The 88,822-nt window shown below is 73.3% G+C and carries 84 protein-coding genes, 1 tRNA gene and 1 pseudogene; 39 read left to right on the plus strand and 47 right to left on the minus strand.

The window, feature by feature from the left end; all coding sequences use genetic code 11:
- Nucleotides 1-57: 57 nt before the first annotated feature.
- From CHC11_RS16005 to CHC11_RS16015, 3 genes are read right to left on the minus strand one after another with little or no spacing between them, the layout of a single operon-like run.
- Nucleotides 58-885, minus strand: coding sequence for an amino acid ABC transporter ATP-binding protein (locus CHC11_RS16005; protein ID WP_089312502.1), 828 nt, complete (start codon nt 883-885; stop codon nt 58-60).
- Nucleotides 882-1,751: an amino acid ABC transporter permease gene (locus tag CHC11_RS16010; RefSeq protein WP_089312503.1), complete on the minus strand. Its 870-nt coding sequence runs from the start codon at nt 1,749-1,751 to the stop codon at nt 882-884. The genes CHC11_RS16005 and CHC11_RS16010 overlap by 4 nt, the downstream gene beginning before the upstream one ends.
- Nucleotides 1,709-2,533 carry a substrate-binding periplasmic protein gene (locus tag CHC11_RS16015; RefSeq protein ID WP_089312504.1) on the minus strand — a complete coding sequence of 275 codons (825 nt, stop codon included), beginning with the start codon at nt 2,531-2,533 and terminating at the stop codon, nt 1,709-1,711. Before CHC11_RS16015 ends, CHC11_RS16010 begins: the two co-directional genes overlap by 43 nt.
- Nucleotides 2,534-2,693: 160 nt before the next feature.
- Between CHC11_RS16015 and CHC11_RS16020 the strand changes: the two genes are divergently transcribed.
- A complete protein-coding gene (locus CHC11_RS16020) occupies nt 2,694-3,725 on the plus strand; it encodes a terpene synthase family protein (RefSeq protein WP_245919259.1) in 1,032 nt (343 codons plus the stop codon).
- On the opposite strand, the gene CHC11_RS16025 is transcribed toward CHC11_RS16020, so the two are convergent.
- The gene (locus CHC11_RS16025) at nt 3,665-4,690 is read right to left on the minus strand and encodes an ArsR/SmtB family transcription factor (RefSeq protein WP_089312506.1); all 1,026 of its coding nucleotides are present in this window, start codon (nt 4,688-4,690) and stop codon (nt 3,665-3,667) included. The two genes, CHC11_RS16020 and CHC11_RS16025, sit on opposite strands and share 61 nt — an antisense overlap.
- A 55-nt stretch (nt 4,691-4,745) precedes the next feature.
- On the opposite strand from CHC11_RS16025, the gene CHC11_RS16030 reads away from it, so the two are divergent.
- Complete coding sequence (locus CHC11_RS16030; protein ID WP_342749987.1) at nt 4,746-6,005, plus strand: MDR family MFS transporter; 1,260 nt, start codon at nt 4,746-4,748, stop codon at nt 6,003-6,005.
- Between the two features lie 32 nt (nt 6,006-6,037).
- Nucleotides 6,038-7,828 (plus strand): NAD+ synthase, encoded by a 1,791-nt coding sequence (locus tag CHC11_RS16035; protein ID WP_089312507.1) that lies wholly within the window; start codon nt 6,038-6,040, stop codon nt 7,826-7,828.
- Between the two features lie 461 nt (nt 7,829-8,289).
- Here CHC11_RS16035 and CHC11_RS16040 read toward each other — a convergent pair whose 3' ends face one another.
- The 3 genes from CHC11_RS16040 to CHC11_RS16050 all read right to left on the minus strand — a co-directional run bounded on the left by CHC11_RS16040 (nt 8,290) and on the right by CHC11_RS16050 (nt 12,730).
- On the minus strand, nt 8,290-10,329 hold the full coding sequence (locus CHC11_RS16040; RefSeq protein ID WP_245919261.1) for an ATP-binding SpoIIE family protein phosphatase: 2,040 nt from the start codon (nt 10,327-10,329) through the stop codon (nt 8,290-8,292).
- Between the two features lie 179 nt (nt 10,330-10,508).
- Complete coding sequence (locus CHC11_RS16045) at nt 10,509-11,138, minus strand: TetR/AcrR family transcriptional regulator (RefSeq protein WP_089312616.1); 630 nt, start codon at nt 11,136-11,138, stop codon at nt 10,509-10,511.
- 29 nt (nt 11,139-11,167) lie between these two features.
- Nucleotides 11,168-12,730: an MFS transporter gene (locus CHC11_RS16050; protein ID WP_089312509.1), complete on the minus strand. Its 1,563-nt coding sequence runs from the start codon at nt 12,728-12,730 to the stop codon at nt 11,168-11,170.
- A gap of 152 nt (nt 12,731-12,882) precedes the next feature.
- Between CHC11_RS16050 and panB the strand changes: the two genes are divergently transcribed.
- Nucleotides 12,883-13,734, plus strand: coding sequence for a 3-methyl-2-oxobutanoate hydroxymethyltransferase (gene panB, locus CHC11_RS16055; RefSeq protein ID WP_089312510.1), 852 nt, complete (start codon nt 12,883-12,885; stop codon nt 13,732-13,734).
- An 85-nt stretch (nt 13,735-13,819) separates the two neighbouring features.
- On the opposite strand, the gene CHC11_RS16060 is transcribed toward panB, so the two are convergent.
- From CHC11_RS16060 to npdG, 4 genes are all read right to left on the minus strand, one after another.
- The gene (locus tag CHC11_RS16060) at nt 13,820-14,563 is read right to left on the minus strand and encodes a hypothetical protein (protein ID WP_245919262.1); all 744 of its coding nucleotides are present in this window, start codon (nt 14,561-14,563) and stop codon (nt 13,820-13,822) included.
- Nucleotides 14,564-14,573: 10 nt separating this feature from the next.
- The gene (locus CHC11_RS16065; protein ID WP_089312511.1) at nt 14,574-14,909 is read right to left on the minus strand and encodes a hypothetical protein; all 336 of its coding nucleotides are present in this window, start codon (nt 14,907-14,909) and stop codon (nt 14,574-14,576) included.
- A 77-nt stretch (nt 14,910-14,986) separates the two neighbouring features.
- Nucleotides 14,987-16,099 carry a potassium channel family protein gene (locus CHC11_RS16070; RefSeq protein ID WP_089312512.1) on the minus strand — a complete coding sequence of 371 codons (1,113 nt, stop codon included), beginning with the start codon at nt 16,097-16,099 and terminating at the stop codon, nt 14,987-14,989.
- Nucleotides 16,100-16,136: 37 nt separating this feature from the next.
- Nucleotides 16,137-16,832, minus strand: a complete 696-nt coding sequence (gene npdG / locus CHC11_RS16075; protein WP_089312513.1) for an NADPH-dependent F420 reductase — start codon at nt 16,830-16,832, stop codon at nt 16,137-16,139.
- Nucleotides 16,833-16,924: 92 nt separating this feature from the next.
- On the opposite strand from npdG, the gene CHC11_RS16080 reads away from it, so the two are divergent.
- Nucleotides 16,925-17,521 carry a hypothetical protein gene (locus tag CHC11_RS16080; protein ID WP_089312514.1) on the plus strand — a complete coding sequence of 199 codons (597 nt, stop codon included), beginning with the start codon at nt 16,925-16,927 and terminating at the stop codon, nt 17,519-17,521.
- On the opposite strand, the gene CHC11_RS41340 is transcribed toward CHC11_RS16080, so the two are convergent.
- Complete coding sequence (locus CHC11_RS41340) at nt 17,522-17,698, minus strand: hypothetical protein (protein ID WP_179278862.1); 177 nt, start codon at nt 17,696-17,698, stop codon at nt 17,522-17,524.
- 69 nt (nt 17,699-17,767) lie between these two features.
- Here CHC11_RS41340 and map point away from each other — a divergent pair, with 69 nt between their 5' ends.
- From map to CHC11_RS16100, 4 genes are all read left to right on the plus strand, one after another.
- The gene (map, locus tag CHC11_RS16085) at nt 17,768-18,619 is read left to right on the plus strand and encodes a type I methionyl aminopeptidase (protein ID WP_089312515.1); all 852 of its coding nucleotides are present in this window, start codon (nt 17,768-17,770) and stop codon (nt 18,617-18,619) included.
- 58 nt (nt 18,620-18,677) lie between these two features.
- Nucleotides 18,678-19,367 (plus strand): ComEA family DNA-binding protein, encoded by a 690-nt coding sequence (locus CHC11_RS16090; RefSeq protein ID WP_089312516.1) that lies wholly within the window; start codon nt 18,678-18,680, stop codon nt 19,365-19,367.
- Between the two features lie 19 nt (nt 19,368-19,386).
- A complete protein-coding gene (locus CHC11_RS16095; protein ID WP_089312517.1) occupies nt 19,387-20,439 on the plus strand; it encodes a DNA polymerase ligase N-terminal domain-containing protein in 1,053 nt (350 codons plus the stop codon).
- A gap of 185 nt (nt 20,440-20,624) precedes the next feature.
- A complete protein-coding gene (locus CHC11_RS16100) occupies nt 20,625-21,341 on the plus strand; it encodes a metal-dependent hydrolase (protein ID WP_179278863.1) in 717 nt (238 codons plus the stop codon).
- Nucleotides 21,342-21,432: 91 nt separating this feature from the next.
- On the opposite strand, the gene CHC11_RS16105 is transcribed toward CHC11_RS16100, so the two are convergent.
- The 3 genes from CHC11_RS16105 to CHC11_RS16115 are packed head-to-tail and all read right to left on the minus strand — an operon-like array spanning nt 21,433 to nt 24,106.
- On the minus strand, nt 21,433-21,957 hold the full coding sequence (locus tag CHC11_RS16105) for a hypothetical protein (protein WP_089312518.1): 525 nt from the start codon (nt 21,955-21,957) through the stop codon (nt 21,433-21,435).
- Nucleotides 21,954-23,435, minus strand: coding sequence for a sensor histidine kinase (locus CHC11_RS16110; protein ID WP_089312519.1), 1,482 nt, complete (start codon nt 23,433-23,435; stop codon nt 21,954-21,956). Before CHC11_RS16110 ends, CHC11_RS16105 begins: the two co-directional genes overlap by 4 nt.
- Nucleotides 23,432-24,106, minus strand: a complete 675-nt coding sequence (locus tag CHC11_RS16115) for a response regulator transcription factor (RefSeq protein WP_089312520.1) — start codon at nt 24,104-24,106, stop codon at nt 23,432-23,434. The genes CHC11_RS16110 and CHC11_RS16115 overlap by 4 nt, the downstream gene beginning before the upstream one ends.
- A gap of 101 nt (nt 24,107-24,207) precedes the next feature.
- Between CHC11_RS16115 and CHC11_RS16120 the strand changes: the two genes are divergently transcribed.
- Nucleotides 24,208-25,935, plus strand: coding sequence for a hypothetical protein (locus CHC11_RS16120; RefSeq protein WP_089312521.1), 1,728 nt, complete (start codon nt 24,208-24,210; stop codon nt 25,933-25,935).
- On the opposite strand, the gene CHC11_RS16125 is transcribed toward CHC11_RS16120, so the two are convergent.
- The 8 genes and pseudogenes from CHC11_RS16125 to CHC11_RS16160 form a co-directional block, all read right to left on the minus strand.
- A complete protein-coding gene (locus CHC11_RS16125; RefSeq protein ID WP_089312522.1) occupies nt 25,929-27,026 on the minus strand; it encodes a baeRF3 domain-containing protein in 1,098 nt (365 codons plus the stop codon). The two genes, CHC11_RS16120 and CHC11_RS16125, sit on opposite strands and share 7 nt — an antisense overlap.
- A 259-nt stretch (nt 27,027-27,285) precedes the next feature.
- Nucleotides 27,286-27,936 (minus strand): response regulator, encoded by a 651-nt coding sequence (locus tag CHC11_RS16130; RefSeq protein ID WP_089312523.1) that lies wholly within the window; start codon nt 27,934-27,936, stop codon nt 27,286-27,288.
- A complete protein-coding gene (locus tag CHC11_RS16135; RefSeq protein ID WP_245919264.1) occupies nt 27,933-29,165 on the minus strand; it encodes a sensor histidine kinase in 1,233 nt (410 codons plus the stop codon). The genes CHC11_RS16130 and CHC11_RS16135 overlap by 4 nt, the downstream gene beginning before the upstream one ends.
- A gap of 58 nt (nt 29,166-29,223) precedes the next feature.
- Entirely contained in the window at nt 29,224-31,272 is a 2,049-nt protein-coding gene (locus CHC11_RS16140; protein ID WP_089312524.1) for a bifunctional copper resistance protein CopD/cytochrome c oxidase assembly protein, read from the minus strand.
- Nucleotides 31,265-31,903, minus strand: coding sequence for a copper resistance CopC family protein (locus tag CHC11_RS16145; protein WP_089312525.1), 639 nt, complete (start codon nt 31,901-31,903; stop codon nt 31,265-31,267). Before CHC11_RS16145 ends, CHC11_RS16140 begins: the two co-directional genes overlap by 8 nt.
- Before the next feature lie 111 nt (nt 31,904-32,014).
- The gene (locus CHC11_RS16150; protein ID WP_089312619.1) at nt 32,015-33,130 is read right to left on the minus strand and encodes a DUF5685 family protein; all 1,116 of its coding nucleotides are present in this window, start codon (nt 33,128-33,130) and stop codon (nt 32,015-32,017) included.
- 83 nt (nt 33,131-33,213) lie between these two features.
- Entirely contained in the window at nt 33,214-34,512 is a 1,299-nt protein-coding gene (locus CHC11_RS16155) for a helix-turn-helix domain-containing protein (protein ID WP_089312526.1), read from the minus strand.
- Nucleotides 34,513-34,526: 14 nt separating this feature from the next.
- Nucleotides 34,527-34,859, minus strand: a pseudogene (locus CHC11_RS16160) (PucR family transcriptional regulator); the annotation flags it as partial.
- Nucleotides 34,860-35,028: 169 nt separating this feature from the next.
- On the opposite strand from CHC11_RS16160, the gene CHC11_RS16165 reads away from it, so the two are divergent.
- The 5 genes from CHC11_RS16165 to CHC11_RS16185 all read left to right on the plus strand — a co-directional run bounded on the left by CHC11_RS16165 (nt 35,029) and on the right by CHC11_RS16185 (nt 40,145).
- The gene (locus CHC11_RS16165; protein WP_089312528.1) at nt 35,029-36,474 is read left to right on the plus strand and encodes an NCS2 family permease; all 1,446 of its coding nucleotides are present in this window, start codon (nt 35,029-35,031) and stop codon (nt 36,472-36,474) included.
- Between the two features lie 182 nt (nt 36,475-36,656).
- On the plus strand, nt 36,657-37,823 hold the full coding sequence (locus CHC11_RS16170) for a glycerate kinase (protein WP_425427323.1): 1,167 nt from the start codon (nt 36,657-36,659) through the stop codon (nt 37,821-37,823).
- A 164-nt stretch (nt 37,824-37,987) separates the two neighbouring features.
- Nucleotides 37,988-39,103, plus strand: coding sequence for an alanine dehydrogenase (gene ald, locus CHC11_RS16175; protein ID WP_089312621.1), 1,116 nt, complete (start codon nt 37,988-37,990; stop codon nt 39,101-39,103).
- A gap of 67 nt (nt 39,104-39,170) precedes the next feature.
- Nucleotides 39,171-39,761, plus strand: coding sequence for a histidine phosphatase family protein (locus CHC11_RS16180; protein ID WP_089312529.1), 591 nt, complete (start codon nt 39,171-39,173; stop codon nt 39,759-39,761).
- 84 nt (nt 39,762-39,845) lie between these two features.
- Nucleotides 39,846-40,145 carry a metal-sensitive transcriptional regulator gene (locus CHC11_RS16185; protein WP_089312530.1) on the plus strand — a complete coding sequence of 100 codons (300 nt, stop codon included), beginning with the start codon at nt 39,846-39,848 and terminating at the stop codon, nt 40,143-40,145.
- Between the two features lie 30 nt (nt 40,146-40,175).
- Here CHC11_RS16185 and CHC11_RS16190 read toward each other — a convergent pair whose 3' ends face one another.
- A complete protein-coding gene (locus tag CHC11_RS16190) occupies nt 40,176-40,706 on the minus strand; it encodes a MarR family winged helix-turn-helix transcriptional regulator (protein ID WP_089312531.1) in 531 nt (176 codons plus the stop codon).
- Between the two features lie 114 nt (nt 40,707-40,820).
- Between CHC11_RS16190 and CHC11_RS16195 the strand changes: the two genes are divergently transcribed.
- Entirely contained in the window at nt 40,821-42,353 is a 1,533-nt protein-coding gene (locus tag CHC11_RS16195; RefSeq protein ID WP_089312532.1) for an MDR family MFS transporter, read from the plus strand.
- 3 nt (nt 42,354-42,356) lie between these two features.
- On the opposite strand, the gene CHC11_RS16200 is transcribed toward CHC11_RS16195, so the two are convergent.
- From CHC11_RS16200 to ggt, 3 genes are all read right to left on the minus strand, one after another.
- Nucleotides 42,357-43,223: an oxygenase MpaB family protein gene (locus CHC11_RS16200; protein WP_245919268.1), complete on the minus strand. Its 867-nt coding sequence runs from the start codon at nt 43,221-43,223 to the stop codon at nt 42,357-42,359.
- Between the two features lie 86 nt (nt 43,224-43,309).
- On the minus strand, nt 43,310-43,672 hold the full coding sequence (gene cutA / locus CHC11_RS16205) for a divalent-cation tolerance protein CutA (RefSeq protein ID WP_089312533.1): 363 nt from the start codon (nt 43,670-43,672) through the stop codon (nt 43,310-43,312).
- Between the two features lie 52 nt (nt 43,673-43,724).
- Nucleotides 43,725-45,632, minus strand: coding sequence for a gamma-glutamyltransferase (gene ggt / locus CHC11_RS16210; protein ID WP_245919270.1), 1,908 nt, complete (start codon nt 45,630-45,632; stop codon nt 43,725-43,727).
- Nucleotides 45,633-46,022: 390 nt separating this feature from the next.
- Between ggt and CHC11_RS16215 the strand changes: the two genes are divergently transcribed.
- From CHC11_RS16215 to CHC11_RS16245, 7 genes are all read left to right on the plus strand, one after another.
- On the plus strand, nt 46,023-47,918 hold the full coding sequence (locus tag CHC11_RS16215; protein ID WP_245919272.1) for an APC family permease: 1,896 nt from the start codon (nt 46,023-46,025) through the stop codon (nt 47,916-47,918).
- A gap of 195 nt (nt 47,919-48,113) precedes the next feature.
- On the plus strand, nt 48,114-48,947 hold the full coding sequence (locus tag CHC11_RS16220; RefSeq protein ID WP_089312535.1) for an NUDIX hydrolase: 834 nt from the start codon (nt 48,114-48,116) through the stop codon (nt 48,945-48,947).
- Nucleotides 48,944-49,972, plus strand: a complete 1,029-nt coding sequence (locus CHC11_RS16225; RefSeq protein ID WP_089312536.1) for a molecular chaperone DnaJ — start codon at nt 48,944-48,946, stop codon at nt 49,970-49,972. The genes CHC11_RS16220 and CHC11_RS16225 overlap by 4 nt, the downstream gene beginning before the upstream one ends.
- Nucleotides 49,973-49,984: 12 nt before the next feature.
- Entirely contained in the window at nt 49,985-50,956 is a 972-nt protein-coding gene (locus CHC11_RS16230) for a hypothetical protein (RefSeq protein ID WP_089312537.1), read from the plus strand.
- 3 nt (nt 50,957-50,959) lie between these two features.
- Nucleotides 50,960-52,309: an adenylosuccinate synthetase gene (locus CHC11_RS16235; protein WP_089312538.1), complete on the plus strand. Its 1,350-nt coding sequence runs from the start codon at nt 50,960-50,962 to the stop codon at nt 52,307-52,309.
- Between the two features lie 43 nt (nt 52,310-52,352).
- Nucleotides 52,353-54,320, plus strand: a complete 1,968-nt coding sequence (locus CHC11_RS16240; protein WP_089312539.1) for a hypothetical protein — start codon at nt 52,353-52,355, stop codon at nt 54,318-54,320.
- Between the two features lie 12 nt (nt 54,321-54,332).
- On the plus strand, nt 54,333-55,049 hold the full coding sequence (locus CHC11_RS16245; RefSeq protein ID WP_218826109.1) for a 3-keto-5-aminohexanoate cleavage protein: 717 nt from the start codon (nt 54,333-54,335) through the stop codon (nt 55,047-55,049).
- A 47-nt stretch (nt 55,050-55,096) separates the two neighbouring features.
- Here the strand turns inward: CHC11_RS16245 and CHC11_RS16250 are convergent, their stop codons facing one another.
- Genes CHC11_RS16250 through CHC11_RS16260 form a run of 3 tightly spaced genes read right to left on the minus strand, consistent with a single transcriptional unit; the run spans nt 55,097 to nt 58,091 of the window.
- Complete coding sequence (locus CHC11_RS16250; protein WP_089312540.1) at nt 55,097-55,708, minus strand: Rv1733c family protein; 612 nt, start codon at nt 55,706-55,708, stop codon at nt 55,097-55,099.
- A gap of 41 nt (nt 55,709-55,749) precedes the next feature.
- Nucleotides 55,750-57,411 (minus strand): MFS transporter, encoded by a 1,662-nt coding sequence (locus CHC11_RS16255; RefSeq protein WP_089312541.1) that lies wholly within the window; start codon nt 57,409-57,411, stop codon nt 55,750-55,752.
- Nucleotides 57,408-58,091 carry an LppX_LprAFG lipoprotein gene (locus CHC11_RS16260; protein WP_089312542.1) on the minus strand — a complete coding sequence of 228 codons (684 nt, stop codon included), beginning with the start codon at nt 58,089-58,091 and terminating at the stop codon, nt 57,408-57,410. The genes CHC11_RS16255 and CHC11_RS16260 overlap by 4 nt, the downstream gene beginning before the upstream one ends.
- Nucleotides 58,092-58,431: 340 nt before the next feature.
- Here CHC11_RS16260 and CHC11_RS16270 point away from each other — a divergent pair.
- A tRNA-Ile gene (locus tag CHC11_RS16270) sits at nt 58,432-58,505 on the plus strand.
- 49 nt (nt 58,506-58,554) lie between these two features.
- Here CHC11_RS16270 and CHC11_RS16275 read toward each other — a convergent pair.
- The gene (locus CHC11_RS16275) at nt 58,555-59,328 is read right to left on the minus strand and encodes an enoyl-CoA hydratase-related protein (RefSeq protein WP_089312544.1); all 774 of its coding nucleotides are present in this window, start codon (nt 59,326-59,328) and stop codon (nt 58,555-58,557) included.
- Nucleotides 59,329-59,391: 63 nt separating this feature from the next.
- On the opposite strand from CHC11_RS16275, the gene CHC11_RS16280 reads away from it, so the two are divergent.
- Both CHC11_RS16280 and CHC11_RS16285 read left to right on the plus strand, forming a co-directional pair.
- Nucleotides 59,392-59,784 carry a DUF7715 family protein gene (locus CHC11_RS16280; protein WP_089312545.1) on the plus strand — a complete coding sequence of 131 codons (393 nt, stop codon included), beginning with the start codon at nt 59,392-59,394 and terminating at the stop codon, nt 59,782-59,784.
- A 15-nt stretch (nt 59,785-59,799) separates the two neighbouring features.
- The gene (locus CHC11_RS16285) at nt 59,800-60,090 is read left to right on the plus strand and encodes an MTH1187 family thiamine-binding protein (RefSeq protein ID WP_089312546.1); all 291 of its coding nucleotides are present in this window, start codon (nt 59,800-59,802) and stop codon (nt 60,088-60,090) included.
- Here the strand turns inward: CHC11_RS16285 and CHC11_RS16290 are convergent.
- Nucleotides 60,083-60,838, minus strand: coding sequence for a neutral zinc metallopeptidase (locus CHC11_RS16290; RefSeq protein ID WP_089312547.1), 756 nt, complete (start codon nt 60,836-60,838; stop codon nt 60,083-60,085). The two genes, CHC11_RS16285 and CHC11_RS16290, sit on opposite strands and share 8 nt — an antisense overlap.
- A 183-nt stretch (nt 60,839-61,021) precedes the next feature.
- Between CHC11_RS16290 and CHC11_RS16295 the strand changes: the two genes are divergently transcribed.
- From CHC11_RS16295 to CHC11_RS16315, 5 genes are read left to right on the plus strand one after another with little or no spacing between them, the layout of a single operon-like run.
- Nucleotides 61,022-61,822: an ABC transporter ATP-binding protein gene (locus tag CHC11_RS16295; protein WP_089312548.1), complete on the plus strand. Its 801-nt coding sequence runs from the start codon at nt 61,022-61,024 to the stop codon at nt 61,820-61,822.
- Nucleotides 61,819-62,640, plus strand: a complete 822-nt coding sequence (locus tag CHC11_RS16300; protein ID WP_089312625.1) for an ABC transporter ATP-binding protein — start codon at nt 61,819-61,821, stop codon at nt 62,638-62,640. The genes CHC11_RS16295 and CHC11_RS16300 overlap by 4 nt, the downstream gene beginning before the upstream one ends.
- Nucleotides 62,637-63,527, plus strand: coding sequence for a branched-chain amino acid ABC transporter permease (locus tag CHC11_RS16305; protein WP_089312549.1), 891 nt, complete (start codon nt 62,637-62,639; stop codon nt 63,525-63,527). The genes CHC11_RS16300 and CHC11_RS16305 overlap by 4 nt, the downstream gene beginning before the upstream one ends.
- Complete coding sequence (locus CHC11_RS16310; protein ID WP_425427324.1) at nt 63,520-64,620, plus strand: branched-chain amino acid ABC transporter permease; 1,101 nt, start codon at nt 63,520-63,522, stop codon at nt 64,618-64,620. Before CHC11_RS16305 ends, CHC11_RS16310 begins: the two co-directional genes overlap by 8 nt.
- Complete coding sequence (locus tag CHC11_RS16315; protein ID WP_089312550.1) at nt 64,617-65,912, plus strand: ABC transporter substrate-binding protein; 1,296 nt, start codon at nt 64,617-64,619, stop codon at nt 65,910-65,912. The genes CHC11_RS16310 and CHC11_RS16315 overlap by 4 nt, the downstream gene beginning before the upstream one ends.
- A gap of 31 nt (nt 65,913-65,943) precedes the next feature.
- Here the strand turns inward: CHC11_RS16315 and CHC11_RS16320 are convergent, their stop codons facing one another.
- The 5 genes from CHC11_RS16320 to CHC11_RS16340 form a co-directional block, all read right to left on the minus strand.
- Nucleotides 65,944-66,384 carry a MarR family winged helix-turn-helix transcriptional regulator gene (locus CHC11_RS16320; RefSeq protein WP_089312551.1) on the minus strand — a complete coding sequence of 147 codons (441 nt, stop codon included), beginning with the start codon at nt 66,382-66,384 and terminating at the stop codon, nt 65,944-65,946.
- Nucleotides 66,381-67,850, minus strand: a complete 1,470-nt coding sequence (locus CHC11_RS16325) for an MFS transporter (RefSeq protein ID WP_089312552.1) — start codon at nt 67,848-67,850, stop codon at nt 66,381-66,383. The genes CHC11_RS16320 and CHC11_RS16325 overlap by 4 nt, the downstream gene beginning before the upstream one ends.
- Before the next feature lie 90 nt (nt 67,851-67,940).
- Entirely contained in the window at nt 67,941-68,750 is an 810-nt protein-coding gene (locus CHC11_RS16330; RefSeq protein ID WP_089312553.1) for an ABC transporter ATP-binding protein, read from the minus strand.
- Nucleotides 68,750-69,847: a FecCD family ABC transporter permease gene (locus tag CHC11_RS16335; protein WP_089312554.1), complete on the minus strand. Its 1,098-nt coding sequence runs from the start codon at nt 69,845-69,847 to the stop codon at nt 68,750-68,752. Before CHC11_RS16335 ends, CHC11_RS16330 begins: the two co-directional genes overlap by 1 nt.
- The gene (locus CHC11_RS16340; protein ID WP_245919306.1) at nt 69,844-70,941 is read right to left on the minus strand and encodes a FecCD family ABC transporter permease; all 1,098 of its coding nucleotides are present in this window, start codon (nt 70,939-70,941) and stop codon (nt 69,844-69,846) included. Before CHC11_RS16340 ends, CHC11_RS16335 begins: the two co-directional genes overlap by 4 nt.
- A gap of 86 nt (nt 70,942-71,027) precedes the next feature.
- Between CHC11_RS16340 and CHC11_RS16345 the strand changes: the two genes are divergently transcribed.
- Together CHC11_RS16345 and CHC11_RS16350 are read left to right on the plus strand one after the other, a co-directional pair.
- Nucleotides 71,028-72,056, plus strand: coding sequence for an ABC transporter substrate-binding protein (locus CHC11_RS16345; protein ID WP_089312555.1), 1,029 nt, complete (start codon nt 71,028-71,030; stop codon nt 72,054-72,056).
- 7 nt (nt 72,057-72,063) lie between these two features.
- Nucleotides 72,064-72,897 (plus strand): siderophore-interacting protein, encoded by an 834-nt coding sequence (locus tag CHC11_RS16350; RefSeq protein WP_245919274.1) that lies wholly within the window; start codon nt 72,064-72,066, stop codon nt 72,895-72,897.
- Nucleotides 72,898-72,903: 6 nt separating this feature from the next.
- On the opposite strand, the gene mnhG is transcribed toward CHC11_RS16350, so the two are convergent.
- The 8 genes from mnhG to CHC11_RS16390 all read right to left on the minus strand — a co-directional run bounded on the left by mnhG (nt 72,904) and on the right by CHC11_RS16390 (nt 79,904).
- A complete protein-coding gene (gene mnhG, locus CHC11_RS16355) occupies nt 72,904-73,233 on the minus strand; it encodes a monovalent cation/H(+) antiporter subunit G (protein ID WP_089312556.1) in 330 nt (109 codons plus the stop codon).
- A complete protein-coding gene (locus CHC11_RS16360) occupies nt 73,230-73,496 on the minus strand; it encodes an MrpF/PhaF family protein (protein ID WP_089312557.1) in 267 nt (88 codons plus the stop codon). Before CHC11_RS16360 ends, mnhG begins: the two co-directional genes overlap by 4 nt.
- The gene (locus CHC11_RS16365; RefSeq protein WP_089312558.1) at nt 73,493-74,032 is read right to left on the minus strand and encodes a Na+/H+ antiporter subunit E; all 540 of its coding nucleotides are present in this window, start codon (nt 74,030-74,032) and stop codon (nt 73,493-73,495) included. The genes CHC11_RS16360 and CHC11_RS16365 overlap by 4 nt, the downstream gene beginning before the upstream one ends.
- Nucleotides 74,029-75,552: a Na+/H+ antiporter subunit D gene (locus CHC11_RS16370; RefSeq protein WP_089312559.1), complete on the minus strand. Its 1,524-nt coding sequence runs from the start codon at nt 75,550-75,552 to the stop codon at nt 74,029-74,031. Before CHC11_RS16370 ends, CHC11_RS16365 begins: the two co-directional genes overlap by 4 nt.
- Nucleotides 75,549-75,965, minus strand: a complete 417-nt coding sequence (locus tag CHC11_RS16375) for a Na(+)/H(+) antiporter subunit C (RefSeq protein WP_089312560.1) — start codon at nt 75,963-75,965, stop codon at nt 75,549-75,551. The genes CHC11_RS16370 and CHC11_RS16375 overlap by 4 nt, the downstream gene beginning before the upstream one ends.
- The gene (mbhE, locus tag CHC11_RS16380) at nt 75,962-78,760 is read right to left on the minus strand and encodes a hydrogen gas-evolving membrane-bound hydrogenase subunit E (protein WP_089312561.1); all 2,799 of its coding nucleotides are present in this window, start codon (nt 78,758-78,760) and stop codon (nt 75,962-75,964) included. The genes CHC11_RS16375 and mbhE overlap by 4 nt, the downstream gene beginning before the upstream one ends.
- Before the next feature lie 164 nt (nt 78,761-78,924).
- Nucleotides 78,925-79,107: a DUF397 domain-containing protein gene (locus CHC11_RS16385; RefSeq protein WP_089312562.1), complete on the minus strand. Its 183-nt coding sequence runs from the start codon at nt 79,105-79,107 to the stop codon at nt 78,925-78,927.
- On the minus strand, nt 79,098-79,904 hold the full coding sequence (locus CHC11_RS16390) for a helix-turn-helix domain-containing protein (RefSeq protein ID WP_089312629.1): 807 nt from the start codon (nt 79,902-79,904) through the stop codon (nt 79,098-79,100). Before CHC11_RS16390 ends, CHC11_RS16385 begins: the two co-directional genes overlap by 10 nt.
- A gap of 156 nt (nt 79,905-80,060) precedes the next feature.
- On the opposite strand from CHC11_RS16390, the gene CHC11_RS16395 reads away from it, so the two are divergent.
- Nucleotides 80,061-80,456, plus strand: a complete 396-nt coding sequence (locus CHC11_RS16395) for an ATP-binding protein (protein WP_089312563.1) — start codon at nt 80,061-80,063, stop codon at nt 80,454-80,456.
- Between the two features lie 244 nt (nt 80,457-80,700).
- On the opposite strand, the gene CHC11_RS16400 is transcribed toward CHC11_RS16395, so the two are convergent.
- A complete protein-coding gene (locus CHC11_RS16400; protein ID WP_089312564.1) occupies nt 80,701-81,660 on the minus strand; it encodes a LysR family transcriptional regulator in 960 nt (319 codons plus the stop codon).
- Between the two features lie 146 nt (nt 81,661-81,806).
- Here CHC11_RS16400 and CHC11_RS16405 point away from each other — a divergent pair, with 146 nt between their 5' ends.
- Nucleotides 81,807-82,520, plus strand: coding sequence for a YncE family protein (locus tag CHC11_RS16405; RefSeq protein ID WP_218826110.1), 714 nt, complete (start codon nt 81,807-81,809; stop codon nt 82,518-82,520).
- Between the two features lie 47 nt (nt 82,521-82,567).
- Here the strand turns inward: CHC11_RS16405 and CHC11_RS16410 are convergent, their stop codons facing one another.
- The gene (locus CHC11_RS16410) at nt 82,568-83,104 is read right to left on the minus strand and encodes a TetR/AcrR family transcriptional regulator (RefSeq protein WP_089312565.1); all 537 of its coding nucleotides are present in this window, start codon (nt 83,102-83,104) and stop codon (nt 82,568-82,570) included.
- An 88-nt stretch (nt 83,105-83,192) separates the two neighbouring features.
- On the opposite strand from CHC11_RS16410, the gene CHC11_RS16415 reads away from it, so the two are divergent.
- The 4 genes from CHC11_RS16415 (at nt 83,193) to CHC11_RS40350 (ending at nt 88,730) form a co-directional block, all read left to right on the plus strand.
- The gene (locus tag CHC11_RS16415; RefSeq protein ID WP_089312630.1) at nt 83,193-84,083 is read left to right on the plus strand and encodes an LLM class F420-dependent oxidoreductase; all 891 of its coding nucleotides are present in this window, start codon (nt 83,193-83,195) and stop codon (nt 84,081-84,083) included.
- Between the two features lie 92 nt (nt 84,084-84,175).
- Nucleotides 84,176-84,754: a tyrosine-type recombinase/integrase gene (locus CHC11_RS16420; protein WP_089312631.1), complete on the plus strand. Its 579-nt coding sequence runs from the start codon at nt 84,176-84,178 to the stop codon at nt 84,752-84,754.
- A gap of 1,349 nt (nt 84,755-86,103) precedes the next feature.
- On the plus strand, nt 86,104-86,502 hold the full coding sequence (locus tag CHC11_RS16425; RefSeq protein WP_143227080.1) for a hypothetical protein: 399 nt from the start codon (nt 86,104-86,106) through the stop codon (nt 86,500-86,502).
- Nucleotides 86,503-86,504: 2 nt separating this feature from the next.
- A complete protein-coding gene (locus CHC11_RS40350) occupies nt 86,505-88,730 on the plus strand; it encodes a hypothetical protein (RefSeq protein ID WP_143227081.1) in 2,226 nt (741 codons plus the stop codon).
- Nucleotides 88,731-88,822: the final 92 nt, after the last annotated feature.

Consider the following 88,822-nt stretch of genomic DNA (forward strand, 5'->3'; position numbering starts at 1 on the left):
CCGCGTGGAGCCGGTCCGGCTGTATCTGCAGTATGCCCGGCCGCTGTTACCGCGACGTTACGCGTCCGGGGCCGGTGATCGGAACATATCCGACCGCGGACCGTCCTCGATCCGCGTTGCTGCCGGGTCGAGGACGCGCGAAAGGAAGGTCCTGGTCCGCTCGTGGGCGGGCGCGCCGATCACCTGGGCGGGCGGGCCCTCCTCCACGACCACGCCGCCGTCCATGAACACCACCCGGTCGGCCGCCTCCCGGGCGAAGCTCATCTCGTGGGTGACGACGAGCATCGTCATCCCGGCCTCCGCGAGGCCGCGCATGACGCCGAGGACGTCGCCGACCAGCTCGGGGTCCAGCGCGGACGTCGGCTCGTCGAACAGCATCACCTCCGGGCCCATCGCGAGCGCGCGGGCGATGGCCACGCGCTGCTGCTGGCCGCCCGACAGCTGCGCCGGGTAGGCGTCGACCTTGTCGGCCAGCCCGACCCGCTCCAGGTTCTCCCGGGCGATCCGCTCGGCCTCCGCCCTCCCCCGCCTCAGCACCTTCCGCTGAGCGATCATGACGTTGCCGAGCGCGGTCAGGTGCGGGAAGAGGTTGAACGCCTGGAAGACCATGCCGATCCGGCGGCGGACGGCGTCGATGTCGACCTCGGGGCCGGTGACGTCGGCGCCGGCGACCCGGACCGTCCCGGCGGAGGGCTCCTCCAGGAGGTTGACGCAGCGCAGCAGCGTCGACTTGCCCGACCCGGACGGGCCGATCACGCAGACGACCTCACCCGCCTCGACGTGGAAGTCGATGCCGCGCAGCACCTCGTTCGCCCCGAACGACTTGTACAGGCCGCTGATCTCGATGGCCGCCCGGTCCCCGGTGTCCTTGACGAGGCTCGTCATCGCCGCCCCCTGCGCTGCCGCGCCTCCAGCCGCCGGGCCAGCAGGCTCAGCGGGATCGTGATGAGCAGATAGCAGATCCCCGCCACGATGATCGGGGTGGTGTTGCCCTGCTCGCCCGCGAGGTCGCGGCCGAACTTCGTGAGCTCCCGCTGTTCGAGCGTGATGCCGAGGAACAGCACCAGCGAGGAGTCCTTGCACAGCAGCACCAGCTCGTTGGTGAGCGGCGGGATGATGATCCGGAACGCCTGCGGGATGATGATCGAGCGCATCGCCCGGGTGTGCGACATGCCGAGCGACCGCGCCGCCTCCAGCTGCCCCTTCGGGACGGCCTCGATCCCGGCGCGGATCGTCTCGGCCATGTAGGCGGTGGCGGCGAGGCCGAGGGCCAGCCCCGCCTGCCCGGCCGCCCCGCCGGGGATGTTGGTGCCCGGGAAGGCCAGCGGCACGCCGACGCCCACGAAGATGAAGATCAGCAGCAGCGGCAGGCCGCGGAAGATCTCGATGTAGGCGGTGGCGAACCACCGGTACGGGGGCACCGACGACAGCCGCATCAGCGCGACGACCAGCCCGCCGCCGAGGCCGATCCCGAACCCGACCGCGGTGTACACGGCGGTGTTGCGCAGCCCGACCGTGATGATGTCGGGGAACAGGCTCTTGGCGACGTCCCAGTTGGCGAAGTTGAGCCGCAGGGTGCCCCAGTCGGCGAGCGCCGCGACCAGCACGACGACGACGATGAAGATCCCGTACTGGCCGCCGAGGGAGAACTGGCGGCGGCGCCGGCGGGTCAGCCCGCCCGGCGCCGCCGCACCGGCCGGTTCGGCGGTCACGAGCCGCCGCCGGCGCTGGGCGGCATTGGACCGATCCACTTCTCATAGATCCGCTTGTAGGAGCCGTCCGACCTCGCCTGCGCGATCACCTGGTTCGTCATCTTCACCAGTTCGGGGTTGTGCCCCTTGCGCATCCAGAACCCGTACTGCTCGCCGGTGTTCAGGTTCGCGGCGATCTCGAAGCCGGCGTTCGCCGGGTCCTTCAGCCAGCCCTTGACGACCGGGTCGTCCTGCACGATCACGTCCACCTGGCCGGTGCGCAGGCCGTTCAGCTCGGCGTTGGAGTTGTCGAACGAGCGCGGGTCGAAGCCCTTGTCCTTGACGAAGTCCTCGCCGGTCGTGCTCGCCTGCGAGCCGAGCTTGAGCTTCTTGGCCTTGACGTCGTCGAGCGCGGTGATCCCGCTGCCCTTCTTCGCCATCAGCGACTGCGTGGCGTCGAAGTAGGGCGTGGAGACGTCCATGAACTTCACCCGGTCGGGCTTGATCGTCATGCCGCCCATCTGGATGTCGCACTTGCCGGCGTTCAGAGCCGACCCCGTCTTCATCGTCTCGAACGGGGTGTCGACGATCTTCTGGGTGACGCCGAGCCGCTTGGCGACGAGGTCGATGAGCTCGACGTCGAAGCCCACGACCTTGCCCGATTTCTTGTCCTCCGACTGGAAGGGCGGGTAGGGCAGGTGCGTGCACGAGGTGAGCGCGCCCTTCTCGATGAGCTTCACGCCCTGCACCGTCGCGCCCTTGTCGCCGCCGCACGCCGACGCCGTCAGCGCCAGGGCCGCGAGCCCCGCGCCGAAGGCCTGGAGCGTCGTCCGTCTCGACACGTTTCCTCCTGATCGTGCTGGCTTCCGATCACCGCACTATCGCACGTCCCCCCGGCCGGAGGCAGGGGCGGGCGGCTGACTCGCCCATGACCGTCCCCGGATATCCGTTTCCCGGAAATTGACGTGGCGATCATGGTCGTCCGGCAAGGTGATCGTTAGCGTGGATCGCGTCGTGGACATCTCACTTCTTCTCTCGATGACCGACCGGGTGACCGCGCTGGCCACACCGTCGGCCATGCACCCGGAGTCGTGGCAGCTGTGCGCGCAGGTGGAGGCCTGGGCACGCGGCCGCGGGCTGGTGCTCGGAGATCCGGACACCTCCCCGCTCGGCCGGGCGCGCTGCGAGCGGCTGGCCGCCCGCGTCCTGCCGTCCGCCGACCTGGCCGCCGTGGACCTGTTCGCCCGCTGGCTGACCTGGACGCTCGCGCTGGACGACACGCTGGACCACTCGCCGCTGGCCGACAGCGGCAGCGCCGTGCACGCCCTGTACGACGACCTGCTGCGCGCGATGCGGCGCGGCCACGCCCGGCCCGGCGCCCGGCCGCTGGAGGCGGCGCTGGTGGAGCTGTGGCACGCCACCTCCAGGGACATGAGCCGCGACTGGCGCCGCCGGTTCATGCTGCACCTGGAGGCGCACCGCGACGGCTGCGCCGAGGAGGCCGTCAACCGGCGGATCAGCCACGTCCCCACCGAGCAGGAGTACCCGGCGCTGCGCCGCCGGGCGTGCGGGCCGTTCCTGTTCGACCTGGTCGAGGCCGTCCTCGGCGTCGAGCTGCCGGCGCGGCTGCTGCGCACGCCCCGCTGGAAGACCCTCGCCGACGGCGTCGCCGACGTGGTGGCCTGGGCCAACGACCTCGCCTCGCACGACCTGGAGGCCGCGCGCGGCGACGTGCACGACCTGCCCGCCGTCCTCGCCAGGGCGCACGGGCTGGACGAGGCGCAGGCGGCCCACATGGTCGCCGACCGGATCGCCGACCGGCTGGAGGAGGCGTGGGCGGCGGCGCGGCGGCTGCCGGAGATGCTCGACCGGCTGGACCTGACGGTCGCGCAGCGCGCCGCCGCCGCACAGGTCGTCAAGGTCCTGCTGGACACGCCGCGCGCGCACATGGACTGGCTCGCCGAGTCCGGCCGCTACGGACCGGGCGCCTCCCCCGCGCCGCCGCGCCTGGACGCGCTCGCGTCGCTGCGCTGAGCGCCGGCCAGGGCGTCCCCCGCCGGCGTGCGGACGTACAGCACGCGGCGGCCCATGCGGTGCCCGGTGACGAGGCCGCAGGCGCGCAGGACGCCCAGATGCTGGCTGACGGCCCCCGCGGTCACCCCCATCCGCCTCGCCAGGTCGGTGGTGGACGCCGGCGTGGCGAGCGCCGTGAGCAGTTCGGCGCGGCGGCGTCCCATCAGCGCGGCCAGGGCGCCGCCGCCCGGCTCGTCCGGCGGCCCGGTCTCCCAGAGCGTCGCCACGCCGCGCGGCGGGTAGCTGAGCATCGGCTGGTAGGGCGGCACCATCACCGACACCTGCGGCCACACGTACGCGCTCGGGACGAGCAGGATCCCGCGCCCGGCGAGCTCGCCGCGGAAGTCCCAGTGGCGGTCGACGGAGAGCGTCCCGGCGCGCCAGGAGACCGCCTCGTGCAGGTCACCGAACACGCCCGCGGCGCCCTCGGCGGCGAGCGCGCCGCTGCGGCGCAGGACCTCCCCCTCCAAGAGGTCGCGGATGCGCGGCCAGAACGGCTCCACGGCCACCTCCCAGTACCTTTCGAGCAGGCCGGCGAGCCTTTCCAGGGTGCGTTCGGGGTCGGCGGCCATGGCGTGGCGGGCCGGTCGGGGCCGGTCGCCGGGCGCGGTCCAGCCGAGCTCGGCGGCGACGACCTCGGGCGGGGTGGCGCGGACGGTCGCGAGCTCCGCGCCGAGGTCGGGCAGGGGCGAGCGCGGCGGCGGGGTGAGGAAGTCCGGGATGTACCCGGCGGGCAGGACGACGTCCAGCAGCGGCTCGAAGCCGAGGCCGCGCAGGCGGGGCCGGACCGTGCGCACCCACGGCAGGTGGAGCGCGTGGCCGGACGGGTCGGCGAGCACCCGCAGGCTGCGCACCATCTCCCACAGCGGCGAGAACGCGAACCGGACCCGCGCCACGTCGTCCGGAGCGAGCACGAACTCGATCATTTAGCCCAGGCTAAATGAATGTCTCGGAGCGCGCGGCGGCCCCACCATCGTGCAAGTGACCACTCTGGAAGAGACTCCTGCCGGTCCCGCCGCCGGCAGGTTCGCGGCGTTCCTGCGGCCCAGGGTCGGCGGCTTCCCCCGGCCCTTCTGGGTGCTGTGGGCGGGCACCCTGCTCAACCGCCTCGGGACCATGGTCGAGCCGTTCCTCGGCCTCTACCTGACGACCGTGCGCGGGCTGTCGCTGGCCCAGGCCGGCGTGACGATGGCCGTGCTGGGCGCGGGCTCGCTCGCCGGCCAGCTCGCGGGCGGCATGCTCGCCGACCGCATCGGCCGCCGCGCGACGCTGACCCTCGCGACCGTCGGCACCGGCGCGGCCATGCTCGCGCTCGGCTACGCCCAGGGGCTCGCCGCGATCCTCGCGGCCGCGCTGGTGCTCGGCCTTCTCCTGGACATGTACCGGCCCGCCGCGCAGGCGATGGTGGCCGACATCATCTCCCCGGCCGACCGCCCGCGCGCGTTCGGGCTGCTGTTCTGGGCGATCAACCTCGGCTGGGCGGTCGCCATGGTGCTCGGCGGGACGCTCGCGCAGCGGGGTTTCCTGTGGCTGTTCTGGATCGACGCCCTCACCTGCGCGGCGTTCGGCCTGCTCGTGTGGCGGGCGATCCCGGAGACCCGGACCCGCGAGGCCCGCGCCGAGCGGGCGGGCGGGTTCGGCCGCGTGCTGCGCGACCGGGTCATGGTCGGCTACGTGCTGGTCACCCTCTTCTACACGTTCGTGCTCATGCAGGGCATGACGACGATGCCGCTCGCCATGCGGGAGGACGGGCTCGGCCCGCGGTCCTACGGCCTGGCGATCGCGGCCAACGGCGTGCTGATCATCATCGTCCAGCCGCTGGTGAACGCGTGGCTGGCGCGGCGCGACCACAGCCTGGTGCTGGCGGCGGGCTTCGCGCTGGTCGGGGTCGGGTACGGGCTCACCTCGCTCGCCTCGTCCGTGCCCGCCTACACCGCGACGATCCTGGTGTGGACGCTCGGGGAGATCATCGCCGCGTCCGTCCTGCAGGCCGTGGTCGCCGACCTCGCGCCCGCCGGCCTGCGCGGCCGGTACGGGGGCCTGTACGGGATGGCGTGGTCGGGCGGCTTCCTGCTGGCGCCCCTCGGCGGCACCCAGCTGCTCGGCGCCGGCGGGGCGCCCGCACTGTGGCTGACCTGCGCCGGTCTCGCCCTGACCGCCGCCGGGGCGCAACTCGCGCTCGCCCCCGCGATCCGGCGCCGGCGCGCCGCGGTGCCCGGCGTCCACTTCTCGTCAAAGTGACGAAACTGGGTCCGGCACTCTACGCTTGGACCGTGGCACAACTCAGGCTCGCGCTCGCGCAGGTGAACTCGACCGTCGGCGACCTCGACGGCAACGCCGACCAAATCGTGACGTGGACGCGCCGCGCCGCCGAGGCGGGCGCGCACCTCGTCGCATTCCCGGAGATGATGCTGACCGGATACCCCGTGGAGGACCTCGCGCTGCGCGCGTCCTTCGTGGAGGCGTCCCGCGACACCCTCCGGCGGCTCGCCCGCCGGCTCGCCGACGAAGGGCTCGGCGACCTGCCCGTCGTCACCGGCTACCTCGACCGCCCGCCGGCCGGCGCGGCCCGCTCCGGCCGGCCCGGCGGCCTGCCGCTGAACGCCGCCGCGTGGCTGCACGGCGGCGAGGTGCTCGTCCGCTCCGCCAAGCACCACCTCCCCAACTACGGCGTGTTCGACGAGTACCGCATCTTCGCGCGCGGCGACCGGCTGCCGGTCGTCCGGCTGCACGGCGTCGACGTCGCCACCGCCATCTGCGAGGACCTCTGGCAGGACGGCGGCCCGGTCAGCGTCACGAGCGCCTCGGGCGCCGGGCTGCTGCTGGTGATCAACGCCTCCCCCTACGAGCGCAACAAGGACGACGCCCGCCTCGACCTGTGCGCCGGCCGCGCCCGCGAGGCCGGCTGCGCGCTCGCCTACGTCAACATGGTCGGCGGCCAGGACGAGCTCGTCTTCGACGGCGACTCGGTCATCGTCGGCCCGGACGGCGCGCCCCTGTCCCGCGCCCCCCAGTTCGTCGAGCACCTCCTGGTCACCGACCTCGACCTGCCGGCGGCCGGCCCGGCCGCCGAGGCGGCCCCCGGCCGCGTCGACGCCCACGACGGCACCACGATCACCATCGACCGGCACGTCCTGTCCGCCGACCCGCTGCCCGCCTACCCCGCGAAGCCGCGGACGGTCGCGCGCCCCCTGGAGGACCTCGCCGAGGTGTACGCGGCGCTCGTCCTCGGCACCCGCGACTACGTCCGCAAGAACGGCTTCCGCTCCGTCGTGCTCGGCCTGTCCGGCGGCATCGACTCGGCGCTCGTCGCCACCGTCGCCGCCGACGCCATCGGCCCGGAGAACGTGCACGCCGTCCTGCTGCCGAGCCGCTACTCCTCGGAGGGCTCCGTCGTGGACGCCGAGGAGCTCGTCGAACGGCAGGGCGTCAACGCCCGCATCGTCCCCATCGCCGGCATGGTCGAGGCGTTCGAGGAGCAGCTCGACCTGCACGGCCTCGCCGCGGAGAACCTCCAGGCCCGCATCCGCGCCAACGTGTGGATGGCCCTGTCCAACGAGGACGGCCACCTCGTCCTCACCGGCGGCAACAAGAGCGAGCTGGCGACCGGCTACTCCACCCTCTACGGCGACTCGGCGGGCGGCTTCGGCCCCATCAAGGACGTCTTCAAGCTCACCGTCTGGGACCTCGCCCGGTGGCGCAACGCCCAGGCGGGCAAGGACTCACCGCTCCTGCACCCCTTCGCGCGCGAGCCCATCCCCGAGGCCATCATCGTCAAGGAGCCGTCCGCCGAGCTGCGCCCCGACCAGCGCGACCGCGACTCCCTCCCCGAGTACACCCTCCTGGACCCGATCCTGACCGACTACGTCGAGCGCGACATGGGCCGCGACGCCCTCGTCGAGGCCGGCCACGACCCGGCCCTGGTCGAGCGCGCCATCCGCCTCGTCGACATCGCCGAGTACAAGCGCCGCCAGTACCCGCCCGGCCCCAAGATCACGCCCAAGAACTTCGGCCGCGACCGCCGCCTCCCCATCACCAACCGCTGGCGCGAAAAGCTGCGCTAGCTGTACCAGCCCAGGGGGGCGACCCCCCCGAACCCCCGTCACGAGCCGGGCGATCCTCACGCCACGGTGCGGGTGTGTTGTGCCCGTGCGGGTTGGTGCCGTGTCGCTGCGGTCGCCCGGCTCGACGGGTCGTGCGACCTCCAGGCGCCAGAGCGCCTTCCGGCCACCCGACCCGCGCCCCGGCTCAGGTCCACTCCACGAGCGTCATGGGGTGGCACGTCCAAGAGTGTTCGGACGTGGACAATTCGCGCGCTCTTGGGCTGGTAGCTCAAGTGGGGCGCGGGCAGGCGCGTGGAGCGAGTGCAGCGCGCCTGCCCGTCGACGCAGGCGACGGCAGCGACGCCACACCGGCCGTCACGGGCACAACCAACCTCAACAGCGGCGTGAGGATCGCCTGCGTCGCAACGGGGGGTTCCAGGGGGCGCCCCCCAGGGAGATACGGCCCCCCAGGGAAGACACCTCTACTCCCTGTGGTGGAGTTCTCCGGGCCATGCCTCTTCGGGCCAGGCGGGGACCTGTTCCGAGGCGTCGGGGTCGACGCCGGGGACGATCTGCTCGCACCAGACGACCTTGCCCGCGGCGGTGCGGCGGGAGCCCCAGCGGTGGGCGAGCTGGCTGACGACCAGGAGGCCGCGGCCGTTCTCGTCGTCGTCCTCGGCGCGGCGCAGGCGCGGTAGGGCGGCGGAGCGGTCCAGAACCTCCAGGACGAGGGTGCGCTCCAGCAGGAGGCGGAGCTCGATCGGGCCGTGCGCGTAGCGGAGCGCGTTGGTGATGAGCTCGGACGCCAGCAGTTCGGTGGTGTAGTCGAGCTCCTCCAGTCCCCATTCCGCCAGGCGGGTGCTGACGAGGCCGCGGGCGCGGCGGACGGCGGCCGGGTCGGCGGGCAGCGTCCAGGAGGAGTAGCGGTCCTGGGGGAGGCGGCGCAGCCGGGCGATCAGGACGGCGATGTCGTCGCGGTGCTGGTCGGCGTAGACGCCCGCGAGGGTGGTCTTGGCGAGGTCCTCCATGGAGCGGTCGACCGAGTCGCGCCCGAAGATCTTCTGGAGGCGGGCGAGGCCGTCGTCGATGTCGCGGCCCCGGTTCTCGACCAGGCCGTCGGTGTAGATCACGAAGAGGCTGCCGTCCTCGACGGCGAACTCGCGGCTCTCGATGGCCGAGCCGCCCGAGACGCCGAGCGGCGGGGCGGGCGGGACCTCCAGGTACTCGTTGTCGCCGGTCGGGCTCGCCAGCAGCGGCGGCAGGTGCCCGGCGGAGGCGATCTCGATGGTGCCGGTGGTCGCGTCGTACACCGCGTAGACGCAGGTGGCGAAGTGCGGCTCCTGCTCGCCCAGCTCGATCATCAGCTCGTGCATGACGTGCAGCGCGTCGGCGGGCGGCAGCTCCAGGTTCGCGAGCGTGTGCAGCGCGGTGCGCAGCCGCCCCATGGTGACGGCGGCGCGGACGCCGTGCCCGGCGACGTCCCCGACGATGAGGGCGACGCGGGCGCCGGGCAGCGCGATCGACTCGTACCAGTCGCCGCCGACCTCGACGAGCTTGCTGCCCGGAAGGTAGCGGTGCCGGACCTCGACCGAGGACGGCGCGGACAGCCGCATCGGCAGCAGGCTGCGCTGCAGCGCGAGCGCGGTCGCCCGCTCGCGGCTGTAGCGCCGGGCGTTGTCGATGACGATGGCGGCGCGGGCCGCGAACTCCATGCCGATCTCGACGTCGTAGGCGTCGAACTTGCGGAAGCCGGGGACGCGGGTGCAGGCGATGAAGCCGAGCAGCGTGTCGCGGGCGATCATCGGCAGCAGCACCATCGACACGTCGGACAGCAGCTCGCCCGCCGGGCCGCGCCGCCAGAGCCGGCCGATCTCGCTCGCGGCGTCCAGGGTGATGTGCGGCAGGTGGACGGGGCGGGCGGTCTCCATCACCTGCCGGTACGGGGTGCCCTCGGGGAAGACGAGCACCTCGCCGACGGGGAACGTGGAGGTCCAGGCCGGGTTGCCGTCGTCGGAGGTGACCGCGATGCGGCGCAGCACCGCCGAGCCGGACTCGGCGTGCACCTCGTCGGCGGCGACCAGGCTCTCCAGCACCAGGACCGACGCGACGTTGCAGAAGTGCGGGACGACGACGTCGACGAGGCCGCGGGCGGACTGGTCGAGGTCGAGCGTCGCGCCGAACCGGGTGAGCGGGTCGTCCATTAGGGCGCGCCGCATGAGGGCCGGGTCCTGGTAGCGCTCGCTCGGCGGCAGCTCGACGCGGATGAACAGCAGCGCGGCGGGCGCCGCGCCCGGGCCGCCGCCGAGCATCGGCTGCACGGTGACGAGGGCGTCGGCGGAGGCGCCGCCGTCGCCGCGCAGCACGCCCATCACGCCGTTGCGCTCCTGCCCGGCGCCGTTGGCCTCCAGGAGCGTCTCCAGCTCGGCCTTCGCCTCGTCGCCGACCAGGTCGGTGGCGGGGCGGCCGATCAGCTCCTCGGGGGCACGGCCGAGGACGGCCTTGGCATTCGGGCCGCACTGCACGATTTGCCGAGCACCGTCGATGCCCAGGACAAGGGTCCGGGACGCCGAATCGGCGGCTGGCGCATCGCCTCGCGGCGCCATGACGGATCTCACCTGACGCGCTCCAGACAGCCGGTCGTCTCAGCACTACCCAGCGACAGTATGGGGCATGACCCCGCGGTAAGGGGAGAAGATCACGCTTACCGCGCCGAAAACCGTCCGTCGTCCGCTTCCGGACGGCCCTCCCGGTCGCTCCCGATGCCCCGCAGGAGGGTGTCGACGACCGCCTCGGCGTATCCCTCGGGCAACGTCTCCTGCGGCCGCTTGGCGGTCAGCGAGCCGAGCAGCAGCGACATCGCGACCTCCACGTCGAGGCCGGGGCGCAGCTCCCCGGAGTCGAGCCCGCGCCGGATCACCCTGCGGATGACGTCGCGGCGCGGCTCGATGACGTCCTGCCGGTAGCGGGCGTACAGCTCGGGGTGCTTCTCCGCGCCGCCGACGACGTTCCAGAAGCACCGCGAGTACCGGCGGTGCCCGTCGCCCGCGAGCCGCCGCGCGATCATGGTGAGGTCCTCGCGCGCGGACGCGCCGGACGGCTCGGGCAGCGGCTCCTTCACGGCGCCGAGCGCGTGCACGATCAGCGCCTCCTTGCTGGGCCAGCGCCGGTAGATCGTCGTCTTGCCGACGCCGGCGCGGGCGGCGACCGCCTCGATGGAGACGCCCGCCACCCCCGACTCCTCGGCCAGCAGGTCCAGGGTGGCCTCGACGATGGCCTTGTCGGCGCGCTCGCTGCGAGGCCGCCCCGCGTGCCGCCGCTCGGTCCCGGTCATGATCCCCTCACCCTGCCACACCGGCCCCCTCACACGGCGGCCTTCTCCGGCCGCCGTTCGGCGGGCGCCTGCCCGGGCGCCGCCGCGGCGCGTCCCGGCATCCACTTCAGCACGACCAGGGCGCCGAGGAAGGAGATCACGGCGGCGGCGACGGACGCGGCGTGCATGGCGTGCACGAAGGCGGCGTCGGCCGGGCCGACGAGGCCCTGCCCGGCGGGGCCCATCCGGGCGGCGACGGCGTGCGCGCCCTCGATCGACTCGGCGGCGGCCTGCCGCGCGCCCGCGGGCAGCGCGGCGAGCTCGTCGTGCAGGTCGCCCCGGTAGACCGAGGCGACGACCGAGCCGAGCACGGCCACGCCCATCGCGACCGCGACCTGGCGGGCGGTGTTGTTGATGGCCGATCCGGCGCCGGCCTTCTCGCGGGGCAGCGCCGACATGACCGACTCGGTGGCGGGCGGCATCACGTTGGCCATCCCGGCACCCTGCACGAAGAAGATCGCGCCGAGGATCCACAGGGAGGTGTGGACGCCGACGAACTGGTAGCTCGCCAGCGCGACGGTGACCAGCAGCAGCCCGGTCGTGCAGACCGCCTTGGCGCCGAAGCGGCGCACCATGGCGGCGCTGCGCGGGGCGAAGGCGAGCTGCGCGACCGCGAACGGGAGCACCATGGCGCCGGACTGCAGCGGCGTCAGGCCGCGCACCGACTGCATGTAGAAGTTGGCGAAGAAGAACACGCCGGTGGCGGCGAAGAAGCACAGCGCGATGGACGCGACGGCGGCCGACATGCGCGCGTCCTTGAACAGCCGGACGTCGAACGCCGGGGACACGGTGCGGGCCTCGTGCCACACGAACAGGGCGAGGACGGCGGCGCCGGCGAGGATCGGGCCGAGCACGGGGAGCTGCAGCCACTCGCCCTTCTCGCCGCCCTGGATGATCCCGTACGACAGGACGACCAGCCCGATGACCGACAGCACCACGCCGACCGGGTCGAGCCGGCCGGGGGCGGGGTTGCGCGACTCGGGGACCAGGAACGCCATCAGCGTGACGCCGACCGCGATGACCGGCACGTTGATGAGGAAGACCGAGCCCCACCAGAAGTGGGCGAGCAGCAGGCCGCCGGTGAGCGGGCCGATGGCGACGCCGAGGCCGACCGCGCCGGCCCAGATGCCGATGGCGCGGGCGCGCTCGTGCGGCTCGAAGACGTTGGTGATGATCGACAGCGTCTGCGGCATGACCGCGGCGCCGCCGAGGCCCATCAGGGCGCGGGCGTAGATGAGCTGCTCGGGCGACTGCGCGTACGCCGACACCAGCGAGGCGATGGCGAACACCGCCATGCCGCCGACGAGCACGCGCCTGCGGCCGATCCGGTCGCCGATCACCCCGAAGGTGAACAGCAGGCCGGCGAAGACCAGTGTGTAGGAGTTGATCGCCCATTCGAGCTGGCTCTGGGTGGCGCCGAGGCCCTTGACGGGGTCGGCGATGGTCTTGAGCGCGACGTTGAGGATGGTGTTGTCGAGCACCACCACCAGCAGGCTCATGGTCAGGACGCCGAGGATGTACCACCGGCGGCGCTGGATCGTCTGGGGGTCCATGACGATACGCAACGGTATCGTTTCGGAATCTGTTCCCGGTCGGGCGAAGAAATTCCGGAATGGGGAGGGGTATCCGAATCGTTGGTCAGATGGCACCATCGGTTTCGTCTGGGTACGCCACAACGGCGCCTCAAGACCAGCGGAGGTTCTGCATGTCTTCTTCTGTCGCACCCCCGGCACAGCCGACCGCACTCTACGGCGGTACGAGCGGGCGCAGGGTGACCGTACGCGACATCGCCGCGGCGAAGCAGCGGCACGAGAAGTGGCCGATGCTCACGGCCTACGACGCGCTCACCGCGCGGATCTTCGACGAGGCCGGCATCCCCGTGCTGCTCGTCGGCGACTCCGCCGCGATGGTGGTCTACGGCTACGACTCGACCATTCCCGTCACCGTGGACGACCTGATCCCGCTCACCGCGGCCGTCGTCCGCGGCTCCAAGCGCGCCATGGTCGTCGCCGACCTGCCGTTCGGCTCCTACCAGACGGGCGTCACCGAGGCGCTGACGGCCGCCACCCGGTTCCTCAAGGAGACCGGCGCCCACGCGATCAAGCTGGAGGGCGGCCGCCGGATCATCCCGCAGGCCGAGGCGATGGTCGCGGCCGGCATCCCGGTGATGGGCCACCTCGGCCTCACCCCGCAGTCGGTGAACGTGTTCGGCGGCTACCGGGTGCAGGGCCGCGGCCAGGACGGCGACGAGCTGATGGCCGACGCCAAGGCCCTGGAGGCGGCGGGCGCGTTCTCCGTCGTCCTCGAATGCGTGCCCGAGGACCTCGCCGCCCGCGTCACCGCGTCCCTGTCCATCCCGACGATCGGCATCGGCGGCGGCAACCAGACCGACGCGCAGGTCCTCGTCTGGCAGGACATGGCCGGGCTCACCCCGCACACCGCGAAGTTCGTCAAGAGGTTCGCCGACATGAACACCCTGCTCGGCGAGGCGGCCCGCGCCTACGCCGACGAGGTCGTCGGGGGCGTCTACCCGGCACCGGAGCACACCTACCACTAGCGAGCACGGGCCTCAGCGCCGAACCGGGCCCACCCCCGCACGGCCGCGCCGCCCCGGCGCGGCCGTGTGCGCTTTCCGGCTCCCGCTACTGATCGGGGTTGGAGCGGACCCGTCCGGGCCGTGCTCCGGGACCGGCCCCGTCGTGCTCCTGGCCGTCGCGCGGCCCCGGGAGGCGGCGCGGGGCCGCGCCGTCGGCCGTGATCTCGTCGCGGAGCGTCTCCACGGCGGAGCGCAGCACGTCGGGACCGGCGACGTTCATCAGCAGCAGCCCCAGGTTGAGGGCCATCTGGCCGTCGGTCATCTCGCTGCCGGCGAGCGCGTCCACGGCCGTGCGCAGGTCTGCCTGGTCCTCGGCGGAGACGTTCTGCAGCAGGCCGAGGCAGTACGTCGGCAGCGCGAGCCGCGACTTGGCGAACGAGACGCCCCGCATGATCTCGCCCGCCTCGTGCGCCCGGGTCTTGGCCTGCATCCGGTCGACGCCCCGGTCGGCGGCCGCCAGCAGCGACGTCAGCAGCGTGCTCGGCCCCACGGCGACGTCCTCGTCACCGACCCGGACGGTGAACACCGCGCTGCGGAACACCATCATCGAGCCGAGGCTCGCCACGAGCACCTGCGTCGCCGCGGCGACGTGCGGCGACTGGACGCCGAACCGCCAGCCGAAGGTGTGCAGGAGCAGCAGCGAGCCCGCGCCCGCGCCCCCGTTGATCAGCACGTACGCCCAGGTGCTCGGCACCCGGACCAGCGTGGTGGGCCGGTCCCGGTACCGGCTGACCAGCTCGGCGACGCCGACCAGGCAGCTCAGCGAGACGGCGACGACGTATCCGATCATCGGGTTGCGGTCACTCCCCGGTCAGCCGGACGACCTCGTCGATCTCCCGTTCCACGGCGACGAGGCCGCGCTCGCGCAGCTCGTCGACGGCGCCGGCGACCTCCAGCAGCCCGAGCCGGGTCGAGTGGTGGATCTGCTCCAGTGACAGCGGGCCGTTCGCCGCCCGCAACTGCGCCAGCACGCGGCGGCACGCGTCCTCCGCGCCGGGCTCGGCGTACCCGGCGGCGTACCCGGCGGCGTGGCCGGGTTCACCGGCGGGCGCCGCGCCCGGCGGCCGGACCCCGCCGCTCCGCCCGGAAGGGGCCAGGAACGCGCTCCACGGATCTGCCGACCGGTTCTCTCTCATCGCCACCCTGCCTGTCGCCACTGCGATGGTATGTCAGGACTAGGACGCGCCGCAGCCCGAAACCGCTCCCCCTCCGGTCAGTGACCGCGCTCGCGGGGACCGTCCGGCGGGCCGGTCCCGTCCTGCCCGTTCTGTCCGTCCTGTTCTTCCGGCCCGGAGGGACCGCGGCGCCGGGAGGAGGACCTCGCCACGATCAGCCGGTCGCCCGGTTCGAGCGCCGCGCAGCCGGCGTCGTCGAACGGCAGCAGCCGCCCGTCCCGCACCACCGCCAGCGCCGGGGCGCGGACCGCGCCGAGCGGGCCGCCGACCTCGTCCGGGTGGACCTCGCGCTCCACCAGGTCGAGGCCGCTCCCCTGCTCCAGCAGGTCCTCGATGACCTCGCCGACGCTCGGCTGCGTGGTGGAGACCCCGAGCAGCCGCCCCGCCGCCTCCGACGAGGTCACCACGTGGTCGGCGCCGGACTGGCGCAGCAGGGGGACGTTCTCCGACTCGCGCACCGCCGCCTGGATGCCGGCGTGCGGGTTGAGCTGCCGGGCGGTCAGCGTGATCAGCACCGCGGTGTCGTCGCGGGCGCTCGCCACCACGATCTCGCGGGCCCGCTGGACCGAGGCCTGCCTCAGCACCGAGCTGCGGGTCGCGTCCCCGACGACGCCCGCGAACCCGGCCTCGGCCGCCTCGGCCACCACCCGCGGGTCGGGGTCCACGACCACGATCGACTCGGGCGGCACCCCGGTGCTCAGCAGGGTCCTGATGGCGCTGCGGCCCTTCGTGCCGTAACCGGCCACCACGATGTGGTCGCGCACGCGTGCCCTCCAGCGGGACCTTCGCCAGTCGTCGCGGGTGCGTTCCGCCAGCACCTCGAGGGTCGTGCCCACGAGGACGATGAGGAACAGCACCCGGACGGGCGTGATGAAGACGATGTTGACGAGCCTCGCGCCGTCCCCGACCGGGGTGATGTCGCCGTACCCGGTCGTGGACATGGTCACCGAGGCGTAGTAGAAGGCGTCCAGCAGGGACAGCCGCCCGTCGCCGGTGTCGCGGTACCCGCCGCGGTCGAGGTAGACCGCGGCCACCACCATGAGCAGCAGGACGAGCGCAAGCCCGACCCGCTTGGCGACCGCGCTCAGCGGCCCCGTCCTTGCCGACGGCAGCAGGACGAGCGGCCGCCGCGCCGCGTCCGGACCATTCATCCTGGCACCGTACCGGGACGGCCCGCCCGAGGCGCGGTCAGACGTCGGTGATGCGCAGTCCGGCGTGGGCCTTGTAGCGGCGGTTCATGGAGATGAGGTTCGCCGTGAACGCCTCGATCTGGTGGGCGTTGTGCAGCCGCCCGCCGTAGACGCCGCGCATGCCGGGGATCCGCCCGGCGAGGGCCTGGACGAGGTCGGTGGCCTCCCGGTCGTTGCCGAGGACCAGGACGTCCAGCTCCATCTCGTCCACCCCGGGGTCGAGCAGCAGCCTGGCCGACACGTGGTGGAAGGCGGCCACGACCCGGCTGTCGGGCAGGACGGCGGCGGCCTGCTCGGCGGCGCTGCCCTCCTCGACCGGCAGCGCGAACGCGCCCTTGCCCTTCTCGAAGCCGAGCGGGTTCACGCAGTCCACGACGATCTTGCCGGCCAGCTCGGCGCGCAGCGACTCCAGCGTGGCCTTGTGGCCGTCCCACGGCACCGCCACGATCACGACGTCGGACTCCCCGGCCGCGACCGGGTTCTCCGCGCCGGAGACGGGCAGGTCCGCGCCGAGCTCACCGGCGGCGGCCTGGGCGCGCTCGGCCTTGCGCGACCCGATCGTCACCCGGTGCCCGGCCAGCGCGAACCGGCGCGCGAGGCCCTTGCCCTGGTCCCCCGTCCCGCCCAGGATGCCGATGGTCAGGCCGCTCGCGTCGGGAAGGTCGTACGGCGTCTTCTGCTGCTGCTCAGTCATGCGGCCGAGTCTGCCAGGCGCCTCTCCGGGAGCCGGGCGCCGGGCTCCCGCATCACCGAAAGGGCCCTGCCCGGTACGCGAGGTGAGGCACCATGGTGCCCGTGGACGCCGAGCAGATATCGATGTTGCGCGAGGTCCTGTCGGCGACGGGCTGGCTGGAGCGGACCGAGGAGTTCGGCCGGGCGCTGCGCGTCACGTCCCGCACCCCGGGCGGGCTCCTGCTGGTCGGCACGCCGGCCGGCGACCCGTGGCATCTGGCGGCGCACCTCGACGACGAGAGCCGGCTCGGCGGTGCCCCGGGCCTCGCGCCCACGCTGGTGCGCTGGGAGCCGCCGGCCGGCGCGCCCGCCCACCTGCGGATCGGGCTGGAGCGGCTGGAGGCGGCCCGGCGCGGCGAGACGCTGTTCGTCGTCGCCGAGGAGGGGGCGCCCGTCCCGCTGCTGGAGCGGGTGGACGACGCGCGCCGCACCGGGGCGACCGTCCTCGCGCTGGAGGGCGGCGACCGCGAGCTGCGCGGCCTCGCCCACGAGGCGCTGACCGTCCCGCCCGGCGAGGCCCTCATGTCCTTCGACGGGGCGCAGCACCTCGTCAGCGCGGCCGCGGGCCGGGAGCCGGCGGGGAGCCCGCGCGGGCTGCGGCGGCGCCTCGCCCGACTCCTCGACGCCGTCTCCGGCCCGGTCCTGGACTAGTCAGTCCTCGTTCTGCCTGCGCCACGCCTCGTTGCGCTCGCGGGCGGTGGCCATGGCGTCCGCGGCCTCGCCCTCGGTCCGGTAGGGGCCCATCCGGTCCTTGCCCGGGCAGCCGGCCCCGTGCTCGGGCTTCATGTGCTTCAGGCAGAACCACCAGTCACCGTCGTCACCGGCCATCGGCGCTCCTCTCGATCGTGCGCTGGCACGGGATTGTTGCCCGCATCGCGCTGGCTACACTCCATCACTATGACGACCCAGTTGCTCCGGCCCGGACGCGTCTCCCCCTTGCGCAAGGTTCCCTCGAACATCCCGCGCCCGGAGTACGTGGGGAAGAAGCGGCCGCGGACGGGCGAGCAGGACGTCAAGTCGCCCGAGACCATCGAGCGGATGCGGGTCGCCGGGAGGATCGCCGCGCAGGCGCTGGAGGAGGTCGGCAAGCACGTCCGGCCCGGGATCACCACCGACGAGCTGGACGCCGTCGGGCACGAGTTCATGCTCGACCACGGCGCCTACCCCTCCACGCTCGGCTACCGCGGGTTCCCCAAGTCGCTGTGCACCTCGATCAACGAGGTGATCTGCCACGGCATCCCCGACGACACGGTCCTGCGCGACGGCGACATCATCAACGTCGACATCACCGCCTACATCGGCGGCGTGCACGGCGACACCGACGCGACGTTCCTGTGCGGGGACGTGGACGAGGAGTCGCGCCTGCTGGTGGAGCGCACCCACGAGGCGGCGATGCGCGGCATCCGCGCGGTCAGGCCCGGCCGGGCGCTGAACGTGATCGGGCGGGTCATCGAGTCCTACGCCAAGCGGTTCGGGTACGGCGTCGTGCGCGACTTCACCGGGCACGGGATCGGCACGACGTTCCACTCCGGCCTCGTCGTCCCCCACTACGACGACCCGGCCGCGACGACGATCATCGAGCCGGGCATGACGTTCACGATCGAGCCGATGCTGACCCTCGGCACCCACGAGTACGACATCTGGGCCGACGGCTGGACGGTCGTGACGAAGGACCGCAGGCGCACCGCGCAGTTCGAGCACACGCTGCTGGTCACCGAGGACGGCCACGAAATCCTCACCCTGCCGTGACCCTTCCCTCGGTCTAGCGTCCGATTCGCCCACATCCGGCCCGGGAGACCCTCGAGAGATGAACGCTCCAGCGCCGTACGAGCCGAGGGTCCCCTCCGACAGCATGCCGCCGGGGCGGGCGGCGCTGAGCGTGACGTGGGCGGCGCTGCCGTTCCTGACCCTCGGCTTCGTCACGCCGTTCACGTTCGCCGCCGCGCTGCTGTGGCGCCGGAGCCTGCACCTGCTGGTGTCGACGGCCGTGTACGCCGGGGTGTTCGCGCTGATGCTGTCCCTGCTCTCCGACGTCGACCGGGGGCAGGGAAACGAGCAGATCGTCGGCATGCTGATGTCCGTCCTGGCATTGGTGGGCTGCGGGCACGCCTTCCTGATCCGGCGACAGGTGTTCGACCCGCACGGCCTGTCGGGCGTCGACAACGAGGCCGTGGTGGAGCGGGTCAAGCGGCAGCGGCTGCTGCGGGAGAAGGCGCGGGCTCTGGCATCGTCCGACCCGGGGCTCGCCAAGGAGCTGCGCATCGGACGGCCCGACCTGCCGCGCCAGTACAACGACGGCGGGCTGGTCGACGTCAACCACGCGCCCGCGCGGGCGCTGACGCTGCTGCCCGGCATCACCGCGGAGCTGGCGGCCACGATCGAGCGGGTCCGGGCCGAGACGGGCGGGTTCGTGTCGGCGGAGGAGCTGTCCGCGGTGGCGGGGCTGCCGCCCTCTCTCACCGGCGATCTGGGCGACTACGCCGTCTTCATCCGCTGAGCGCGGGTATGCAGCGGGCGTGACCCCGAAGAAGCCCGAGAAGCACGCGGCTCCCCCCGCCCGCGAGGACGACCGGCTCGCCGAGTACCGGGGCAGGCGGGATCCGGGGCGGACCCCGGAGCCCGTGCCCGGGGACGAGGCGCTCCCGCGCGGGAACGACGACACGTTCGTCGTCCAGGAGCACCACGCGACCAGCCTGCACTGGGACCTGCGGCTCGAACGCGACGGCGTGCTCGTCTCGTGGGCCGTGCCGAAGGGCCTGCCGTGGAGCCCCGAGACCAACCACCTGGCGGTGCACACCGAGGACCATCCGCTGGAGTACGCCACCTTCGAGGGCGAGATCCCGCGCGGCGAGTACGGCGCCGGGAAGATGACCGTCTGGGACCGCGGGACCTACGAGACGGAGAAATGGTCGGAGCGCGAGGTGAAGGTCGTCATCCACGGCTCGCGCGTATCCGGCCGCTACGTGCTGTTCAGGACGCGCGGCAGGAACTGGATGATCCACCGCATGGACCCGCCCGCGGATCCGGACGCCGAGCCGCTGCCGGAGTCGCTGCGCCCGATGCGGCCGCAGGAGCGGGCCCGCCTGCCGCGCGATCTGCGGGTCTGGGGGTTCGAGTTCGCGTGGGGCGGGAAGCGGCTGGCCGCCTACGTCGAGGGCGGCCGGACCCGGTTCACCGACGGGCGGGGCCGCCCCGTGGACGGTCCCGGCGGGCTCGGCTCCCGGCTCGGGGCGCAGCTCGGCGTCCGGCCCGCGCTGCTGGACGGGGAGCTGGCCGTCCTGGACGGCCGCGAGACCTACATGATCTACGACGTGCCGCATCTGGACGGGCACCCGCTGCTGGACGTCCCCTACCGGGAGCGGCGGCGGCGCCTCGACGACCTCGGCCTGTCGGGCCCGCGGTGGCAGACGGCCCCCTGGTTCCCCGGCGACGGCGGCGCCGTCCTGGCGGCGGCCCGCGACCAGGGGCTGCCCGGCGTCGTCGCGAAGCGTCTGGACTCCCCCTACGAGCCGGGCGAGGAGTCCGGCGCCTGGCGGCTCGTCCCGTCCCGGCCCGGGAGGCGACGCTGACCCGCCCGGTGCGTCCCGGGCGCGCGTAAAGCACGGCGTCCCGGGCGGAACCGGCGGAAGCCTCCGGGCATCAAAAGGACGTGACGCCCCGTTCGGCGCGTCTTCGCCGAAAACGATCAGGAGCGGATTAGAGTCCCGCCCTGAGACGGGCGGCGTACGCGCTGGAAGGCGGGGGAACACGGCACATGATGGGCAAGACGCATGCCCTGAGCGGCGCGCTGGCATGGCTGGGCGCCGTCCCGGTCCTCGGGCAGGAGCGACTGCTCGGCGAGCACGCGGTGATGCTGTCGCCGGAGCAGGTCATGGCGGGCGCCGTGGTGTGCGCCGGCGCCGCGATCCTGCCGGACATCGACCACCACAACGGCCGGATCGCCAACACCTTCGGGCCGATCACGAACCACATGTGCAAGTGGATCGGGAAGCTGTCGGGCGGACACCGGCAGGCGACCCACTCGATCCTGTTCGCGGTCGGCATCGGCTGGGCGATGGACACCCTCGCCACCCACTACATCTGGGCCTGGTGGGCCTGCCTGTTCATGATCGTCGGACTCGGGCTGCGCGGCGTCGGCCTGGACTTCGAGGGCGCCGAGCCGCAGTCGGCGCTGGCGGACTGCGCACTGGCCCTGATCGCCGTCTGGCTCATGCACAAGATCGATATGAGCTTCGTCGGGTTCGCGGTGACGCTCGGCTGCCTGGCCCACGTCGCCGGCGACTGCCTGACGCCGCGGGGCTGCCCGGTGTTCTGGCCGCTGCCGTGGCGGATCGACGTCCCCGTCATCCCGCGGACGGACGGCAAGGTGGAGCGGTGGGTGGTGATGCCGGTCCTGATCCTCGGCATCGCGATCCTCACCGTCCGCTCCGTGCTCGGCGACATCACCGCCCAGTGGCTGACGCGAGGCTGAACCCGCGGTCCTTCCCTTCCGGCAGGCGAGCCATCGGCTCACGGCTCCTCGTCCGCGGCGGGGGCGGCGTGGGCGTCGGGGGCGGCGGGGATCAGTCGAGCAGGTCGGCGAACTGGTCGCAGGTCAGTAGCTCCCATCTGTTCTTGGTCGGGTTCACCGTGCTCCACAGGTTGACGCGCCGGATGCCCGGGATGACCTGCGCGGTGCACGCGATCTGGGCCTTGGCCGTCCGCGACCACGTCTTCTCCCCGGCCGGCTCGCCGGACGGCCGTACGACCAGCTGGGCGGGACGGCCCACCGGGCTGGAGACGTCCTCGACCGAGTAGGCGTCGAGCTCGTCGTGGACGTCGGTGCGCAGACCCATGGCCAGCTCGCTCCTGGTCGGCGGCACGTTCAGCTGCTGGATGGCCAGGTGCGGCTCGCCGGGCAGGCCGGGCCTCGTGACCGGCACCAGCCTGCCGCCCCGCACGAGGTAGACGGTGATCGTGGCGGCATGTGCCTGCGCGAGCGGCTGGTCCCCCGCGCTGATGATCCCGGTCGGCCGGATCCCGCAGCCGGCCAGGGCGGCGCAGACCGCCACCGCCAGGAACGCCCGCACCCGGTCCGTCCGCCTCATGGGCGCTCGTCCCGTTCTCCGTCGGGCAGCCACAAGGTGAACACCGCGCCGCCCTCCGGCCCGTTGGCCGCCTCCAGCGTGCCCCCGTGCAGCAGAGCGTTCTCCTTGGCGATCGACAGGCCGAGGCCGCTGCCCTCGCTGCGCGAGCGCGCCGCCTCCGCTTTGACGAACCGGTCGAACACCACGGGCACCACGTCCTCGGGGAGGCCGGGGCCGCCGTCGGCGACCACGACCCGGACGCCGCCGGCCTCCTGGTCCTCGGGCCGCCCGAAGCGCAGCGAGACCGGCGGGCGCCCGTGGTTCAGGGCGTTGCCGGCGAGGTTTGCGACGATGACGTCGAACCGGCGCGGGTCCAGCCGGACGAACAGGTTTGCGGGGCCCTCCACCGCCACCTGGTCCCGCCAGCCGCGCGCATCCAGGGTCGCGCCGACCGCGTCGGCGACGTCGACGTCGTCCAGGACGAGGGCGGCGGCGCCCGAGTCGAACCGGCTTATCTCGATCAGGTGCTCGACGAGCATGCCGAGCCGCCGGGTCTCCTCCGCGACGAGCCGGACCGCGGCCCCCTCACCCGCCCCGCCGGCCTCCTCGGCGAGCACGTCCGTCATGGCGATCATCGAGGTCAGCGGCGTGCGCAGCTCGTGGGACACGTCGGCGACGAACCGGCGGGACGCGGCCTCCATCGCGCGCAGTTCCGTCACCGTCCGCTCCAGCGCCTCCGCGGTGCTGTTGAAGGTGACGGCGAGGTCGGCCAGCTCGTCGCGGCCCCGCGCCTGGACGCGGGTGTCCAGCTTCCCCTCGCCGAGCGCGCGGGCGGCGGCGCCGAGGCGGCGCACCGGGCGCAGCACGCCCCCGGTGGCCAGCAGTGCGAGGGCGAGCGCGGCCGCCAGCGCCGCGGCGTCCGCGATCAGCAGGGTGCGGGTGAACAGCCACAGGTCGGCGGCCTCCCGGCGCAGGCTCGCGGAGACGAACACCATCGGCGGCGTCGTCCGCCACGGCTCGTCCGCCGTGGTCGTGTAGCCGGTGACGCGCGCACCGACGAGCAGGTAGGGCGTGCCGTGCCGGTTCACGCGCCGGAAGACCATCCCTCGCACCGCGCGCCTGGCGAACTCCCGGGTCACCGGAACGTCCAGCGCGCTCGGCGGCGGGAGGCCGGACTCACCGCGCAGCGGCACCGGCACCGCCACCGCCCTGCGCCCCTCGGCCGTGCCGAGCGCCTCCACCAGCGTCGCGGAGACCAGCGGCTGCGCGTCGGGCGGCAGGTTGGGCGGGATCCGCTGGGCGAGGGTGGTGCGGACGTCGGTGAGCACCGCGTCCTGGGCGCGCTGCAGCATCACCCGCCGCAGCAGCACGTAGGAGATGCCGGATGCGAGCACGGACGCCAGCAGCGCGACCGCGGTGAACGCGGCCGCGAGCCGCACCCGCAGCCCGGTGAACCGGAGGCGCCGCAGCCCCGACCCTGTGTACCGGAGGCGCCTCACGGGGCTGTGAACCGGTAGCCGAAGCCCCGGACCGTCTCGATCAGCCGCGGCTCGGCCGGCTCGTCCTCGATCTTGGCGCGGACGCGCTGGACGCAGGCGTCCACGAGCCGCGAGTCGCCCGGGTAGGTGTGCTCCCACACCTCGGCGAGCAGGTGCTGGCGGGTGAGGGCCTGGCCGGGGCGGCGCGCCAGCTCCAGCAGGAGCCGCAGCTCGGTCGGGGTGAGGCGCAGGTCGGCGCCGCCCTTGGTGACCTTGAGGGAGGTCCGGTCGATGACGAGGTCGCCGTAGACGGACCGGTCGAGGCGGGTCTGGTCGGCGCGCCGCAGGACCGCGCGGATGCGGGCGTCAAGGACGCGGGGCTCGACGGGCTTCACCACGTAGTCGTCGGCGCCCGCCTCCAGGCCGAGGACGATGTCGAGGTCGTCGCCCCGCGCGGTCAGCAGGATCACCGGCAGCGGGTCCTCCCGGCGGATGCGGCGGCACACCTCGATGCCGTCGATGCCGGGCAGCATCACGTCCAGGATCGCGATCTCGGGGCGGCGCGCCCGCAGCGCCTCCAGCCCGTCCTCGCCCGTGGCCCGGGACGTCACCCCGTGCCCCTGGCGGGTCAGCGCCAGCTCCAGCGCCGCCCGGGCGGACGGATCGTCCTCGATGAACAGAATGCTCGCCACCCGGTCATTATCGGCCGGGCTCGATCATGCGGCGGGCCGTGTCACAAGATCCGGACATCTCCGGCACGAGACCATGACATGCCGCCGGAACCGTGGAGCGCATGTCGCTCGCACTGCTCCCGACCCGCCGTCAAGCGCCGCCCGCCCCGCCCGGCCCCTCCCGGCCGCGCGCCCTGCCCTGGCTGCTCGCGGCCGGCTTTCTCGTGCAGGCGGCGGTCCGGCTCTGGCTCGCCTGGGCGCGGACCGCGCCGGCCGCGAACCCGGACGAGACCGGCTACCTGCTCGCGGCCCGCCTGCTGGCCGGCGGGCCGGGCGGCGACCTGTCCGGGAACACCTTCTACCAGGGCGGGTACCCGGTCCTGCTCGCCCCGGCCTTCTGGTTCTCCCACGACCCCGCGACGGTCTACACGACCGTGATGGCGATCAACGCGGTGCTGGGCGCGGCGCTGTTCCCCCTCGGGTACGCGGCGGCGCGCCGGTTCGGGCCGGGCCGCCGGTCCGCCCTGCCGCTGGCGTTCGCGGCGGCGCTGCTGCCCGCGACGACGTTCTTCGGCGCCTTCGCGCTCGCCGACGCCGTCCTGCCGGCACTCGTCCTGGCGTGGCTGCTGGCGCTGGACCGATTCGTCCGGAACGGCCGGGCCGGGGACGCCGCCCTCGCGAGCCTGTTCGCGTCCTGCACGGCCGCCGTGCACACCCGTGGGACGGTCCTGCTCGCCGTCCACGCCGCAGCCCTCGTGGTCATGGCCCTGCCCGGGCGCCGGCGGATCCGCGCCGCGCTGGCCGGGGGCGCGGTCGCGCTCACCGGGTACGCGGCGGGTGCGGCGCTGAACGCGCACGTCCGCGCCGAGCTCTACCCGCGCGGCACGCGGGACCTCGCCGGGATCCTGACGTCCCGCCTGACCACGGTCTCCGGGCAGGAGTGGGCGCTGTCGGGCGCGGCGGGGCAGGTCTGGTACCTCGTCGTCTCCACCTGGGGACTGGCGGGCGCCGGGCTGGTGGCGGTCGCGGCGGTCCTCGCGCGGCGGCGGACGCCCGCGGCGGACAGGATCATGGCGGGCGTGCTGCTCGCCGCGACCTGCGGGATCGCCTACGCCTCCTCGGCCGCGCTGCCTGACGAGCACCGGGTGGGCAACTTCGCCTACGGCCGCTACCTGGCGTGCGTGGCGCTGGTCTACGCCCTCGCCGGGGCCGCCGCCCTCGCGCGCCTCACCACCGGCAGGGCGGTCGGCCTGGCGGCGGCGGGGGCGCTCCTGCTGGAAGGGTTGGGCCTGCTGGTCACCGCCTACGCGGGCGAGCGGCTCCGCACCCACGTCTTCATCGGGTTCGACTTCCCCGAGGTCACGTTCCTGACCGCCGACCGGGGTGCGCTGCACCCGCACGAGGCGGCACTCGCCGCGCTCGCCCTGCTCGGCGGCCTGCTCGTGCTGTCCAGGCTGAGATGGACGGCCTTGACGGCCGCCGCGCTCGCCGGGGTGAACCTCGCGGCGCTGACGTTCGCGATGGGGCCGCACGCGCGGCGCGTCCCGGCCGAGCCCCCGCTGCCCGGCCCGGCCTCGGGCGGGGTCGTCGCGGACCCGTCGCTCGACTGGGCCGTCAGGACCGCGCTGATGTACCCGGTGTGGTGGACGCGCCTCGGCGCCTTCGACGTCCGCGCCGGGCGGCCGCCCGCCCCGGGCGTGTGCACGGTCGTCGTGCCCCTCCCGGACGGGACGCCGCCCGAGGCGTCCTGGCCCGCGCGTCCGGCGGGCTGGCGGCCGCACGCGGGACGGTTCTGGTCGTCGTCCTGGGTGAGCTGGCACGCCCCGTCCTGCCCGGGTGCGGGTCAGTAGCGCGTCACCAGCGCGATCCGGTCGTGGTCGATGAGGAAGCCGTCCGAGACGAAGGTGACCTCGCCCCCGTACTCCAGCACCGTCTCGATCACGTGGTCCACGGCGTCGTCGACGACGTCCGCGCCCTTGAGCACGCCGGGCATGCCCTCCACCGGGATCAGCTCGCCCTCGGTCCGCACCGCGGGCGCGTAGTAGCCGCGCTCCACGACCAGGTGCTCGCCGCGGCCCTCCTCCACCAGTTCGGTCACCTCGCACAGCCCGCCCGCGTACCGCTGGATGCTGCGCGCCGCCTCCAGCTCCGACAGCACGCCGACCTCGCGGAGGTCCTCGTAGGCGGCGAGCGCGGGCCGGGCCGCCTCGGCGAGCGCGCTCGGCGAGACGCCCTCGAAGCTGCCGTCGACGCGTCCCGCCACGGTGACGTGCGGCCCGGCGACCTCGTCGAAGACGGCCTGGTGCCGCGTGACGCCGGCGACGATCAGCGGACGGGGGTCCCGCGCGAGGACGCGTTCGAGGGCGGCCACCACGTCCCGCATGGCCTGGCGGCGCCGCTCGCCCTCGCCGCCCTGCGCGGCCCGCCGCGCCTGCCGTCCGGCGCTCGCCTCGTCGATCGGCTCGGGCTCGACGGGGAAGCCGCCGCGGGCGTGCTCGGTCAGCTCCGCGCCGAGGCCGCTCCACAGCCGCGTCCGGTGGTCCGACAGGGACAGCAGCCAGTAGCGCGGCGTGCGGGTGAAGGCGGCCACGAGGTCGCGGGTGGCGAACCCGGTGTCGACGACCACCCGCTCGTCCACGGGCTGGCCGATCGCGAACGCGTGGTGCTCGCCGTGCGGGGCGGCGAACAGCACCAGCGCGTCGGAGGCGTGCCGCGGGTCGACCTCGCCCGCGGCGCGCTCCAGTCCCCTGACGACGTGGTCGGCGGCGTCGGGCGCGACCCTCGGGTCGTCGTGGAGGCGGCGCCGCACCTCCCCCAGCAGGTTCCGCAGCCGGATGCGGTCCTGCCGGCCGTCCCGGGCGGAGCGGTGCGTCGGCATCAGCACCGACACCGCGGGGTACGGCCTCGGCTTGCGCAGCCCGGACAGGGTGACAGCGTCCATGATCCCCCGATCGTCGCGCTTCTTTGTTTCTGTCTCTTTTGTAGCGACCTGTGGGTAAATGAGGTGTAAGCACCGTCCGAATTGCGGGCCGGGACACCCCGCTCGCCGCCTCGCCCCGCCGCCGGGACGCGTCAGACCCGCTCGATCACCGGGCCGGCCGGCGCCGATCCCGAGCTCGACCCGTCCGCCGGTGAGCCGGTCGGCTGGCGACCTCCCGGGCGAGCAGGTAGGCGTTCCGAAGTCGTCGCGGGAGACCATCTCACCCCGGCGTGATGAAGGCCGTCTCGTAGGCGAAGATCACCGCCTGGGTCCGGTCCCGGGCCTGCAGCTTGGCGAGGATGTTCCCGACGTGCGTCTTCACCGTCTGCGGGCTGACGAAGAGCTCGCCGGCGATCTCCGCGTTCGAGTGGCCCTTGGCCATCAGCCGCAGCACGTCCCCCTCCCGCTCGGTGAGCCGGCCGTGCCAGGCCGCGCCCTCGGCGCCGGACGGCCCGTGCCGCTGGGCCAGCTCCCGGATCGCCGCCGGGAACAGCAGGCTGTCGCCGTGCGCGACCATCCGGATCGCCTGCAGGATCTCCCCGGGCCGCGTCCGCTTGAGCAGGAAGCCGTTGGCGCCCGCCTTCAGCGCGTCGTAGACGTACTCGTCGTTCTCGAACGTGGTGACGACGATGATCCGCGGCGGCTCCGGCACGGTGGCGAGGATGTGGCGGGTGGCCTGGATGCCGTCGAGCCGCGGCATCCGCACGTCCATCAGCACGACGTCGGGGCGCAGCCGCCGCACCTCGCCCGCCACCTCCGTGCCGTCGGACGCCTCGCCGACGACGGCCAGGTCGTCCTCGGCGCCGATGATGGCGGCGAGCCCCGCCCGGATCAGCCGCTCGTCGTCGACCAGCAGAACCTTGATCGTCATGACCCGGACCTTAGCGGCAGCGAGACGCGGAACCGCCAGCGGTCGCCGTCGGCCCCGGCGCTCATCTCACCGCGCAGCACGGTGACGCGCTCGCGGACCCCGCCGAGGCCGCGGCCGCCGCCGTGGCCGGCGCCCTCGCCGCGGGTCGTGCCGAGCGGATTGGTCATCTCGACCTCCAGCCGTTCCCCGTCGGTGCCGAGCCGCAGCCGCACCGGCACCTTCCCCGCATGCCGGAGGGCGTTCGTCAGGCCCTCCTGGACGATCCGGTAGGCCTCCCTCGACACCGCCGCCGGGACGTGCTCCACCTCCGGGTCCACCTCGGCGTCCAGCACCACCCCGGCGATCCGCGTCTGCTCCAGCAGCCGTCCGAGGTCCTTCAGCGTGGCCTGCGGGGCCGGGCGGGACCGTTCGTCGCGCAGCAGCCCGAGCACGTGGTCGAGGTCCTCCAGCGCGGCCCGGGCCGAGTCCTCGATCGCGGCGAGCGCCTCGCGGGCGAACGCCGGGTCGCTGTCCAGCACCCGCCCGGCCGCCCCCGCCTGCAGGGTCACCACGCTGAGCGCGTGCCCCACCGAGTCGTGCAGCTCCCTCGCCAGCCGGTTGCGTTCGGCGAGCCTGACGGCCTCGGCCCGCATCCCGGCCAGCCGCTCGGCGGCGGACGGCCCGAGGAAGACCGGCGCCAGCCGGGCCAGCAGCACGCCCGCCCCCACGATCAGTGCGAGCAGCAGGGCCAGCGACGCCAGCCCGATCAGCGGCGCGGGCCACTGGTGCCAGGCGTCCTGCCAGCCCCAGGACTGCAGGAACCGGGTGTCCCAGCTCACCACCGGCGCGAGGATCATCACCACGGCGGCCGGCGGGACGACCAGGCTCAGCCCGCTGACCACCACGCCCGTGCCGAGGTGCAGCGTGAACCACGCGGCGGCGCGGCCGCGGCTCTCCCAGGAGGCCGCCGAGCCGGGCGCGAGCGCGACGGCGGGGCCCCTGAGCAGTTCCTTGGCCAGAGAGCTCTCCAGCAGCCGCACCGTCGGGACGAGCCCGGTGACGAACGTCGCCGCGGCCGGCATGACGACCAGCATCAGCACGGCCTTGACGAGGTCGTTGCCCACCGGCAGCAGCGGGATCATGCTGATCGCCAGGAACCAGTACGGCATCAGCAGCGCGCCGCCCACGACGAGGTGGGACCAGCGCTGCCAGGTCGTCCGCTCGATCAGCGGGCGGAGCACGCGGAGCACGTTCCGATCCTGGCAGAAGCGGCGGCGGGGCCACTCCCCCGCGCGGGGGAGAGCGCGCTCACGCCTTGTCCTTCTCCCCGGCCGCGCGCCCCCCGGCGGTGCGGTCGCGCTCGGCGAGCCTGGCCAGCCGCGCGTTGTAGGCGGCGAGCTCGTCGTCCTCGGGGCGCCCCCCGGCCTTCGCGGCCCGGTCGGCCTTGCGGTCCATGCGCCGCGCCTGCCGCTGGTCGTGGACGTACCACTGGAAGGCCAGCACGATCAGGACGATGAACGTCGGCACCTCGCCGAAGCCCCACGCGATGGCGCCGCCGGTGTGCTGGTCGTGCAGGATCGTGGTGCCCCACGGCGGGTCGACGGCGGTGTACCAGCCGCGGGCGAGCGCCTGGCTCATGTTCATCAGGGCGATGCCGAAGAACGCGTGGAACGGCATCGTGACGAACAGCAGCAGGAGGCGGGCCGGATAGGGCAGCTTCCGCGGCGCCGGGTCGACGCCGAGCAGCACCCAGAAGAACAGGGAGCCGCTGGCCAGGAAGTGGACCGTCATCGCGATGTGGCCGAGATGGTTGCGCATGGCGGCCTCGAACAGCGGCGTGAAGTACAGCGCGAACGTGCTCACCACGAAGATGACCGTGGCGACCGCGGGATGGGCGATGACCGCGAGGTACCGGCTGTGCAGCACGGCGGTGAGCCACTCGCGCGGGCCGCGGTCGCCGCGCACGCGGGCGGGCTTGAGCGCCCGCAGCGCCAGCGTCGCCGGGGCGCCGACGACCAGGAAGATCGGCGTCAGCATGTTCAGCACCATGTGCTGCGCCATGTGCACGCTGAACAGGATCGGGGCGTACCTGGCGACGCCGGTCTGGGTGACGGCCACGATCGTCAGGAGCCCGATGAGCCAGGACGCGGTGCGCCCCCAGGACCAGGAGTCGCCGCGCCGCCGCAGCCGGACGACGGCGGCGAGGTAGAGCCCGCCGAGGACGGCGACGAGGGTGGCGAAGAACAGGTCGAACTGCCCCAGCGTCAGCAGCCGCACCGGGGTGACCTGCGGGGGCATGGCGTAGCCGAGCAGCGACTCGACCGCGGACTCCGGCTCGGCCGGCGCGGGCGGCGCGGTCCGGGCCAGCGCGACGGCCAGGCCCATGGTGGCGCCCATCACGGCGGCCTCGACGGACGCGAACCGGGCGAACGCCCCCGGCCTGCCGTCCGCCACCGCGGGCAGCGTCCGCGTCCGGTGCCACCAGCCGAACCAGCCGAGCAGGCAGAACGCGATGATCTTGCCGAGTGCGAGCCGCCCGTAGTCGGTCTCGACCAGCTCCCGCGGGTCCGGCAGCCGGGCGATCACGTTCACCAGGCCGCTGGCGCCGACGGTGACGTAGCACCACAGGGCCATCCGGCTGAACCGCTCCGCCACCAGCGGCAGCCGGTCGCGGCGCAGCAGCGCGTGGGCGCCGACGACGGCGAGCCCGCCGACCCACGGGGCGACCGCGGCGACGTGCAGGGCGACGCCGGTCGTCGCGACGGAGTGGTTGGCGGCCGAGGCCGAGTGCCCGGTGAGCGGCGCGGGCAGCAGCGCGATCCCGGCCAGGGCGAGCAGCCCGAACGCGGCGGCGGGCGTGGTGGTCGTGCGGGCCAGCAGCGCCACCACGACGGCGAGCAGCACCACGACCATGAGGGCGGTGCCCTGCGGCAGCGAGCCGACGTAGCTGCTCAGTTCGCTGCCGGTGAGGACGTCGCCGGCCGGCTGGCCGAGCACGTCCGCGACGGTGAACACGAGCGTGGCCGCCGCGGCGGCGGCCCAGGCGGCGGCGATCCAGGAGGCGGCGTTCAGGTAGCCGAGGGAATCCTTGGACAACCGGGGGGCGGCGCGCCCGCCCTCGACGGGGAGGAACGCGGCCGCGGCCAGCAGGGAGCCGACGGTCAGCGCGGACAGCAGGTCCATCGCCGCCCGGGAGACCGGCAGCCCCCACCGGGTGAGGGCGCCCGCGTCGCCGAGGCCGGGGATGACCTTCTCGGTGACCGAGCCGCCGAGGACGAGCCCGGCCACCAGCAGGGCGGCGCACGCGGCCAGGGCGGCCGCCCCCGCCCGCCAGACGGCCAGGCTCCCCCTACTCACCGCCGGATGCCGCCTGGTGCTTGCGCTTGGCACGGAACACGATGACCACGCCGATGCCGACGCCGACGAGCAGACCCGCGATGATCAGCACCCACAGGAGCATTCCGGGGCCGGAGTCCTCCTCGGCCGCGGTCTTCTGCTGGTCGGCCCTGAGCGGCTGCTCGTCGGTGTTGGCGGCCGGGCCCGTCTGCTCCTCGGCGCCGACCCCGCCCGCCGAGGGCGCGGACGAGGCGGCCGGCGTGGCGCCGGCCCCGGTCACGCTGAACGTCAGGTCGGCGCCCTCGATCGGGTGCCCGTCCTCGCCGACGACCCGGTAGGCGACCGTGTAGGAGCCGGCGGGCAGCGGGCCGGACAGCCGCTGCGTGACCTTGGTCCCGGCGCGCTGGGCCGCGCCCGCCTGGAACTCCTTCTTCTTCCCGTCGCTGACGACGACCTTCGCCACACTGATCTTGTCGCTGAAGACCAGGGTGACCTCGGTGACCGCGTCCGCCGCCTTGCCCTTCCCGGGCGTGCTGCCGACCAGCTTCGTGTGCGCCATCGCGGGCGGCGCGGTGACGGCGCCGAAGGCGAGGGCGGCGGCGGCGATCAGACCGAGGCGGCGCAGGGGCCGGCGGGACTTGAGCATGTTCATGGAGGGCCGGGTTCTCTAGTGAGTCGAAGGGCTCCGTCTACCCTACTGAGCCCGCCACCATGACACGTCCCGGGTCGCGCGATGGCGCGAACCGGAAGAAAGCGGCGCCGGTCAGTTGCACCCGCAGTCGCAGTCGCAGCAGTCGCACGAGTCGCAGCAGTCACAGCAGTCGCAGCAGCCGGAGCAGTCGCAGCAGCTCCCGTCGCAGCCGTCGGCGTGCCGGGAGCACCAGCAGCGGTCGTCGCACGAGTCGCCGTGGTGATCGCTCCACTCGGGCTGGAAGATCCCGCAGGTGACGCAGACCAGCGTCCCGGTGAAGCACGGGATCGGCCAGCCGGGGCGCGGGGGCCGCGGCCCCCGCCTGGCCAGGCTCGCGGGGCCGGCGAAGGCGCGCTCGACCGAGCGGTCCGCCTCGCGGTCCAGCAGGGCCCGGACGAGGCGCGGCCTCTCCGTCTCCAGCTCGGCGAGCGCGAGCCGCAGCCCGTGCAGCGCGCCGTCGGCGTGCCGGCGGGCCTCGTCGAGGGTGGTGCCGGTGGCGAGGAGGGGGTTGTACGCGCCCGCCGCCTCGTCCTCGGCGAGGTCCTCGACGGCGTCGATGAGGTGGGCGAGGCGCCCGAAGAAGCGGCCGGCCTCGGCGAGCGTCTCGGCGTTGCCCTCCCTGCCCGCCAGGACGGCCGTGTGCGCGAACACAGCGGCGACGGCGGTCTCGGTGGGCTCGGTCAGGTCGAGGAGCCCGAGGCCGGGGGCCGCTTCCAGGAGCGGCTGCCGGGCGACCGCCTCGCGCAGGGTCGCCGGGTCGAATCCGACGGCGGCGCCCGTGCGGCCGCCCGCGGCGTCCCACCGGTCGGCCATCCGCCCGGCCGCGGCGGCGACGAGCCGCCGCGCGTACGGCCCGTCGCCGTCGGCCACGTGGTCGCGGGTCTTGCCGGCGGCCAGCAGCAGGGACGCGGCGGCGGCGAGCTGCGCGCCCTGCGCCCGCGCGGTGACGACCTCGGCGGTCTTCATCCCGCGCAGGGCGCACGGACCGGCCTTGCGGCGCGGCGACAGCTCCGGCGCCTGCGCCTCCACCAGCACCGACACGAGCAGGCCGTCGTAGTTGGTGACGAGCCGCGCGGCCTGGCCGTGCTCGGCCCGCAGCGTCAGGCACAGCCCGCACAGGTGGGCCATCCAGTCCTTGAACAGGGACCCGCACAGAACATGACGGCAGGGCCGAACAACACCGAACACGAACAACTCCCCCATCTCACGCCGACCGCAGCATTATTCATGGACGCGGCGGAGCGCGAAACGGTTCGGCCGGAACGATCCGATCAGACCCCCACGCAGGTCAGGGCGCGGCGGTAGGCGGCCATGCGGGGCCCGTCGGAGGTCCCCGTCCCGGCCAGCACCTCGGCGAGGTCGAACCACGCCTGCGCGGCCTCCCGGGAGGACTCCATCTCCTCCAGGCAGGTCGCGGCCCGGGTCAGCACCTCGACCGCGCGGTCGTGCCGGCCGAGCCGCACCGACGCCTCGCCGAGCACGGTCAGCGCCCCGGCGGTGGCGCGGCGCGGGGCGTCCCCGAGCAGGTCCAGGGCCTCCTCGGCGAGCGCCACCGCCTCGGCGGGACGGCCGAGCGCGGTCTCGGCGCGGGCCAGCTCCGTCAGGCACCAGGCCACGTCGATCTCGCCGGAGGAGCTCGCGCTGATCTCGCCCCGCACCCGGGCGAGCAGCTCGCGGGCGCGGGCGGCCTGGTCGGGCTTGGCCCGCAGCAGCAGGCCCGCGTAGATGACGCGGAGCCGGTTGAGGTTGCGGGGGTCCTCGCCGTCGCCGGCCAGCATCAGGGCCCGCTCGGCGAGCGCGACGCCGTCGTCGTACTCGCCGCGGATCTCCGCGACGTAGGCGGCCTCCCAGTAGGCGACCATGCGGGCGCGGGGGCTGCCGATCCGCTCGGCCCGCTCGACGAGCTGGGCGGCCAGCTGGCGGGCCCGGACGAGGTCACCGCGCTCGATGAACGCCGACAGCAGTGCCGCGCCGAGGTCCACGGCGGCGTCGGTGGAGTCGGCGCCGGTGGCGACGAGGTGCCGCAGCGCGGTCTCGGCGGCCTCCACGCCCGCGCTGATGTCGCCGCGCTCGCGCAGGCAGCGGCTCAGCGCGACGTGCACCTTGGCCCAGTGGTCCAGATCGGCCTCGGCGGACGCCTGCTCGGTCAGCCTCGTCAGCTCGGCGATCGCCTCCTCCAGCTCGCCCGCGGCCTCCAGCGCGAGCGCGTGGCCCCAGCGGGCCTGGTGCAGCATCTCGGGCAGCGCGACCGCGTCGGCGCTCGCGAGCACCTCGGCGAACCGGGCCCGCGCCTCGGCCGCCGCGCCGTTGCTGAGCGCGATCTCGGCGTAGTCGAGGGTGACGCGCAGCTCGTCCACGACATCCTCGCTGACGCCGCTGACGAGGTAGGTCGCCGAGCAGTTCAGCTTCGCCGCCAGCAGGTCGACGACGCTCGGGGCCGGCACCCGCTTGTCGCTCTCGATCAGCGAGATGTAGCTGTCGGACAGCTCGGGGAAGGCGAGCTGCGCCTGGCTCACGCCCTGCCGGATCCGCAGGGCACGAATGCGCTGCCCCAGTGTCTCGCGATCCATCGTGTGACCACCGCCTACAAGGTGCTCGCCGCGCGCAGGGCGAGGAAGAAATCGACTCGGTCTTCAAGTCTGCCGAGATCCCGGCCGGTGAGGTCCTCGATTCGCCGGATTCGGTACCGAAGCGTGTTCACATGGACGTGCAGCCGCGTCGCGGTGCGGTTCCAGGAACCCGAGCAGGACAGGAAGACCTCCAGCGTGTGCACGAGATCGGCGTGCCTGGTGCTGTCGTACTCCTCCAGGGGGCCGAGCATCCGCGCGCGGAACGACGACCGGGTCCGCTCCGGGACGGACGCCAGCAGCCACGCGTAGGAGTCCAGGGCGGTCGCCCCGGCGGAGTCTCGCATTCGCACCAGGGCAGGCTATAGGTGACGCATCGCCCCCGTCACGCTGCGAAGGCCGGGAACCACGTTTCGGCAACTCCCCTCCGCGGATCCCGCCGACCTCCCCGGGCCCCCGGACGGCTACCCTGTGCACGCCGTTTCCGAACACCATGCTGCTGAAAGCGGAGCGCCCGTCATGTCCAAGACCATCACCGGACCGGCCGACGATTCACCACCGGCGAGCGGGCGCGGGCCGCTGGAGCGGCTGTTCGAACTCACCGCACGCGGCACCACCGTCCCGCGCGAGTTGCGCGGCGGCGTGACCACGTTCTTCGCGATGGCCTACATCATCCTGCTGAACCCGCTCATCCTCGGCGGGGCGAAGGACGTCGAGGGCGCGACCCTGTCGATCCCGCAGCTCACCACGATGACGGCGCTGTCCGCCGCGATCACCACCGTGATCATGGGTCTGGTCGGGAACGCGCCGCTGGCGCTCGCCGCGGGCCTCGGCATCAACGCGGTCGTGGCCTTCCAGGCGGCGCCGGTGATGACCTGGCCGCAGGCGATGGGCCTGGTGGTGATCGAGGGCGCGGTCATCGTGCTGCTGGCGGTCACCGGCATCCGCGAGCGGATCATGAACTCGATCCCGCTGGCGCTCAAGCACGCGATCGCGGTCGGGATCGGCGCGTTCATCGCGCTGGTCGGCCTCTACGACGCCGGGTTCGTCACCTCCAGCGCCACGAGCCCGCCGCTGTCCCTCGGCACCGGCGGCCGGCTGGAGACGTGGCCCACACTGGTGTTCGCGGCGACCCTGCTGCTGATGATCGTCCTTTATGTGCGGCGGGTGCCCGGCGCGATCCTGATCAGCATCGTCGCCGGGACGGTCGGGGCCGTGGTCATCCAGGAGAACGCCTCCGTCGGCAAGGGCGGCTGGGGCGTGGTCACCCCGGACATGCCCGACAGGCTGTTCGCGGCCCCCGACTTCGGGCTGTTCGGGGAGATCTCCCTGTTCGGCGGGTTCGGCCGGGCCGGGGCCATCACCGCGCTGGTCGTGCTGTTCACGCTGGTGCTGTCGGGGTTCTTCGACGCGATGGGCACGATCCTCGGCATCAGCGACGAGGCGGGCCTGGTGAGCGAGAAGGGCGAGGTGCCGCGGCTCGGCCGGATTCTGTCGGTGGACGGGCTGTCCGCCGCGTTCGGCGGCCTCACCAGCTCGTCGGCGAACACGGTGTTCGTGGAGTCGGCGGCGGGCGTCGGCGAGGGCGCCCGCACGGGCCTGGCCAACATCGCCACGGGCGCGCTGTTCGCGGTGACGCTGTTCCTCACACCGCTGGCGGCGACCGTCCCCGCGCAGGCCGCGGCGCCCGCGCTGGTCGTGGTCGGCGCGCTGATGATGACGCAGGTCGCCAAGGTCGACTGGAACGACCTGGAGATCACGATCCCGGCGTTCCTCACCATCGTGCTGATGCCGTTCACCTTCTCGATCACCACCGGCCTGGGCATGGGCATCGTCGGTTACGTGGTCATCAAGGCCACCCGCGGGAAGGTGCGCGAGATCTCCCCGGCCCTCTGGATCGTGGCGGCCCTGTTCGTGGTCTTCTTCGCCATCCACCCCATCGAGGAGTGGCTCGGCGTCGCCTGAGCCCGCGCGAGCGCCCGCGCACGGGGAACCCCGGGGAAACACGGAAACACGGACGCACGGTGACCGCTCCGCGACAGAACTCGCCCGTTTGTAGGTCTCGGAGGCGGTTGCGGGTGTCAAATAGTGCCGGCATGGCGTAAGCAGAAGGTAGGGCCTTACCCCCCGGCGTGAAAGGCGTGGCTGTGGTGTCCGCGGACTCTCCCTCCCACCCGTCCCCGCCAGGTCACGTCCTGCTGGCGCCTGACAGGTTCCCGGGAGCGCTGACGGCGGCGCGGGCCGCACGGCATCTCGCCGCCGGGCTGCGCCGCGCGCGCCCCGGCGTCGCGCTGGTGGAGCTTCCCGTGGCCGACGGCGGCGACGGCACCGTGGAGGCCGCGGTGGCGGCCGGGTGGCGGCGCGTCGAGGTCGAGGTGTGCGGGCCGACCGGCCGCCCGGTGACGGCGCGGCTGGCGCTGAACGGCGACAGCGCGGTGGTCGAGCTGGCGGAGGCGTCCGGGCTGCGGCGGCTGCCCGGCGGCAGGCCGCGCCCGCTCACCGCCTCCAGCGTCGGGACGGGGCAGCTGCTCGCGCACGCCGTCCGGCTCGGCGCGCGGCGGATCGTCCTCGGCCTCGGCGGCGGCGCGTGCACCGACGGCGGCGCGGGCCTGGTCCAGGGGCTCGGCGGGCGCCTGCTGGACGCGCTCGGCAAGGACCTGCCGCCCGGCGGCGCGGCGCTGCGCTCGCTGCACGCCCTCGACCTGCGCGGCCTGCCCGACATGTCGGGCATCGAGGTGGTGGTGGCGGGCGACTCCGCCGGGCCGCTGCTCGGCCGCACCGGCGCCGCCGCGGTGGACGGGCCGCGCCGCGGCGCGAACCGCGACGAGGTGCGGCTGCTGGACGCGGGCCTGCGCCGCTGGGCCGACCTGGCCGAGGCGGCGGCCCGCAGGGCGGCCCGCGACCTGCCCGGCGCCGGGACGGCGGGCGGCGTCGGGTTCGCCGCGCTCACCTTCCTCGGCGCGACGATCGAGCCCGGCCCGGCCCTGATGCTCGACCTGCTGGGCTTCGCCGCCAAGGCGCGCGACGCGCGCCTGGTCGTCACCGGGGAGGGCGTCCTCGACACCCGGTCGCTGCGCGGCAGCGCGCCGGTGCACGTCGCCCGCGCCGCCGCCCGCGCGGGCGCGCCGGTCGTCGCGGTGGCCGGCCGCCGGAGCCTCACCGGCGAGCAGCTGCGCAAGGCCCGGATCCAGGCGGCGTACGCGCTCGCCGACATCGAGCCGGACGACGAGCGCCGCGTCCGCCGCGCGGGCCCGCTCCTGGAGCAGCTGACGGTCGCGATCGCGGACGAGTGGCTCCCCCGGGGCGCCGCGTAGTCCGGATCGTTCCAACGGCCGCGCTCCCCGGCCGTCGTGGACCGCCCTTTACACAGTGTCGCCGAAAGGGCCGATGCCTTGACACGGTGCGCATAGCCGGGTGTCGCCCCCGCCCCGCACGCTGGAGGCGTACATCCTGGTCAGCGTTGACGGAGGAGCTCCCGGTGAAGATCGGTGTCCCACGCGAGGTCAAGAACCACGAGTACCGGGTGGCGATCACCCCGGCGGGGGCGCACGAGCTCACCCGGCACGGCCACGAGGTGTTCGTGGAGCGGGGTGCCGGGACCGGCTCGGCGATCCCCGACGACGACTTCGCCGCCGCGGGCGCCAAGATCCTCGACGGCCCGGACGAGGTCTGGGCGGAGGGCGAGCTGATCCTCAAGGTGAAGGAGCCGGTCGCGCCCGAGTACCACCGGATGCGCGAGGGCCAGATCCTGTTCACCTACCTGCACCTGGCCGCGTCCCGCGAGTGCACCGACGCGCTCCTGGCGGCCGGCGTCACCGCGATCGCCTACGAGACCGTCCAGCTCCCGGACCGCTCCCTGCCGCTGCTCGCCCCCATGTCCGAGGTCGCCGGGCGGCTCGCGCCGCAGGTCGGCGCCTACAACCTGATGTCGTTCAACGGGGGGCGCGGAGTCCTGCCCGGCGGCGTGCCCGGCGTCGCCCCCGCCAAGGTCGTCGTCATCGGCGGCGGGGTGTCCGGCCTCAACGCCGCCCAGATCGCCGTCGGCATGGGCGCGGACGTCACCGTCCTGGACGTCGACGTGGACCGGCTGCGCGGGATCGACGCCGTCTACCAGGGCCGCCTGCGGACGCTGGTGTCCAGCGCGTACACGGTCGAGCAGGAGGCCCGCGCCGCCGACCTCGTCATCGGCGCCGTGCTCATCCCGGGCGCGCGGGCGCCCAAGCTGATCTCCAACGAGCTGGTGGCCCGGATGAAGACCGGCTCGGTGCTGGTGGACATCGCCATCGACCAGGGCGGCTGCTTCGAGGACTCCCGTCCCACCACGCACGCCGACCCCACCTACCGGGTGCACGGCTCGACGTTCTACTGCGTCGCCAACATGCCCGGCTCGGTCCCCAACACCTCCACCTACGCCCTGACCGGCGTGACGCTCCCCTACGCCGTCCAGATCGCCGACAAGGGCTGGCGGCAGGCCATGCACGCCGACGCCGCCCTCGCCCGCGGCCTCAACACCCACGTCGGCGCGCTCGTCTACGACCACGTCGCCGAGGCCCACGGCCTCCCCCGCACGCCCCTCGCCTCGATCCTCGGCTGACGCCTCCCCCGTCCTTTCACCCGTTCCGGGGTTCTTCGGCGGCGGTCCGCCGGGTAGACAGCCGGGCATGGGTGAACTGATCCTGGTGCGGCACGGGGAGACCGAGTGGAGCCGGGCGCGGCGGCACACCGGGCGGACCGACCTGCCGCTGACCCCCCGGGGCGAGGAGCAGGCCCGCGCGCTGCGCGGCGCGCTGGACGGGCGGACCTTCGCGCGGACGCTGGTCAGCCCCGCGGAGCGGGCGCGGCGGACGGCCGAGCTCGCCGGGCTGCGCACGGACGAGATCGACCCCGACCTGTGGGAGTGGGACTACGGCGGCTACGAGGGCGTCAGCACCCGGGCGATCCGCGAGGAGCGGCCGGGCTGGTTCCTGTGGGACGACGGGGTGGTCCCGGGCGACGCCGATCATCCGGGCGAGACCGTCGAGCAGGTCGGCGCGCGGGCGGACGCCGTCCTCGGACGGGCGCGGGCGCTGCTCGCCGCCGGCGACGTCGCGCTGGTCGCGCACGGCCACGTCCTGCGGGTGCTGACGGCGCGGTGGCTGGGCCTGGAGCCCGCGCTGGGGCGGCTGTTCGCGCTCGACACCGGGACCGTGTCGGCGCTCGGTTCCGAGCACGACCGGCCGGTCGTCAGCGCCTGGAACGTGCCCGCACCCTGAGGCCGTCCACCGCATAAGGTACCTGTTGGGGGATGTCCCCCAGGGGTACCGGGCGTGCGCCCCCGACGGATTGCGAGGACGGAGATGGCGACCAGCGAGACCCCGACCCGCGGGTACACCGCCACGAAGGACCAGCTGCAGACGCGGCTCGCCCGGATCGAGGGCCAGGTGCGCGGCATCGACCGGATGGTCGAGGAGGACCGCTACTGCATCGACATCCTCACGCAGATCAGCGCGGTCCAGGCGGCGCTGGACAAGGTGGCGCTCGGCCTGCTGGACGGGCACGTCCGGCACTGCGTGGCCGAGGGCGCCGAGGAGGGCAAGGGCGAGGCGATGTCGACCGAGCTGATGGCGGCCGTCGGGCGGCTCATGCGCCGCGGCTGAACCACCCGCCCGGGCGGCCGCCCTCGCGGGTCACCCGCCCGGGCGGCCGCCCTCGGGGCCGCGCTCGCGCGAGGCCGCCGGCTCCGCGCGCTCCATGGTCTCGACGAGGACGCGCCAGCCGTGCAGGAAGCGCGCCCGGTCCTGCGGGGCGAGCGTCTCCAGCGTGACCCGCAGCGGCCGCAGCCGCCGCCAGGCGAACCGCTCGGTCACCTCGCGGTGCCGGTCGCTCAGGCTAATGATCATCCGCCGGCGGTCCCGCTCGTCCGGGCGCCGCTCGACGAAGCCGCCCCGCTCCAGCTCCCCGACCAGCTGGCTGACCGTGGCCGGGCTCAGCGCCATGTGCCGGGCGAGCACGCCGACCGGCACCGGGCCGTGCAGGACGAGCTGCATCAGCGCCGGGACGTGCCGGGGGCCGAGCCCCGCGGCCCGCACCTCGCCGATGAGCTCCTCGGCGTCCTCGCGACCGCCCTTCAGGCCGCGGACCAACCGGCCCAGGAGCTGGATCATCGTCTCCAGGTCGGCGTCGACCGACGGTGCGGCACCGATCCCTTCCTCGGTCATACCTTGAAGTCCAACACATTTCGTGATGCACTGCAAAATGTTGGACTTCAAGGCGTTTGACGCCTTACCGACGGGGACGCGGGGCAACCGGTACTCGACGCGAGGGGGCCGACCATGAGCGAGAGCCCGGCCACGAGGGTGGCGCCGCCCGGAGGCGCGGCGGGCGGCGAACGGCTCGACCGGCAGACGATCGTCCTCGGCCTGGTCATCGTGTCGGGCACCCTCATGGCGATCCTCGACACCACGATCGTCAACGTCGCGCTGGAGACGCTCGGCCGCGACTTCGACACCGGCCTGTCGACGATCCAGTGGGTCATCACCGGCTACATGCTGGCGATGGGCACCGTCATCCCGCTCACCGGCTGGGCCGTCGACCGGTTCGGCGGGCGCCGCGTGTGGATGACCTCGATCGTGCTCTTCGTGCTCGGGTCGGCCCTGTCGGGCGCGGCCTGGAACATCGAGTCGCTGATCGTCTTCCGGGTCGTGCAGGGGCTCGGCGGCGGCATGCTGATGCCGACCGGCATGGCCATCCTGACGATGGCGGCCGGGCCGCGCCGGATGGGCCGCATCATGAGCATCGTCGGCGTCCCGATGCTGCTCGGGCCGGTACTCGGCCCCGTCCTCGGCGGGTGGCTGGTCCAGGACGTCGACTGGCGCTGGATCTTCTTCGTGAACCTGCCCGTCGGCGCGCTCGCCTTCGCGCTCGCGTCGTGGAAGGTGCCGCACGACCACGGGGAGCACACGGCCCCCGGGATCGACCTGCGCGGGCTGCTCCTGCTTCCGCCGGGGTTCGTCCTGCTCATCTACGGCCTGTCCACGGCGAGCAGCGGCGGCGGCTTCGGCCGACCGTCCACGATCGCCTGGCTGGCCGGCGGCGTGGCCCTGGTCGCGCTGTTCGCGCTGCACAGCCTGCGGCGCCGCGGACGCGCGCTGATCGACGTGCGGCTGTTCGCCGACCGGACGTTCGCGAGCGCCGCCGTCGCCGTGTTCTTCGTCGGCATCGCGCTGATGGGCTCGATGCTGCTGATCCCGCTGTACTACCAGACCGCCCGCGGCGAGGGGGCGTTCGCGGCGGGCCTGCTGCTCGCCCCGCAGGGTCTCGGCGCCGCGACCGCGATGCCGCTCGCCGGGGTGGTCACCGACAAGCTCGGCGCCGGGCGGATCGTCCCGGTCGGCATCGTCGTCCTGGTGCTCGGCACCATCCCGTTCGCGACGGTGGGCGCGGACACCTCCTACTGGCTGCTCGGCGGCGCCCTCTACGTGCGGGGCCTCGGGCTCGGCTGCACCATGATGCCCACCATGTCGGCGGCGCTGACGACGCTGAGCCGGGCGGTGGTGCCGCGCGCCAGCAGCACGCTGAACATCATCGTCCAGCTCGGGGGGTCGGTGGGCACGGCGCTGCTCGCCGTCGTCCTGTCCCGCCAGATCGGCGACCGCATCCCGCAGGCGGCCGGCGGCGAGGGCGGCGCGGGGCAGCTTCCCGAGCGGGTCCGCGAGCAGCTCGCGCCCAAGCTGGCCGACGCGTTCGCGCACACGTTCTGGATCGCGCTCGTCCTCACCGCCGTGCTGATCCTGCCCGCGCTGCTGCTCCCGCGGCACGGCGCCCACGAGCACGACACCGTGCTCGATACTCCCCCGGCGGGGTGAGCCTCAGGAGGCGATCGACCAGCCGGCCGGGCCCGTCTCGTGCTCGCGCGTGAGGCGCCTGGCCCGCCGGGCGTCCGGCGAGTACCGGAACCGCTCCGGGACGACCTGCGTGGTGCGGTAGAGGCCCTTCAGCGTCACCGTCGCGGCCAGGTCCGAGGTCGGCAGCCCCGGCAGCCCGTACATGCGGCGGGCCCAGCGCGGCAGCGTCGACACGACCAGCACCCCGATGCCGGGAGCGGCGATCTTGAGCGGCAGCAGCGGCCGCGGCACGGCCGGGCTGAACATGCGGCGCAGCCCCTCGCGCGCCTCCCGGCACGCCCAGATCCGCCGCCGCATGCCGGCGTAGTAGTCCCGCATCTCCGCGACGGTGGCCGGCACGTCCGCCGGGTCGAGGCCGACGACCGCGGCGGCGCGGCGCTGCTCGTCCACGAACGCGTCGGCCTCGCGGGCGGTCAGCGGCACCCCGGCGCGGCGGGCCACGTCCAGGTAGGAGTCGACCTCGCCCATGTGGACCCACAGCAGGTTCTCGGGGTCGTCCACCGGGAACGTCTCGCCGGTGCGCATGTCGAGGCCGGTCAGCTTGGAGTGCAGCCGGCGGACGCGGCGGCCCACCCGCTCGACCTCCTCGTGCGTGCCGTAGGTGCGGACGCGGACGAACTCGACCGTCCGGAGGAGCCGCGCCCAGGCGGCGGAGGGGTCCATGAGCTCGGAGTTCTGCGCGGTCCCCCACATCGTGCGCGGGTGCAGCGCCTGGAGCAGCAGCGCCCGGATCCCGCCGACGATCAGCACGGGCTCGCCCATGACGTGCCAGGTCACCGAGCCCGGTCCGAACAGCCCGTGATCCGCCCTCTCCTCGCTCGCCTCGTGCACCTCGACCGCCTTCCGCCGCCGCGGCCGGGCGCGCCGCCCGCGCCGCGTAATCGGAGGCTTACCCTGCCATGACGGCCGTCACACGATCAATCCCGGTCGTCCTCGGCGATCGCCTCGTCCTGCTCCCCGGGCTCGGTCTGCTCGGTGATCCAGGCGAGGTAGTCCATGCTGCCCGCCACCACCGGCGTCGCGATGATCTCGGGGGTGTCGTAGCTGTGCCCCTCGGTGATCAGGGAGGCCAGCTCGTCGAACCGGTCGGCGGAGGTCTTGAACAGCACCATCCACTCCTCCGCCGACTCGATCTCGCCCTCCCACCAGTAGGTGCTGGCCATCGGGCCCACCAGCTGCGCGCAGGCCGCGAGCCGCTCGGCGACCGCCGACCGGGCCAGCTCGGCGGCCTCGGCCCGGGAGTCGGTCGTGGTGGTCACCTGCACGTACGAGTGCGCCATGGCACGACTCCTTCCCGATCGCGGTCCGGGCACGCCCCCGGGTAGGCAAGTGTCAACGGGCCGGACGGACGACGAGCGCGCTGCCGCCGCCCCGCCGGGTCGGCTCGGCGACCGCCTGGACGAGCCCGGGCCGCAGGAACTCCAGCCCGGTCGCGGCGCCGATCACCCCCAGCGGCGGGCCCGGGAACAGCTCCAGCCGGTGCCCGCGGGCGGCGAGGTCGCGGCCGTACCGGTCGATGAACGCCTGCTCGGCGAAGACCTGCGGGGTGTTGCGCTGGGTGGCGCGCGGCGCGGCGAGCGCGGTGGGCAGGTCCATGCCGAGGTCGATGCGGTTCACCAGGATCTGCAGCACGGTGGTGATGATCGTCGAGCCGCCGGGCGTGCCGACCGCGAGCCGCGGGCGCCCGTCCTGGAGCACCAGGGTCGGGGCCATGCTGCTGCGCGGCCGCTTGTGCGGGCCGGGCAGGTTCGGGTCCGGCGCCCGGCCGGGCGCCGGCGGCTGGAAGGAGAAGTCGGTCAGCTCGTTGTTCAGCAGGAACCCGCGCCCCGGCACGGTGATGCCGCTGCCGCCGAACTGCTCGATCGACAGCGTGTAGGACACGACGTCGCCCCACTTGTCGGCGACGACGAGGTGGGTGGTCTGCGGGCCCTCGAACGCCAGCGCCCTGGTCTGGGTGCCCGGCGGGACGCACGCCTCGTAGCGGCCGTCGGGCGAACCGGGGGCGACCGGCGCGGGGGCGGCCTGGCCCGGCCTGATCTGGCAGGCGCGCTCGCGGGCGAACCCGGAGGACAGCAGTTCCTCCAGCGGCACGTCCACCTTGTCGGCGTCGCCGACGTAGCGGCCCCGGTCGGCGTAGGCGAGCTTGGACGCCTCCAGGTAGTAGTGCAGGGCCGTGACCGGGTCGCGCGGGTCGAGCCGGAAGTTGCCGAGGACGTTGAGCGCCTCCCCGACCGTGGAGCCGCCGGACGACGACGGCGGCATGCCGTACACGTCCGTTCCCCGGTAGGGGACGTGGGTGGGCTTGCGCTGCACCGCCCGGTAGGCGTCGAGGTCGCCGCGCTCCATCAGGCCGGGGCGGACGTCGCGGGTCGCCTTCGGGTCCACCGGCGGCCTGGCGACCGTCTTGACGATCTCCTTGCCGAGCCCGCCCCCGTAGAACCAGCCCGTGCCGCGCCTCGCCAGCTCCCGGTAGGTGCCGGCGAGGTCGGGGTTGCGGAAGACCGAGCCGACCTCGGGCACCTTCCCGCCGGGCAGGAACAGCTCGCGGGTCGGGACGATGTCGCGGAAGCGCGCCTCGTTCACCGCGGTCTGGTCGTGGAACTCCTGGTCGACGACGAAGCCCCGGTCCGCGACGCCGATCGCCGGGCGCAGCAGGGTCGCGAGGTCGCGGGTGCCGAAGCGGCGCAGCGCGAGGTCCCACTGGGCGAGGGTGCCGGGCACCCCGACGCCCAGCCCGCTGGTGACGGCCTGGTCGAACGGCAGCGGCCTGCCCGTCGCCGGGTCGACGAAGGAGTCCTGGCGCATCCGCCCCGGCGCGAACTCGCGGCCGTCGAGCGCGTGGACGCGGCGCGTCCTGGCGTTGTAGTACGTGATGTAACCGCCGCCGCCGATGGCCGACACGTACGGCTCGGTGACCCCGAGCGTCGCGGCGGACGCGACCGCCGCGTCCATCGCGTTGCCGCCGCGCTGCAGAACCTTCAGAGCCGTCCGGCTGGCGTCCGGGTCGACCGTGGAGACCGCGCCGCCGAATCCGGTCGCGACCGCCTGCTTGGCCGGCGGGGCCGGGTGCCCCGGCGCGAGCCTGGGGACGGGCGCGGCGCCCGCGGCGGCGGGGACGGTGAGGGACGCGGCGACCGCCAGCGCGGCCACGGCGGCCGTGCGGCGCCGGTTGCGCGATCGCCCCGGCGGCGCCGGGGGACGGGACGGGGACGCTTGCGAGGACGACGAGGAGCGCAACACCGGACCTCCAGACGAACGCGGCGACCCTACGGTGCCACCGATCTTCGGCCCGCGCCAGCGTCCGCACCGGCCGACCCCGGTCCCGCCCGGTCCCGCCCGGTCGGCGGGCCGAATGACTTAAAGATCATTAAGCGCTTTCCGCTTCGGAAATGAGGCGTATTCGCTCGGAACGCTCCATCGGAAAGGGACTCGGCCTCCCTGCGCCGAGCGTGAGGGATCCGCTGCGACACGTCGCCGACCTGCGATGCTTGGCAGGATCCGACAACCGCCTGACCACACTAATCACCCACAAAATGTTGCTATTTTGCCCATACCTGGTGAATTCTTAGGGACTTCAGCAAGCCTTCACCTCGCGAACAGCGGCGCGGGTTCAGGCTCCGGGGACCTCCTATGACCTTGGACATGCGCATGCGCAACAACATGTTCCGCCGGCTGCCGGTCGAGCGGGCGACCGGCAGGCTCTACGGCGGCCGGCACCGGCTCCGCGTGGTCTACCGGACCCGCGATCTCGTCGTGCTCGGCCTCGGCGTCATGATCGGATCCGGCATCTTCAAGATCGCCGGCGAGCAGGCGTCCTCCACGGCGGGGCCCGGCGTGCTCGTGTCGTTCCTCATCGCGGGCGGCGTGTGCGTGCTGGCGGCGCTCGCCTTCGCCGAGCTCTCCTCGATCATCCCGGTCGCGGGCAGCGCCTACTCCTTCGCCTACGTCGCGTTCGGCGAGGTCTGGGCGTGGGTCGTCGGCTGGGCCCTGATCATGGAGCTGCTGCTGGCCGCCTCGGTGCTCGCCCGGGTCTGGTCCCTCTACGCGACGCAGGCGCTGCACGACTTCGGGGTGCCGATCCCGAGCGGGCTCGGCGACCTGATCGGCCAGCAGAAGGGGCCGGACGTGTTCGCGTTCGGCATCCTGCTGCTGGTCGTCCTGATGCTCGCCGGCGGCAGCCGGATGAGCCTGAGGTCGCTGTGGTTCATGGTGCTGGCCAAGGTCATCGTGATCGGGCTCGTGATCGCGACCGCGCTGAAGTTCTTCCACCCCGGCAACCTCACCCCCTTCCTGCCGCCCTCCCGGCCCGCGCCCGCGGGCGACAGGACGGTGCTGGACGCCGTGCTCGGCGCGGTCGGCGGCGGCACCCCGCACGCGTTCGGGACCTGGGGCATGCTCGCGGCGGCGCCCGCGATCGCCTTCGCCTACATCGGGTTCGACCTGATCGCGACGGCCTCGGAGGAGACCGACGACGCGCCCCGCAAGGTCCCGCGCGGAATCCTCACCGCCCTCGTCACCGCCATCGTGCTGTACGTGGCCGTGGCGTTCGCGCTGGTCGGCATGGTGGGGATGGACGGCATCGCCAGGCTGAACCCCGACAAGCTGCTGCTCGCCGCGGCCTTCGACTCGGTCGGCGCGGGCGCGATGGGCAAGATCGTCGACGTGGGCGCGATGCTCGCGCTGACCACCGTGATCCTGGTGCTGATGATCAGCCTGACCCGGGTGGTGTTCTCCATCTCGCGCGACGGCCTGCTCCCGCGCCCGCTGGCCGCGATGAGCCGCTACAAGGTGCCGTCCCGCGCCACGCTCGTCGCCGGCGGCGCCGCGGTGGTCATGTCGCAGACGATCGACGTGCTCACGCTGGAGCAGCTCGTCGTGATCGGCAGCCTGTTCGCGTTCCTGTTCGTCGCGGCGGCGGTGCCGGCGCTGCGCCGCTCCCGGCCCGACCTGCACCGGCCCTTCCGGATGCCCGCGGCGCCGCTGGTCGTCCTCGTGACGATCGTCGCGGTGGGCTGGCTGATGCTGAACCTGAACGTCCAGACCTGGGGGTACTTCGCCGTCTGGATGGGGGTCGGGCTCGTCCTGTACATGGTCTACGGGCGCCGCAAGAGCCAGATGAGGCTCCTGCTGGACACGCCGCCCGAGCGCCCGGTCGCCGCGCGCCTCGCCCCCGCTCCGCCCCCCGGCATGATTCCGCCGCCCGGCATGGCCCCACCGCCCGGCCCGCGGGACGCCTACTCCTCCCCCGGGCCGTACGGGACGGGGACCCGGCCGGCCGAACACCGCTCCGGCGCGCCCGAGAGCCCCTACCCGACCGGCCGGTACCCGGCGGGACGGCAGCCGGGCGGGCAGTTCGCCCGCGATCCCCGTCCCGGCGGGCGCGCCCCGGAGCAGTACCCCTCCGGCCGGGCCGACGATCCGTACGCGCTCGACCCGGGCGTCCCGGACCCCTACGGCCCGCGGGGCGGGCACGGCCAGAGCGGGGAGCACCAGGAGCCGCCGCACGGCGGCCGGCACCGCCGCTGAGGCCGCACCGCAGAATCTCCGTTTTGTAGAGTTCCGCCGAACGACCAGGGCGCCGCCCCCTCCCCGGGGCGGCGCCCTCGCTCGTCTCCGGGAGAACGGACTGGACAAGCGGACGCGTGCGGGTTATGTTCTTCTCATATCGAGATAAACTCACCTTGAGACTTACTCAGACCGAGATCGACGGGAGGCGTGCGGATGACCCCGGAGCCGAGGCGCGACGAGAGCGAGTTCCTCGCGAAGTACGACCCGCGCGACTACGACCCGGTCGCCGTGACGGTGGACGTGGTCGCGCTCACCATCCGCGACGGCGCCCTCCACGTCCTGCTGGTGCGGCGGGGTAACGCCCCCTACGAGGGGATGTGGGCGCTGCCCGGCGGCTTCGTCCAGGCGGGCGGCCCGCTCCAGGGCACCGACGCCGAGGACCTGCCCGACGCGGCCGTCCGGGAGCTGGCCGAGGAGACCGGGCTCAGCGCCAAGGGCGGCGCGCTCGGCAGGGTCCACCTGGAGCAGCTCGGAACCTACGGCTCCCCCGGCCGCGACCCGCGGATGCGCGTCATCTCCGTCGCCTACCTGGCGTTCGCACCCGAGCTGCCGGACCCCGAGGCGGGCGGTGACGCGGCCGACGCCGCGTGGGCGCCGGTGGACGCGCTGGGCCTGGCGGAGTCCGGGGACCAGCGCCCCGGCACCACCCGCCGGCTGGCGTTCGACCACGCGCGGATCCTGTCGGACGGGCTGGAGCGGGCCCGCGGGAAGCTGGAGTACACCCCGCTCGCCGCGGCGTTCTGCGGCGGCGAGTTCACCATCCCCGAACTGCGCTCGGTCTATGAGGCGGTGTGGGGTGAGGAACTGCACGCCGGCAACTTCCACCGCAAGGTCCTGTCCGTCCCGGGGTTCGTGGAGAGCACCGGCGCGACGTCCGACCGCGGCGGCCGGCGCGGCGGCCCGCGCCCCCGGCTCTACCGCGCGGGCGACGCCCGGCTCCTGCACCCCGCACTGCTGCGGCCCAGCCGGGAGGAGGAGATCAGATGAGCACGGCGGAGCTGGACGACGCGCTGGCGCGGCTCGACCGGGCCCGCGTTCCCGCCGACCTGTTCGGCGACGACGAGGCGGAGGCGGTGCGGCGCTACCGGCGGCTGGCCCGGCTCGTCCACCCGGACGCGGGCGGCGGCCGGACCCGCGAGGCGTTCGACAGGCTGACCTCGCTCTGGCGCGCCTACAACCGCGGCGACGAGACGCTGATCACCACGCGCCGCCACGCGTACCGGCTGGAGGGCGACCCGATCGGCGGCGACCTCGCGGTGCTGTACGCGGCGCGCCCGGAGCCGGGCCGCGAGGTGCTGCTGAAGATCCCGCGCGACCCGGCCGACGGCGACCTGCTCGAACGCGAGGCGGTGGCGCTGCGCCAGCTTCCGAAGGACGGGGACGCCCGGTTCCTGCCGTACGTGCCGCGGCTCGTCGAGTCGTTCCGGCACCGGGACGCGGCCACCGGGACGCAGCGGCAGGTCAACGTGGTCGCCGCGCTGGACGGCTTCCACAGCCTCGCGGCCGTCGGGCGCGCCCACCCCGGCGGGGTCGACCCGCGTGACGCGGCCTGGATGTGGCGGCGGCTGCTGGCGGGCCTCGGCTTCGCGCACCGCGCGGGCGTCCTGCACGGCGCGGTGCTCCCCGACCACGTGATGATCCACCCTGCGGAGCACGGTCTGGTCCTGGTGGACTGGTGCTACTCCGTCCCCGGCTGCTACGCGCACACCGACCCCTCGGGGCGCGTCCCGGCGATGGTCGACCGGTACGCCGGCTGGTACCCGCCCGAGGTGCCGGGACGGCGGCCGGCGAGCCCGGCGACCGACATCTTCATGGCCGCCCGGTGCATGACCGACCTGATGGGCGACAGGGCCCCGAAGGCGATGCGCGCGTTCGCGCGCGGCTGCACTCTGCCGGCGCAGAACCGGCGCCCCGCCGACGCCTGGCGGCTGCTGGCCGAGTTCGACGAGCTGCTGGAGCGGCTCTACGGCCCGCGCCGCTTCCGCCCCTTCCACATGCCCGCCACCCGCTGAAGGAGAGAGATCATGGGAAGCGGAAACTGGTCCACCGACGTCTACGCCGCGCGCGCGAGCTACCGCGCCTCCACCGGCGCCAGCGCGTTCGCCTACTCCGACGGCGGCGCCACCGCCGTCCACCCCGACCTGGACCCGCGCGGCGTGACCGCCCGGGAGAGCCGGGACTCCGCCGACCACCCCGAGTCGCTCGCGATCGGCGTGCTGTTCGACGTGACCGGCTCGATGGGGACCGTGCCGCGCACACTGCAGGCCAAGCTCCCCGACCTGCTCGGGCTGCTGCTGCGCAAGGGGTACGTCGAGGACCCGCACATCCTGTTCGGCGCGGTCGGCGACGCGACCTGCGACCGGGCGCCGCTGCAGGTCGGGCAGTTCGAGGCCGACAACCGGATGGACGACGACCTCGGCAAGATCCTCCTCGAAGGCGGGGGCGGCGGCCAGCTGCGCGAGTCCTACGAGCTGGCCATGTACTTCATGGCGCGGCACACCTCGATCGACTGCTTCGACAAGCGGGGCAAGCGCGGCTACCTGTTCATGATCGGGGACGAGCTGGCCTACCCGAAGGCGAAGCGGCGCGAGATCGCCGCGGTGATCGGCGGCGAGCCGGACGAGGACGTCCCGATCGCGGAGCTCGTCCGCGAGCTGCGGCGCAGGTACGACGTGTACTTCATCATCCCGGAGGGCGCCTACCACGCCGGCAACCGCGAGGTGAAGGACTTCTGGCAGGGGCTGCTCGGCCAGAACGTGCTCTACCTGGACGACCTGGACGCGGTCTGCGAGACGATCGCGCTGACGATCGGGCTGGCCGAGGACGCCATCGACCTCGGCGAGGGGCTGGAGCACCTCGCCGAGGCGGGCTCGGACGCCGGCGCCTCGGTGTCGCGCGCCCTCGCCCGGCTGGACGCGGCCCGCGCGCCCGTCGCGGTCTCCGCCACGCCGCCCGGCCTGGACGCCTCCGGCCCGGCCGCGACGAGCCGGCTCTGAGCCATGGGCCACGTGATCGTCGTCGACCTCGGCTTCGGAGACGCGGGCAAGGGCACGGTCGTCGACCACCTCTGCCGCACCGCTGCGCTCCCCGAGGGGGGCCGGCCCCCCGGTTCGCCCCGCTCATCTGCGCTCTCCGCGGAGGGCCGGCCCCCCGCACCCGGCGGGGTCACGGCGGTCGTGCGGTTCAACGGCGGCGCGCAGGCCGCGCACAACGTCGTCGCGCCGGACGGGCGGCACCACACGTTCGCCCAGTTCGGCTCGGGCACGTTCACGCCGGGGGTCCGGACGCACCTGTCGCGGTTCATGCTCGTCGACCCGCTGGCGCTCGCGGCCGAGTCCGACCACCTGCGCGCGCTCGGCGTCCCCGACCCGCTCGGCAGGCTCACCGTCGACGGGGAGGCGCTGCTCACGACGCCCTACCACCGGGCCGCCAACCGCGCGCGGGAGTCGGCGCGCGGCGCCGCCCGGCACGGGTCGTGCGGGATGGGCATCGGCGAGACCGCGTCCTACGCCCTGGCGCACGACGACGCGCCGCGGGCGGGCGACTGCCTGTCGCCCGCCCGGCTGCGGCGCCGCCTCGCCGCCGTCCGCGACTGGTACCGGGCGGCGTTCCCCGATGGCGAGGACGTCCCGGACGCCGGCGCGTGCGCCGAGGCCTTCACCGCGTTCGCCGGGCGGGTGCGGATCGTCGGCCCCGGTCACCTGCCCGCCCTGCTCCGCACCGGGAACGTGGTGTTCGAGGGCGCGCAGGGCGTCCTGCTGGACGAGTGGCACGGCTTCCACCCGTACACGACGTGGTCGACGACGACGTTCGCCAACGCCGAAACGCTGCTGGCCGAGGCGGGCGCGTCCGCGGCGCGGCTCGGGGTGCTGCGCGCGTACGCGACGCGCCACGGCCCCGGCCCGTTCGTCACCGAGGACCCGGCGCTGACCGCGGACCTCCCCGACCGGCACAACGGCACGGGGCGCTGGCAGGGCGCGTTCCGCGTCGGCCACCTCGACGCCGTCGCGCTCCGGTACGCGCTGGAGGTGACGGGCGGCGTGGACGGCCTGGCGGTCACGCACCTGGACGTGGCAGGGGCACGTCCAGACCTGCGTGTCTGCCACTCCTACGAGATGGAAGGCGAGCGGGTCGGGCGGCTGGAGACGGGGCCGCCCGACCTGGACCGCCAGGCCGCCCTCACCCGCCGCCTCCTGGCGGCGCGCCCCGTGTACGCCCCGCTCGGCCGCCCGGTGGAGACGATCGAGGAGGCGCTGGGCGCGCCCGTCGTCCTGCGCTCCCACGGCCCCGCCTCGACCGACAAGCGGTCTGACCACTTCCGGACACCCATTGACCTGGGCGTGCGCTGAGACCAAGATCCCGATAACGCCGCGGATCCTCCGGAGGTGGACGTTGCGTCTCCCCCAGCGCACCCTCTCGGCATGCGCGGCGCTCGCCGCGTCCCTCGCGCTGCTGACCGGCCCGGCCGCCGTGCCGCCGGCCGCGGCCCAGGCCGGCGACGGCTGCGACCCGATCGACCCGGCCGCGTGCCTGCTGCCGTTCCCGAACGACTGGTACACGGTCGCCGACGGCGGCACGGCCACGGGCCGCCGCGTCCACCTGCGAACGACGCTGAAGAACGCGCTCGGCGTGCCCGTGTCGCCGGGCGAGTGGAACCGCGCCGACGGCTTCTCCCCCGGCTCGATGCTGCTCAGCCGCGTCCCCGGCCTCGACCTGGCCCGCACCGGCGCCGCGCCCGTCACCGACATCGGCGCCTCGCTGCGCGACGACGCCCCGATCGTCATCGTCGACACCGCGACCGGCGAGCGCTGGCCGTACTGGGCCGAACTGGACGCGAACGCCCCCGCCGACCGCCGGGCGCTGATCGTCCGCCCGGCCCGCAACTTCCGCGAGGGCCACCGCTACGCCGTCGCGCTGCGCGACCTGCGCGAGGCGTCCGGCGACCCGATCGGGCCGAACGCCGCGTTCGCCAAGATTCTCGGGCCGGACCTGCCGCCGGGCGACCCGCTGGCGGCGCGGCAGCGGGACGGCAGGCGGGTCCTCGCCGCGCTCCAGGCCCGCGGGGTGGGCCGGGACGGCCTGTACCTCGCCTGGGACTTCACCGTCGCGAGCCGGCAGAGCCTCACCGGGCCGGTGCTCCGCATGCGCGACGACGCGCTGCGCGGTCTCGGCGACCGCTCCCCCTCGTTCCTGGTCACGCAGGTGGCCGACGACGTGGACGACAAGATCGCTCGCGAGGTGAAGGGGATCGTCTGGGCGCCGAGCTACCTCGACCAGTACGGCGGGCTGCCCGGATCGGCCCTGCACCGCGGCGCGGACGGCCTGCCCGCGCAACTGCCGGGCAACTCCCAGGCCGTCCCGTTCCAGTGCGAGATCCCGCGCTCGGCGCTCACCCGGCCCGCGCGCCCCGCCCTCTACGGGCACGGCCTGCTCGGCAGCGAGGGCGAGGTCGACGCGGGCAACGTCAAGGCGATGGCCGCCGAGCACGGCTTCGTGTTCTGCGCGACCAAGTGGATCGGCATGGCGGACGAGGACGTTCCGAACGTCGTCTCCGCTCTCGCCGACCTCGGCCGCTTCCGGACGGTCGCCGACCGCCTCCAGCAGAGCCTCGTGAACTTCACCTTCCTCGGACGCGCGATGACCCGCGGGTTCGCGGGGAACAAGGCGTTCCGGAACGACGCGGGCGCGCCCCTGATCGACGCCGGGGCCGAGCTGACCTACGACGGCAACAGCCAGGGCGGCATCATGGGCGGCGCGCTCACCGCGGTCTCCCCCGACGTCCGCCGCGCCGTCCTCGGCGTCCCGGCGATGAACTACAGCACGCTACTCAACCGCAGCGCCGACTTCCCGCAGTACGCGAAGGTCCTGGACGTGTTCTACCCGGACAGGCTCGACCAGCAGATCGGCCTCGCGCTGCTCCAGATGCTGTGGGACCGGGGCGAGGCCAACGGCTACGCCTGGCACATGACGGACGACCCGCTGCCGAACACGCCGAAGCACCGCGTGCTGATGCACGTGGCGTTCGGCGACCACCAGGTCGCCCCGGTCGCCGCCGAGGTCGAGGCGCGCACGATCGGCGCCCGCGTCCACGCGCCGACCCTCACCCCGGGCCGCAGCCCGGACAAGGCGCCCTACTGGGGCATCCCGACGTTCGGCTCGTCCCACGACGGCTCCGCCATGGTCGTCTGGGACAGCGGCTCCCCCGTCCCGCCGCTCACCAACACGCCCCCCACCGAGGGACGCGACCCGCACTCGGACCCCCGCGGCGACGCCGGGGCGCGCCGGCAGAAGGCGGTCTTCCTCACCACCGGCGCCGTCGTGGACGTGTGCGGCGGGGGACCCTGCGTGATCACGCCCTGATCCGGACCTGAGATGATCGGGATCATGCTCCAGGTCTGCCCCAACGGAAGCCGGACCGAGGGCGTCCCGACGTCCCCGGAGGAGATCGCCGCGGCGGTCCGCGCCGCGGCCGACGTGGGCGCGCAGGACGTCCACCTGCATCCCAAGGACGACGCGGGCGCCGACACCCTCCGGGCGCCCCGTGTCGCCGAGACCGTCGCCGCCGTCCGCGCCGCGACCCCGTCGGTCCCCGTCGGGGTGACCACCGGCGCCTGGGCCGCGCCCGACCCGGTCGAGCGCGCCGCGCTGGTGCGCTCCTGGACCGTCCTGCCCGACCACGCTTCGGTGAACTTCCACGAGGAGGGCGCCGAACTGGTCGCCGAGGCGCTGTTCGAACGCGGCGTCGCGATCGAGGCGGGGATCTTCTCCGGCACCGACGCGGCGGCGCGGTTCCTCGGCTGGCCGCACGCCCACCACGTGCTGCGGATCCTCGCGGAGGTCACCGACACCGACCCGGAGACCGCGCCCGGCACCGCCAAGGCGCTGCTGCACGACCTCGGCACACGCCTGTCGCGCCCGATCCTGCTGCACGGCGAGGACGGCGGCGCGTGGCCGGTGCTGCGGCTCGCCGTCAGGCTGAACCTCGACGTCCGCATCGGGCTGGAGGACACCCTCGAACTCCCCGACGGCTCCCCCGCGGCCGACAACGCGGCCCTCGTCCAGACGGCCCGCGCCCTCCTCATGCCGTAAGCCGTGTCGATAGTGCCGTGGCCGTGTTGAACGTGCCGGAGGCGGTGTCAGGAGCGGGGGTTGTGGCCGGCGGCGTCCAGGCGCGCCCAGTCGGCCTCCCACAGCTCGTCGCGGTGCCGGTCGCAGCGGCGCCGGACCAGGGCGTAGACGATCAGGACGGGCAGCGCGCAGCCGAGCACGGTGGCGCCGGCCGCGTACGCGGCGTCGGTGACGGTGCGGCTGTGCGGGCGGGGCCGGACGGACGGTTCGCCCTGCCGGTCCACCCAGATCGTCCGGTGCGCGCCGACCTTGGCGTCCTTCCAGGCCGGCAGCGACCCGGCGTGGGGCCTGCCGTCCGCGCCCGGCCAGCCGGCCTGGACGGTCTCGTGGATGTAGCGGTCTCCGGAGGAGCCCAGGCCGCCGGTCGAGGTGACCGTGGCGACGACCTGGCGGCGTTCCGCCCGCTCCGCGTCCTCCGCGCGGGTGCCCGCGGAGTAGGACCAGGACGCCGTCCAGGCGGCGAGCGGCGGGGCGGCGCCGAGCAGCAGCAGGAGGAGGCCCAGGGCGATCCGCCGCTGGACGCGGTCCACCCGGCGGCGCAGTTCGCTGCGCTCCAAGCCGAGGCGCCGGCGCAGCCTGGCGAGCGGCCTGCCTCCCCGGCCGATGCCGGACCTGCGCATCTGCGATCACCTCCCCGGGGTGCCCTCCCGGCAAGAGGCCTTTAGCCCTCTTTTCCCAGGATATTCCCGAGCTCGTTGATCGGCACATCCCCGGTGGCCGAATCATCTCCCGCTTCCGGGCCGATATGCCGGGCCGACGCCCGAATCCGGCCGTCGGCCGGGGCCTCGGGAGGGGCGTCCCGCCGCGCCCCGGCGGCCAGGGCGAGCAGCGCGCCGAGCAGGCACATCCCGGCGGTGATCCAGAAGATCTCGCGGTATTCGGTCCGCAAAGCGTCCTGGAGGGCCGCGTCGTAGATCTTCATCTGGGCCGCGAACTCCCGCTTGGACATCAGGAACGGCAGCGGCGGCTTCAGATCGGCCGTGAGGGCGTGGAACCGGTGGAAGCCCCACGCGGTGAGGGCGGAGATCCCGAGCAGCATCCCCATCATCCGCGCGACGACCACGGCCGCGGACGCGACGCCGTGCCGCGCGGCCGGGACGAACGCCAGCACCGCCGACGACACCGGCGCGATCACCAGGCCGAGGCCGAGCCCCGTCACGACGAGGTCGACGTCCATCCTCGGCAGCGGGCCGTACGACGCGCCCGCCAGGTCGGCCGGCCAGCCGGCGATCAGCAGGTAGCCGCCGGCGGAGACGGCCATCCCCACCGCCATCGGCCACCGCTCGCCCACCCGCCGCGCCACCAGGCCGCCGGCCACCGCCGCGACGGGCAGCGCCACGAGGAACCGCGTCAGCAGCAGCGCGCCGTCCGTCGCGTCCTTGTGCAGGACGGTCTGCGCGACCAGCACGACGTCCACGAGCGTCACCATCAGCGCCGCACCCGACAGCAGGCTCACGCCGAGCGTCGCCAGCAGCGGCCCCCGCCGCACGCCCGACAGGTCGAGCAGCCGCGTCCTGGACCTGATCTCCCACAGCACGAACACCGCCAGGACGGCGGCGCCCGCGCCCAGCGCCGGCAGGCCCCACGGCGGCAGGGCGGCCTCCGCCGGCTCGGGGTTGTAGACGGCGGCGACCAGCAGGCCGAGCCCGAGGGCCAGCAGCAGGCCGCCCACGACGTCCACGCCCGGCCGCGCTTCCCGTGGGGGGACGACCCCCCGCACCCCCCGGTTCGCTTCGCTCTCCTCTGGGCCGGACCCGCGCCCGCCCGGCACCGCGACCTGCACGGCCGCCATCGCCACCGCCACCAGCGGCAGGTTGATCCAGAAGATCGCCCGCCAGTCGAACGCCGCCGCGATCCCCGCCCCGTACAGCGGACCCAGCACGCTTCCCAGCTCCTGCGCAGCCCCCACCGCGCCGAGCACGACCGGCCGCTGCCGCTCCTCCCAGAGGTCGCCGGCCAGCGCCATCGTCACCGGCAGCAGCGCGCCGCCCGCCACGCCCTGCACCACCCGGCCCCCCGTCAGCACCGGGACGCCGTGCGCCAGCGCCGTCACCACCGACCCGGCCGCGAAGAACACCAGGCACGCCTGCAGCACCGGCCGCCGCCCGTACCGGTCCGACAGCTGCCCGAGCAGCGGCATCGCCGCCACGTAACCCAGCAGGAACCCCGTCAGGACCGGCGTCACCCGCTCCAGCCGGTTCACCGGGATCCCGAGGTCCTTGACCACCGGCAGCAGGATCGTCGTGACGACGTAGGCGTCCAGCGCGGCCAGCAGCACCACCGCGCCGCCGGCGCCGATCGCGACCCGGCGACGCCCGCTCACCGCGGCGCGCTGATCTTGTAGGGGGCGTCGAACTCGGTGAACTCGATCGTCACCGCGCCCTGGTCCTTCGGGAACGCCCCCCGCACCTTCAGCAGCCGGTGGTCGGCCCTGCCCACCCAGACCTGGCCGTCCATGTCCTCGCCGATGCCGGGGATCAGGCCGGCGACCTGGTCCTTGGGCAGCTTCGCCGCCACCCGGTAGGCCTCCTTGCCGTCCACCTTCTCCACCGCCTCGGGCGACGGCTCCCGGGCCGACGACAGCAGCCCGGCGATCCCCCGCTGCGGGTCCAGCACCGCCGACGGGTCGTACACGCTCGCCGCCAGGCTCTTCGGCAGCTTGCGCCAGCCGCCCGTCCCGGCGTCCAGGTAGATGCTGTCCCCGACCGCGACGACCTTCATCTCGACCTTCTGGCCCTGCTGCTCCACCGCCAATGTCCCCTCGGCGTCGCCGCCGCGAAGCAGCTTCATGTCGCCGCTCTTCACCATGACCGGGATCTTGCCCTCCGACTCCAGGGTGAACGCGACGCTCTTCAGGCCCCCCATGGCCTGCGCGGCCTGCCGGAGCGTCTGCGCGGCGTCGAAGTCGGCCTTCTTCGCGGGCCCGCCGGACCCGCCGTCACAGGCGCCGGTGAAGACCAGCGCGAGCAGGACGGGCACGAGAGCGAGGATGCGTCTGGACATACGCGGGACCCTACCGACGGGTACCGGCGCCCGTCACTCGGTACCAGGTTTGACTTTCTCCCCCGCCTGAAGGAGGAGGATCCCAGCGGTCGCCCGCTGAATGTCCTGCTTCGCCGACGACCGCCCCGTCCGGGAGGAGTCGCGTTGAGGTCTCACACCGTCTCCACAGGCCGACACCGCCCGTTTTCTCCCCGAGTTGAAGACCCGGGCAACCACGAACCAGAACCGATGACATCCCGACTCCCTCAGGTGGGACTTCGGCTTTCGCGGTGGCCCTGGCGAAACGCTCGCCGCTAAGATTGCACCCGGCGACGCCCCGGCCGGTCCGGGGGGACGCCACGGGGCGGTAGCTCAGCTGGTCAGAGCAGGAGACTCATAATCTCCCGGTCGCGGGTTCGAGTCCCGCCCGCCCTACGCACAGCGGCGCCCCGCTCCCGGAGCGGAGCCCCTCCGGGAGCGTGCCCTAGTCGGGCCACTCCGGGCGGCGCTTCTCCAGGAACGCCGTCATCCCCTCCTGCGCCTCCGGGGTCTGGCTGGATGCGGCCATCACCTCGATCGCATAGGCGTAGGCGTCCTGCTCGGGACGGTCGAACTGGGCGTACATCGCCTGCTTGCCGAGGGCCTTGCTGCGCGGGCTGCCCTGCGTGGCGCGCTGCAGGAGGTCGTGGACGGCCTTGTCGAGCTCGTCGTCGGGGACCGCGTAGTTGATCAGTCCCCACTCGGCGGCCGTGGCCGCGTCGACGACCTCGCCGGTGAGGGCCATCTCGGCGGCGCGCTTGCGGCCGACGTTGTGGGAGATCGCCACCAGGGGCGTGTGGCAGAACCAGCCGCCCTTGCCGCCGGGCGCGGCGAAGCCCGCGCTCCGCGCGGCGACGGCCAGGTCGCAGCTCGCGACGAGCTGACAGCCGGCGGCGGTCGCGAGGCCGTGCACGCGGGCCACCACCACCTGCGGGACTGACTGGATCGTCCGCATCAGGTCCGTGCAGACCCGCAGCAGGTCGCGGACGTCGGCGTGGGACGCGCCGGCCATGTCGGCGAAGTCGTGCCCGGCGGAGAAGACCGGGCCGTTCGCGGCGAGGACCACGCCGAGGGCGTCGGTTCCCCCGGCCTCCCGGAACGCCTCGGTGAGACGCAGGAGGAAGTCGCGGGAGAGCGCGTTGCGGCGGCGCGGCCGGTTCATCGTGATCGTGGTGAAGCGGCCGTCGCGGTGAAGGAGGACGTCGTCGTCTTCGCTCATGTTCCCGACGTTACGTCAGACCCTCGTCGTACGGTGGGCCGGCGTCCACGAGCCGAGGGGGGCATGGCCTTGAAACTTCTCACCGCCACCAACTCCAGCCAGGGATTCCGCGGCAACGACTTCGACTGGTGCGTCGAAGGCGAACTGGTCCACATCGGGACGGTGTGCGCCCGCGACCGCGACGACCCGGACGGCGGCTGCGGCTGCGGCCGCTCCTTCGCCGGGCTCAACTCCCACCGCGCCACGACGACCGCGATGGTCCGCGACGTCCCGGGCTTCACCGGCGCCGACTACGTCCTGGCCATCCGCTCCAGCCTCGAACAGCAGGGTTGCGACCCCTCGTTCGCCGAGCACGAGGCGGCCCTGCTGCGCTGCCTCGTGCGCGACTGGCCGGTGGGGGTGGTCGTCGAACGGCGGCTGGATGAGATCGTGGTACGCCAGGTCGTCCAACCCTAGGTTCGGAGGTGCGCGATGCTCGTCGCGTTCTCGGTCACCCCGCTCGGCGCGGGCGAGGAGGTCGGCGAGCTCGTCGCCGAGGCGGTCCGGGTGGTGCGGGCGAGCGGCCTGCCCAACCGGACCGACGCCATGTTCACCACGATCGAGGGCGAGTGGGACGAGGTGATGGCCGTGGTGAAGGCCGCCACCGACGCGGTGGCGGCGCGGGCGCCGCGGGTGAGCCTCGTCGTCAAGGCCGACATCCGGCCCGGCGTGACCGGCGCCCTCGACGCCAAGGTCGAGTCGGTGGAGCGCCACCTCAGGTGAAGCAGGCCCGCACGCCGTTCTCGCCGCCGCGCGAGAAGGCGCGCAGCCGCTGGACGGCCGAGCCGTGGTCGCCGGGCCTGGTCCAGGGCGCCCGGTCGCCGATGACCTTGAAGGCGTCCACCAGCTCCTGCTCGTCGCCCTCCTCGAACCGCAGGGTGCCGTCGTCGGACGAGCCGTAGAGGGCGGCGCCCGCGAGGCAGTCGGCCTGCAGCTCCGCGGCGGGCGACACCAGGCCGCGCCGGAGCCGGTTCTGGACCGCGTGGCCCCACTCGTGCGAGATCACCAGGTAGACCCACGCGTCGCCGCGCGCGTACCCCGACCGCATCAGGTGGGCGTCCCAGGCGACGAAGTCCCCGGACGGGCAGTAGGCCGCGTTGTCGGGTTCGAACCGCTCGCGGCCGCACACCGGCGCTGAGGCCGGGTCGCGGCCGTCGTAGAGGCCGACGACGCGCGGCGAGCCGTACTCTCCCGTGAACAGGCGGTCCCAGTGCCGCCGCCAGAAGTCGTCGGTGAGCGCCTCGGCGGTCCGGACGTCCTCCCGGAACTCGCGCTCGCCGAACGCGGCCGGGGCGCTCCGCCGCGGGGCGGGCGCGCGGGACGCGACCGGGGTGCCCTGCGCCGCGGGGCGGGCGCCGGGACCCGCCGCGGCAGGGTCGAACTCGCAGGCACCCGTGAGCGCGGCGGCCAGCGCGAGGGCGCCGGCGAGGGCGGCGGGCCGCCGTGAACGGTTCCATGCCGTCTGCCTCATGACGGGTCATACGCATCCGGACTCCCGGAAGGACGAACGCCCGCCCGAATCGGCCCGCACTGTGCTCCCCGCACAACCCGAACGACGTTCGATTGGACCCCCGCCCCGTCTTGCCCGCGGCCCGTGGACGCAGGTCGGGGCCCCGTGCTGGGGTGCCGGTCACACGAACTTCTGGAGGGGCGCATGGCGAACGGGACCCTCGCGGTCCGCGGGCTGTCGGTGAGCTACGGGCGGGCGGTGCGGGCCCTGCGCGAGGTCTCGCTGGACGTCCCGGCGGGATCGGTCACGGCCGTCCTCGGCGCGAACGGCGCCGGCAAGACGACCCTGCTCCGCGCGATCTCGGGCACGCTGCCGTTCCACCGCGGCGCGGTGGACGCGGGCACGGTGCGGCTCGGCGGGCGGTCCCTGGTCGGGCTGCACCCGGCCACCGTCGTGGCGGCCGGGGTGGTGCAGGTCCCGGAGGGCCGCCGGGTGTTCGGCCGGCTCAGCGTCGAGGAGAACCTGCGGGCGGGCGCGCTCGGCGCGCCGAGCAGGTCCGACGCCGCGAAGGCCCGCGCGCGGGTGCTCACGCTGTTCCCGCTGCTGGCGGAGCGGGCGCGCCAGCGCGCCGCGCTGCTGTCGGGCGGCGAGCAGCAGATGCTCGCGATCGGGCGGGCGCTCATGGCGTGCCCGGCCGTCCTGCTGCTGGACGAGCCGACGCTCGGGCTGGCGCCGCTGATGGCCGAGCGCATCGCCGAGACCGTCAGGGAGATCAACCTGCAGGGCACGGCGATCCTGCTGATCGAGCAGAACGCGGCGCTGGCGCTGGAGCTGTCGTCGTCCGCGCACGTGCTGGAGGTCGGCGCGGTGACGCTGCACGGCCCGTCGGCGGAGCTGGCGGTGAGCGACGAGGTCAGGCGCCGCTACCTCGGGGTCGGCGGCGGGGACCCCGAGGCGCCCGAGGCCGGCGGCGGGCCCTCGCTGGAGCGGTGGTCCGCGGGATGAGCGGGGCCGAGACGGAGGCGGGCGAGCTGCGCGTCAGCGGGCTCACGGTGCGGTTCGCGGGGCTGACCGCGCTGGACGGGGTGGGCTTCACCGTCGTGCCGGGCAGCGTCCACGCGATCATCGGGCCGAACGGCGCGGGCAAGTCGACGTGCTTCAACGTCCTGTCCGGCGTCTACCGGGCGAGCGAGGGAAGCGTGCGGTTCGGCGGGGCGGAGCTCACCGCGCTGCCGCCGCACCGGATCGCGGCCCTCGGCGTCGCCCGGACGTTCCAGAACATCGCACTGTCGCGGCACCTGTCCGTCGAGGACAACCTCATGCTCGGACGGCACCGCCTCACCCGGGCCGGGTTCGCCTCGGCGGGACTGCGGATGCCGTGGGCGCGCCGGGAGGAGGCGCGGCACCGGGCCCGGGTCCGCGAGATCGCCGCGTTCGTCGGCGTCGGCGAGCACCTGGCCGCGCCCGTCGGGCCGCTGTCCTACGGCGTGCGCAAGCGGGTCGAGCTGGCCCGTGCGCTCGCGATGGAGCCCCGGCTGCTGCTCCTGGACGAGCCGGTGGCCGGGATGAACGGCGCGGAGCGGCGGCGGATGGCCGAGGTCATCGGCCGCGCCCGGACCGACCTCGGCCTGTCGGTCCTGCTGGTCGAGCACGACATGGGGATGGTCATGCGGCTGGCCGACGAGGTCACCGTCCTCGACTTCGGCAGGCGCATCGCGGGCGGCGCGCCCGCGGCGGTGCAGCGCGACCCGGCCGTGGTCCGCGCCTACCTCGGCGCCGCGCACGCGCCCGCGGACGCCCCCGATTCGGAGGGAAATCCTTGAGCACGTTCATCGAGCTGGTGGTCAACGGGGTCTCGGCGGGGTCGGTGTACGCGCTGATCGCCCTCGGCTTCGTGATCATCTTCAAGGCCACCGAGGTGGTCAACTTCGCGCACGCCTCACTGCTGCTGGCGGGCGGCTACGTGACGGCCGTGCTGCACGACGACATCGGGTTCCTGCCGGCGCTCGCCGCGGGCGTCGCCGCGGCGGCCGCCGCGGGCGCGCTGGTGGAGCTGCTGGTGCTGCGGCGCGCCCGGGCGGAGGACCGCTCCGTGCTCGCGATCGTCACGATCGGCGTCGACATCGTGCTGACCACGGCGCTGACCCGGGAGATCGGCACGCAGGTCCTGTCGCTCGGCGACCCGTGGGGGGACGGGATCGTCGAGGTGGCGGGCGTCGGCGTCGCGCAGACGCGCATCGCCGCGTTCGTGACCGCGACCGTCCTGATCACCGCGTTCCTGCTCGCGTTCCGCCTCACGCCGTGGGGCGTGGCGATGCGGGCGGCGGCCGAGGACGGCGAGACGGCCGCGCTCATGGGCGTCCGGCTCAGCCGCGTGTCGCTCGCCGCGTGGGCGATCGCGGGCGGGCTCGCGGCGGTGGCGGCGCTGTTCCTGACCGTGTTCCCCACCCCCGGCCTGGACCGCGCCACCTCGTTCGCCGCGATGAAGGCGTTCCCGGCGGCGATCCTCGGCGGCCTGGACTCCACGACGGGGGCGCTCGTCGGCGGCCTCGCCGTCGGGCTCACCGAGTCGCTGGTGACCGGGTACCAGGGCGAGCTGGCGTTCCTCGGACGCGGCATCGGCGACGTGGCGCCCTTCCTGGTGATGCTCGCGGTGCTGCTCGTCCGTCCCGCCGGGCTGTTCGGGACGAGGGAGCTGTCGCGTGTCTGACCCCCGGATCCGGTTCGCGGCCGCCGCCGCGGGCACCCTCGTCCTGCTGGCCATGCCGTTCTACCTGGACGCGTTCTGGCTGCAGACGGGCCTGTTCGCGATGTCGGCGGCGATCGGCGCCATCGGCCTGAACCTGCTGACCGGCGCCACCGGGCAGCTGTCGATGGGGCACGCCTTCTTCCTCGCGGTCGGCGCGTACGGGTACGTCTACCTGGCGTCCGACTCCGGGCCGCGGCTCGCCGGGCTCGGGCTGCCGACCCCGCTGGCGTTCCTCGGCGCGATCCTGCTCGCGGGCGTCGCGGGCGGGCTGTTCAGCCCCATCGCCGGACGGCTGCGCGGCACCTACCTCGGCATCGCGTCCCTCGCGCTGATCTTCATCGGGCAGCACCTGCTGTTCAACGCCGAGAGCGTCACCGGCGGGTTCAACGGGCGGGACGTCCCGCCGCTGGAGATCGCCGGGTTCCGCTTCGACGACGCCCCCGAGCTGGTGGTGTTCGCCGTCCCGCTCGGCGCGCTGGAGCGGCAGTGGTTCCTGGCCGTCGTGCTGCTGGTCCCGGCCGTGTGGATCGCGCGCGGCATCCTGCGCGGACGGCCCGGACGGGCCCTCAACACCATCCGCGACCACGAGGTCGCGGCGGCGGTGATGGGCGTCCCGGTGGCGCGCTACCGGGCGGGCGTGTTCGTGCTGTCGTCGATGTACGCGGGCGCCGCCGGGGCGCTGCTCGCGCTGGCGTTCCGGCGGACCGTCCCCGACTACTTCGGCATGTTCCTGTCCCTGGACTACCTCGCCATGATCGTCATCGGCGGGCTCGGCACCGCGGCCGGGGCCGTCGCGGGCGCGGTCTTCGTCTCCGTCCTCCCCCAGCTCCTCACCCGCTTCGGCGACGACCTGCCGCTCGTCGCCGCGCCGGGCTCGGGCGGCGTCTCCCCCGCCGAGGCCGCCCGGATCCTGTACGGCGCCGCCGTCGTCGCCGTCGTGCTGTTCCTTCCCGGCGGCCTGGCCGGGACGTGGACGCGGCTGCGCACCGCCGCGTCCCGGCGCCGGGCCTCCCGTCCCCTCACCCGATTCGAGCAAGAGGAGCAACCCATATGAAGCGCATCCCTGTCGGGCCGGCCAGCAGGCACCGCGCGGCCCGCCTCATCGCGGCCGCGCTGGCCGTGGCGCTGCCGCTGGGCCTGGCGTCCGGCTGCAGCGGCAAGGCGTCCGGCGGGTCCGGCGGCACCGGTTCGGACGGCGTCAAGACCGGGCCCGGCGTCACGGGCGACACGATCCGCGTCGGCGTCGAGACCGACCTGACCGGCGTGTACGCGCCGCTCGGCAAGAGCCTCACCCAGGCGCAGCGGATGTACTTCGAGCAGCTGAACGCCCAGGGCGGCGTCTGCGGCCGCAAGATCGAGCTGGTCGTCCGCGACCACGGCTACGACGTGCAGAAGGCCGTCGCCGGGTACAGCGAGATGCAGTCGAGCGTCATCGGCATCGCCCAGTTCGTCGGCTCGCCGATGGTGACGGCGCTCAAGAGGCGCATCACGACCGACAAGATGTTCGTCATCCCGAACGCCTGGTCGACGACGCTGCTCGGCAGCAAGTACATCCAGGTCACCGGGACCACCTACGACGTCGACATGATCAACGCGCTGGACTTCCTCACCCGGGAGAAGGGCATCGCCAAGGGCGACAAGGTCGGGCACGTGTACTTCGAGGGCGACTACGGCGAGAGCGCGCTCGCCGGCGCGAAGTACGCGGCGGGCGAGCTCGGCCTGACGCTGGTCGAGCAGAAGATCAAAGCGACCGACAACGACATGTCCGCCCAGGTCGCGGCGCTGAAGAGCGCGGGCGTCAAGGCGATCCTGCTGAGCGCCGGCCCCCGGCAGTCGGCGTCGCTGGCGGGCCTCGCCCGCGCCAAGGGCATGACGGCGCCGATCGTGGCGAGCAACTCCGGGTTCTCCCCGCAGCTCCTGCAGACCGCGGCGGCGCCCGCGCTGCTCAAGGACTTCTACCTCGCCAGCGCCGGCGCGCCCATCTCGTCCGACCTGGCGCCGATCAAGAAGCTGGCGGACGACTACGGGAGGAAGTACCCGGGGCAGCCGCGCGACAGCGCGGTCGTCAACGGCTACACGGGCGCGGTCGTCTTCGCGGACGCGCTGAAGAAGGCGTGCGCGGCCAAGGACCTCACCCGCGAGGGCCTGATCACCGCGCACCGCTCCACCACCGCCCACGACGGCGGCTACGGCACGCCGATGGACTTCTCGAAGGTGGACGAGCCCGGCACCCGCAAGACCTACATCCTGCGGACGGACGCCAAGGCGCTCGGCGGCCTGGTCGTCGAGCGGCAGCCCGCGGAGTCGGAGGCGGCCGAGAAGTACACGGTCCCCGCCGGCGCCTGAGGACGCCGCGGACGAAAGCCCCGGCCCGCGGTCAGCCTTCGGAGACCAGACGCGCCGCGACCCGGTCGAGGACCGCCAGATCCTCGGCCGGGAGGTCGTAGAGCGACGGCGGCGGGGTGTCCAGGATCCGCTCGGCCTCCGCCGCCGCGGCCCGCCCCGCCGCCGTGGCGGTCACGATCTTGGATCGGCGGTCGGCGGGGTTCTCGGTCCGCTCGACCAGGCCCCGCCCGACCAGGTCGTCCACCACCAGGGTGACGTAGGGGCGGTCGGTGAGCAGCCTCTCGGCGAGGTCGCGCAGCGTCACCGGCGTGCTCGTCGCGGCGACGTACCGCAGCGCCTTGACCCGGAAGAAGCTCATGCCGAGCGCGTCGGTGACCTCGCGGCGCCGGTCGCCGCGCTCGTGCAGCAGGATCCGCAGGTTGTGCCACACCCGCGCGGCGGCGTCGGCGTGCTGGACGGCGGGCTCGGTCATCGCGCACTCGCTCCCGTCACATCGCGTGCGTCCGGCGCCGGCTCGTCGCCGCCGAACAGTTCGGCCGTGCGCGCCGCGCTGCGGGCCGCCCGCCGGCCCGTGGTGGCCGTGCCCAGCACCAGGACGGCGGCGGCGCATCCGGCGAGGATCCAGTATGCCGGTCGGGCGGCCGCCACGAAGGCAGGTGCGGCGGGGTGCGCCGCGGACGTCCCGGCGGCCAGCACGGCGCCGATGACCGCGACGCCGAGCGCCTGCCCGATCTGCCGGCTGGTGGAGGCGACCGCGGCGGCGACGCCCGCCTGGGCGCGCGGCATCCCCGACACGGCGGTGTTCGTGATCGGCGAGTTCAGCATGCCGAACCCGAGCCCGAACAGCACGTACGCGGCGAACAGCGTGACGTCGCCGGTCTCGGCGTCGAACGCGGCGAACAGCAGGCCGCTGGCGAGCATCGCCGCCCCCGCGACCTGGAGCGGGAGCCGCGGGCCCCGGCCGCCGACGAGCCGCCCCGACAGGGGCGCGGACGCGGCGGTCATCGCCGCCATCGGCAGCAGGAACAGCCCCGCGTGCAGCGCCGACAGCCCGCGCACGTTCTGCAGGTAGAGGGTGTTGAGGAAGAGGAAGCCGCCGAGCGCGGCGAACCCGCTGACGGCGATGACGGTCGCGCCGGAGAACGGGACGCTGCGGAAGAAGCGGAGGTCGATCAGCGGCTCGGGGGTGCGCAGGGCGTGCACGACGAACCCGGCGAGGGACGCGACGGCGACGATCGCGGCGCCGCAGACGGCCGGGTCGGCCGGGCCGCGGCCGGGCGCCTCGATGATCGCGTAGGTCAGCGTCCCGAGCAGCAGGATCATGAACGCCTGGCCGAGCGGATCGGGGCGGCGCGGGCGCGGGGCGCGCGACTCGGGGACGAACAGCGCGGTCAGCACGAGCGCGGCCAGCCCGATCGGCACGTTCAGCCAGAAGATCGACCGCCAGCCGACGGAGTCCACCAGCACCCCGCCGACGAGCGGTCCCATCGCCATGCTGAGCCCGACGACGGCTCCCCAGACGCCGATGGCGCGGGCCCGCTCGCGCGGTCCGGTGAACACGTTCGTGATGATCGACATCGCGACCGGGTTGAGCATGGACCCGCCGACCGCCTGCACCACGCGGGCGGCGACGAGCAGGCCGAGGGACGGCGCGAGGCTGCACAGCACCGACCCGGCGGAGAACAGCGCGAGGCCCGTCTGGAAGACGCGGCGCCGCCCGATCCGGTCGGCGGTCGAGCCGGACAGGAGCAGCAGGGACGCCAGGACGATCAGGTACGCGTCGATCGCCCACTGCAGGCCCGACAGCGAGCTGTGGAAGTCGCGCTGCAGCGACGGGAGCGCGACGTTGAGGATCGTGTTGTCCAGGCTGACGATGAGCAGGCTCAGGCAGCAGATGGCCAGCACCGCCAGCCGGCGGCGGGGACTGAGTTCGGGCACACCGCCTCCAATCGTTATAGCCCTACAACCATTAGAAGGCTACAACGATTCCGGGCGTGCCCCCGCCCGGCCCGGCCGCCCGAGAGACGCCTAGTGCGGTGCGGCGATGCGGGCGCGGGCGGCCGGGACGACCAGCGGGGTGCCGGTCTCCGGACAGTCGATCACCCGGCACGGCAGCCGGAAGACCTGCTCCACCAGGTCGGCGGTGACGACGGCGGACGGGTCGCCCTCGGCCGCGATCCGGCCGTCCCGCATCGCGATCATGTGCGTGGCGTAGCGGGCGGCGTGATTGAGGTCGTGCAGGACGGCGACGACCGTCCGGCCCTCCTCGTGCAGCCGCGCGCACAGGTCGAGGACCTCGATCTGGTGCGCGATGTCGAGGTAGGTCGTCGGCTCGTCCAGCAGCAGCAGCGGCGTCTGCTGGGCGAGCACCATGGCGATCCAGACCCGCTGCCGCTGCCCGCCCGACAACTCGTCGACGTGCCGGTCGGCGAGGTCCCCGACACCCGTCGCGGCCATCGACTCGGCGACGACCCGCTCGTCCTCCCTGGACCACTGCCGCAGCAGGCTCTGGTGCGGGTACCGGCCGCGCGAGACGAGGTCGGCGACCGTGATGCCCTCCGGCGCGATGGACGACTGCGGCAGCAGCCCGAGCGTCCGCGCCAGCTTCTTGGCGGGCCAGTCGGCGATGGGGCGGCCGTCCAGCACGACCGTCCCGGCGGAGGGCCTGAGGATCCGCGCCAGCGCGCGCAGCAGCGTCGACTTGCCGCACGCGTTCGGTCCGACGATCACCGTGAACGAGCCCTCCGGGACCGCCACGTCGAGGTTCTCGGCGATGGTGCGCTTGTCGTAGGCCAGGGTGAGCCCGGTGCCGGCGAGCCGCGCGGTCGCGTCCTTCATCACATCCGTCCCGTCTTGCGTTCGGTCACGAGGAGCCAGACCAGGTACCCGCCGCCGAGCAGCCCGGTCACCACGCCGACCGGGAGCTGGTGGCCGGGGAAGCCGCGCTGCGCCGTCCAGTCGGCGGCCACCAGCAGCGCGGCGCCCATGCACGCCGCCGGCAGCAGGTTGGGGCCGGCCGTGCGGGTGAGGCGGCGGGCGAGCTGCGGCGCGGTCAGCGCGACGAACGAGACCGGCCCGGCCGCCGCCGCGGCGAGCGCGGTCAGCAGCACGGCCGCGGCCAGCAGCAGCACCCGGACCCGCTCGATGGGCACGCCGAGCCCGTGCGCCGCGTCGTCGCCCATCTCCAGCATCCGCAGCGCCCGCCCGCAGCCGGCCAGGACGAGCGGGCCGAGCACGGCGAGCGCCGCGATGACGGGCGCGGCGTCCGCCCAGTCGCGGCCGTCCAGGCTGCCGGTCAGCCACAGCACGGCGCGGGCCGCATCGGTGATCTTCGCCTGGGTGATCAGGTAGCCGTTGACGCCGGTGAGGATCGCGGCGACGCCGATGCCGACGAGGATGAGCCGCTGCCCGTGCGCGCCGCGCCGTCCGGCCACCAGGTACACGACCAGGCCGGTGAGCAGGCCGCCGCCGGCCGCGCCGGCCGCGACCGCGACGCTGCCGGCGCCGGTCAGCACGATCACGGCGAGGACGCCCGTCGCGGCGCCCTGGCTGAAGCCGAGGATGTCGGGGCTGCCGAGCGGGTTGCGGGCCAGCGACTGGAAGATCGCGCCCGCCAGCCCGAGCGCGGCGCCGACCGCCAGGCCCGCCGCCACGCGCGGCAGCCGGATCTCGTTGACGATGATCGAGTCGGCGGGCGACCCCTGCCCGGCCAGAGTCCGCACGACGTCGGCGGGGCTCATCGGGAAGTCGCCGCTGCCGATGAGCAGCACGCCCGTCCCGAGCGCCACCGCGAGGCAGATCCCCGCGGCGGCGAGGGCGCGCGGCCGGAACCGGAACGACACCGCGGGCGTCCGGACGACGGCGAAACGCGGCCCCCTGCCCAGTGCCCCCCGCGCGGGGACGACCCCCCACACCCCCCGGTTCGCTCCGCTCATGCGCGGGACCTCCTAGGACGCCTGACGAAGTAGAGGAACACCGGCCCGCCGGCGACGACCATCACCACCCCGACCTGGAGCTCGGACGGGCGCACGACGACGCGGCCGAGGACGTCCGCCGCGAGCATCAGGGCGGGCGAGAGGACCGCGCAGTACGGGATCAGCCGGCGCAGGTCGGGGCCGGTCAGGGTGCCGACGAGGTGCGGCACCATCAGCCCGACGAAGATGATCGGCCCGCATGCCGCCGTCGCCGCGCCGCACAGCAGCGTGACGGTGACGATCGCGACGATCCGGACGCGGCCGGGGTCGGCGCCGACCGCGCGGGCCGCGTCCTCCCCCATCGCCATCGCGTTCAGCGGGCGCGCCAGCAGCAGCGCCGCCACCAGCCCGACCAGGACGAACGGCGCGACGCGGGCGACGGTGTAGCCCTGCGCGGAGGCGAGCGACCCGACCGTCCAGAAGCGCATCCGGTCCAGGGACGCGGTGTCGAGCAGCTGCACCGCGTTCACGTAGGAGAAGAGCGCGGCGTTCAGCGCGGACCCGGCGAGGGCGAGCCGGGCCGGGGTGGCGGCGCGCCCGCCGCCGACCGCGTAGAGCAGCATCGCGACGGCGCCCGCACCGGCGAACGCGAACCAGACGAAGCCGGTGAACGAGGTGATGCCGAGGAAGGAGATGGCCGACACGACCGCGGCGGCGGCGCCCGCGTTGATGCCGAGGATGCCGGGGTCGGCGAGCGGGTTGCGGGTGAGCGACTGCATCACCGCTCCGCCGAGGCCGAGCGCCGTCCCCGCGAGCAGCCCGAGCAGGGTGCGCGGCAGGCGCATCTCGCGGACGAGCGTGTACGCCGCCGAATCGGCGTGGAAGAGCCCGTCCCAGACCTGGCCGGGCGACAGCGGCTTCGCTCCGACCCCGAGGCTCAGCACCACGGTGGCGAGCAGGAGGAGCAGCGCGCCGGCGAGCCCGGCGGCCCACCGCGCGCCCGGCGGACGCCGGGCGGTCGCCGGCTCCGCGGGCGGCGTGACCGGCGGCGACTTCGTCGTCAACACGTGGCGGGCTCCGGGGGGACGGCCGGGGACCACCGTGACGGTCCCCACTCTGGACAAGATCTTAGGTTAGGTTAACCTAAGCTCCCATCGGCCGACCATCCGGCCAGGCAACTTGATTTGGGAGAACGTCGGAGATGTCGAACATCGGGGCCCAGCACCTCACCCGCCGCGGCCTGCTCGGCGCGGGCGGCGCCCTCGCCCTCGGGGCGCTCATCAGCGCGTGCGGAGGCGGTGACGACGCGGGCGGTACCGCCTCGCCGGGCGGCGGCGCCTGGACGTTCACCGACGACCGGGGCACACGGGTGCGGCTCAAGGCGCGCCCGCAGCGGGTCGTCGCCTACGTCGGCGCCGCCGCCGCCCTCTACGACTTCGGCGTCGACACTCAGCTCGTCGGCGTGTACGGCCCGACGAAGCTCAAGGACGGCAAGCCCGACCCCCAGGCCGGCGACCTGCCCGTCGACCGCCTGCAGATCATCGGCAACGCCTACGGCGAGTTCAACATCGAGAAGTACGCCGCGCTGCGCCCCGACCTGCTCGTCGACAACATGTTCGTGCAGGGCGAGCTCTTCTACGTCCCGGCCGAGAGCAAGGACAAGATCTTCGCGCTGGCGGACTCGGTCGCCATCTCCACCGGCGCCGTCGCGCTGCCGAAGCCGATCGAGCGCACCGGCGCGCTCGCCGCCGCGCTCGGAGCCGACCTGAAGTCGGCGAAGGTCACCGCCGCCAAGGCCCGGTTCGAGAAGGCCGCCGAGGCGCTGCGCGCGGCGGCCAGGGCCAAGCCGGGTCTGAAGGTGCTGGCGGCGTCCGCGAGCCCCGACCTCTTCTACGCCTCCAGCCCGGGCAAGAACACCGACCTCATCTACTTCAAGGAGCTCGGCGTCGACCTGATCGTGCCGGAGAAGCCGAGCAAGGAAGGCTACTTCGAGGAGCTGAGCTGGGAGAACGCCGACAAGTACGAGGCCGACGTCATCATGCTCGACTCCCGGACGCAGGCGCTCCAGCCGAAGGACCTCGGCTCCAAGCCGTCCTGGAAGGACCTGCCGGCGGTGAAGGCGGGCCAGGTCATCGCGTGGCAGCCCGAGCCCCGCTTCTCCTACGCGGGCTGCGCGCCGATCCTCGAAGCGCTGGCCGCGTCCCTCCGGTCCGCGAAGAAGACGGGCTGAGGCCGCGGTGGCGAGGACCCCGGCGCACCCGTACGCCTTCTTCGACCTGCACGTCCTGCGGTCCGAGCGGCTCGGCCCGTCCATGGTGCGGATCACCTTCGGCGGAGAGTCCGTGGACGGCTTCGTCACCGGCGGGCGCGACCAGCGCTTCAAGGTGTTCCTGCCGCACCCGCACCAGGACGCCCCCGTGATGCCGCGCGGCAGCGACGGCGACACGTGGTTCGCCGACTGGCGGGCGCTGGACCCGGCCGTGCGCGGCATCATGCGGTCCTACACCGTCCGCGACAAGCGCCCCGGGGAGCTGGACGTCGACTTCGCGCTGCACGCGGACGGCGCGTCCGGCCCGGCCGCCCGCTGGGCCGCGGCGGCGCGCGCGGGCGACCGCGTCACCGTCCTCGGCCCGACCGGCCCCGACAACGGCGGCTACGACTTCCGGCCGCCGCCCGGCGCCCCGGTCGTGATGGCGGGCGACCTGACCGCGCTGCCCGCCATCGCCGGCAACCTCGCCTGGCTGCCCGCCGGGACGTCCGCGCAGGTCTGGATCGACGTCCCGGACCCCGGCGACCGGCAGGAGCTGCCGACCGCGTCCGGCGCGCGGATCTCCTGGGTCGCCCCCGGCGGCCTGCTGGACGCCGTGCGCGCGGCGGCGATCCCCGACGGCGCGTACGCGTGGATCGCGGGCGAGTCCGCCGCGGTCAAGGCGCTGCGGCGGCACCTGGTGAACGAGCGCGGCCTGGACCGCCGCGCCGTCACCTTCACCGGCTACTGGCGGCGCGGCGCCACCGAGGAGGACCTGCTCGCCGAGGTCGTCGCCGGCGGCAGCCCCGCCACCGAGGAGTGAGCGGCGTCAGGGTTCGCGGTCGGTGTCGTCGATGGTGAGGGCGGTCCGGTCGAGGGCGCCGGCGCGGTAGGCGGCGGCGCCGATGGTCTGGGCGGCGACGGGCGCGGTGAGCAGCTGGAAGACCGCGACCAGCAGCAGCGGGACGGCCGCCGCCACGGAGCCCGCCTGCGGCGCGGCGCCCGCCAGGACGAGCAGGAGCCCGATCGTCTGCGGCTTCGTCGCGGCGTGCAGCCGGGTGAGCAGGTCGGGGAACCGCAGCACGCCGAGCGCGCCCGCCGCGCAGAAGGCGGCGCCCGCGGGAAGCAGGACGGCGGTGACGACGTCGCCCGCGGTCACGGACCCTCCTCCCGCTGCGCCGCGAGGCGGGCGGCGGTGACCGACCCGACGAACCCCAGCAGCACGATGGCCACCAGGATGGTCGACAGCGCGGGTTCCCCCCAGACCGCCGAGTGCACCGCGATGCCGCTGACCAGCAGGACCGCCAGGACGTCCACCGCCATGATCCGGTCGAAGGAGGTCGGGCCGCGGACGAGCCGTGCGGCCGTCATCAGGATCGCCGCGCCCAGCAGGACCATGGTGACGGTGTAGACGACGGTCATCTCCGTTCCTCCTCCTCCGCCGTGTCCTCGGGTGTCACGAGTGCCCGCATCAGCCTGCGCTCCGTGCGCATCACGCTGTCCCGCGCGGCGTCGGCCTCCCGGCGGTCGCGGACCGGCATGCCGTGGATGCGCAGGATCGACCGCTCCCAGTCGAGGTCGACGAGCAGGGTGCCGGGGCGCAGGGAGATGCTCGTGGTGACCGCGAGCAGGACGAGCTCCGAGCGCGTCCGGGCGCTGACCTCGATGACGGCGCCCCTGACCTGGCGCGGGGCGCGAAGCGCGTGCCAGCCGATGACCACGCTCGACGCCAGCAGATCCCACGCGAGTTCCGCGACGGCCACGGCGAGGCGCAGCGGCCGGATCCTGGTCACGAGCGGGACGGCGGGCAGCCTGCTCACCGCGTAGGCGATGACCACGGCGACGACGCCCCCGGCGGCGATGAGGGCGTCGACCCGCCCCCACAGCAGCACCCAGACCGCGAGCAGCCACGCCGCCATGCCCAGCCGGGCGCCGATCCTGCGGACCGCGATCCTCACGGCGCCCTCCCGTCCAGCACGGCCCGCCGGTAGGCCGACGGCTCCACCAGGTCGGCCGCGGCGCGCGCGCTCCAGGACGACAGCGGCCCGGCGAGCACGGCGATGAGGAGCCCGCCGGCGACCATCACGGCGGTCACGGCCTGCATGACCCGCACTCCACCCCGCGTGTAGGGCTCGGCGGCGGGCGGTTCGCCCGCCTCGTCCGGGCGGGGGCGCCAGAACCCGAGCGCCCAGATCCGCGCCATCGCCATGAGCGTGAGCAGGCTCGCGAGCACCGCGACGCCCGTGACGGCGTAGGCCAGCGGCCGCCCCGACCCGAGGCCCGCCTGGAACAGGGCGAGCTTCGCGACGAATCCGGACGTCGGCGGCACCCCGCTCACGCTCATCGCGGGGATGAAGAACAGCACGGCGATGAGGGCCGACAGGCGGGCGAGGCCGCCGAGCCGGCGCAGGGACGTCTCCCCCGTGCGGGCCTGGATCAGGTCGCTGACCAGGAACAGCGTCGCCTGCACGACGATGTGGTGGACGAGGTAGAGGATCGCCCCGGTGAGCCCGGCGACGCTGAACAGCGCGAGGCCGAAGAGCATGTAGCCGATGTGGCCGACGAGGGTGAACGAGAACACCCGGTGAATGTCCTCGTTCGCCAGCGCGCCGAGGGTGCCCACGATCATCGTCCCGGCGGCGAGGACGAGCATCACCCACGACCCGTGCTCGCGGGGGAACACCAGCGTCTCGACGCGGATGAGCGCGTACACCGCGGCCTTCGTCAGCAGGGCGGCGAACACGGCGGTGACCTTGGTGAGGGCCGCCGGGTAGGCGTCGGGCAGCCACAGGTGCATCGGCACGATCGCGCCCTTGATCCCGAACACCACGAGGAACAGCAGCCCGAGCGCCGTGCGGGTGCCCGCCGGGAGTGCCGGGACGCGCTCGGACAGGTCGGCGAGGTTCACCGTCCCGGCCGCCGCGTAGGTCAGGCCGAGCGCGGTGAGGAACATGATCGAGGACGTGAGGCTGACGACCGTGTAGGTCATGCTCGCCCGGACGCGCTCGGCCGTCGGCTGGAGGGTCATGAGCACGTAGCTCGACGCGAGCATCACCTCGAACGCGACGAACAGGTTGAACAGGTCGCCGGCGAGGAACACCAGGCTGACCCCGCCGGTCAGCGCCAGGTACGCGGGATGGAACACCCCCGGCTCGCTCCGGCGCTCCAGCGCGCCCGCGCCCTCCGCCACCGCGTGCAGCATGATCGCCAGCAGCACGGTGCTGGACACCACGAGCAGCAGCGCCGACAGCCGGTCGGCGACGAGCGTGATGCCGAACGGCGCCGCCCAACCCCCGACCTGGACGGCGACGACCCCGTCCCGGGCCACGCCGACCAGCACCGCCACGGAGGCCGCCACCACTCCCGCCCCGACGAGCGGCGCGAGGACCCGCAGCCAGAACCGGCGCCGGCGGCTGATCATCGCGAGGGCCGCGCCCAGCAGCGGCAGCGCGAACGGCAGCGGAAGCAGGACGTTCACTCGTCCTCCTCCAGCGGGTCGTGCCTCTCCGGCGGGGCGTCCCAGGACTCGCGGCGGCGCTCGGCGCAGATCCGGCGGTCCTCGACGTCGTCCTGCACCTCGTCCTCGCCGAGCAGCCGCCGGCTCCGGTAGGCCAGCGCCAGCAGGAACGCCGTGACGCCGAACGTGATCACGATGGCGGTGAGCGCCATGGCCTGCGGCAGCGGGTCGGCCATCGTCCGCTCCGACCCCCCGCCGAGCAGCGGCGGCGCCCCCGCGGCCCCGCCCGCCAGCAGCAGGACGAGGTTGGCCCCGTGCCCGAGCAGCATGAACCCGACCACGACGCGGATCAGGGACCGCTGCATCAGCAGGTCGAACCCGGCCGCGAACAGCACGGCGACGGTCAGCACGAGGACGAGCGCGGGCCCGGTCATGCCGCCTCCTCCTCGTCCGGCTCGTCCTCCAGGCTCGCCCCGAGCGTGGAGAGGATCGTCAGCACCAGCCCGAGGACCACCAGGTACACCCCGATGTCGAAGAACAGGCTGGTCGGCACCTTGACCTCGCCCAAGACGGGCGGCGACGCGTGCAGGACCTCCCCCTGGAGGAACTGCCCGTGCGGGAACCCGCCCGCCGACCAGCCGGCCGCGCCCGTGGCGGTCGCGAGCCCCAGGCCGCCGCCGATCAGGACGCTCGGCCGCACCGGCAGCGCGGTCGCCAGCTCCCGCCGGCCGCCCGGCAGGTAGCGCAGCACGAACGCCATGCCCGCCACGAGCCCGCCCACGAACCCGCCTCCCGGGTCGCCGTGCCCCGCGACGAGCAGGTAGAGGGAGAACACCAGGATCGTCGGGCCGAGAAACCGCGCCGCGGCCTCCAGCACCGCCGAGGATCCGCCGAGGGGCGGGCGCCCCGGCGCCGCCAGCCAGCGGCTCCCCGCCTCCCCCGGCCCGCGCTCGCCGCCGGACGGGGTCGGCAGCCGCCGCCCGCTGGTCACCAGCCCGACGACGCCCATCGCCGCGACGCCCAGCACCGTGATCTCGCCGAGCGTGTCGAGCGCCCGCATCTCGACGAGGATCGCGTTCACGACGTTCTTGGCCCCCTCCCCGGCCGCGAGCCGGGCGTATCCGGACCCGACCGGACGGGTGCTCCGGCTCAGCACCGCCACCACCAGGAACAGCGCGACGAATCCGCCCAGGCACACACTGACCGCCCCGGCGACGGCCCTGGCCGCCCCCCGCCGGCGCCTCGGCGGGTACCGGCCCGGAAGCCGCCGCAGCACCAGCACCAGCATGATCAGGGACAGCGTCTCCACGACGAAGAGGGTTAGCGCGAGATCGGGACCGCCCTGCACCACGAACAGCCCGCCGACCCCGTAACCCGTCCCGGCGAGCATCAGCGCGGCCGTCAGCCTGTGGCGGGCCCGCAGCGCCGCGAGCGCGCAGCCGATCACTACCACGGCGAGGACGACCTGCGCCGGGTCGTCCCACGCCCGCAGCCGGTCCACCGGAATCGCCGGGCCCGTCCCCCGGACCAGAGCGGCCGCCAGCGCCGAGCCGGGCACCGCCAGCGCCGTCGTCCCGATCACACCGAGGTAGACGGGCAGCGAGCCGATCTGCACACGCCGGGTCACTGCGTGCGCCCCGGCGAGGACCCCCTCGACCGTCCCGTCGTAGCCGCGCTGCGCGTCGAGGAACCGCCACTTCGCCCGCCTTACGGGGAACGTCCGTCCGAACAGGACGAACACCACGGCACCCAGCACGAGTGCAAGCGCGGAAAGGCCGAGCGCCGACCCGGGCCCATGCCACAGAGCGAGCTTGTATTCGCCGTCCCCCGGCAGCGTGTCCGCATACGGCCCGGCGAGCTTCTGCATCACCCCGGGAACGACGCCCAAGGCGAATCCGGCCACAGCAAGGACCACAACGGGCCCGACCAACCCCCAATGCCCCCCAGGCGCGACATCTGCCTGACCGCCGAAGGCACCGAACAAGAACCGCACGCCGTAGGCCACGGTCAGCGCGGAACCCGCCACGACCCCGGCGAGGACGGCAACATCCAGCCCGCCATGCGCGAAGGCCTCCATCGCGGCCTCTTTCGCCACGAACCCCAGGAACGGCGGCAGCCCGATCATCGACGCCGTGGCGGCCGTCGCCGCGACCGCCAGCACCGGCAGCCGCCGCCAGGCCCCCGAGAGCCGATCGGCACGGCGCGTCCCCGTCTCGCGCTCCACCGTCCCGACCGTCAGGAACAGCGGCGCCTTGAACAGCCCGTGGGCCAGCAGCAACGCGGTGCCCGCCAGCGCCGCCGTCCGCGTTCCGTCCCCCAGCAGGACCATCAGCAGACCGAGCTGGCTCACCGTCCCGTACGCGAGCAGCCTTTTCAGGTCATGCTGCCGCAGCGCGAGGACCCCGCCCACCAGCAGGCTCAGCAACCCGACGCCCACCACCAGCGGGCGCCACACCCCGGCATCGCCGAACGCGGGCGCCAGCCGCGCCACCAGGTAGACGCCCGCCTTCACCATGGCCGCGGCGTGCAGATAGGCACTGACCGGAGTGGGCGCGACCATCGCGGCGGGAAGCCACGCGTGCAGGGGCACCTGCGCGGACTTGGCGAACGCCCCGAGCAGCACCAGCACCAGCCCCGCCGTCGCCAGGGAACCGCTCGGCGGGTCGACCGCCATCGCCGAGATCCGGTACGTCCCGGCGGACTGCCCGAGCAGCACGAACCCGGCGAGCATGGCCAGCCCGAACGCGGTCGTCGTCAGCAGCGCCTGCGTCGCCGCCCGCCGGTCCTCCGCCCGCTCCGGCCGGGTCGCGCCGATGAGCACGAACGAGCTGAGCGTGGTCAGCTCCCAGAACACGTACAGGACGAGCAGGTTGTCGGCCAGCACCAGCCCGGTCATCGCCCCCGCGAACGCGACGAGCGTCCCGATCATCAGCCTCTCGGGACGCTCGAAATACCAGCCCGCGTAGCACAGGACCACGGCCCCCACCCCGCCGACCAGCAGCAGCATGACGATGGACAGCGCGTCCAGCCGGAAGTCGAACACCAGCCCCAGATCCGGCGCCCAGTCCAACCTCGCCGTGACCGCGCCCTTCCCGACCTGCGCGGCAGCCCATCCGGCCGTGGCCGCCGGGAGCACCGCCGCGGCACAGGCCATCACGCGCCGACGCCGCCCGAGCGCCCAGGGCACCGCGACCGCGACGACGGCATAAGCGAGAACCAGCACGAGCATGCCGCCGCAGCTCCCCTCCGCAAGGCACGTCGCCTCCCACTTACCCGATCACCACCCCCGAAACGACCACCCGCCCGCACGGAACCACCAAGATCCACCCGACACGCGAAAGCGCCCCGGCCCACCCACGGGCCGGGGCGCTCAAACGCCGTTCGAGGAAAGCGTCAGCGCTTCAACTCGGCGATCAGAGCTCTGAAGCTTTCGGGGGTGATGGCGAGGTGACCACCCGCAGGGTCCTTCGAGTCCCGAACCCCGACGCCCCGGCCGAGGTCGGCCACTTCCACGCACTCCCCGCCGTTAGAAGCGCTGTGGGACGCCTTGCGCCAGTGAAGCTCGTTCAAGTCCATCTGTCCTTCACCGTTCTTGACATCAGGTCGGCTGACTGGTCGATGGGTAACGCCAAGGAGCGTATCTCCCGAAGTGCGCGGCGCACCTCGGAGACGTCTTCGATCTCGCCCATCGTGAAGCCACGTGCCACGGTCTCCACATACGCCACTTCTGTGAGGTCGTCCAACGTCGCGCACGTAACCGACCCGACGTTGCCGATGTGCTCACCGTGGGACGGAACTACCTGAACCGTGATGCGCTTCGAGGGCGGGTTCAGCAGGTGTCCCAGTTGATCTCTCATCACCTCCGAACTGCCAACCCTTCGATACAAAACGCCCTCATCCATCAGGAAGGTGCAGTCGGGCGGGTCCTCACGGAGGAGGATCTCCTGACGCTTCAGCCGCGCTTCGATCGCTTCGGTGTTCCCGTGCAGCACGGCCGTCGCGTAGGCAGGTGTCTGCAACAGACCATGGACGAGCATGGTTTGCCAGCTCTCCAGCGCATCGGCCGTCTCTTCGACGCTCACCCAGTCGAACCAGATTGGGAAGGCCGCGTCCTTCACCAGGTCTTCCCATAGCGACACCATCTCACCGGTCGCCTCAAGGACCTTGTCCATCTCCTCGGCGAACTCCAGCGTGCAACGAGTCCGGCCCGTCTCGACCGCGCCGATGTACTGCGGAGTGACGCCTTCACCGTCGCGGGCCCTGCACGCGAGGTTCTCCTGCGACCAGCCCTTCGCCTCCCGCAACCGACGGAAGCGGCGCCCGAACGACAGGAGGGAAGGGCTGACCTTGCCCTTGTAGCGACGTGGCGTCATGCCGTCATCGTCCCTCAAGCAGGGCTCAACCAGCCAGCAAGTACGGCGAACTCGTCACCCGGAACTTGTCCAGCTCCACCTGCGCTTCGTGACACTGCGCACGCACTTGGTGACTGACTGGGTCTCGTCAGCCGACCCACCTCAGAGGTCGTACCGATGTCCGTAGTCGCACAGTCCCCAGAAGTCTCGACCGTCGTACTCGCACCCACCGCCGACGCTCCGCTTCTCGCCCGCCGGTTCCTCACCGACCAGTTCGCCGCATGGAAGATCGCCGAGGACTATCTGGCGCGCGTCGTCATCTCCGAACTCGTCACGAACGCCTACCGGCACGGTGAAGGCTTCATCGTCGTCCGCCTCTTCCTCAACCGCGACAGGCTCGCCGTCCTGGAGGTGTGGGACGCCGGAGAACGCCGGCCCGTGGTCCAACCTCAGGACGATGCCGCACTGTCCGGCCGGGGGCTCCAGATCGTCTCCGAAATGGTGAAGGCGTGGGGCGTCCGCTCGCTCAACGAGGGCGGAAAGGCCGTCTGGGCGAAGCTGCCCATCACCTGACCTGCAAAGGCTGTCGCGGCACACGAGGCGGGGCCTCTACATGCGATGAGACGATGAGCGTCACACTCCTACTGATTCAGCACCTTTTCCCCGGGTGGTCGATCACGCTGGACCGCGAGGGGATCTGGCGGGCGTCCGGTCGGGTTCTGATCTCGTCCAGCGACGTCGAGGGACTGTTCGACCTCATGCATCTCGCCGACCCTGCGGCCATGGAACGCGCCGCCCGACTGCTTGCAGAACCCCCTCAAGCCTGCCGGTCTCCTTTCGCATGAGACGACGTCTCAGTAGGTGGAGAAGGGGTGTTGTGGCGGACGGTGGCGCGGATTTGGTCACGGAACCACTGGTGGCCGCGGTCGGACGAGTGGCGCGGGTGCCAGGCCATGCCGATATCGATCGGCGGGGTCGCGACCGGGATCGGGAAGGTGCGCAGCCCGAGGGCAGCGAGGGTGTCGGGAAACCATCCGTCGAGGGTGAGGCAGACCAGGTCGCCGGTGCGGGCCATCAGAAGGGCTGCGGTATGGCTGGGGACGACGGCCGCCGTGCGCCGGCGCAGCCCCTGCTGGGCGAGCGCGGTGTCGATGGGCCCGTGGCGTTTGCCCTGCCGGGAGATGCCGATGTGGTCGGCGGCGGCGAACCGGCGGGCGTCGATCGGTCCGGCGAACAGGGGGTGGTCGGCTCGGGCGACGGCGACCAGGGGGACGGCGACCAGGGGCTCAGTGCAGGTTTCGGGGTCCAGGTGGTTCAGGACGCCGAGTTCGAGGTCGACCGTGCCCTGGCGAAGGGCGGGAGTTCCCTCGATCGACTCCGGGAGGAAGACCAGTACGGCCTGGGGCGCCTCCGCGCGGACGCGCTCGGTCAGCAGGGTGGCCAGATTGGCCAGCAGGAGGTCGCTGACCTGCGCGGTGAACGTCCGGTCCAGGTCGGGAAGGCCGGGCCCGGGCGCCGGGGCGAGAACGGCGTCGGCGTGTTCGAGGAGCGAGCGGACCTCCTCCCGCAGGTGCACCGCGCGGGGAGTGGGGACCATCTGCTGCCCAGCGCGGACCAGGAGCGGATCCCCTGTGGCGCGGCGCAGTCGTCCGAGAGCGCGGCTGACGGCGGCCGGAGAGGTGCCGAGCCGCTCGGCGGCACGGGTGACGCTGCTCTCCTGGAGGAGGGCGTCCCGACACCCGGCGGCGGCTCCTGTGGTGCGCCGGCACCTATCAATCGGGCTACTACCACGCGAACTCCGGCAGGCGCAGCGAGCTCACCGTCATCGACCCTGACACGCGGCGGGTCGTCGAGGTCGTCGACCTGGCGCCGGAGCACGGGCCGCACGGCCTCGCGCTGGACGCCGAGCGCGGGCTGCTGTACGTGAGCGTCGAGGGATCCGCCGAAAGGCCCGGAGGCGTGGTGGTCGTCGACGCCGGCACGCGGCGTCCGATCGGGCGGATCGACACCGAGGCTCCGGGGCCGCACTGGTTCGTCATCAGCCCGGACGGGACCGCTGGCTACGCCAGTAACAAGGAGGCGCGGTTCGTGTCGGTCGTCGACCTGGAGAAGGGGACGCTCACCGCCAAGGTCGAAGTCCCCGGCAGCGAAGGGCTGGCGGTCTCGCCGGACGGGACGCGGGTGTTCGTCGCCGCGCCCTACGGATCGTTCGCCGCGGGTGCCGAGCCGCCCTCCCCCGGGATCCGCGTGATCGATGCCGCGGCCGCCGCCGTGACCGATGTCCTGCCGGTCGATGATGTCGTGTTCCCCGTCCACGTCACGTCGACCGGCAAGGTGCTGGCCGGGGGGTTGCGGATGGCCACCGACCCCGGGAGCCGGCTGGGCCGCCACTCCCCCGGGCGGCTGACGGTGTTCTCGTCCGCCTCCGGCGACCGGCTCGGACAGGCGGAGATCGGGCTGTTCCCGCTCACGATCACCTCCTCACCGGACGGCGCGCTCGGATACGTCGCCTGCGTCGTCTCCTCGACGGTCGACATCATCGACCTGGAGTCGATGCAGCGACTCAACCGGCTCGACATCGCCAAGCGAGGTGAGCCCGGCGCGCACGGCCTGGCCTATATCCCCCGGGCAAGCTGAGCCGCGCAAACCAGCCGCGCCCCTGCGGCGACCTTGCCGGGCCGCGCTCACCGTCCTGGCGTCTTCGCTCTGAGGCCGTCCAGCATCACGCGGGTGACGGCGTCGTCCTCCTGCGCTCCAGGCCGGCAGACGGCGGTGCTGAGGATCTCGACGGCCTCGGCCGGGCTGATGTCATCGCGCATCGCGCCCTCCTCCTGCACCTCCTGCATGAGCTCCCGGAGGAGGCCGTCGACCTCGTCCTGCAAGGCGAGCCGCTCCTCCGGCATCGAATCGCCATCCGCGACGGCCTTGATGAGCGCGAACGGCTGACCAGCGCAGAAGGCGACGACCCGGGTCAGCACCTCCCAGCGCGGAAGCTCCTGCTCGCGCAGGCGCCGTATCTCCACTCCGAGACACCGGAGCGAACTGGTCGCGATCTCCTCGACGAGAGCCCGCCGGTCGGGGAAGTGCCGGTAGAGGGTGCCCACGCCGAGGCCCGCCGCCCGCGCGATCTCCTCCATGCTGACGCCGGGCCCCCGCTCGACGAACAGCCCGAGGGCACAGGAAACGATCCGCTCGCGGTTGCGCTTCGCGTCGGCCCGCATCGTGCTCCTCCCGAGGCAACCGGAACAAGGGATTCAGGTTATCCTGCACAACCAGAACCGGAAGATCCGATTCACCTTGGAGCGGCTCATGCGCATCGGACTGTTCGCCATCGCCGGAACGGCCCCGTTGGACGACATCGTCACGCAGGTCCGCCTCGCCCGGGACGCCGGACTCGACAGCGTCTTCTTCGGGCACGCGGGCTCCTGGGACGCCCTCATGACCACCGCGGTCGCCGGACGCGAGGCCCCTGGCATCGAGGTGGGCACCGCGATCGTCCCGACGTACCCGCGCCACCCCCTCGCGCTGGCGAGCCAGGCGCTCACCGCGCAGGCCATGACGGGCGGCCGCTTCACCCTCGGCATCGGCCCGAGCCACCCGCAGGTCATCGAGGGATCACATGGCATCTCCTACGAGCGTCCGGCGCGGCACGTCCGGGAGTACCTGTCCGCCCTGCGTCCGCTGCTGCGCGGCGAGAGTGTCGACTACCACGGCGAGACACTGACCACGGTGGGATCAGTGGAGGCGCCGGGCGCGACCCCGCCGCCGGTGCTCGTATCGGCGCTGGGCCCGGCCATGCTGCGCATCGCGGGCGAACTCGCCGACGGCACCGTGACGACCTGGGTGGGCGCCGACGCGATCGCCGACCACATCGTCCCGTCCATCACCAAGGCCGCCGAATCCGCGGGACGCCCCGCACCGCGCGTGCTGGCAGGCGCCATAGTGGCCCTCACCGACGACCCGGACAGCGTCCGCCGCGACCTGGCCGCTCAGTTCGGCGCAGCGTCAGACTTCCCCGCCTACCGCGCCGTCCTCGACCGCCAGGGCCTGTCCGGCGTCCACGAGACGGTCATCGCAGGCGACGAGGAAACGGTCACCCGCGAACTGCGCCGCTTCGCCGACGCCGGCGCCACCGACCTACTGATCAGCCCCCGCGGCGCCCTGACCGAACTCCTGCCCCTCGCCGCCTCCCTACGCTGACCACGCGCCGACCTGTTCGAGGCAAGGGCGTCCTGACTGGGTATCCCCCGCGAAGGCAAGTGCTCGCCGCGGCCGAGCGTGCGCGATCGGACATGCGCCAGTACGTCGTCCTTGCTCTGCTCACCGGCGCGAAGTTCGCCGTGTACGTCTGGCGTTCCGTCAGGGCGCGCGGTGACACCAGGACCAAGAAGTCCCGCCGCACGCTCAAACTCCCCCAGCGGTGCGTGGTGGCCCTACGTGACCGCTGGGGGGCTCTCCCCCAGCCGCTCGACCCGGAAGCGCTGGTGTTCGCCGGTGAGGCCGGCGCCGTGCGGGGGGCGATGACCGTACTCCGGGCGTTCCGCCGCGAGGTCATCGCGCTGGCGGGGTTGGATCCGGACGCCTGGACGCCGCGTGAGTTGCGGCACAGCTTCGTAGCCCTGTTGTCGGACAGCGGGATGCCGCTGGACGAGATTGCGCTGCTGGTGGGCCACAGCGGGACGCAGGTCACGGAGAAGGTGTACCGGCAGCAGATCCGGCCCGTGATCCAGGACGGCGCACAGGCCATGGATCTGATCTTCCCGAACTCCAACTACGAACGTTCGGTACTCGCTTCGGTACTCACTACGGCAGTCAGGCCCGTTCCCAGCGTGGGGAACGGGCCTGACCTGCGAGTTCAAGATGTGGAGTAAGCTCCCGCGATTGGACTCGAAGCATCTTTGACGGTGCCTCACCCAGCGTCGCGCTGTACGCCCCATGCGTTGACCGTCCCCGGAAGTCCGCAGGGGTCCGCGCCGAGCCGCGCTGGCCGTCAAGCACTTCGTCAGGCGCGCAGCTCTCTCCTGAGGGACCCACGAGAGATAGGTAGCCGCAGGCAGCATGCCGTGACGCACGATCCAGAGAAGCCCTGGTCATCCCTGATGACGGCCAGGGCTTTTTCTGTTTCCAGTCTGGGCCGAGCAAGGGAACTTCAATGCCGAACCACAGCGGCCGGCCAGTCCACTCCCCCACAACACGATGCCTGCCACCTCCGGTCGACCACACGAACCTAGACTCCACTTTGAGGATGGCTCCGTAAAGTGAAAGTTAACCCAAGGGAGAAAACTTGAGGAATTAGAAGTACTGCCATACTGAAAAGTATACTGAGGAAATTCAAGTTGCCTTGGTCAACATACTTTGAACTCATGGCGGCAAATGCCATGAGTATGCCGACCACACTAAGCGCGCCACCATATCGGCCGATTCCCCATCTTTGCCTGACGCTGATGGCTATCACTACGGGTCCAGCAATATATGCACCGGCACTGGCTACTGCATATAGCCACCCAGGAGTCGGGTGGCCATATTCGTTGCCATAGACGCGAACTGTTGGGAAGAAGAATACTGCAACGCCTATCAAGGTCGATGCCGTCCAGCTTGCTGCCGAAGCCCTCGCGATTTTCGCGGCTATGGGACGTGTGTGTCCTCTCCCCCTGGGGGAGTTATGTCCGGCAGGCATGACCCCAGACTATCGAAAGACGCTCCCATATAGGTGAGAGACGTCGCTCGCGCCGCGCGGCTCAGCCCCGAACGAGAAGCACAGAGGGCAAGGCTCGCCGAGCTGGAGAGCGTCTGGCTCAACCAGTAATGCTTTGAACTGCTTGCGCAGCTGAAGGCATGCCGGACGACCCGGCCAAGGCGCCCGAGGCGACGAGTACACCGGACATTGTCCCTGCCCAACGGCGGGCAATGTAGGACGTCGTGAACGATCACCGGCCCGTGCACCATCGTGATCACGCACGGGCCTGCGTGGTGCATGGGCAGACTCGAACCGACAGGTTTGCTACGGCGTCACCGCCGGCGCTCGCCACGGCGGCGGCAAAGCGAACCGGATATTTCGGCCCAACTAGAAGTGGATTTATTCGCAACCCGTTTTGTGAGATATGCAGCAAGGGCCCCAGTCCGGCTGGAATGGCGTATATCCTTCCGCAAGGTCACCTGCCCGTCTGGGGAGGCGGGAGGTAACGGGGGCCGCACTTACGCAGCTGGACGGGGTGTCAAGGTGAGTGACCATGCTCAACTGGTGGCTATGGCCGGCGCGGCCGCCGCCGCTCTCGTGACGGAGATGACCAAGGAGGGCTGGACTTCGATGCGGGCCGCCGTCGCCCGGTTCTTCGGTCACGGCGGTGAAGACGAGCAAGAGCGCCAACTGCGTCGACTCGACGCCGACCAGGCCCAGGTCTCCGAAGTGAGTACCGAGGAACTGGTCGACCGCTGGAAGCGACGCTTTCTCACGCTAGCTGAGGACTTCCCAGCCGCGGTGCAAGATCTGGCGGCTCTGGCTGCCTCTCGTCCGAACGATGCCGCCTCGCTGTCTAGCCAGAACGCAGTGGGTAATCAAGGCCCAGTAATCCAAATCGGGCGCGACAACTCCGGCGATGTGCAAATGGGGAGGAATTGAGCGTGCCGGAAGAACCGCTAGGCGCTCGTCCGTCTCAATACGCACAGGGCAATACCGCCCCATTCATTCAGATCGCGGGGCCCAACTCAGGGCACATCAACCTCAATCAGCGGCCAAAGCTGCCCTTCCACCCCGTGCCGCCAAAAGACCTCACCGCGGCCACGGACCCGCTGTGGGCACGCACCTCCACCCCTCAGCACGTGAGGAAAGCGCTCAGCTTGGACGGGCTGGCCGTCATTACCGGGGAACATGGGACCGGGCGCAGGACCTCGGCCCTGCGGGCATTGCGTGACTACCTCACACCGCTTGAGTCGGCGAACCCGCACGCCGTACAGATCTATGATCTATCCCCTGACTGGGATGAGGACGAAGTTCCATCTTCGGAAATTCTTCCCGACCCACTGCCCGGACAGGGTTATGTCCTAGACGCCGCACAAAGAACCGTAACCGCGGCCACAGCGCAGGCCCTCACCTCGTGGGCGGCGGCACTCCACCAGGTCCGTTCCGGCCTGGTAGTGATCGGCGGCCCCACGGACTGGCCAGACGGCCGACTGCCCGAGCCAGCGGTTCCCCCCGACGCCGCGCAGGTCGCCCACAAGCACCTGCTCCACCGGCTAGAGCGTCCATTTCAGGCGCACTGGCTGCAGGCCGACCCCAACAGGGCCGCGAACCGTGGGCTTTTGCGCCAGACGCCAGCCCCCGACCAAACCGGCGGCATTTTCGCCGATCTGATCCCCCGCAACGTCAGCCCGGCCAACGCTGTCCGCATCGCCGAACGTCTCGCCCAGATCGACCCGGAACATGTAGGCGCTGCGGTCCAAGCCCAGCACAACTCCGACCCCGCAGCAGCCGAGCGGGCTCACGAATACCTGCAATCCGTTCGCGAGCAGGTCCTGGAATGGACCCACTATCTAGAGAAGCTCCTCGCCGAGGGCGGTACACGTGGCCAAGACCGCGTCATGCTGCTGGCGGCCGCCTACCTTGAGGACGCTCCGCTAGAGCTATGCATTACGGCAGCCACCGAATTCGATCCGCACGGCGACCAGACCCGCCAACGCTTCCGCGAAGGGCGCAGCCCACGGCGCCGACTGCGCGACGTCGGCGTGGACGTCACTGAGACCGACACCGCCACATTCGCGACCAGGCCCGGCCTGGCCATGGCGGCCATTCGCACCGACTGGCACCACTGGGCCAACGAGCGCACTCAGACCCGCCAGTGGCTCCAACGGATCACCGCTCCGGGAGCAGTGGCACAGGAGTGGAGCAAACAGGTCGGTCGACGCCTGCTGGGGCTGTCACGGACTGCCGTCGCCCCTCCCTTCTTCCCCGTTCTGGAGTCATGGGCCTCAGCTGGGATTAATGACGATCGGATCACTCTCATCGCGGAGCTGCTGACCGAAGCAGCCCTCACCGAAGAACTCGCCCGGCCGGCCCACGGGAAACTCCTGGACTGGGCAGGTTCAGGAAACCCGGCCCGAAGGCAGGTCGTCGCACAAGTCTGCGCCGGTCGCTACGGCCAACGCTGGCCTAGCCATGCCCTCGTTCGGCTCCGGCACGTCCTAGCCTATGACGATAAAGCCGCTCAGATCGCCGCCGCGGCGTTGGTGGAACACGCGTCGCAGGGCGGCCTGAAGCGGATCATCGGAACTATCGAAACGTGGCTGGAAAGATTCCCGAGCCACGCCGCAGGACCGCGCGCTTTCCTGGCACTGACCGACCCATCGCCCCACGGCGCGGCAGCCGGCACCGTCCCCACCGGCGGGGTGGCGAGCGCCCTGATCACTCACGCTCAAAGCGCTCCGCAGATTCGCGACTTCCTCATAACTGGATGGGCCGCCACCTTGCAGCAGCCCGACGTACGCGACTCCGCCTACCGGGTCTTGCTCGCCTGGGCCGAGGCCGTGCACCGGGGTTCGCTGGACCGCGACGTCACCTTCGGCATCCTCACCGAAGTACGCAACCTGCACACCCCGGTGGACGCGATGTCCCGCTTCCTGTACGGCAGCCCCGAGCATGACGCCCCCGCTGTCGTCGACGCCCGATACGCCCTGGCCAACCTGAACGCCTGCACCCACGCGCCATGCCCCCGCACCGACTGCCCACTGCTTCACACCGGCAGTACCGCCCCGCCCGAAACGGAACACCAGGGCGCCCTGGAGAAATCCTCGAACGGGCTGGATGCAAGCTCGACCGATCCGGACGCAGAAGGGAACACACCGCCGCGCTAGCCTCGATTTTTCGTGAGGTCGGTTGGGTCGCGGAGCGACCCAACCGGCTCTTGGTTTTCGGCGTCGGGTCAGCCGTTGGGCCCGACTGTCGC

Source organism: Actinomadura mexicana, assembly GCF_900188105.1.
Taxonomy (GTDB): Bacteria; Actinomycetota; Actinomycetes; order Streptosporangiales; family Streptosporangiaceae; genus Spirillospora; species Spirillospora mexicana.

Bases quoted from the DNA above. Each gene is read 5' to 3' on its own strand.
- CHC11_RS16005 (WP_089312502.1), bottom strand. From the start codon at position 885: ATGACGAGCCTCGTCAAGGACACCGGGGACCGGGCGGCCATCGAGATC.
- CHC11_RS16025 (WP_089312506.1), bottom strand. From the start codon at position 4,690: ATGATCGAGTTCGTGCTCGCTCCGGACGACGTGGCGCGGGTCCGGTTC.
- CHC11_RS16045 (WP_089312616.1), bottom strand. From the start codon at position 11,138: ATGACCGGGACCGAGCGGCGGCACGCGGGGCGGCCTCGCAGCGAGCGC.
- CHC11_RS16050 (WP_089312509.1), bottom strand. From the start codon at position 12,730: ATGGACCCCCAGACGATCCAGCGCCGCCGGTGGTACATCCTCGGCGTC.
- panB (WP_089312510.1), top strand. From the start codon at position 12,883: ATGTCTTCTTCTGTCGCACCCCCGGCACAGCCGACCGCACTCTACGGC.
- CHC11_RS16060 (WP_245919262.1), bottom strand. From the start codon at position 14,563: ATGATCGGATACGTCGTCGCCGTCTCGCTGAGCTGCCTGGTCGGCGTC.
- CHC11_RS16065 (WP_089312511.1), bottom strand. From the start codon at position 14,909: ATGAGAGAGAACCGGTCGGCAGATCCGTGGAGCGCGTTCCTGGCCCCT.
- CHC11_RS16070 (WP_089312512.1), bottom strand. From the start codon at position 16,099: ATGAATGGTCCGGACGCGGCGCGGCGGCCGCTCGTCCTGCTGCCGTCG.
- npdG (WP_089312513.1), bottom strand. From the start codon at position 16,832: ATGACTGAGCAGCAGCAGAAGACGCCGTACGACCTTCCCGACGCGAGC.
- CHC11_RS16080 (WP_089312514.1), top strand. From the start codon at position 16,925: ATGGTGCCCGTGGACGCCGAGCAGATATCGATGTTGCGCGAGGTCCTG.
- CHC11_RS41340 (WP_179278862.1), bottom strand. From the start codon at position 17,698: ATGGCCGGTGACGACGGTGACTGGTGGTTCTGCCTGAAGCACATGAAG.
- map (WP_089312515.1), top strand. From the start codon at position 17,768: ATGACGACCCAGTTGCTCCGGCCCGGACGCGTCTCCCCCTTGCGCAAG.
- CHC11_RS16090 (WP_089312516.1), top strand. From the start codon at position 18,678: ATGAACGCTCCAGCGCCGTACGAGCCGAGGGTCCCCTCCGACAGCATG.
- CHC11_RS16100 (WP_179278863.1), top strand. From the start codon at position 20,625: ATGATGGGCAAGACGCATGCCCTGAGCGGCGCGCTGGCATGGCTGGGC.
- CHC11_RS16105 (WP_089312518.1), bottom strand. From the start codon at position 21,957: ATGAGGCGGACGGACCGGGTGCGGGCGTTCCTGGCGGTGGCGGTCTGC.
- CHC11_RS16120 (WP_089312521.1), top strand. From the start codon at position 24,208: ATGTCGCTCGCACTGCTCCCGACCCGCCGTCAAGCGCCGCCCGCCCCG.
- CHC11_RS16125 (WP_089312522.1), bottom strand. From the start codon at position 27,026: ATGGACGCTGTCACCCTGTCCGGGCTGCGCAAGCCGAGGCCGTACCCC.
- CHC11_RS16130 (WP_089312523.1), bottom strand. From the start codon at position 27,936: ATGACGATCAAGGTTCTGCTGGTCGACGACGAGCGGCTGATCCGGGCG.
- CHC11_RS16145 (WP_089312525.1), bottom strand. From the start codon at position 31,903: ATGAACATGCTCAAGTCCCGCCGGCCCCTGCGCCGCCTCGGTCTGATC.
- CHC11_RS16155 (WP_089312526.1), bottom strand. From the start codon at position 34,512: ATGGATCGCGAGACACTGGGGCAGCGCATTCGTGCCCTGCGGATCCGG.
- CHC11_RS16165 (WP_089312528.1), top strand. From the start codon at position 35,029: ATGTCCAAGACCATCACCGGACCGGCCGACGATTCACCACCGGCGAGC.
- CHC11_RS16180 (WP_089312529.1), top strand. From the start codon at position 39,171: ATGGGTGAACTGATCCTGGTGCGGCACGGGGAGACCGAGTGGAGCCGG.
- CHC11_RS16185 (WP_089312530.1), top strand. From the start codon at position 39,846: ATGGCGACCAGCGAGACCCCGACCCGCGGGTACACCGCCACGAAGGAC.
- CHC11_RS16190 (WP_089312531.1), bottom strand. From the start codon at position 40,706: ATGACCGAGGAAGGGATCGGTGCCGCACCGTCGGTCGACGCCGACCTG.
- CHC11_RS16195 (WP_089312532.1), top strand. From the start codon at position 40,821: ATGAGCGAGAGCCCGGCCACGAGGGTGGCGCCGCCCGGAGGCGCGGCG.
- cutA (WP_089312533.1), bottom strand. From the start codon at position 43,672: ATGGCGCACTCGTACGTGCAGGTGACCACCACGACCGACTCCCGGGCC.
- CHC11_RS16215 (WP_245919272.1), top strand. From the start codon at position 46,023: ATGACCTTGGACATGCGCATGCGCAACAACATGTTCCGCCGGCTGCCG.
- CHC11_RS16220 (WP_089312535.1), top strand. From the start codon at position 48,114: ATGACCCCGGAGCCGAGGCGCGACGAGAGCGAGTTCCTCGCGAAGTAC.
- CHC11_RS16225 (WP_089312536.1), top strand. From the start codon at position 48,944: ATGAGCACGGCGGAGCTGGACGACGCGCTGGCGCGGCTCGACCGGGCC.
- CHC11_RS16230 (WP_089312537.1), top strand. From the start codon at position 49,985: ATGGGAAGCGGAAACTGGTCCACCGACGTCTACGCCGCGCGCGCGAGC.
- CHC11_RS16235 (WP_089312538.1), top strand. From the start codon at position 50,960: ATGGGCCACGTGATCGTCGTCGACCTCGGCTTCGGAGACGCGGGCAAG.
- CHC11_RS16245 (WP_218826109.1), top strand. From the start codon at position 54,333: ATGATCGGGATCATGCTCCAGGTCTGCCCCAACGGAAGCCGGACCGAG.
- CHC11_RS16250 (WP_089312540.1), bottom strand. From the start codon at position 55,708: ATGCGCAGGTCCGGCATCGGCCGGGGAGGCAGGCCGCTCGCCAGGCTG.
- CHC11_RS16260 (WP_089312542.1), bottom strand. From the start codon at position 58,091: ATGTCCAGACGCATCCTCGCTCTCGTGCCCGTCCTGCTCGCGCTGGTC.
- CHC11_RS16275 (WP_089312544.1), bottom strand. From the start codon at position 59,328: ATGAGCGAAGACGACGACGTCCTCCTTCACCGCGACGGCCGCTTCACC.
- CHC11_RS16280 (WP_089312545.1), top strand. From the start codon at position 59,392: ATGGCCTTGAAACTTCTCACCGCCACCAACTCCAGCCAGGGATTCCGC.
- CHC11_RS16285 (WP_089312546.1), top strand. From the start codon at position 59,800: ATGCTCGTCGCGTTCTCGGTCACCCCGCTCGGCGCGGGCGAGGAGGTC.
- CHC11_RS16290 (WP_089312547.1), bottom strand. From the start codon at position 60,838: ATGAGGCAGACGGCATGGAACCGTTCACGGCGGCCCGCCGCCCTCGCC.
- CHC11_RS16295 (WP_089312548.1), top strand. From the start codon at position 61,022: ATGGCGAACGGGACCCTCGCGGTCCGCGGGCTGTCGGTGAGCTACGGG.
- CHC11_RS16300 (WP_089312625.1), top strand. From the start codon at position 61,819: ATGAGCGGGGCCGAGACGGAGGCGGGCGAGCTGCGCGTCAGCGGGCTC.
- CHC11_RS16315 (WP_089312550.1), top strand. From the start codon at position 64,617: ATGAAGCGCATCCCTGTCGGGCCGGCCAGCAGGCACCGCGCGGCCCGC.
- CHC11_RS16320 (WP_089312551.1), bottom strand. From the start codon at position 66,384: ATGACCGAGCCCGCCGTCCAGCACGCCGACGCCGCCGCGCGGGTGTGG.
- CHC11_RS16330 (WP_089312553.1), bottom strand. From the start codon at position 68,750: ATGAAGGACGCGACCGCGCGGCTCGCCGGCACCGGGCTCACCCTGGCC.
- CHC11_RS16335 (WP_089312554.1), bottom strand. From the start codon at position 69,847: ATGAGCGGAGCGAACCGGGGGGTGTGGGGGGTCGTCCCCGCGCGGGGG.
- CHC11_RS16345 (WP_089312555.1), top strand. From the start codon at position 71,028: ATGTCGAACATCGGGGCCCAGCACCTCACCCGCCGCGGCCTGCTCGGC.
- CHC11_RS16360 (WP_089312557.1), bottom strand. From the start codon at position 73,496: ATGACCGTCGTCTACACCGTCACCATGGTCCTGCTGGGCGCGGCGATC.
- CHC11_RS16375 (WP_089312560.1), bottom strand. From the start codon at position 75,965: ATGACCGGGCCCGCGCTCGTCCTCGTGCTGACCGTCGCCGTGCTGTTC.
- mbhE (WP_089312561.1), bottom strand. From the start codon at position 78,760: ATGCTCGTGCTGGTTCTCGCTTATGCCGTCGTCGCGGTCGCGGTGCCC.
- CHC11_RS16385 (WP_089312562.1), bottom strand. From the start codon at position 79,107: ATGGACTTGAACGAGCTTCACTGGCGCAAGGCGTCCCACAGCGCTTCT.
- CHC11_RS16390 (WP_089312629.1), bottom strand. From the start codon at position 79,904: ATGACGCCACGTCGCTACAAGGGCAAGGTCAGCCCTTCCCTCCTGTCG.
- CHC11_RS16395 (WP_089312563.1), top strand. From the start codon at position 80,061: ATGTCCGTAGTCGCACAGTCCCCAGAAGTCTCGACCGTCGTACTCGCA.
- CHC11_RS16410 (WP_089312565.1), bottom strand. From the start codon at position 83,104: ATGCGGGCCGACGCGAAGCGCAACCGCGAGCGGATCGTTTCCTGTGCC.
- CHC11_RS16415 (WP_089312630.1), top strand. From the start codon at position 83,193: ATGCGCATCGGACTGTTCGCCATCGCCGGAACGGCCCCGTTGGACGAC.
- CHC11_RS16420 (WP_089312631.1), top strand. From the start codon at position 84,176: ATGCGCCAGTACGTCGTCCTTGCTCTGCTCACCGGCGCGAAGTTCGCC.